General features: G+C 68.8%; 98 protein-coding genes and 1 pseudogene (1 of these 99 running past the window's edge). 62 read left to right on the top strand and 37 right to left on the bottom strand.

Features of this window, described 5'->3' with window-relative positions:
- Together WS45_RS07295 and WS45_RS07290 are read right to left on the bottom strand one after the other, a co-directional pair.
- On the bottom strand, window positions 1–1,405 hold the 5' portion of the coding sequence (locus WS45_RS07295; RefSeq protein ID WP_059699091.1) for a carbohydrate porin. The gene continues 80 nt to the left of window position 1, outside the view; the window shows 1,405 of its 1,485 coding nt (coding positions 1–1,405); its start codon is at window positions 1,403–1,405; the stop codon falls past the left edge of the window.
- 92 nt (window positions 1,406–1,497) lie between these two features.
- Complete coding sequence (locus WS45_RS07290) at window positions 1,498–1,767, bottom strand: hypothetical protein (protein WP_059692200.1); 270 nt, start codon at window positions 1,765–1,767, stop codon at window positions 1,498–1,500.
- 1,065 nt (window positions 1,768–2,832) lie between these two features.
- On the opposite strand from WS45_RS07290, the gene WS45_RS35600 reads away from it, so the two are divergent.
- Both WS45_RS35600 and WS45_RS07285 read left to right on the top strand, forming a co-directional pair.
- Window positions 2,833–2,970, top strand: coding sequence for a hypothetical protein (locus WS45_RS35600; protein WP_175752182.1), 138 nt, complete (start codon window positions 2,833–2,835; stop codon window positions 2,968–2,970).
- A gap of 104 nt (window positions 2,971–3,074) precedes the next feature.
- Window positions 3,075–4,721 carry an Nramp family divalent metal transporter gene (locus WS45_RS07285; RefSeq protein ID WP_059526774.1) on the top strand — a complete coding sequence of 549 codons (1,647 nt, stop codon included), beginning with the start codon at window positions 3,075–3,077 and terminating at the stop codon, window positions 4,719–4,721.
- A gap of 85 nt (window positions 4,722–4,806) precedes the next feature.
- On the opposite strand, the gene WS45_RS07280 is transcribed toward WS45_RS07285, so the two are convergent.
- Window positions 4,807–5,712 (bottom strand): helix-turn-helix transcriptional regulator, encoded by a 906-nt coding sequence (locus WS45_RS07280; protein ID WP_059699270.1) that lies wholly within the window; start codon window positions 5,710–5,712, stop codon window positions 4,807–4,809.
- Window positions 5,713–5,992: 280 nt separating this feature from the next.
- Between WS45_RS07280 and WS45_RS07275 the strand changes: the two genes are divergently transcribed.
- From WS45_RS07275 to asnB, 15 genes are all read left to right on the top strand, one after another.
- A complete protein-coding gene (locus tag WS45_RS07275; RefSeq protein ID WP_059699089.1) occupies window positions 5,993–6,826 on the top strand; it encodes a helix-turn-helix transcriptional regulator in 834 nt (277 codons plus the stop codon).
- A gap of 238 nt (window positions 6,827–7,064) precedes the next feature.
- On the top strand, window positions 7,065–9,278 hold the full coding sequence (gene sctV, locus WS45_RS07270; RefSeq protein WP_059527211.1) for a type III secretion system export apparatus subunit SctV: 2,214 nt from the start codon (window positions 7,065–7,067) through the stop codon (window positions 9,276–9,278).
- A complete protein-coding gene (sctS, locus tag WS45_RS07265; protein ID WP_011659215.1) occupies window positions 9,275–9,553 on the top strand; it encodes a type III secretion system export apparatus subunit SctS in 279 nt (92 codons plus the stop codon). Before sctV ends, sctS begins: the two co-directional genes overlap by 4 nt.
- A complete protein-coding gene (gene sctC, locus WS45_RS07260) occupies window positions 9,553–11,592 on the top strand; it encodes a type III secretion system outer membrane ring subunit SctC (protein ID WP_059699087.1) in 2,040 nt (679 codons plus the stop codon). The genes sctS and sctC overlap by 1 nt, the downstream gene beginning before the upstream one ends.
- The gene (gene sctD, locus WS45_RS07255) at window positions 11,573–12,922 is read left to right on the top strand and encodes a type III secretion system inner membrane ring subunit SctD (protein WP_059526765.1); all 1,350 of its coding nucleotides are present in this window, start codon (window positions 11,573–11,575) and stop codon (window positions 12,920–12,922) included. Before sctC ends, sctD begins: the two co-directional genes overlap by 20 nt.
- A gap of 145 nt (window positions 12,923–13,067) precedes the next feature.
- Window positions 13,068–13,289: a hypothetical protein gene (locus WS45_RS07250; RefSeq protein WP_059527208.1), complete on the top strand. Its 222-nt coding sequence runs from the start codon at window positions 13,068–13,070 to the stop codon at window positions 13,287–13,289.
- 124 nt (window positions 13,290–13,413) lie between these two features.
- On the top strand, window positions 13,414–13,896 hold the full coding sequence (locus WS45_RS07245) for a hypothetical protein (RefSeq protein WP_059527205.1): 483 nt from the start codon (window positions 13,414–13,416) through the stop codon (window positions 13,894–13,896).
- 53 nt (window positions 13,897–13,949) lie between these two features.
- Complete coding sequence (gene sctJ / locus WS45_RS07240) at window positions 13,950–14,834, top strand: type III secretion system inner membrane ring lipoprotein SctJ (protein WP_059699085.1); 885 nt, start codon at window positions 13,950–13,952, stop codon at window positions 14,832–14,834.
- Window positions 14,831–15,571: a SctK family type III secretion system sorting platform protein gene (locus WS45_RS07235; RefSeq protein WP_059692136.1), complete on the top strand. Its 741-nt coding sequence runs from the start codon at window positions 14,831–14,833 to the stop codon at window positions 15,569–15,571. Before sctJ ends, WS45_RS07235 begins: the two co-directional genes overlap by 4 nt.
- Window positions 15,553–16,182, top strand: a complete 630-nt coding sequence (sctL, locus tag WS45_RS07230) for a type III secretion system stator protein SctL (protein WP_059600083.1) — start codon at window positions 15,553–15,555, stop codon at window positions 16,180–16,182. Before WS45_RS07235 ends, sctL begins: the two co-directional genes overlap by 19 nt.
- Window positions 16,179–17,564, top strand: a complete 1,386-nt coding sequence (gene sctN / locus WS45_RS07225; protein WP_059526754.1) for a type III secretion system ATPase SctN — start codon at window positions 16,179–16,181, stop codon at window positions 17,562–17,564. Before sctL ends, sctN begins: the two co-directional genes overlap by 4 nt.
- Window positions 17,557–18,231, top strand: a complete 675-nt coding sequence (locus WS45_RS07220; protein WP_059699082.1) for a hypothetical protein — start codon at window positions 17,557–17,559, stop codon at window positions 18,229–18,231. The genes sctN and WS45_RS07220 overlap by 8 nt, the downstream gene beginning before the upstream one ends.
- The gene (gene sctT / locus WS45_RS07215) at window positions 18,225–19,034 is read left to right on the top strand and encodes a type III secretion system export apparatus subunit SctT (protein ID WP_059699081.1); all 810 of its coding nucleotides are present in this window, start codon (window positions 18,225–18,227) and stop codon (window positions 19,032–19,034) included. The genes WS45_RS07220 and sctT overlap by 7 nt, the downstream gene beginning before the upstream one ends.
- Window positions 19,035–19,058: 24 nt before the next feature.
- Window positions 19,059–20,090, top strand: coding sequence for an EscU/YscU/HrcU family type III secretion system export apparatus switch protein (locus tag WS45_RS07210; RefSeq protein WP_059692139.1), 1,032 nt, complete (start codon window positions 19,059–19,061; stop codon window positions 20,088–20,090).
- A gap of 256 nt (window positions 20,091–20,346) precedes the next feature.
- Window positions 20,347–22,314 carry an asparagine synthase (glutamine-hydrolyzing) gene (gene asnB / locus WS45_RS07205; protein ID WP_059699079.1) on the top strand — a complete coding sequence of 656 codons (1,968 nt, stop codon included), beginning with the start codon at window positions 20,347–20,349 and terminating at the stop codon, window positions 22,312–22,314.
- A 15-nt stretch (window positions 22,315–22,329) separates the two neighbouring features.
- Here asnB and WS45_RS07200 read toward each other — a convergent pair whose 3' ends face one another.
- The 7 genes from WS45_RS07200 to WS45_RS07170 form a co-directional block, all read right to left on the bottom strand.
- Entirely contained in the window at window positions 22,330–35,772 is a 13,443-nt protein-coding gene (locus tag WS45_RS07200) for an LWXIA domain-containing protein (RefSeq protein ID WP_059699077.1), read from the bottom strand.
- Window positions 35,773–36,006: 234 nt separating this feature from the next.
- Window positions 36,007–36,801 (bottom strand): lytic transglycosylase domain-containing protein, encoded by a 795-nt coding sequence (locus tag WS45_RS07195; protein ID WP_059526737.1) that lies wholly within the window; start codon window positions 36,799–36,801, stop codon window positions 36,007–36,009.
- Window positions 36,798–37,472 (bottom strand): type III secretion system export apparatus subunit SctR, encoded by a 675-nt coding sequence (gene sctR, locus WS45_RS07190; RefSeq protein ID WP_044847619.1) that lies wholly within the window; start codon window positions 37,470–37,472, stop codon window positions 36,798–36,800. Before sctR ends, WS45_RS07195 begins: the two co-directional genes overlap by 4 nt.
- A gap of 3 nt (window positions 37,473–37,475) precedes the next feature.
- On the bottom strand, window positions 37,476–38,654 hold the full coding sequence (sctQ, locus tag WS45_RS07185) for a type III secretion system cytoplasmic ring protein SctQ (RefSeq protein ID WP_059699075.1): 1,179 nt from the start codon (window positions 38,652–38,654) through the stop codon (window positions 37,476–37,478).
- A 359-nt stretch (window positions 38,655–39,013) separates the two neighbouring features.
- Window positions 39,014–39,412: a winged helix-turn-helix domain-containing protein gene (locus WS45_RS07180; protein WP_059526731.1), complete on the bottom strand. Its 399-nt coding sequence runs from the start codon at window positions 39,410–39,412 to the stop codon at window positions 39,014–39,016.
- Window positions 39,413–39,861: 449 nt separating this feature from the next.
- Entirely contained in the window at window positions 39,862–42,072 is a 2,211-nt protein-coding gene (locus tag WS45_RS07175) for a xanthine dehydrogenase family protein molybdopterin-binding subunit (protein ID WP_059699073.1), read from the bottom strand.
- A gap of 2 nt (window positions 42,073–42,074) precedes the next feature.
- Complete coding sequence (locus tag WS45_RS07170; RefSeq protein WP_059468378.1) at window positions 42,075–42,536, bottom strand: (2Fe-2S)-binding protein; 462 nt, start codon at window positions 42,534–42,536, stop codon at window positions 42,075–42,077.
- A 183-nt stretch (window positions 42,537–42,719) separates the two neighbouring features.
- On the opposite strand from WS45_RS07170, the gene WS45_RS07165 reads away from it, so the two are divergent.
- The 8 genes from WS45_RS07165 to WS45_RS07135 all read left to right on the top strand — a co-directional run bounded on the left by WS45_RS07165 (window position 42,720) and on the right by WS45_RS07135 (window position 50,778).
- Window positions 42,720–43,646 carry an AraC family transcriptional regulator gene (locus tag WS45_RS07165; protein WP_059692145.1) on the top strand — a complete coding sequence of 309 codons (927 nt, stop codon included), beginning with the start codon at window positions 42,720–42,722 and terminating at the stop codon, window positions 43,644–43,646.
- Between the two features lie 70 nt (window positions 43,647–43,716).
- Window positions 43,717–44,076, top strand: a complete 360-nt coding sequence (locus WS45_RS34800) for a hypothetical protein (RefSeq protein ID WP_156437064.1) — start codon at window positions 43,717–43,719, stop codon at window positions 44,074–44,076.
- A 1,478-nt stretch (window positions 44,077–45,554) separates the two neighbouring features.
- Window positions 45,555–45,881 (top strand): hypothetical protein, encoded by a 327-nt coding sequence (locus tag WS45_RS07160; RefSeq protein ID WP_059527202.1) that lies wholly within the window; start codon window positions 45,555–45,557, stop codon window positions 45,879–45,881.
- A 111-nt stretch (window positions 45,882–45,992) separates the two neighbouring features.
- The gene (locus tag WS45_RS07155) at window positions 45,993–46,583 is read left to right on the top strand and encodes a hypothetical protein (RefSeq protein ID WP_059526722.1); all 591 of its coding nucleotides are present in this window, start codon (window positions 45,993–45,995) and stop codon (window positions 46,581–46,583) included.
- Between the two features lie 76 nt (window positions 46,584–46,659).
- Window positions 46,660–46,938 (top strand): hypothetical protein, encoded by a 279-nt coding sequence (locus tag WS45_RS07150; RefSeq protein WP_059699071.1) that lies wholly within the window; start codon window positions 46,660–46,662, stop codon window positions 46,936–46,938.
- Between the two features lie 44 nt (window positions 46,939–46,982).
- Window positions 46,983–48,503, top strand: coding sequence for a hypothetical protein (locus tag WS45_RS07145; RefSeq protein ID WP_059699068.1), 1,521 nt, complete (start codon window positions 46,983–46,985; stop codon window positions 48,501–48,503).
- Window positions 48,504–48,659: 156 nt separating this feature from the next.
- The gene (locus tag WS45_RS07140; protein WP_059699066.1) at window positions 48,660–49,244 is read left to right on the top strand and encodes a hypothetical protein; all 585 of its coding nucleotides are present in this window, start codon (window positions 48,660–48,662) and stop codon (window positions 49,242–49,244) included.
- 112 nt (window positions 49,245–49,356) lie between these two features.
- Window positions 49,357–50,778, top strand: coding sequence for a sigma-54 dependent transcriptional regulator (locus WS45_RS07135; protein WP_059526706.1), 1,422 nt, complete (start codon window positions 49,357–49,359; stop codon window positions 50,776–50,778).
- Window positions 50,779–50,853: 75 nt separating this feature from the next.
- Here the strand turns inward: WS45_RS07135 and WS45_RS07130 are convergent, their stop codons facing one another.
- Window positions 50,854–51,345, bottom strand: a complete 492-nt coding sequence (locus tag WS45_RS07130; protein WP_059468385.1) for a hypothetical protein — start codon at window positions 51,343–51,345, stop codon at window positions 50,854–50,856.
- Between the two features lie 373 nt (window positions 51,346–51,718).
- Between WS45_RS07130 and WS45_RS07125 the strand changes: the two genes are divergently transcribed.
- Window positions 51,719–52,396 (top strand): response regulator transcription factor, encoded by a 678-nt coding sequence (locus WS45_RS07125; protein ID WP_059526704.1) that lies wholly within the window; start codon window positions 51,719–51,721, stop codon window positions 52,394–52,396.
- A gap of 122 nt (window positions 52,397–52,518) precedes the next feature.
- On the opposite strand, the gene WS45_RS07120 is transcribed toward WS45_RS07125, so the two are convergent.
- Window positions 52,519–54,072: a methyl-accepting chemotaxis protein gene (locus WS45_RS07120; protein ID WP_059699064.1), complete on the bottom strand. Its 1,554-nt coding sequence runs from the start codon at window positions 54,070–54,072 to the stop codon at window positions 52,519–52,521.
- 258 nt (window positions 54,073–54,330) lie between these two features.
- On the opposite strand from WS45_RS07120, the gene panE reads away from it, so the two are divergent.
- The 8 genes from panE to WS45_RS07080 all read left to right on the top strand — a co-directional run bounded on the left by panE (window position 54,331) and on the right by WS45_RS07080 (window position 63,633).
- A complete protein-coding gene (gene panE, locus WS45_RS07115) occupies window positions 54,331–55,269 on the top strand; it encodes a 2-dehydropantoate 2-reductase (protein ID WP_059526697.1) in 939 nt (312 codons plus the stop codon).
- A 295-nt stretch (window positions 55,270–55,564) separates the two neighbouring features.
- Window positions 55,565–56,524 (top strand): AraC family transcriptional regulator, encoded by a 960-nt coding sequence (locus WS45_RS07110; protein ID WP_059526694.1) that lies wholly within the window; start codon window positions 55,565–55,567, stop codon window positions 56,522–56,524.
- Window positions 56,525–56,642: 118 nt separating this feature from the next.
- Window positions 56,643–57,584 (top strand): substrate-binding domain-containing protein, encoded by a 942-nt coding sequence (locus tag WS45_RS07105; protein WP_059692153.1) that lies wholly within the window; start codon window positions 56,643–56,645, stop codon window positions 57,582–57,584.
- Window positions 57,581–59,167, top strand: a complete 1,587-nt coding sequence (locus tag WS45_RS07100) for a sugar ABC transporter ATP-binding protein (RefSeq protein WP_373559424.1) — start codon at window positions 57,581–57,583, stop codon at window positions 59,165–59,167. Before WS45_RS07105 ends, WS45_RS07100 begins: the two co-directional genes overlap by 4 nt.
- Window positions 59,154–60,161, top strand: a complete 1,008-nt coding sequence (locus WS45_RS07095; protein WP_059699266.1) for an ABC transporter permease — start codon at window positions 59,154–59,156, stop codon at window positions 60,159–60,161. Before WS45_RS07100 ends, WS45_RS07095 begins: the two co-directional genes overlap by 14 nt.
- 46 nt (window positions 60,162–60,207) lie before the next feature.
- Complete coding sequence (locus tag WS45_RS07090) at window positions 60,208–61,296, top strand: alcohol dehydrogenase catalytic domain-containing protein (protein ID WP_059699062.1); 1,089 nt, start codon at window positions 60,208–60,210, stop codon at window positions 61,294–61,296.
- A 34-nt stretch (window positions 61,297–61,330) separates the two neighbouring features.
- Window positions 61,331–62,878 (top strand): FGGY-family carbohydrate kinase, encoded by a 1,548-nt coding sequence (locus WS45_RS07085; RefSeq protein ID WP_059699060.1) that lies wholly within the window; start codon window positions 61,331–61,333, stop codon window positions 62,876–62,878.
- Entirely contained in the window at window positions 62,875–63,633 is a 759-nt protein-coding gene (locus WS45_RS07080) for an SDR family oxidoreductase (protein WP_059699058.1), read from the top strand. Before WS45_RS07085 ends, WS45_RS07080 begins: the two co-directional genes overlap by 4 nt.
- Window positions 63,634–63,663: 30 nt before the next feature.
- Here WS45_RS07080 and WS45_RS35595 read toward each other — a convergent pair whose 3' ends face one another.
- The 5 genes from WS45_RS35595 to WS45_RS07060 all read right to left on the bottom strand — a co-directional run bounded on the left by WS45_RS35595 (window position 63,664) and on the right by WS45_RS07060 (window position 68,653).
- Window positions 63,664–63,807 carry a hypothetical protein gene (locus WS45_RS35595; protein ID WP_006752960.1) on the bottom strand — a complete coding sequence of 48 codons (144 nt, stop codon included), beginning with the start codon at window positions 63,805–63,807 and terminating at the stop codon, window positions 63,664–63,666.
- A gap of 199 nt (window positions 63,808–64,006) precedes the next feature.
- Entirely contained in the window at window positions 64,007–64,591 is a 585-nt protein-coding gene (locus WS45_RS07075; protein ID WP_059526676.1) for a nucleotidyltransferase family protein, read from the bottom strand.
- A 367-nt stretch (window positions 64,592–64,958) separates the two neighbouring features.
- On the bottom strand, window positions 64,959–65,642 hold the full coding sequence (locus WS45_RS07070) for a Fe2+-dependent dioxygenase (protein ID WP_059699056.1): 684 nt from the start codon (window positions 65,640–65,642) through the stop codon (window positions 64,959–64,961).
- A complete protein-coding gene (locus WS45_RS07065; RefSeq protein ID WP_059699054.1) occupies window positions 65,639–66,394 on the bottom strand; it encodes a tetratricopeptide repeat protein in 756 nt (251 codons plus the stop codon). Before WS45_RS07065 ends, WS45_RS07070 begins: the two co-directional genes overlap by 4 nt.
- Window positions 66,395–66,397: 3 nt before the next feature.
- On the bottom strand, window positions 66,398–68,653 hold the full coding sequence (locus WS45_RS07060) for a TonB-dependent receptor (protein WP_059699052.1): 2,256 nt from the start codon (window positions 68,651–68,653) through the stop codon (window positions 66,398–66,400).
- A 322-nt stretch (window positions 68,654–68,975) separates the two neighbouring features.
- Between WS45_RS07060 and WS45_RS07055 the strand changes: the two genes are divergently transcribed.
- Together WS45_RS07055 and WS45_RS07050 are read left to right on the top strand one after the other, a co-directional pair.
- Window positions 68,976–69,215: a FitA-like ribbon-helix-helix domain-containing protein gene (locus tag WS45_RS07055; RefSeq protein WP_059527196.1), complete on the top strand. Its 240-nt coding sequence runs from the start codon at window positions 68,976–68,978 to the stop codon at window positions 69,213–69,215.
- Window positions 69,212–69,631, top strand: a complete 420-nt coding sequence (locus WS45_RS07050; protein ID WP_059526665.1) for a type II toxin-antitoxin system VapC family toxin — start codon at window positions 69,212–69,214, stop codon at window positions 69,629–69,631. Before WS45_RS07055 ends, WS45_RS07050 begins: the two co-directional genes overlap by 4 nt.
- A gap of 88 nt (window positions 69,632–69,719) precedes the next feature.
- Here the strand turns inward: WS45_RS07050 and WS45_RS07045 are convergent, their stop codons facing one another.
- Window positions 69,720–71,015: an aspartate carbamoyltransferase gene (locus WS45_RS07045; protein WP_059526663.1), complete on the bottom strand. Its 1,296-nt coding sequence runs from the start codon at window positions 71,013–71,015 to the stop codon at window positions 69,720–69,722.
- Window positions 71,016–71,250: 235 nt separating this feature from the next.
- Between WS45_RS07045 and WS45_RS07040 the strand changes: the two genes are divergently transcribed.
- Complete coding sequence (locus tag WS45_RS07040) at window positions 71,251–71,385, top strand: entericidin A/B family lipoprotein (RefSeq protein WP_059449563.1); 135 nt, start codon at window positions 71,251–71,253, stop codon at window positions 71,383–71,385.
- A gap of 90 nt (window positions 71,386–71,475) precedes the next feature.
- On the opposite strand, the gene WS45_RS07035 is transcribed toward WS45_RS07040, so the two are convergent.
- The 3 genes from WS45_RS07035 to WS45_RS07025 form a co-directional block, all read right to left on the bottom strand.
- Complete coding sequence (locus WS45_RS07035) at window positions 71,476–72,024, bottom strand: hypothetical protein (RefSeq protein WP_059699050.1); 549 nt, start codon at window positions 72,022–72,024, stop codon at window positions 71,476–71,478.
- Between the two features lie 154 nt (window positions 72,025–72,178).
- Window positions 72,179–73,102, bottom strand: a complete 924-nt coding sequence (locus WS45_RS07030; protein ID WP_059699264.1) for a DMT family transporter — start codon at window positions 73,100–73,102, stop codon at window positions 72,179–72,181.
- A 205-nt stretch (window positions 73,103–73,307) separates the two neighbouring features.
- Window positions 73,308–74,102: an AraC family transcriptional regulator gene (locus tag WS45_RS07025; RefSeq protein WP_059526657.1), complete on the bottom strand. Its 795-nt coding sequence runs from the start codon at window positions 74,100–74,102 to the stop codon at window positions 73,308–73,310.
- Window positions 74,103–74,272: 170 nt separating this feature from the next.
- Between WS45_RS07025 and WS45_RS07020 the strand changes: the two genes are divergently transcribed.
- Both WS45_RS07020 and WS45_RS07015 read left to right on the top strand, forming a co-directional pair.
- Window positions 74,273–75,106 carry a molybdenum cofactor biosynthesis F family protein gene (locus tag WS45_RS07020; RefSeq protein WP_059699262.1) on the top strand — a complete coding sequence of 278 codons (834 nt, stop codon included), beginning with the start codon at window positions 74,273–74,275 and terminating at the stop codon, window positions 75,104–75,106.
- Window positions 75,103–75,912: an SDR family oxidoreductase gene (locus WS45_RS07015; protein WP_059699048.1), complete on the top strand. Its 810-nt coding sequence runs from the start codon at window positions 75,103–75,105 to the stop codon at window positions 75,910–75,912. Before WS45_RS07020 ends, WS45_RS07015 begins: the two co-directional genes overlap by 4 nt.
- 83 nt (window positions 75,913–75,995) lie before the next feature.
- On the opposite strand, the gene WS45_RS07010 is transcribed toward WS45_RS07015, so the two are convergent.
- The gene (locus tag WS45_RS07010; protein ID WP_059699046.1) at window positions 75,996–76,673 is read right to left on the bottom strand and encodes a dihydrodipicolinate reductase C-terminal domain-containing protein; all 678 of its coding nucleotides are present in this window, start codon (window positions 76,671–76,673) and stop codon (window positions 75,996–75,998) included.
- Window positions 76,674–76,977: 304 nt separating this feature from the next.
- Here WS45_RS07010 and WS45_RS07005 point away from each other — a divergent pair, with 304 nt between their 5' ends.
- Both WS45_RS07005 and WS45_RS07000 read left to right on the top strand, forming a co-directional pair.
- Window positions 76,978–77,691, top strand: a complete 714-nt coding sequence (locus tag WS45_RS07005; RefSeq protein WP_059699044.1) for an SDR family NAD(P)-dependent oxidoreductase — start codon at window positions 76,978–76,980, stop codon at window positions 77,689–77,691.
- A 177-nt stretch (window positions 77,692–77,868) separates the two neighbouring features.
- The gene (locus WS45_RS07000; protein ID WP_059468460.1) at window positions 77,869–78,066 is read left to right on the top strand and encodes an oxidoreductase-like domain-containing protein; all 198 of its coding nucleotides are present in this window, start codon (window positions 77,869–77,871) and stop codon (window positions 78,064–78,066) included.
- Between the two features lie 69 nt (window positions 78,067–78,135).
- On the opposite strand, the gene WS45_RS06995 is transcribed toward WS45_RS07000, so the two are convergent.
- Entirely contained in the window at window positions 78,136–79,596 is a 1,461-nt protein-coding gene (locus WS45_RS06995; RefSeq protein ID WP_059699043.1) for an MFS transporter, read from the bottom strand.
- A 137-nt stretch (window positions 79,597–79,733) separates the two neighbouring features.
- On the opposite strand from WS45_RS06995, the gene WS45_RS06990 reads away from it, so the two are divergent.
- Complete coding sequence (locus WS45_RS06990) at window positions 79,734–80,606, top strand: LysR family transcriptional regulator (protein WP_059509127.1); 873 nt, start codon at window positions 79,734–79,736, stop codon at window positions 80,604–80,606.
- Between the two features lie 195 nt (window positions 80,607–80,801).
- Window positions 80,802–81,122: a DUF7660 family protein gene (locus tag WS45_RS06985; RefSeq protein WP_059692167.1), complete on the top strand. Its 321-nt coding sequence runs from the start codon at window positions 80,802–80,804 to the stop codon at window positions 81,120–81,122.
- A gap of 40 nt (window positions 81,123–81,162) precedes the next feature.
- Here the strand turns inward: WS45_RS06985 and WS45_RS06980 are convergent, their stop codons facing one another.
- The gene (locus tag WS45_RS06980) at window positions 81,163–82,062 is read right to left on the bottom strand and encodes a LysR family transcriptional regulator (protein ID WP_059699040.1); all 900 of its coding nucleotides are present in this window, start codon (window positions 82,060–82,062) and stop codon (window positions 81,163–81,165) included.
- A gap of 99 nt (window positions 82,063–82,161) precedes the next feature.
- Between WS45_RS06980 and WS45_RS06975 the strand changes: the two genes are divergently transcribed.
- Window positions 82,162–83,142, top strand: coding sequence for an NAD-dependent epimerase/dehydratase family protein (locus WS45_RS06975; RefSeq protein ID WP_059699038.1), 981 nt, complete (start codon window positions 82,162–82,164; stop codon window positions 83,140–83,142).
- 76 nt (window positions 83,143–83,218) lie between these two features.
- On the opposite strand, the gene WS45_RS06970 is transcribed toward WS45_RS06975, so the two are convergent.
- The 5 genes from WS45_RS06970 to WS45_RS06950 form a co-directional block, all read right to left on the bottom strand.
- Window positions 83,219–83,920, bottom strand: a complete 702-nt coding sequence (locus WS45_RS06970) for a DUF2848 domain-containing protein (RefSeq protein ID WP_059699036.1) — start codon at window positions 83,918–83,920, stop codon at window positions 83,219–83,221.
- Between the two features lie 49 nt (window positions 83,921–83,969).
- On the bottom strand, window positions 83,970–85,277 hold the full coding sequence (locus tag WS45_RS06965) for an MFS transporter (protein WP_059699034.1): 1,308 nt from the start codon (window positions 85,275–85,277) through the stop codon (window positions 83,970–83,972).
- 111 nt (window positions 85,278–85,388) lie between these two features.
- The gene (locus tag WS45_RS06960) at window positions 85,389–86,075 is read right to left on the bottom strand and encodes a DUF4286 family protein (protein ID WP_059526624.1); all 687 of its coding nucleotides are present in this window, start codon (window positions 86,073–86,075) and stop codon (window positions 85,389–85,391) included.
- Between the two features lie 99 nt (window positions 86,076–86,174).
- Window positions 86,175–87,227: a LysR family transcriptional regulator gene (locus WS45_RS06955; protein WP_059699032.1), complete on the bottom strand. Its 1,053-nt coding sequence runs from the start codon at window positions 87,225–87,227 to the stop codon at window positions 86,175–86,177.
- A 216-nt stretch (window positions 87,228–87,443) separates the two neighbouring features.
- Window positions 87,444–88,235 carry an SDR family NAD(P)-dependent oxidoreductase gene (locus WS45_RS06950; protein WP_059699030.1) on the bottom strand — a complete coding sequence of 264 codons (792 nt, stop codon included), beginning with the start codon at window positions 88,233–88,235 and terminating at the stop codon, window positions 87,444–87,446.
- A 393-nt stretch (window positions 88,236–88,628) separates the two neighbouring features.
- Here WS45_RS06950 and ypfJ point away from each other — a divergent pair, with 393 nt between their 5' ends.
- The 11 genes from ypfJ to WS45_RS06890 all read left to right on the top strand — a co-directional run bounded on the left by ypfJ (window position 88,629) and on the right by WS45_RS06890 (window position 101,488).
- On the top strand, window positions 88,629–89,504 hold the full coding sequence (gene ypfJ, locus WS45_RS06940) for a KPN_02809 family neutral zinc metallopeptidase (RefSeq protein WP_059699027.1): 876 nt from the start codon (window positions 88,629–88,631) through the stop codon (window positions 89,502–89,504).
- A 255-nt stretch (window positions 89,505–89,759) separates the two neighbouring features.
- A complete protein-coding gene (locus WS45_RS06935) occupies window positions 89,760–90,500 on the top strand; it encodes a helix-turn-helix transcriptional regulator (RefSeq protein WP_059699024.1) in 741 nt (246 codons plus the stop codon).
- A 147-nt stretch (window positions 90,501–90,647) separates the two neighbouring features.
- Entirely contained in the window at window positions 90,648–92,150 is a 1,503-nt protein-coding gene (locus WS45_RS06930; RefSeq protein ID WP_059699260.1) for an aldehyde dehydrogenase family protein, read from the top strand.
- Window positions 92,151–92,238: 88 nt separating this feature from the next.
- A complete protein-coding gene (locus tag WS45_RS06925) occupies window positions 92,239–93,579 on the top strand; it encodes an aspartate aminotransferase family protein (protein WP_059599170.1) in 1,341 nt (446 codons plus the stop codon).
- Between the two features lie 253 nt (window positions 93,580–93,832).
- Window positions 93,833–95,335, top strand: coding sequence for an APC family permease (locus WS45_RS06920; protein ID WP_059699021.1), 1,503 nt, complete (start codon window positions 93,833–93,835; stop codon window positions 95,333–95,335).
- Complete coding sequence (locus WS45_RS06915; RefSeq protein ID WP_059699019.1) at window positions 95,332–95,922, top strand: DUF3156 family protein; 591 nt, start codon at window positions 95,332–95,334, stop codon at window positions 95,920–95,922. The genes WS45_RS06920 and WS45_RS06915 overlap by 4 nt, the downstream gene beginning before the upstream one ends.
- Window positions 95,923–95,981: 59 nt before the next feature.
- Window positions 95,982–96,920: a helix-turn-helix domain-containing protein gene (locus WS45_RS06910; protein ID WP_059699257.1), complete on the top strand. Its 939-nt coding sequence runs from the start codon at window positions 95,982–95,984 to the stop codon at window positions 96,918–96,920.
- Window positions 96,921–97,091: 171 nt separating this feature from the next.
- The gene (locus WS45_RS06905) at window positions 97,092–98,300 is read left to right on the top strand and encodes a porin (RefSeq protein WP_059699017.1); all 1,209 of its coding nucleotides are present in this window, start codon (window positions 97,092–97,094) and stop codon (window positions 98,298–98,300) included.
- A 188-nt stretch (window positions 98,301–98,488) separates the two neighbouring features.
- Window positions 98,489–99,727: an ABC transporter substrate-binding protein gene (locus WS45_RS06900; RefSeq protein WP_059699015.1), complete on the top strand. Its 1,239-nt coding sequence runs from the start codon at window positions 98,489–98,491 to the stop codon at window positions 99,725–99,727.
- Window positions 99,728–99,761: 34 nt separating this feature from the next.
- Complete coding sequence (locus WS45_RS06895; protein ID WP_059699012.1) at window positions 99,762–100,631, top strand: carbohydrate ABC transporter permease; 870 nt, start codon at window positions 99,762–99,764, stop codon at window positions 100,629–100,631.
- On the top strand, window positions 100,628–101,488 hold the full coding sequence (locus WS45_RS06890) for a carbohydrate ABC transporter permease (RefSeq protein WP_059699255.1): 861 nt from the start codon (window positions 100,628–100,630) through the stop codon (window positions 101,486–101,488). The genes WS45_RS06895 and WS45_RS06890 overlap by 4 nt, the downstream gene beginning before the upstream one ends.
- Before the next feature lie 9 nt (window positions 101,489–101,497).
- Here WS45_RS06890 and WS45_RS06885 read toward each other — a convergent pair whose 3' ends face one another.
- The gene (locus tag WS45_RS06885) at window positions 101,498–102,520 is read right to left on the bottom strand and encodes a LacI family DNA-binding transcriptional regulator (protein WP_059699009.1); all 1,023 of its coding nucleotides are present in this window, start codon (window positions 102,518–102,520) and stop codon (window positions 101,498–101,500) included.
- Window positions 102,521–102,526: 6 nt separating this feature from the next.
- Between WS45_RS06885 and WS45_RS06880 the strand changes: the two genes are divergently transcribed.
- Window positions 102,527–103,459 carry a phosphatidylinositol-specific phospholipase C gene (locus WS45_RS06880; protein WP_156437062.1) on the top strand — a complete coding sequence of 311 codons (933 nt, stop codon included), beginning with the start codon at window positions 102,527–102,529 and terminating at the stop codon, window positions 103,457–103,459.
- A 249-nt stretch (window positions 103,460–103,708) separates the two neighbouring features.
- Window positions 103,709–104,137, top strand: coding sequence for a hypothetical protein (locus tag WS45_RS06875; protein ID WP_059526591.1), 429 nt, complete (start codon window positions 103,709–103,711; stop codon window positions 104,135–104,137).
- A 90-nt stretch (window positions 104,138–104,227) separates the two neighbouring features.
- Here WS45_RS06875 and WS45_RS06870 read toward each other — a convergent pair whose 3' ends face one another.
- Window positions 104,228–104,839: a LysE family translocator gene (locus WS45_RS06870; RefSeq protein WP_059699007.1), complete on the bottom strand. Its 612-nt coding sequence runs from the start codon at window positions 104,837–104,839 to the stop codon at window positions 104,228–104,230.
- An 83-nt stretch (window positions 104,840–104,922) separates the two neighbouring features.
- Between WS45_RS06870 and WS45_RS06865 the strand changes: the two genes are divergently transcribed.
- A complete protein-coding gene (locus WS45_RS06865) occupies window positions 104,923–105,450 on the top strand; it encodes a GNAT family N-acetyltransferase (RefSeq protein WP_059699005.1) in 528 nt (175 codons plus the stop codon).
- 15 nt (window positions 105,451–105,465) lie between these two features.
- On the opposite strand, the gene WS45_RS06860 is transcribed toward WS45_RS06865, so the two are convergent.
- From WS45_RS06860 to gcvA, 3 genes are all read right to left on the bottom strand, one after another.
- Complete coding sequence (locus tag WS45_RS06860) at window positions 105,466–106,527, bottom strand: alkene reductase (protein WP_059692180.1); 1,062 nt, start codon at window positions 106,525–106,527, stop codon at window positions 105,466–105,468.
- Window positions 106,528–106,598: 71 nt separating this feature from the next.
- Window positions 106,599–106,907 (bottom strand): ArsR/SmtB family transcription factor, encoded by a 309-nt coding sequence (locus WS45_RS06855; RefSeq protein ID WP_044846683.1) that lies wholly within the window; start codon window positions 106,905–106,907, stop codon window positions 106,599–106,601.
- A 144-nt stretch (window positions 106,908–107,051) separates the two neighbouring features.
- Window positions 107,052–107,951, bottom strand: coding sequence for a transcriptional regulator GcvA (gene gcvA / locus WS45_RS06850; protein ID WP_059699003.1), 900 nt, complete (start codon window positions 107,949–107,951; stop codon window positions 107,052–107,054).
- Between the two features lie 121 nt (window positions 107,952–108,072).
- Here gcvA and WS45_RS06845 point away from each other — a divergent pair, with 121 nt between their 5' ends.
- The gene (locus WS45_RS06845; protein ID WP_059699001.1) at window positions 108,073–108,777 is read left to right on the top strand and encodes an SDR family oxidoreductase; all 705 of its coding nucleotides are present in this window, start codon (window positions 108,073–108,075) and stop codon (window positions 108,775–108,777) included.
- Window positions 108,778–108,806: 29 nt separating this feature from the next.
- Here the strand turns inward: WS45_RS06845 and WS45_RS06840 are convergent, their stop codons facing one another.
- The 3 genes from WS45_RS06840 to WS45_RS06830 form a co-directional block, all read right to left on the bottom strand.
- Window positions 108,807–109,946: a patatin-like phospholipase family protein gene (locus tag WS45_RS06840; RefSeq protein WP_059698998.1), complete on the bottom strand. Its 1,140-nt coding sequence runs from the start codon at window positions 109,944–109,946 to the stop codon at window positions 108,807–108,809.
- A gap of 116 nt (window positions 109,947–110,062) precedes the next feature.
- Window positions 110,063–110,404 (bottom strand): cupredoxin domain-containing protein, encoded by a 342-nt coding sequence (locus WS45_RS06835; RefSeq protein ID WP_059692210.1) that lies wholly within the window; start codon window positions 110,402–110,404, stop codon window positions 110,063–110,065.
- A gap of 23 nt (window positions 110,405–110,427) precedes the next feature.
- Window positions 110,428–111,372 carry a metallophosphoesterase family protein gene (locus tag WS45_RS06830; RefSeq protein WP_059698997.1) on the bottom strand — a complete coding sequence of 315 codons (945 nt, stop codon included), beginning with the start codon at window positions 111,370–111,372 and terminating at the stop codon, window positions 110,428–110,430.
- 255 nt (window positions 111,373–111,627) lie between these two features.
- Between WS45_RS06830 and WS45_RS06825 the strand changes: the two genes are divergently transcribed.
- From WS45_RS06825 to WS45_RS34795, 3 genes and pseudogenes are all read left to right on the top strand, one after another.
- Complete coding sequence (locus tag WS45_RS06825; protein WP_059698995.1) at window positions 111,628–111,852, top strand: hypothetical protein; 225 nt, start codon at window positions 111,628–111,630, stop codon at window positions 111,850–111,852.
- An 80-nt stretch (window positions 111,853–111,932) separates the two neighbouring features.
- Window positions 111,933–113,687: an ABC transporter permease gene (locus WS45_RS06820; RefSeq protein ID WP_059698993.1), complete on the top strand. Its 1,755-nt coding sequence runs from the start codon at window positions 111,933–111,935 to the stop codon at window positions 113,685–113,687.
- An 11-nt stretch (window positions 113,688–113,698) separates the two neighbouring features.
- Window positions 113,699–113,873: pseudogene (locus tag WS45_RS34795) on the top strand (nitrate ABC transporter ATP-binding protein); the annotation flags it as partial.

The following is a 113,873-nucleotide window of genomic DNA, read 5'->3' as shown; positions in this document are numbered from 1 at the left end:
CGCCGCCCGGCCGGAAGAAGTGTTGCACGTCGGCCTGCAGTTGCCACCACGGCGCGACCTGGTACTGATAGGTCGCCTCGATCACCGTTTCCGCGCGACGCACCGGATAGCCGGGCGTCGTATACGTGCCGGTGTCGCCGTCGAGCGCACGGGCATGCGAGCCGATCTTCGCGTAGCCGATCGCGATGCCGGCCGTATCGTCGTCGCGGCCCTTGAACGGCGCCTTGAGCGTCACGCCCGCATTCGCCGCGAAATCGACGACGTTGCGATCGCCCGGCGCGCCCATTACGCGCGCGAACACGCCGACCGAACGCGGGCTGTCCGCCGACGGCCGCCACACCATCTGATCCGCGACCGCATAGAAACCGTAGTTGCCGCGATGCGTGGCGGGGATGCCGTTGCTGGCCGGATTCGCGAGCGACAACCCGTCGGTGCCGAGGCGCGGATCGTTCGTGTGCTGTGACTGATACCAGAAGCCGAGCTTGTACGTGCCCGGCAGGCCGGCTGGTTGCGGCGCCTTCGGGTCGGCCGACGGCGCGTTCAGCGCGTACTGGAGTTCGCCGATCACGAATGCGCCGCTGCGCAGATTGAAGTTGGTGCCGTGCGCGTTCAGCACCTGCGCGTCGCCGTCGCTGCGGCCGGCCGGGTTGCCGTCGAACACGCCGACCATCGCGGTCCACGCGTCGGCCGGCTTCACGCGCAGCCGCACGCCGAGCGACGACAGCGGATACGCGGGGCCGCCGGACGGCAGGTCGGTCGACGGCAGCACGGGCCAGCCGAACGTCGCGTTCATGAACGTCGCCGCGTACTGGCTCACCATGAATTCCTGATCGACGCTCTGCTGGCCGACCCGTACGTCGGCCTTGCCGGCGAGGAACGCCTGCTGGTACCAGAGCTCCCACAGCCGCGTGGTCGAATTCGCCTCGATGCCGGTCGCGGTCTGCAGCGTCTGCAAATAGCGCTGCGTGAGGTTGGTGCCGTGGATCTGCAGCGCCGACACGTTGAACGTGCCGCCCGGCAGCCCGACCGCTTTCTCCGTATCGACGTTGAAGCCGAATTGCGTGAGGCCCTGATAGGCGCCGCCGCGCTGCGTGCCGCCCGCGGCGTTGTACAGGTATTCGCTGGTTTCCTGCAGGATCAGCGTGACGCCGTGATCGCCGAGCACGTCGCGCAGGCCGCCCATGTTGCCGAACAGGTTCGAGCGCTCCCAGAAACCGGTGGGCGCGGGCGCGGCAGCATCGGCGGCCGGTGCGGGGGCGGCGTCGCTGACGCCGGGCGCCGGCTCGGCCGCGGCGGCCGGCGATGGCGATTGCGCGAACGCGGGCGCAGCGGCGAGCGACAACAGCAACGCGGCGAGCGCATCGAGGCGCGGTGTGCGCGGTGCGGATTCGAAGCGATTCTTCATGCGGGCTCCGTTGTTTGATTGATTAGCTTGACTGAAGAAATGGAAACGTGAAGCGATGGCGCGGGTACAGGTGGCGCGTTCCGCATCGCCGTTCATGGCAACCAGCCCCCGATCCGCCATACGTGCGCGAAGCCGAGGCGCGACGCGCCCGTGCAGAGCAGCGCGACGAGCGCGATGGCGGCCGCCATCGCACCGACCAGCACGCAGTCGAGCGGGCGCGGCGCTTCCGGCAGGTGCGCGAGGGCGCTGCCGCGCCAGTTGCCGAACGCGTGGACGAGCGGCGAAACAGCCGAAACCAACGAGCGGTCGGACGCGACGTGGATGAGTCGCTTGAGTCTGGCCGCGAACGATTGAAAGAACATGACGACCCTCCGTCCGGTCCGGCGCATGCCGGACGACGTGATCGAGCGCGGGTGCATGACGCGACCTGCGATCGGCGGTTGGAACGTAACGGAGCGTGCGACGGACGGGCCGACTGTGCCGGCACCGGGGGAAGCGCGCTAACCCGACGAATGCGAGCTAGCGGCGAATGACATGCGTCTGGCTGCTATCTCGCGATGGCTTGGCCGGCCTGGACCGGCATCGAACTGCAACTGGAGCATGTGTCCACGAAGGGACTCCCTTGATGAATTGGGGCGGATTGTAGTCGCGAGCTTTGCTGCGGTGCAAGTAAAAAAGCAGCGGCGTTGCGCATATCGCGTCGGCAGCAGCACCGCGCGCGAGCCGGCCGACGCCCGGCGCGACCGCCCGCCGGCGGCACGCGGCGACTGTTGCTCGCACGCATCGGCGGCGCGCGCCGTGCGACGCATTGAAAGGTTGCGGCGCGTCATTCCGGGCGCGAATCTTTCAGCGTGTAGGGGACGGAAAAAATATTCCCCGGCGGGCGTGCCAGAGGGTTGACTTCCGTTTCGGCGGGTCCATAGAATCCGGCATCTTCACTCTTGGGGCCGCCGCCTTGGACGCCTGCAGTAGTCGATCTTCGAACGAAATTTCCGCCTGAGCGACCGACGTCCGCGCCTCATCGAAGCCGCCGTTTGTCATCCAGGCAAACGGTGCGCGCAGCAGTATTCCGCAGCAACTCCCTACGTGCACCCTGATTCGCGCCGGTTAGCGTGATGCGTTTGCGCATGCGCCATCCGGTTTCGCCGCCGCCCGGCGCGCGGCCGCGTTCGCGCATGCGTTTCGCATGCACCCGAACGGCGGCCCGCGCCGCGCGGCGGTCAATCGTGTTCTCCGGAACACTGCACAGGAGCCGCCGTGAACGACAGTGACAGTTGTCCCATATGCCCGTTGCACCAACAGACCCTTTTGAACCCGGGTCGCAGGGACAATCCGGCCGACTAGCCTGACACGTCGTTCAGGCCCCGGACTGGCCCCGCGCCCACCAAGCGGCCGGCACGCATGCCGTTGCCGCCAGGAGCCAGACCATGAACTTCGGCCTTCTGCTGTCGAACCTCCCGCACGTCACGGAATCGCGTCCGCATTACGACGCGATGCTGACGCTCGACGCCCGTCCGCGGGTGTTCTCCCGTTTGCTGAACCACCTGAAATCGTTGATCCGCTGAAGAAGCGCCGAGCGCGTCTCGGCATGCGCGCGCGGCCTCGTTCCGCGCGCGTATTCCAAGGCCACACGCTTGCCGGATAAAAAACCAGCCGTACGGAATTCATCATGTCCACGCCATCGAACGTCTCTCCACCGATCGCCGTCGAACGCAGCGCCGTGCTCGACGAAGCCCACCTGGGCGACATCCGCGGCGCGCTCGGCACCATCGCACATCACGACACCGCCGCGCGCGGCACGTGGTGGGCGCGCCTGCGCACGCTGCTCGCGATCATCGGCCCCGGCCTGATCGTGATGGTCGGCGACAACGACGCCGGCGCATTCGGCACCTATACGCAGGCCGGCCAGAACTACGGCACGACGCTGCTGTGGACGCTGCTGCTGCTCGTCCCGGTGCTGTACGTGAACCAGGAGATGGTGCTGCGCCTCGGCGCGGTCACCGGCGTCGGCCACGCGCGCCTGATCTTCGAGCGCTTCGGTAAATTCTGGGGCGCGTTCAGCGTGATCGACCTGTTCCTGCTCAATGCGCTGACGATCGTCACCGAATTCATCGGCATCACGTTCGTGCTGGCTTTCTTCGGGCTCCCGAAGGTTGCGGGCGTCTGCGTGGCGGCCGCGTTGACGATGGCGGCGGTGAGTACCGGCGACTTCAGGCGCTTCGAGCGGTTCGCGATCGTGCTGTGCGTGATGAGCCTGCTGCTCGTGCCGGTGCTCGTGTCGATCCACCCGCCGGTGGCGCAGATGTCGCGCGACTTCTTCGTGCCGAACTGGCCCGCGCACGCGAAGCTGTCCGACGTGATGCTGCTCGTGATCGGCATCGTCGGCACGACGGTCGCGCCATGGCAACTGTTCTTCCAGCAGAGCTACGTGATCGACAAGCGCATCACGCCGCGCTTCATGAAGTACGAAAAGGTCGACCTGTGGATCGGCATCGCGTTCGTGCTGATCGGCGCGGTCGCGATGATCGGCTTCAGCGCCGCGCTGTTCGGCGGCCATCCGGAAGCGGGCAGCTTCACAGACGCGGGCGGCGTGATCGCGGGCCTCGAGAAATATGCGGGCCGCACGAGCGCGACGCTGTTCGCGGTCGCGCTGCTCGACGCGTGCATCATCGGCGCGGCGGCGGTGTCGCTGTCGACCGCGTACGCGATCGGCGACGTGTTCAAGATCCGCCATTCGCTGCATCGCGGCGTGTCCGATGCGAAGGGCTTCTATCTCGTCTATTTCGGCATCGTCGCGGCGGCTGCCGCGCTCGTGCTGATTCCGGGCAGCCCGCTCGGCCTGCTGACCGAAGCGGTGCAGACGCTCGCCGGCGTGCTGCTGCCGAGCGCGACCGTGTTCCTGCTCGTGCTCTGCAACGATCGCCAGGTGCTTGGGCCCTGGGTCAACTCGACGAAGCTCAACGTGTTCACGGGCGCGGTGATCTGGGTGCTCGTGCTGCTGTCGATCATCCTGACCGCATCGGTGATGTATCCGGACATCAGCGGCGAAGCGATCGTCGATGTGCTGGTCGGCGGCACCGTGCTCGCGATCGCCGGTTATCTCGCGACGGTGCTGATTCGCCGCAACAAGCGTGTCGTCGAGCCGGGCATCGACCGCGCGCTGCGCCCCACGTGGCGCATGCCGCCGCTCGAGACGCTCGAACCGCAGAACATGACGGTCGCGACGCGCGTCTGGATGGCCGTGCTGCGCGGTTATCTGGTGATCGCCGTCGGTCTCGTGATCGTCAAGGTCGTGCAGATGACGCTGCTGAAGTAACGCCGCACGGCGTGATCGTCAGGTGTACGGACATGCCGGCCCGCGAGGCCGGCATGTCCGTTTACGCGGGTTCGTCGCGGGCGCGTCAGATCAGCTCGAGCTTCGACGTCAGGTACGTGAGCTGGATCCGGTTCGCGACGCCGAAGCGTTTGCGCAGCTTGCGCAGGTGATAGTCGACGTTGTGCGCGCTGGTGTCGAGGCGCCGGCCGATCTCCTTGTCCGACGCGCCTTCCGCGATGCCCAGCAGCAGTTCCTGTTCGAACGGCGTGAGTCCGTTCACGGCGCGTTCGCGCGACGTCGCGATCAGTTGCGGCGACGCGAACTTGTGCACCGACAGCCCGATCGACAACGCCTGCTCGATCGTCGCCGGCGTGATCCACTCGCGCGTGCGGCGCGGCGCGGTGAAGCTCATGAACGCATGCAGCCGCGTGCCGGGCACGGCCATCGAATACATGATGCCGCTGCACATGCCGTCGTCCTGCATCGTCTGCAGGAAACCGTCGAGCGCCGTCGGCGTCACGCACGGGCCGTCGTCGCGTTCGCGATGTTCGCGGCGCAGTTGCTGCAGGTCCCACACGATCGGCATGTTGCATACGCGCGCGCCGAGCGTGCGCGGATCGATGTCGTGATGGTTGTGCCGCACGTAGTCGCCGCGATAGGTGGTCGGCGTGAACGCTTCGTGCAGATAGAGGCTTTCGACGCGCTCCCGCGAGAATTCGAGCGCGAAATAGGCGAACGTCGAGAAGCCCGTCAGGTGCAGCAGGCTTGCGACGATCCGGTTGCGTTCGGCGGTGCTTTGCGCGTGCGCGAGCGTATCGGCGACGCCGAGCTTCGGCGCGTGCGGCTGCACGATGTCGCCGCGCTTGACGTCGTCGCACCAGACGACCTGCACCGGGCGCGCTCTCGACGCGTCGGTGCAGGGGGCCGTCCGTCGCGACGGACGGGACAACGTTGGGGCGACCGCTTCTTCTTGCAATGCAATATCGGACATGTGCCATCCCTCGGAATCGACGCGCATCGCGTGGCGGCAGCCGTGTCGTGCACGGCGTTCGCGACGATGCGATCGAGCATCTTTATGATATGCGCAGATCATCATCCAGACGAAACGCGGGGGCATTGTACAAAAATGCCTGTGTACGCGTAATATGCCGTAATACTAATTCGGGCGAAAGGTTCATATTCGCACCGGTATAGAGACAACCAGAAAAAAATAAAGAAAAGACCAGATCGTGACGGGGCAGGTTCACATATTGGGAAAGGGTGGGCTCCTCATGACATATGCTGACGACGCGCCACGCGTCGAGTGGTTCTCGCAAGCCGATATTGCGGTCGCCGCCGCTTATTCGAAAGAAATTCATGCAATCGAGCGTGACGTTTTTACCGGCATTCAAATTGCGCCAGGTAAATCCGACCTTGCGCCTGTCGATTTCGCCCAATGCCATTCCCGATTGCGGCAAATCGGTTTCAGCACGCTTGGATACGGCGCGTATGAAATGATCGGGCGGCGCATTCTGTGCGCGCATTTGCTGCGCGATCTCGCGCCCGCGACGTTCATGCAGCCGTATATCGAGGGCATGCTCTACGAGAGCGACCCGCGTTTCGCGCAGGTGCGGCAGAGCGGCTTTCCGGTCGCGTGGCGGCTCGACGAGATCGAGTCGGCCGCGCAGGGCAGCGGCGACCGCAAGGTGCTCGCGCTGGCCGGCCATCTGCGTGCGCATGCAATGAACAGCGGCGTGATTTTCAGCCTGTCGGCGCCGCGGCTCGACTTGCGCGTCGCGGTGAACGTGACGTCGGAAGCGCACGGCACCGAGTGGATCGACGATCGCGTGATCGGCGGCGCGCTGTCGGTGAGCCTCGCCGTGCATCGCGTCGCGCTGCCGTTTCTCGAGGCGCGCATCGCGCGCATGCGCGGCTTCGCGCTCGGCGACGAGCAGCAGGAGGTGCTCGAGCGCCTCGTGCGCGGGCTGTCCGACCAGGAGATCGCGAGCGCGCTGCGCACGTCGCTGCACAAGGTCGGTCACCATATCCGTTCGCTCGAAAAACTCTTCAACGTCCAGAATCGCGCGCAGCTCGCGTATCTCGCCGCACGCCGTCTGGAGCCCTGACCCTGTCTGCGCGCGCGGCGCACGCCGCGCGATGGAAGCGGTTCCGGCGACGCGCGCGAGCAGGCGCCGCCGGGTTTCGTAGTCGGATCGGATCGTCATCCGAAAACCGCCGCGCCGCTACGAGGCGCATCCCTTTTTGCGCGGTGTCGCGTCGCTACACTCGTCCCATTCAACGGTCCGCGCGACACGGGGCATGACGGCCCGTGCCCGGCGGCGACAACGACAGGACGACGGCACGATGGCAGAACCGAAGGCGCTCCCTCGCGACTGGCAGCGGATCTTTTCCGCCGGCCGCAGCGTGTCCGGGCGACGTCTCGGGGCATCGCCGCGCGCCGACCTGTTTCTCGCCGCGTTCATCGTGTCGGTGGTCGCGCTGTTCATCCTGCCGCTGCCGCAAGCCGCGCTCGACGGGATGATTTCGCTGAACCTCGCCGCGAGCGTCGTGTTGCTGACGGTGTCGACCTACGTGCCTTCGGCGGTCAGCTTCTCGTCGTTTCCCGCGCTGCTGCTGTTCACGACCCTGTTCCGGCTCGCGCTGAACATCGCGTCGTGCAAGCTGATCCTGCTGCACGCGAATGCGGGCCACGTGATCGACGCGTTCGGCCGGCTCGTGGTCGGCAACAACGTCGTGGTGGGCGGCGTGGTGTTCCTCGTGATCGCCGTCGTGCAGTTCATCGTGATCGCGAAGGGCTCCGAGCGGGTCGCCGAAGTCGGCGCGCGCTTCTCGCTCGACGCGATGCCGGGCAAGCAGATGAGCATCGACGCGGACCTGCGCGCGGGGATCATCAGCGCCGACGAAGCGCGCGAGCGTCGCGAGAAGCTCGAACAGGAATCGCAGATGCACGGCGCGATGGACGGCGCGATGAAGTTCGTGAAGGGCGACGCGATCGCGGGCCTCGTGATCGCGTTCATCAACATCGTCGCGGGCATCGCGGTCGGCACGCTGATGCACGGCATGGACATCGGCGAGGCGCTGCAACGTTACGCGATCCTGACGGTCGGCGACGGGATGGCGTCGCAGATCCCGTCGCTGCTGGTGTCGATCGCGGCCGGCATCGTCACGACGCGCGTCGCGACGCGCGACACGCGGCAGCGCCAGCTCGGCGAACAACTGGGCGAGCAGCTCGGCGCGCATCCGCGCGCGCTGCTGATCGCGGCGCTGGTGCTGGCCGGCTTCCTCGTCGTGCCCGGTTTTCCGAAGTGGTCGTTCGCGCTGATCGCGTTCGGCCTCGGCGCGTTCGCATTCACGCAATTGAAGCGCAAGACGACCGCGCCGAGCTTCAACCTGATTCATATCGCCGGCCGCATCGGCGCGACCGACGACGGCCAGCCCGCGAAGGTGTCGCATGCGGCGGGTGTGACGTCGCTGATCGCGGTGTCGCTGTCGGACGACCTGCGCACGACGCTGAACCTCGCGCAGCTGCAGACCGCGCTGTCGAGCGCGAAGGCGCGCGTCGACGCGGATATCGGCACGGTGTTTCCGCGCATCACGCTGAACGACGACGAGGGCGCGGCGGCCGGCACGTACCGGATCTATCTCCAGGACGTGCTCGCCGCGCATGGCGCGCTGAAGCCGGGCTGGCTGCTGTGGGACGGCGTCGCGCCGCTGCCCGAGCGTGCGGAGCGCCAGCCGGCCGAGGCGTTCGGCCCGTTCGCGACCGCGCTGTGGATCAAGCCCGACGGCGCGGCGCCGGACGGCAAGTGGCTGACGAGCGAAGGCGCGCTCGCCGCGCACGTCGAACAGATCGTGCGCCAGCATGCGGACGAACTGCTCGGCATCCAGGAAACGCAGGCGCTCGTGCACCTGGTGCGCCGCGAGCATCCCGAACTCGTCGGCGAACTGACGCGGCTCGTGCCGCTGCAGCGCGTGACCGAGGTGCTGCGCCGACTGCTTGCCGAACAGGTTCCGATCCGCAACCTGCGCGTGATTTTCGAAAGCCTGATCACGTGGGCGCCGAACGAACCCGACGACGTGATCGCGCTGGTCGAGCTGGTGCGCGTCGACCTGCGCCGGATGATCACCGATCGGCATGCGGGCGCGACGCGGCAGCTGCGCGTCGTGCTGTTCGAGCAGAACCTGCAGGAGCGGATCGAGAACGCGGTAATGCGCACGAAGCAGGGCAATTTCCTCGCGCTGTCGAGCGCGATCAAGCAGGACATCGGCGAACAGGTGCGCGCGATCGTGCAGGCCGCGACGTCGGCGCAGGCGGCCGGCGCGGGCGGCCACGGCAGCCCGCAGGGCGCCGCGCGGCTCGCGGTGATGGTCGCGCTCGGCGCGCGCCGCTACGTGAAGACGATCCTGCAGCCGGTGCTGCCCGAACTCGCGGTGCTGTCGTACCAGGAGGTCGAGGAGGACGTGCAGCTGCATACGGTCGGCTGGGTGAAGAACCCGCCCGACGACGGCACGCTCGGCGCGGGCGCCGGCGTGCGCGCGCCGGGAGTCGCGCAATGACGAGCTCGACGATCCTCGACCTGACCCGGCAGGCGCTGATGCTCGTGCTGCTGCTGTCGCTGCCGATCGTGCTGATCGCCACCGTCACCGGCCTCGTGGTCGCGATCCTGCAAGCGGTCACGCAGGTGCAGGACGCCAACATCGGCATCGCGGTGCGGCTGATCGCCGTGATGGTCGCGCTCGTGCTGCTGTCGGGCTGGCTCGGCAGCGAGGTGCTGCGATTCGCGCAACAGGCGCTTGAACGCATGTTCGTTTCTTCCTCAGGAGTGCTTTGATGCGTCGACGCGTCACCCCGATCCGGTTTCAACCGCGCCGCCTGCAACGGGCCGCGCTCGCCATGTGCGCGACCGCGCTGCTCACGGCATCGCTGTGCATGACGGTCGCGCATCCGGCGCGCGCGGCGGACCTGCGCTGGCGCAACAAGCCGTTCACGATCGTCGCGAACGGCAAGAAGATCGGCGATTTCATTCGCGAGCTCGCATCGTCGCAGGGCGTGACGGCCGTGGTCGATCCGAAGGTCGACGGCGTGATCAGCGGCCGCTTCTCGGGCACGCCGCAGCAGACGCTCGACACGATCTGCTCGACCTACGGGCTTACGTGGTACTACGACGGCTCGTTCCTGTACGTCGATCCGGCCGACCAGTCGCAGACGCAGATGATCCCGATTCCGCCGAACGCGGCCGGCGAGATCGGCCGCTCGCTGCAGGCGATGCAGATTCCCGACAAGCGCTACACGCTCGTGATCAACGACCGCGCGAACAGCGTGTACGTGGCCGGCCCGCGCCGCTACGTGGAGCTCGTGCGGCAGGCGGTCGGCTCGGTCGGCGACCCGTCGGCGAACGGTGCGCATGCGGACATCCGCGCGTTCCGGCTCAGGTACGGCTGGGCGTCCGATTTCACGATCAACCGCTCGGGCAAGGAAGTGACGGTGCCGGGCGTCGCGACGATCCTGCGCCGGCTGTTCGGCAAGGGCGGCGGCACGAGCGAACTGCCGTCGAGCACGCCGCTCGGGCAGGCCGCGCGTCAGGTGAAGCTCGGCTCGGGGCTGACGATCGCGGTGCCGCGGCTCGACTTCCCGGACATGTCCGGCGGCCCGCGCCAGGGCGGCTACGGCGGTGCGGACGGCAGCGCGGGCGGCTTCTCGCCGTTCTCGAGCGGCGGCGGTGGCGACGCGCTGCCGCAGATCGTCGCCGATCCGGCGATCAACGCGGTGATCGTGCGCGACCTGCCGGAGAACATGTACCGCTACCAGTCGCTGATCAACCAGCTCGACGAACGGCCGCGCATCGTCGAGATCAACGTGACGATCATCGACATCAACGAGGATTCGCTCGACAGCCTCGGGATCGACTGGCGTCTGCACACGACGCACGGCGACGTGCAGATCGGCAACGGCCAGAATCCGCTGAACGGCAACACGCAGTTCAACGGCGCCGGCAATCCGCCGCTGACGTTCGGCATCGGCACGTCGGAAACCGGGCAGACCGGCGCCTTCATGCCGACCGGCATCGCGCTGACCGCGTCGATCGGCGGCTCGTTGCGCAACTATCTGCTCACCCGCGTGAACGCGCTCGCGCAGAAGGGGCAGGCGCAGCTGCGCTCGAAGCCGAAGGTGCTCGCGCTCGACAACACCGAGGCCATTCTCGAGAATCTTACGCAGTTCTACGTACAGGTGCAGGGCTACCAGGATTCGTCGCTGTACAGCGTGACGACCGGCACCAGCATCAAGGTGACGCCGATGATCGTCGACGAGGCGATCCGCAATGCGGCCGCCGTGTCGGGTAACCCGCAGAGCGTGATGATGTCGATCGACATCCAGGACGGCAACATCGTGCCGGGCCAGGCCGTGTCGAACGTGCCGGTGATCCAGCAGCGCAACATCGTCACCAAGACGATGATCGACGAAGGCAAGAGCCTGCTGATCGCGGGCTTCAACGACGACGAGGTGCGGCTGAACAAGAGCGGCGTGCCGTGGCTGTCCGACATCCCGCTGATCGGCAACCTGTTCAAGTACACCGACAAGTCGGGCAACCACATGGAGCGGTTCTATTTGCTGACGCCGCGCGTGGTGACGACCGCGTCGATGTACGCGCCGGACGGCTCGCCGGTGAATCCGGGCGCCGACGGGCCGGCCGGTTCGAACGGCACGTCGATGTATCGCCCGCCGGACAACGACATCGCGGTGCCGCTCACGCCCGCGCCGCTGCCCGGCACGAAGTTCGGCCCGCCCGCGCTGCCGCCGCCGAAGGATTCGGCCGCGCAGCCCGTGGCGACGACCGCAGGAGCGTCCACTCATGTCGACGACCATCATTGACCCGCACGGCGACGGCGCATTGCCCGGCGGCGGCGCGGCCGGATCGGCCGCGCTCGCGTCGCCGTGGAACCTGTGCTTCCTCAGCGGGCCGATGTACGGCCGCACGATGTCGCTCGCGCGCGGCGCGAACTGGGTCGGCACCGCGGCCGACTGCGAAGTGATCCTGCCCGATCGCGAGATCGGCGCGAAACAGGTGTGCCTGCAGGTCGGCGCGCTCGCGGTGACGGTGCAGAACCACGGCGGCGACGGCGGAGCGCCCGTGCTGTTCAACGACGAGCCGCTCGGCGCGGGCCGCCGCTCGATGACGCCGCAGGACGTCGTGACGGTCGGCTCGATCAAGCTCGGCATCGCGCGTCATGCGCAGGCGAGCGTCGCGGTGCCCGACGAGGCCGACACGCAGGACGCCGCGCGCGAGGCCGCGTGGCTCGGCTGGCTCACCGGCGGGCTGCGACGTCTCGGCAGCCGGCGGCTCGTGATCGCGGTCGTCGCGCTGTGGATCGGCGTGCTGCTCGGCGCGCTCGGTTACGGCTTCGTCGCGTGGTCGGGGCGCCTGCCGTGGCAGCACGAGTCGGTGCTCGCACGCACGCATCGGTTGCAGCAACTGCTGCACGCGTATCCGGAACTCGCCGTCGCGCCGCGCGACGACGGCGTGATCGTGTCGGGCTACGTGAGCGACCCGGCCGCGCGGGAACGCGTCGCGCAGATCGTCGCGGGCGTCGACAACGCGGCGCTCGGCAACATCTACGTGGTCAGCGATCTCGTCGCGACCGCGCAGACGTATTTCAGCGACACGGCACTGACGGTCACCTATCTCGGCCGCGGCCGGATCGAATTGACGGGCGCGGCCGAGCGCGCGCAGATCGAGCCGCGCATCCGCAACTACATGAAGGATGCGCGTCCGGCGCTCGAGGTGGTCGACCACGTGCGCGACGCCGATGCCGCCGCGCCGCGCACCGCGACGACGCTCGGCGGCGTCGCGGGGATTCCGGAGATCACGACGGTATTCGCGGGCGACGGCGACCAGCGCTACATCGAGACGGCCGACGGCAGCCGCTATTTCGAAGGCGCGCGGTTGAAGGAAGGGCCGACCGTCGTGTCGATCGGTCCGGACGAAGTCGTGTTCGAGCGCAACGGCCAGCGCATCACGATGCCGCTTGGCGGCGCGTCCGCGAGCGCGCCCGAGCGTGCGCCGGCGCCGCCCGTGCCGCCGCTCGCGAGCGGCGCGGCGGCCGGCGTCGCGCAGCCGGTGCCGGGCCCGACGCTGCCGCAGGATGCGCCGGCGACGCCGGCCGTCGCGGCCGCCGGTGCCTCGAAGGAGGCGGCGCACTAGCGTCGCGACAGGATTTGCGCATCGCGCGTCGCGCGGTGCGCGCATTACGCGACACGCCGCATGCATGCGGCGCGTCACGTCGCCGGCGGGGCATGGGGCCGCCGCCGGAAAGTGGATGACGTTCTTCACGCAAAAGGAGCGAAATATGGGTGCCTCGGCAGCAGGTAGCGCGGGTGGTCCGAACGACACGACCCAGGTTCAGCAGCAGGCGGACGACCTGACCAAGACGCAGCTCGAACTGACGAAGATCAACTTCCAGGTTCAGCAGTCGACCGCGACGTTTGAAACCAGCAACGCAGTAACCGCGCAGGAAGGGACGGCGAACGCCCAGGTTGCGCAACACCTGAGTTCCGCCGGCCGCGCATGAAGCCGGTCGCCGGCCGCGCCGCGCGACGCCACATGCCCGGGCCGCCCATGACGGGCGCCCGGCGGGGCGTGTGCGCGTGCCGGCCGGCTCGTTCCCGGCTCTGCCGGTCAAGGAGGACACGATCATGTCGGTAACAGGCGTAGGCGCGGCGCCGCCGGGCGCGGCCGCGCTCGCGGGCGCCGTGCAGCAGGCGGGCACGGCGTCCGATCCGGCGCAGGTGCGCCAGTTCGATGCGTTGATGCAGCCGGGTGCGGCCGCGGCGTCGCCGTCGGCGTCGGGCGTCGCGATGTCGCGCGCGCCGGCCGATGCGGCGCCGGCGGTGCAGATGACGCCCGCGACACCCGCGCAGGCGAACCATTCGTCGCTGGTCGAGCGGTTGCGCACGTACGGCAACGATCTCGACACGCGGTACGCGAACATCGACAAGCATCGCACCGAGATGCTGACGTCGATGGCGGACAACCGCAGCGATCCGCTGATGACGATGGTGAAGGCGATGGATTTCCAGTGGACGGCGACCACCACGATTTCCGAATACCAGTTGAGCCTGTCGGTCGCGCAGGCGGCGAACGGCTTCACGCACACGGTGCTGAAGACGCAGGAGTGACGAAGGCCGGTGCGTGTGCCCGAAGCGGCCGCGCGCCCTGAAGCGGACAAACGATGACGACGATCGATTCGACGCCGCGCATGCATGCGTGGCGCAGCCGGGCAGCGCGAGCGCTGCTCGCGGGACTGCTCGCGCTGCTGGCCGGCTGCCAGAAGGAGCTGTACTCCGGCCTGTCGGAGCGCGACGCGAACCAGATGGTCGCCGTGCTCGGCGATGCGGGCATCAGCGCGTCGAAGGACAACGACGCGCGCGACACGTCGGATCGCAACGCATGGCAGGTGAGCGTCGCGGACGGCGACATGCAGTCGGCGCTCACCGTGCTGCAGGCGAACGGGCTGCCGAAGCCGAGCTATGCGAGCCTCGGCGAGCTGTTCCAGAAGCAGGGGCTCGTGTCGACGCCGGCCGAGGAGCGCGTGCGCTACCTGTACGGCGTGTCGCAGGACCTGTCGCGCACGCTCCAGGACATCGAGGGCGTGGTGGTCGCGCGCGTGCAGGTCGTGATTCCGGAGAACGATCCGCTCGCGGACAAGATCAAGCCGTCGTCGGCGGCCGTGTACATCCGCTACCGGCCCGGCGTGGACCTGCGCGCGATGGCGCCGATGGTCAAGGACCTCGTCGCGCACAGCATCGAAGGGCTGCAGTACGACAACGTGTCGCTGTTCCTGCAGCCGGCCGCCGCGCGCGCGACGCGCGTGGACGGCATCGGCAGCGCGGTGTCGGACGTCCTGCGGCTGCGCTCGCCGCTCGGCTGGCTGGTGTTCGCGCTGATCCTGCTGACCTGCGCGGTGATCGCGCTGTCGGCCGCGCGGCGCGGGATGTTCGGCGCCCGGCTGGCCGGGCTGGTCGGCACGCCGCGCGGTGCGAACGGGGCCGGCGGTGCGTCCGCGTCGTCGGGCGGCGGCCTGCGCACGCCGGACGGCGCGCGCGACGGCGCATGAGCGAACACGCCGCGCTGCCGCCGGGTGCCAGGCCCGATGCCGCGCCGCTGCCGTGGCTGCACCCGCTCGCGCCGCCGCCGCCCGCGCGGCTCGCGGCGTTTCACGCGCTCGTTTGCGAATTCAACCTGCGGCCCGACCGCTATCTGCACGTAACGCGCGTGCCGGCCGAGTGGCCCGCGCGCTATCGCTCGCCCGACGCGTTCGGCCCGGCCGGCCGCAAGCTGCTTGCGCGCCATCTGCTCGACGCGAACGACGTGGCCGCGCATCACGACTTCGACGTCGCCAACCCGTGTGCGCGGCTCGCGCTGCTGCCCGGCGCGGCGCTCGAGCAGCTTGCGTCGTATGCGGGGCTGCTGCTGCATCGCGGCTGGCTGCGCGATGCGCTGACCGTGCGCCGCATTCGCGCGGAAATCGCGGCGAAGCTCGGCGGCGACGCGCTGGAACTCGCGCTCGAGCGCGCGCCGGAATTCGGCGCGCTCACGGACACGCTCGAACCGTGGCGTGCCGATCCGGCCGCGCTGCCGGTGGTGATCCGCGCGCGCGGCGGACGGCTGCTCGCGGATTTCATCGGCGTGGCCGGCGACGCGGTCGCGCGGCGCGCGCGCCTGAAATTCAACCGCGCGATCGACGACGAAGCGCCGTACTGGCTGAATCGCGCGCAGCGCGACCAGTTCGGCGAATTGCTGTTCCTGTTTCTGATTCCCGAGAGGCTTGCGTCATGGGACTGGCTTTTCTGATCACGAGCGACAACCTGCAGCTGCTGTCGGAGCGCAAGGTGCTCAAGGAGCGCGAGTACGCGGCGCTGCTCGACGCGTCCGCGGTGATCGCGACCGCGCGCGACGAGGCCGCGCGCATCGTCGCCGATGCACAGCGCGAATTCGACAAGCGCCAGGCGGCGGGCTACGACGAAGGCATGCGCCGCGCGCAGCGCGAGCATGCGGCGCAGGCGTACACGCAGGCGCTGGCCGCCGCGCGCACGATGGAGTCGATGAAGGATTCGATGGCCGACATCGTCGTGAAGGCCGTGCGCGCGATCGTCGGCGAGATGGGCACGCAGAAGCTCTACGAGGCCGCGCTCGCGCGGATCGCGCCGCTCGTGCGCGACGAGGCGTTCCTGATCGTGCGGGTCGCGCCGGGCCGCGAGGACGAGATGCGCGACGCGCTCGACCGCGCATTCGCCGGCCAGTCGAATCGGCAACGGATCCGCATCGTCGAGGATGCCCAGCTCGAACGCCACGCGTGCACGGTCGAGACGCCGTCCGGGCGCATCGACGCGAGCCTCGACCTGCAGATCGACGCGCTGCGCCAGGCGATCCGCCGCGATGCGCTGAAGGGCACGACGCGATGAACACGCCGCTCGACGATCCGCAGTCGTTCGGCGGCGACAGCGACGACGATGCCGCGCCGTTCGATCGCGGCCGCCTCGTCGGCGACCTCGACGCGGGGCTCGCATTTTTCTCGCCGGTGTCGGTGCAGGGCCGCGTCAATCACGCGGTCGGGCAGATCCTCAATGCGACCGGCATCCGCGCGCGGCTCGGCGAGATCTGCGAACTGCGCACGCCGAACCAGCCGACGCTGCTCGCCGAAGTGGTCGGCTTCTCGCGGCAGACCACGCTGCTCACGCCGCTCGGCGACGTGGCCGGGCTGTCGCCGGAGACGACCGTCGTGCCGTCCGGGCGCGAGCACGTGTTCCCGGTCGGCGAAGCGCTGTTCGGCCGCGTGCTCGACGGGCTCGGCCGGCCGCTCGACGATCGCGGGCCCGTGACGGGCGCCGCGTGGGTGTCGACGCAGCAGGACCCGCCGAACCCACTCGCGCGCAAGATGATCGACACGCCGTTTCCGACCGGCGTGCGCGTGATCGACGGCCTGATGACGCTCGGCATCGGCCAGCGCGTCGGCATCTTCGCACCGTCCGGCGTCGGCAAGAGCACGCTGCTCGGGATGATCGCGCGCGGCGCGCAAGCCGACGTGAACGTGATCGCGCTGGTCGGCGAACGCGGCCGCGAAGTGCGCGAATTCATCGAGCACAGCCTGTCGCCCGAGGTGCGCGCGCGCTCGATCGTTGTCGTGTCGACGTCCGATCGTCCCGCGATGGAGCGCGTGAAATCCGCGCTGGTCGCGACCGCGATCGCCGAGCACTTCCGCGATGCCGGCAAGCGCGTGCTGCTGCTGGTCGATTCGCTGACGCGCTTCGCGCGCGCGCAGCGCGAGGTCGGCCTCGCGAGCGGCGAGCCGCCGACGCGGCGCAGCTTCCCGCCGTCGACGTTCGCCGTGCTGCCGCGCCTGCTCGAACGCGCGGGTCAGGGCGCGACCGGATCGATCACCGCGCTGTACACGGTGCTCGTCGAAGGCGATGAGGAATCCGATCCGATCGCCGAGGAAGTGCGCTCGATCCTCGACGGCCACATCGTGCTGTCGCGCAAGATCGCGCTCGCGAACCGCTATCCGGCGATCGACGTGCTCGCGAGCCTGTCGCGCGTGATGCCGCTCGTCGCGAGCCGCGCGCATCAGCACTCGGCCGCGCGCGTGCGCGAGCTGATCGCGAAGTATCAGGAGATCGAGCTGCTCGTGCAGATCGGCGAGTACCGCGAAGGCAGCGACCGGCTCGGCGATCTCGCGCTGCGCGCGCGCGATGCGATCGGCGCGTTCTGCACGCAGGCGTCGCACGAGGACGTGCGTTTCGACGCGCTGCTCGCGAAGCTGACGAAACTCGCGAACGACCATGTCTGAAGCCGACGACCGTCTCGTGCTCGCGACGCTTGCGCGCCTGAAGCGCGTGCGCGAGATGCGCAGCCAGATCGCGCGCGTGGCGGCCGCGCGCCAGCAGGGCGTCGCCGCGCAGAGCCGGCGCGCGCTCGATGCCGCGCACGCGCAGCTCGCGCGGCAGGTCGCGGCGAAGGCCGCGATCCAGACGCGGCTCGCCGACGACCTGCGCGAGGCGCGCGCGCTGCAGAATGCCGCGGCCGACACGCGCACGTTCGATCGTCACATCGGCGTCGCGAATGCGTCGGTCAGCGAAGCCGCGCACGTGCACCGCGATCACGAGGCGACGCTCGCGGACCTGCAGCGCACCGCGCGCAAGGCCAAGGCCGCCGAGGACAAGCTCGACAAGGCGGGCGAGAAGGCATTGCAGGCGCGTGCCGCGCGGGTCGAGCGCGACGCCGACGAGGTCGCGGACGCGCATGCGGTGCGGCGTTTCGCGACAGCCGGCGTGTGGGCGGGCGATGCGCCGGAGCATGCGGCGGGGCAGCCGGAGATGGCCGCCGTATTCGATGCGGAGATGGTGTCGCGGCCGGCGGATGCGGATGCGACGGCCGCGGCCGACTCCCCCGACACCGCCGACTCGACCGCTGCCGACGCTGCAACCCCTCCCGCCGCCGCGGACCGCCGATGCTAGACCACGCCGCGAATTTCAACGACATCGCCGGCACGCTGCGGCCGCTGCTCTACGTGATGCCGCGCCTGCTGCCGGTCATGTTCGTGGTGCCGGTGTTCAATGAGCAGATCGTCACGGGCCTCGTGCGCAACGGAATCGCGGTGGTGATCGCCGCGTTCGTCGCGCCGGTGATCGATCCGGCGCAGGTCGCCGCGCTGCCGTTCCTGATGTGGTGCCTGCTCGTCGCGAAGGAGGCGGTGGTCGGCATGCTGCTCGCGGGCGCGTTCAGCGCGGTGCTGTTCGCGATCCAGGGCGTCGGCTACCTGATCGATTTCCAGACCGGCAGCGGCAGCGCCGCGTTCTTCGATCCGATGGGCGGGCACGAGGGCGGTCCGACGTCGGGATTCCTCAATTTCGTCGCGATCGCGCTGTTCGTCACCGCGGGCGGCCTTCAGGTGCTGGTGAAACTGTTCGCGCAGTCGTACGCGTGGTGGCCGATCGGCTCGCTCGGCCCCGATTTCTCGTCGATGCTGGAGACCTTCGTCGTGCGGCAGACCGACACGATCTTCGAATGGATGGTGAAGCTCGCCGCGCCCGTCATCATCGTGCTGGTGCTCGTCGAGCTCGGCATCGGTCTCGTCGGGCGCGCGGTGCCGCAACTGAACATCTTCGTGTTTGCACAGCCGGTGAAGAGCGCGCTCGCGGTGCTGATGATGGTGCTGTTCCTGCCGGTGGTGTACGCGTCGCTGCATGCGCTGCTGAGCCCCGACAGCGGGCTGATGGCGCTGTTGCGCGCGCTGTTCGCCACGCACGGCGGCGCGTGACGGCCCGCCGGAACCGGAGCGACGATGGCCGAAAAGAACCAGCAGCCGACCGCGAAGCGCCTGCGCGAAGCACGCCAGAAGGGCGACGTGCCGAAGAGCGCGGAGACGATCTCGTCGGCGTTCTTCGTCGGCGTGTGCGTCGCGCTCGCGGTCGGGCTCGGCACGCTGTTCGCGCGGCTGCAGGCGCTGTTCCGGCTCGTGTTCGACGCGGCCGGCGCGGCCGATCCGTCCGCCCGGCTCGCGGCGCTGATCGACGGCGCCGCGCGCGACTGGGCGCTGCTGTCCGCGCAGATCGTCGCGGCCGGGCTGCTGGCCGGCCTGCTCGCGGGCTTCGTGCAGGTGGGCGGCGTGATGGCGTGGAGCCGGCTCGTGCCGCAGCTGTCGCGGCTCAATCCGGCCGAGGGGCTGAAGAACATGTGGTCGATGCGCAACCTCGTGAACCTCGCGAAGATGCTGCTGAAGACCGTGCTGCTCGCCGCGACGCTCGGCTGGCTGATCGTCGAGTCGCTCGACCCCTCGGTGCAGTCCGGTTTCACGCGGCCGATGTCGATTCTCGCGCTGATCGTGAAGCTGCTGATGCTGCTGTTCGGCTGGGCCGCGCTGATCTACATCGTGATGGCGCTGATCGACATCGTTCACCAGCGCCATGAGTTCAACCAGAAGATGAAGATGTCGATCGAGGAAGTGCGGCGCGAGCACAAGGAAGACGAGGGCGATCCGCACATCGAGGCAAAGCGCCGGCAGCTCGCGCGCGAAGCGCAGTTCTCGTCGCTGCCGGACCGGATCGGTTTCGCGTCGGTGGTCGTCTATTCGTCGAGCGTCGCGGTTGCGCTCTATTACGGCGGGATCGGCACGCTGCCGTGGGTGCTCGCGCGCGGCGAGGGCGAGGCGGCCGAGCGGATCGTGCGGCTCGCGCGCGACGCGCTGCGCCCGACACTCGCGAACGCCGGCCTCGCGCACGCGCTGTACGAGAGCACGCCCGAAAAGGGCACGATCCAGCAGCAGCATTTCCGCGAGGTCGCGCAGTTGCTGAAGTGGGCGACCGGCGCGGCATGACGGGTACGGCACGCCGGGCCCGGATCGCCGGCACGCACGCCGTTCGCCGATGCGCCGTGATGTGGACCCTTTTCCGGTTTGCCGGGCCGATCGCACGTCGGGCTTGACGCGGCTTTTTTTCCGGATTTGTCCGACATTCATCCATGAATTATTGCTGATTTATTTCTTCGTAATATGGCTCGACCGTCAGCCGGGCGGCGGGCCGCGAGGTTGCGCCGCCGCTGACGGACCAGGTCAACAGAGGCAGACAAATCAAATGTGCGGAATCGACGGCTTTCTGAATAGCGTCGCCTTCGATGAGGAGACAGCGCGCGGCACGCTCGCGCGAATGACGGCGAGCGTCGCGCATCGCGGGCCCGACGGGCAGGGCCTCTGGGTCGACCCGGAGGCTGGCATCGCCCTCGGTCACCGGCGGCTTGCGATCGTCGATCTGTCGGTCCACGGCCGGCAGCCGATGGCATCCGCGTGCGGCCGCTACGTCATGGTCTTCAACGGCGAAATCTACAACCATCGCGAGTTGCGCGCGGAGCTCGAGCGCGCGGGGCGCGCACCGGCGTGGCGCGGCCACTCCGACACCGAGGTGCTGATCGCGGCGATCGTCGCGTGGGGCGTCGAGGCGACGCTGCGGCGCGCGACCGGCATGTTCGCGTTCGCGCTGTGGAACCGCGCGTCGCGGGTGCTGACGCTCGCGCGCGACCGGATCGGCGAGAAGCCGCTCTACTACGGCCGGATCGGCGACGCACTGGTGTTCGCGTCGGAGCTGAAGGCGCTGCGGGGCTATCCGGGCTTTGACGGCACGATCGATCGCGACGCGCTGTGCCTGTACCTGCGCCAGTCGAGCGTGCCGGCGCCGCATACGATCTATCGCGGCATCAGCAAGCTGCCGCCGGGCACCTTCATCCAGTTCGAGCATGCGCGCGACACGCCGCGCGTGCGCGCGTACTGGACGCTCGAGCAGGCGATCGAAGCGGGCCGCGAGCGGCCGTTCGAGGGCAGCGCCGACGAGGCGGTCGGGCAGCTCGACACGGTTCTGCGCCAGGCGGTTGCGCGGCAGATGGCAGCCGACGTGCCGCTCGGCGCGTTCCTGTCGGGCGGAATCGATTCGTCGGCGATCGTCGCGCTGATGCAGGCGCAGTCGGCGAATCCGGTCGACACGTTCACGATCGGCTTTCACGAGGCCGGTTACGACGAAGCCGGCTACGCGAAGGCGGTTGCGCGCCATCTCGGCACGCGCCACACCGAGCTTTACGTGACGGCCGACCATGCGCTCGGCGTCGTGCCGAAGCTGCCGGCGATCTACGACGAACCATTCGCCGACGCCTCCCAGATTCCGACCTTCCTCGTGTCCGAGCTGACGCGCCGGCACGTGAAGGTGAGCCTGTCCGGCGACGGCGGCGACGAGCTGTTCGGCGGCTATACGCGCTATTTCCTGACGCCGCGCCTGTGGCGCAAGCTGCATCGCGTGCCGGCGGCGGTGCGCGCGCGGATCGCCGCCGCGCTGCACGCGCTGCGCCCCGATCACGCGGACCAGCTCGCGGCGGTCGCGCAGGGCGCATGGGGCGGTGTGGAAGCGCGCGACTCGGCGACCCGCATCGGCGACCGGCTGCACAAGCTCGGCCACGTGATGACGGCCGAGAGCCGCATCGGGCTGTACCGGCTGCTGATGTCGTCGGTGCATCATCCGGAGCGCATCGCGCTCAGCGGCCAGGAGCCGCCGACGCCGCTCGATACGGTGTCCGCATGGCCCGCGAACCTGAGCTTCGCCGAGCAGGCGATGGCGATCGACACGCTCACGTACCTGCCGACCGACATTCTCGCGAAGGTCGATCGCGCGGCGATGGCGGTCAGCCTCGAGACGCGCATGCCGTTCCTCGACCATCACGTCGTCGAATTCGCGTGGCGGCTGCCCGCGTCGGTGCGCTTGCCGGAAGGGCAGTCGAAGGCGCTGCTGCGCCGGCTGCTTTACCGGTACGTGCCGCCGGCGCTGATCGACCGGCCGAAGCAGGGCTTCTGCGCGCCCGTCGATCACTGGCTGCGCGGCGCGTTGCGCGACTGGGCCGACGCGCTGCTGCAGCCGTCGCGGCTGCGCGACGAGGGCTTCTTCGATGCGGCGGCCGTCGAGCGGCTGTGGCGCCAGCATCAGGCGGGCCGGATGAACTGGCAGCACCAGCTGTGGACGGTGCTGATGTTCCAGGCGTGGCTGGAACATCAGCGGGCGGCGTAACGCGCGGCGCAGATTTCAGCCCACGATCAGGGGCGTGCCGATCGACAGGCGGTTCGGATCGTGCGCGACCGACGGATTGAGCTGCAGGATCTCGTTGAGCGCGCGCGCATCCTGTTCGCCGCGCGTCATCGTCTGCTGATCGGCGCGCGACACGTGCGCGGCATCGAGCAGCGACTGACGATGCTGGTCGGCGACGACCCACAGCGAATCGCCTTCGACGACGATGTAGGGCTGCGCGCTGGACGTGCTTGGCGTGCTCGGCGTGCTCGATGTACCCGACGGGGCAGTCGGCGTTGCCGGCGTCGTCGGCGCCACGTGCACATGCGTGCCTGACGGCGGCCCCGGCGGCGGCCCCGGCGGTTTGGTCGAGCCCGTCGGCGGCGTCGATTTGCCGCTGCCGCTGCCGCCGAACGCCGTATAGAGCCAGTTGCCGACGTAGATGCCGATTGGCGCGAGCAGCAGGATCGTCGGCATCTTGCCGGTGACGCGCTTCGTCAGGTTCGGGAAATGCGTGTCGGTGCGTGCGAGCGCGAGCAGCGTCGCGGAGCTCAAGGACGAAATCGCCATCGGCAGGTTCGCGTGAATCGTCGGCGCCGAGCCGACGAACGGCCCGATGTAGCCGCCCGCGATGCTCGCGAGGTCGGAGGCGGTGTCGATGAAGCGCACGACGCGGCTGCGCCGCTCGATGCTCAGGTGCGTGAACGCGCTCGCCTGAACGAGCCCCGTGTAGGTGAGGCCGAGCAGCGCGCCGGCGGTGCCGAGGAACGGCACCAGCGAAGGATCCTGGAGCAGCGTATGCAGCGACAGCTCGCCGAGGCTCGCGTAGCCGGCGATCGCCGCCGTGCGGCCGACCTTGCCGAGGAAGCGGCGCGGATTGCCGTGATGGAGCTGCTGGATCGACGTGCCGGCCAGCACCCCCTGCATCTGCTGGACCATGTCGTTCGCGATCAGCTTCGTGTATTCGACCGTCTTGTCGGCGGGCAGCGACTGCCTGCGATGCAGTTCGAGCTGCAGGTTGATCTTCGCGCGGCCTTCGTCCGCCAGCCGGATCAGCGACGCGCGACGCTGGTCCTCGTGCATCCGGTGTGCCGACAACTGGTTGTTGAGGCCGCTCATGAAGCGGTCGATCACGTGGTTGAAGAGCCGCGGATCGCCGCTTTGCAGCGCGCGCAGCGTGTCCTGATGCAACGCCTGGACGAGACGGCCGGTCCGCACGCCGACGAACGTCGTGTTGGCCGCCTGCCTGTAGTTCGTCGGCGTGAGGCCGATGTGATGGACGGCGACGCCGGCGCCGATGCCGACCATCCCGGACAGCACGTTCTTCCAGTTGAGCAGCGACCACGAGCGCTCCACCTGCTGCAGGCGCAGCGCATTCAGTTCGGCGTAGGCGGCGAGCGGATCGTCCGCCGCGACGTGCGCGACCGCCTGCGCGCTGACGAGCCGGCTGTCGCTGACGGGCAGCGAGTCGTCGACGATCAGTGCCGGTTGCCGGACGATCTCGCGCCACGGCGCGAGCGGCGCCGGGCCGCTCTGGCCGGGCCGCAGCGTCGTGTCCTGGCCGGGTGCGCGAAGCCGCGCGCCGACGCTCGCCAGCCAGGTCTCGGTGAACTTGCGTCCCGGCGCGTCCGCCTTTGGTGCGGATTGCCGGTTTGCCGCCCAGGCCCGGGTCGCGAACGTCGACGTCGCGTAGCGCGCGCGATTCAGCAGCCGCGTCGTGTTGCCTTCGTAGATCCCCTGCCGCAAGGCCGCGATCGCGTCGGGCGGCAGGCCCCTGGCGCGGCCGATCCGCTCGATTTCGGCCAGCAGCATCTGGTGCTGGTCCGCCAGCGTGGCGCGGTCGACGCGCTCGAACACGCGCGTCAGCGCATCCGAGCCATGCAACCGCTCGAGCGTGCTTTCGACCGGTTTCGCGCCGGCCCGCGCGGCGGCTTCCGCCTGCGCGCGGTCGACGAGCATCGTGGCCAGCGCGGTCGTCAGTTCCTGATTCGCGATGAAGTCGGCGCCGTGCGTGGCGTACGACAGGCCAACATGCACCCATTTCAGCGTCGGCCGGTCGAGCAGCGAGTTGACGAGCGCCAGATGGCCCGCGCCCGGCACCGGCTCCGGCACGGCATCCCATCCGTGAAACGTCACCATCACGTGCGGCGCGGGGGCGCCCGGATGCGCGTCGGCCCACGATTCGAGCAGCTCGCCGAGGCGTGCGTGATGGTGATAGCCGTCGTTGGTGCCGGCCAGATGCCGGTTGTCCTCCGACGACACGAGCGCGCGCGCGGGCGCCATTTCGAGGCGCAACAGGAAACCCGCCTGCGATGCCGCGTCGAGCCACCGATGCAGATTCGCCTCGGTCAGGTCGTCGAGATGCATGACGGCGCCGTTCTCGCCGGTGATCGTGCCTTCCCAGTAGTCGATCTTCGCGGTCTTCTGGTTGCCGATCGATTTCACGTCGCCGACGAATTCCGGGTCGTGCTTCGCGCCGCGCGTGGCGTTGAGCGTGTGCGGATCGATCGGGATCGTCACGACCGGCATCACGCCGCCGTTGCGCACGATCTGCCGGACGAACGGCGCCGGATCGTCGGACAGCCGGTGCGCGCGGCTCATCGGCACCATGCGGTGCTGCAATGCTTCGCTGGTCCCGAGGAACGCGCGCCGCAGCGCGCGATCGGTGGCCGCGGCCGTGCTCAGGCCACGCTGCGCGCGCTTCCAGAACGGCACCGGCGCATAGCGTGCGCCGCCGCCGGACCAGTCGCGCGCCACGTACAGCGGCATGCCGGTGCCGCGCCACGCGGCTGCGTCGGCCATCATCGCCGGCGGCGGCGCATCGGGCGGCGTGTCGATCAGCTCGAGCGACGCAAGGCGCGGGTCGCGTTCCCGCTTCGCGAGCGCGTCGATCCGTTCGAGGTGCGCAAACAGGCCGGACACGTTGCCGTCGCCGTACAGGCGCTTCCATTCGACGAGCGTCGCGCTGACGAGCGACGGCTGGTAAGGCCTGATCCTGAGCTTCGGGTTGGCGGGCACGGGCTGGCCAAGATGCTTGGCAGCGTCCTTCTCGGTCTTGATCTGCTTCTTCAGCGCGTTGCGCGCGCGGCGCGCGTCACGCGCCTGCTGGCTCGCCCACGTGCGCAGCGAAGCGAACGTGCCGGGCGACTTGTCCCGTTCGATCGCTTCGAGGTGCGCGAGGCGCCGCGTCAGCGCCGCGAGCCGTGTGCCGCGCGCATGCGCGGCCAGTTCGGCGGGCGTCAGTTCGGTCAGCAGCAGATGCACGTTTGCGCCGTATGGGCCGTCGCCGATCGGCGACGACTCGAGCGGCACGCCCGGCGCGGACGGGGTGTGCGGGTCGTGCCACGTCAGCTTGCCGTTCGCGTCGGGCACCAGCATGCCCTCGGGCGCGTCGAGCCGGTCGGTCAGCGGTTCCGCGGTGTCGTAGACGTAGATGTGATGCTTGCCCGCCTCGAGGCCGCCGAATTCGGCGACGCTGAGCAGGTGTACGGCGTTGTGGCCGCTGAAATCGAGTGCCGCGTCCTTGCCGGCGGGCAACACGTTCTTCTCGAACAGCCGCGTAGCCGGATCGACCGCGCGCGTGCCGCCGGCGGGGAGGGCGGCGCCGGTGCGCCCGCGTCCGAGCACCGCGGCGGCGCGGTTGCGTGTCAGCAAGGCGACGCGGCGCGGCGCGTTCAGCGTTCTCGTGAGCCCCAGATGGCCGAGATAGCGCAGGCCCGGCCGCGGCAGCTTGTCGGGCTTTCCGGCTTTCGGCGGCTTGACCGGATCGAAGCGGTTGCCGATCCGTTCGAGCGTCGCCGGGGCGATGCTGCTGACCGCGAACGTCATGCCGCGCGCGCGTGCTCGCGTGAGCGGCACGCCGCGCGATTTGCCGTGCGGCCGCACGCGCACTTGCGCACGTCGCGGGTACGCGCCGGCCAGGGGCCGTTGCGCGACACGGGTGTGCGCCAGGGGCGCGTTCTCCTGGTATTGCCAGACGCCATGGCTGCTGTCGTAGCGTGCGTGGCCGCGAATTTCGCCGCTTGCCTGGTCGACCGCGTAGATCGTGTCGGACTCGGCGGCCGCCGCGATCGCCTTGTGCGCGCTGCGGTAGTGCTTCGTATTGTCCAGCGCGACGATCGCGGCGACGTAGCGGTGGGTCACGCGGCCGGGCTGCGTGAACGTCACCGGCTTGCCGTCGCGCACGGGCTCGATCTTCGCGACCCCGCCGAGCGACCGCAGTTCGTTGAGCGACACCGGCGACGCATGGAACGCGAAGGCCTGGCGGGCGGCCGCGGCCTGCGCGGGATCGGCCGCATCCAGCGCGGTGTCCAGCGCGGCGCCGAGCCATTCCCGTTCGTCCTGCGTCAGCGTGTTGCCGACGAATTTCGGCGGCTTGATCGCGCCGTTCGCATCGATGCGCGCGGACGCGACGAATTCGGGCGCCGCGTCGGGCGTCACCGGGCCGGCGCGCGCAATCAGCAGCTCGGTATCGACGCCGGTTTGCCGCACGAGTGCGCGCAGCGACGGCGCATTCGTGCCGTCGACGCGTCTGAGCGTGCGCATGCCGCGTTCGTCGAGCCACGCGCGCGCCCGCGTCATTTCCGCGCTGTCGATCGCGTAGCGGCCGCGCCGCGCGCCGCCGCGCGCGGGTGCCGCGAGCTTGGCCGGCGCCGGCCGGCCGGCGAATTCGGCGCGCGCCTGCTCGGCGTACAGCGCGCGATAGGTCGGCTTGCCGGGCAGCGACGTGCGCATGTCGCCGAACGTATCGGCGAGCGCATCGAGCGCTGCCTCGTCGCCGCTCGCGAACGCATGCTCCGCCGCGCGGGCGAGCGCCTCCGGAAGTTGCGCGTGCGCGGCGATGTCGGGGCCGCCGGCCGCGAGGATTTCGTCGCGCACGCGACACGCGTTGAGTTGCGCACGCGCTTCCGCGAGCAGCAGGCTCCTCACATACGCGTCGGGGCTGCTGCGGTCGATGCCGAGGGTGTCCGTCGAGATGTCGACGCTGTGCTGCGCCTCGTGCGCGAGCGCGAACACCAGCGTGCCGGCGCGACGCGTGTTGCCGTCGAGGACGATCACGCGCCGCGCCGCGTCCACGTATTGGCCGCCGCCGGGGGCGCCGAGCTTCACCTTCCACCCGTCGCACCGCGCGAGCCGCATCTGTGCCCGCAGCGTCGGCGAACGCGCGGCCAGCGCGTGCGCGTGCAGCTTCAGCACGATGCCGCGGAAGGTCGTGACGACGCGCCCGATCGCGCCGGGCCGCGGCGCATACGCGCCGGCTTCGACGAACGCCGGATGCGCGAGCCGGATACGGCCGGTCGCGATTCCGTCGTGGATCTTCGCGGCGACTTCGTCGATTCGCCCGAGTACGCTGCCGTCCGGGTCGGCGCCGGGCCTGAGGTGGCCGGGATCGTGCAGCATCACGTCGCCGTTGCGGCCGAACAGCACCTGGAAGTCGTACAGCAGATGGTGCGTCTGCGTGACGCGGCGGATCCGCTCGAGGTCGGCCAGACCCGTGCCCGACACCACGCTCGGCAGGCCGATGTCGAGCTCCACGTCGACGCTGCTGAGCTGCGCGGACGGCTTCAGCACGACCGCGACGCGGTTTCCGACGGTGAACGGTCCGTCGGTGGTGCTGGTCGGCAACTTGTAGACGTCGTGCAGCATCGCGAGCCCGCTCTGTTCGAGATCGACGGCCGCATGGGCGTCGGCGACGCCATCGGCCGAGTCGTCGCGGTACACGCCGATCGCCTGTCCGGCGCCGCCGTCGAACACGGTCTTGTCCGCTCCCGAGCCCAGCACCGGCCCGAGGAAATCCGCCGGATCGGCGCGCCTGGCGGGATCGTCGCCGAGATGGAGATGGCCGTGCACGGGGTCGACCGACAGCTCGCCGAGCGACGGCTGGCGATACGCGGCCGGCACGTAGCGGTTCATTCCGGACAGGTCGGTCAACGCGCCCGCCGCGCCGACCGCGTCCGGATGCGCGGTGTAGATCGCGCGCTGCCACAGGTTCGTGAGCTGCGCGGCCGCGCCTTCGTTCGCATGCCGCGCCGACAGGATCGTCGTATAGCCCGGGTCGGACGGCGGCGGATTGAGCAGCGTGAACGTGTGCGGATCGACGGGCTGCCCGTCGGGGCCGAGCAGCGTGCCGTCGGGCAGCGTCTCGGCGGGCACGATCGCGAGACGCGTGACCGGATCGATCAGGGTGCGGCCGTCGCGCAGGAACGACAGCGTATCGAGCGGCGGCGGGCCGCCGGCGCCGAACGGCGACGCGTCGCGCGCCGCGTTGGCCTGCGACCACGCCGCACGCTGCGCCTGGATCTCGCGCATCGTGTGCGGCCCGTCGTTCGCGTCGCCGCGCGTGGCGCGTGTTTCCGGCGCCGGCATCGCGCGCATGCCGCGTGCCTTTGCACGCGCGTGCGCGTCGCCGTAGAACGTCGTGTACGTCTTGCCGCCGGTGCCCGACACAGCCGCATCGGCGAACGCATCGGCGAGCCGCGCGACGGCGACTGCGGGATCGGTCGACGGTTGCCACGCGTCGGCTTCGCGCTGCAGCGCATCGGGCAACCGCACCGTCGCGGCGATGTCGATGCCGCTCGTCAGCTTGATTTCGTAACGTGCCTCGAATGCGTTGATCTGCGCGCGTGCCTCGGCTTCGAAGGCCGTCCGCGAGAAACGGCCGCGGTCGCTGTAGTCGAGCCCGAGCGTGCCTTCGATCGCCTCGACCGCATGCTTGGTCTCGTGCGCGAGCACGTACGTCATCGATTCGGGGTCGGCCAGCGCGCCGTCGATCGTCACGCGCCTGTGCTTCGTATCGATCCGGCTGCCGCCGCCGCGCTTGCCGACGCGCACGCGCCAGCCGTTGGCGTCGAGCATGCGCAATTGCGCCGCGAGCGTGTCCGACTGCAGCGCGAGCGTGGTGACGGCGTCGGGCAGCGGCACGCCGCCGACGCGCATCCGCACGCGCATGATCGGCGACGGCTTCTGCACGAACGCGTCGGGCGGCAGCGCTCCGTCACGTTGCGCGAGCGTGGTGCCGGTTTCATTCGACTGGAGCCAGCGTAGGACGCCGCGCTCGATTTCCGCGAGCCGCGACAGCGACATCTGGTGCGATCCGTAGTCGTCGCGGCGAATCCGTCCGGGGTCGCTGACCAGGAAGTCGCCCGAGCGCGTGAAGATGCCCTGCAGGTCGAAGCCGATGCCGGACTGGTGGAGCACATCGTGCAGCCGCAGGATGTTCTGGATTCCCGCGCGCGAGATGTAGGACGGCAGGGCGCCTGTCGCGAACGCGTCGCTGTGGAACACGCCGAGCGGGTGGACCAGCGCGGAGACGATGCCGCCCAGCGAGCGAAACGGACCGTGCAGCTGCACGGTGCGTATGCCCAGCGCTTCGAGTTCCTGAAGCGCCTGACGTTCGGCGTTCACGAGCTGCTCGTCGGCCGCGCGCCGTGCGTCGAGCGATTCGGGCGCCTCCCGCGGCGCCAACGGCGTGGGGCCGTGATCGACCGTGACGAGCGCCGCGTCGTCGCCGAGCGCGAACGCGGTCTTGCGCGCGCCCGCGCCAAGCAGTGCGCCGACGTTGTGCTCGACGTCGATCCGCGTGCCCGGATCGCCGGCGAGATGGACGCCCTCGGCGTCGGCCGCGAGTTCGCCGAGGGCGTGCGGCGCCGCGGGCGCCGGGTCGAAGCGGTGGAACACGCGCGTGTCGAGCACGGCCGCGTCGTCGCCGACGGCACGCTCGGGCGGCGCGTAGACGGCGCGCTGCAACACGTTCGCGAGCCGCGCGGCGGTTTCATTGCCGCCGTGCTTCGCGGACAGCACGATCGTGTCGGCGTCCTTGACCAGCCTCCACGGCGCCTGGGCGAGCGTGTATTCGTGCACATTGGCCGGCTCGCCGTCGACGAGCAGCGTGCCGTCCGGCAGCGTGTCCGCGTGCAGCACGAGGAGGTTGCGATCCGGCAATCGCGCCGTGTGCCCGTCGCGGTGCGCGTGCAGGTCGGCCGCGTCGGGTACCGGGCGGCCGTCGCCGAACGGCGACGCGAGCACCGCATGCGCGTGGCTCCACGCGGTGCGCGCGTCGAGGTGTTGCCTGCCGTCCGGCGCGTCGCCGGCGGCGTGCATGCGCGGCGCGGGCATGCGGCGCGGAATGCCGCCGCGGCGCTTCTGGTGCGCCCATACGTCGTCGTAGAACGCGCTGAAGGTCTGCCCGTCACGCCCGGACACCGGCGCATCGGCGAACAGGTCGGCGAGCCGCCCGACCGTTCCCGTGTAATCGCCCGACGTGCGCTGCCAGTCGACGCCCTCGCGCGCGATCCCTTCGGGCAGATGCGCGTGTTCGGCGATGTCGACGCCGCTCGAGAGGGCGATCTCGTAGCGCGCCTCGAACGCGTTGATCTGCGCGCGCGCCTCCGCTTCGAGGGCCTTGCGCGTGAAGCGGCCGCGATCGCCGTAGTCGGGCTTCAGCACGCCGTGCATCGCTTCCACCGCTTGTCGCGCCTCGCCGGCGAGCGTGTACGTGATGCTGCCGGGATCCTTGAGCGCGCCGTCGATCGTCATGCGGCGCCTGCGCGGATCGATGTAGCTGCCGCCGCCTCGCTTGCCGACCTTCACGCGCCAGCCGGCGTCGTGGAGCATGCGCAGTTGCGTCACGAGGGTCGCCGACTGCATCGCAAGCGCCTGCACGGCCTCGGGGAGCGGCGCACCGCCGAAACGGAACTGCACCTGCGTGAACCGGCCGGGGTGATCCGGCGCGGCCGCTTCGGGCGGCGCGGCTTCCGTCAATTCCGGGTGCGCCGCCGCGAGATCGGTATCGGTCAGCGCCGCGGCGTCGCTCGTCGTTGCGGATCGCGGCTTTGCGCCGTCCGCGCGCGCGGCGGGCGCCGCGCGGGATTCGTCCGGCGCCGTCCCGTCGCGGGCAGGCGCACGCTGCGCCGCATCGGTGCGTTCCGGGCGGATCAGCACGAGCACCCGGTTCGGCGGGCTGAACCTGCCGTCGAGCGCGTTCACCGGTTGACGCGTCGCGGCGGGTTGCGGCACCGTAGGCTCGTTCGGGCCGCGCCTGCCGGCGAGCACGATCACCGTATCGTCGCCTGGGTTGCGTGGCGAACTCGCGTGCGGCGTTTCGTCGGCGGCCACATGGCCGGCAGCCGCCCCGGTGTCCGGCGCGGGGTCGAAGCGGAGCACGCGCGCATCGGGGCGCAACTGGCCATCGGTGCCGAACGCATCGGGCGCGGCCGCATAAATGGCCTTCTGCCAGCGGTTCGCGAGTTCGGGCGCGAGTAGCCCGTCGTGTTCGCCCGCGACGACGATGACGGGTTCGTCGAGGTCCTGCGGACGGACACCGCCGACAGCGGGGGCGTCCGCTTCGGCGCCGTCGCGGACGATGTACACCGTGCGGTCGCCGATCTTCATCGGTTCCGCGCGCGGCCCGCGCGGTACCGCGATGCCGGCCGGGTCGGACGTCGCCGGACGGGTGGCGGGCGCCTCGTCGGCGAGATCGACGACCCGGACGTCGACGCGCGGTCGCGCGGCCCCGGGCGTCTCGCGATTGCCGGCGCCGGCCGGCGTATCGGTGTCGAGCGGACGATATCGCATCGCGTGCGCGTCGGCGCTGCGGCGGTTGCTGCCTGCATTCGTTGCGTGATCGGCATCGCTTTCGTCGCGCTGCTCGTCGATGCGTGCGCGTTCCTCGCTCGTGCGCCGCGTGCTGCGCGCGTCGGTCGCGGCGCTCGCCGTGTCGTCCTGCGTCGTCGTCTGCGCGAGGCTGCGTGCCGTCTGTTCGCCGCCGTTCTCGGCGGTGTACGCGTCGCGCGCCTGCTGCAACGCGCTGTCGAGCAGATCGAGCCGCGTTCTCGCCGCGATCTTCGGCGTCGTGCTCATCCGGCCGCCCGGGCCGAACGACAGGCTTTCACCCGTGTCGGTCAGCGAGTCGATGCGCGTGCCGTTGGTCCAGTTCTTGTCGGAAACCGAAGCGAGCGACAGTTTTCCGTCCGCGCCGAGCACGACGGATTCGCCCGTCGGCAACGCCTTGCGCGACGCGTTGTCGAGCATGCGGATCGGCTTGCCGTCATAGGTCAGCACGTTGTCGCCGACCATCAGCGTGCCGTCGTGCGACACCGTCACGCGCTCGCCGTCGAAGGTCGCGCGATTGCGGCCGGCCGCAAGCGACGCGTCGCCGCCGTTGTTCAGCAGTTGCCGGATCGTCTGGCCGTCGATCGTCACCGCCTTGCCGTCCGTCGTGCGCGCGACGATGCCGGTGCGATTGACGACGCCCGTGACCGCGCGCGCCTTGAGCCCGCCCGCGGCGATCAACGCGACGTTCGTGAGGCCGCCGACGAGCGCCTTGTTGCCCGCGTCGGCATTGCCGCTGAGGTAGTCGGCCCCGGCCTCGAAGAACGACTCGGTCGCACCGGCCACGCCGGTCCCGACCGCGAAGACCTTCGTGGCGCCGCGGAGGAACGACGTCACTTTCGGCATGCGCGTCAGCCCCGTGACGCCGCGCATGAACAGCTTGCTGCCGACGAGCTTCGAGGCCCCCGCCGCGCCCATCGGTATCAGGTTGATGAAATCCGAGCGCGCCCCCGCGTCGCTCAACGGGTTGAAGCTGCGGCCATGGTCTGCACGGTTCGCGAGGTCGAGCGCCGAACTCGTCATCGTCGCGGCGATCGACGTATACGCCATGCCGGTGCCGATGACGTTCAGCGTCGCGCCGAGCGGCAGGCCGAGCACCGTCGCGTCGAGCACGCCGCCGATGCCTTCGAGCACCATCCCGCCGATCAGCATCCCGAGATTGAGCTTGGTGCCCGTCAACGTGTTGAGGAAACTGTCGAAGCCGCTGTCGTGGTGCGCCGCGCGCGACACGATCTGCAGCGTGCCGTCCGCGTTGTGGCCGGTCGCGATGTCGACCGTGCCGTCCGACGACAGTTCGTTGTTGTCGATGTAGTCGTTGATGTCGTGGTACGTGCTGGCCGTCTCGTCCACGAACTGCGTGACGCCTTTGGTGTCCTTGACTTCGAAGAGCGCGGTCGTCTGCATGCCGACGTCTTTCGCGGCATACACGATCGGCCGCACGTTGATCTGCGTGCCGGCGCCGCCACCGATCTTCAGCAGCGTGTTGCGCACGCCGTCGATCGCCGACAGCTTGTCCTTGTTGGTGAAGTGCGTCTGCGGGTCGTTGGCGACCGACGTGGTCGACGAAGGATCGCCGCCGACGTCCGGCGACATGCCGAGCGCGACGCCGATCAGGTTGCGCTGCTGCGTGTCGCTCAGCTTGCCGAAATCGATCGTCGCGCCATTGCCGGTGTTCGCGCCCGCAACGTCGAGCAGCGTGTTCGACATGTCGCTGTGATGCGCCGAATAGAAGTCGCGCGCTGCCTTCTGGTAGTCCTTGTACGCGTCCGAGTGATCGTCCGTCACGTAGCGCAGGCGCTCGTCGAGGCCCGCATCGAACTGGTCCATCAGCACCTGACGATGCGCCAGTTCGCCCATCAACTGCAGCCGCTGCACCGTGTTGTCCGCGTTCTGCGCGTCCTGCTTCGCCTGGTCGAGCTCGCGCTGGTGCGGGTTCGGCAGCGGCGGCGAAAAGGCCGGCAGGATGTCGCCGTCGGCCACTTGCCGGAAGCGCGGCGGTGCCGGATGCGACGCCTGCCAGTCGTCGTATTTCTGCTGGATGTTCGTCAGCGAGTCGTGCTTCTGCGATTGCAGGTCGCGCGCCTGGGCGAGCGCCGCGTTCGTGGCGCGCTCGTTGACCGAATCGGACAGGCGATCGTCGGCCGCGCGGATCGCGCCCGCGACGACGCGCAGGCGTTGCGCGTCGGCCAGCGTCGGGCCGGCGTCCGCCGTGCCGCTCGCCGTCGCATCGCTTTGCGCGGGCTGGAGCGGGCTCGTCACGAACGGCGACGTGCCGAGCGACGGCGTGTCGCCGTTCGGCGTGCCGCCCGCCAGCGGATTCGCTGCCGGATTCGCCGCCGAAAACGGCGATGCGAACAGCGGCGCCGCGCCGGGCAGGTTCGCCGTGCCGTTCGCGGCCGTGCTCCACGGCGGCGCAAACAGCGGCGACGCATTCAGCCAGTTCGGCTGCACGCGGCACATGGTCGGCGGCTTCGCCGTCGCCTTCACCGTCGCCTCGATCTGCGCGGCCTGGTCGTCGTACTGCTGCGCGAGCGATCCGCCATACGCGACGACGAACGCATCGTGCGCGATGCTTGCCTGCTGCTTCGCCAATTGCAGTTGCGTGTACGGGTCGCCCGGATCGTCGTCGAGCCTCGCATGCTTGCCGCGGAAGTTTGCCTGCAGCGTGTCGGCCTGCTGTTGCGTGGACAACATCTGCAGATAGCTGCTGCTCGTGCCTGCGGCGGTCTGCGCGCGATCGAGCGCGGTCTTGTCCTTCTCGATCGCGCCGGGCGCGACGACCGTCGGGCCTTCCTTGCCGTGGTCCGCGTCCGATTGCTGCTGCGCCTGCACGAGCGTCACGTTGTCGTTTGCCGCCGAGAGCGCGGCATTGGCGTAGTTCGCGTCCTTCGCGGCGGTCGTGACGGCCTGCTGCGCGGCGTCCATGGACGCCGGTGCATCCGGCAGCGACACCTCCAGGTTCAGCGGCGCGAGTGCGTCGTTCAGCTTCCCGACGCCGGCGTCGACGGCCGCCTTGTAGTCGGGATCGGCAAGGTATGACTGAAACTGCGTATAGGCGAGATTCGAGTTCGCGATATCCGCGTAGTATTTCGCCTCGCCCGCGGCGGCATGTGCGTCGGCGGTCTGCCAGTCGTCGTACGCGCGGATCTGGACAGGGGTCTTGCAGTCGCTCGCCTGCGGCGCCCAGTTCTTGTCGTTCGGATCGTGCGGGGAGTCGGGGAACAGCGCCTGCAGCGCGGCGAGCTTCTGGTCGGCGAGATTGCGCGCGTCCCCCGGATTCGTGATTTCGCCCGTATCCGACTGCACCATGCCGGCGGGCATGTCGTTCGTCGCCTGTTCGCCGTACAGGATCATGTAGCCCGCGTCGGTGGTGACGTTCAGGTTGCGCTGCGCATCGTCGGCGGCGGCACGCGCCTTCGCGTAGCTGGCCTGGGCGGCATTGCGTTCGTCGGGGGTCGACTCGGGGTCGCGGTTGGCGAGGTGCAGCACGTTCTGCGCGCCCTGCAGCGATTGCGACGCGGTGTCGTATTGCGTCTGCGCGTCCTGGATCGCCTTCTGCACCGCCCGCGTCTTGTCGTTCTCGACCGTGATGTCGGGCGGCGGCGGCCTGTATTGCGCGGCCATGCTCTGGATCAGCGACGTCGCGGATGCGATTTCCGGGTTGGTCGGCTTCGACGGGTCGGTGAACGGCGTGGCCGTCACGGGAATCGGCGGCGCCACGGTCGGGTTGGCCGGGCCGGTCGACGAATCGTCCTTTTGCGGCGGGGGAGGCGGCGCGACGACCGGGTCCAGCGTGTCGGACAGGAAGCGTTGCCAGTTGACGCCCAGTCCCATTCCGTCGATCGACAGCATGCTCGTCTCCCTTACGCGCGCGATGCGCGTCCCGCACGGCGCCACGTGCGCCACGATGCGATCCGACGAGTGTAGGGATACGAATTGCGGCCGGCTCCTCGCCGTTTCGTAGCGCGGCGTGCCGGCCGCCGCGCGCGGCCACGGTGCGCTACGAGACGCGCGCGGCCCCGCGTCGGCGGCGTGCCCGGGGCCGCGCGGCCGATGTTCCCGCCCCGGAAAACGGGCCGCGCGCCGTCACTGGTCGAGGCACCGCACGCACAGCCGCTTCGCCTGGCTCGCCGACAATCCGCGACACATCATCACGACCGGTCGCGCATGGCACGACGGCGCGCCGGCGGAGGCCGCGGGCGACGCGAGCCTGCGCGCGCGCTCCGGCGGTGTGGTCGCGGCCGCGTCCATGCGCCGTTGTCGCGCGGGCGGCGGCATGTCGCGCACCACCGGAATCGGTTCGACGCCGCCTTCGCGCGCGTTGCGCTGCGCGCTCGCGACGACGCGGCTCACATAGCCGCTCGAGAACCCGGTCGTGAAGTTGCCGCTGTAGTAGCACGACAGCGCCGCGCGCAGCGCGGCCTGCGCGGGGCGGCCGGTGTTCGACGAGCGCGCGAAGCATTCGGTCAGGATCGCGCCGCCCGCCCGCAGGTTGCGGCACGGTTCGAACATCGTCGTGTCGTCGAGGCCGTATTTCGCGAAGTTTCGTTCGTTGACCTGAGCGAGGCCGACGCTGTAGCTGAAGCCGCGCGCGGCCAGCTCGCTTGCGGTCGCGCGTGCTTCGTCGAGCGACGCGGGCTGGCGCGTCAGGTGGCCGCCGACCACGCCGATCGCATACGGATTGAAGCCGGATTCGGTGCGCACGAGCGCGGCGAGCGTGTCGGGATCGACGTTCGGCGCGCAGGCGCGCGCGAGCTGCGCGAAGCCCGCGGCGCTGCCCGCCGCGTGCGCGCCGCGCGGCTGCATGCCCGCGCATGCGAGCGTCAGCGCGAGCATCGCGCACAGGCTCGCGACGACGCCGCGCGGGCCGCGCGCGCTCATCCCGCCCCCGCCACGCGATACGACAGCACGAGCCCGTGCACGAGCAGCGACCAGCCGTCGAGCGCGACGAACAGCAGCAGCTTGAACGGCACCGAGATCGTCGTGGGCGAGATCATCTGCATGCCTAACGCGAGCAGGATGTTCGCGACCAGCAGGTCGACGACGATGAACACGATGTAGATCACGAAACCGATCTGGAATGCCTTCGTCAGCTCGGCGAGCGTGAAGCTCGGCACCAGCACGAGCAGGTCGTCGTCCTTGATGCCGTCCGCGCGGTTCTTCGGCCAGACCGACGTCGCGGTGCGCACGAAGAATTCGCGGTCGCGCTGCCGCGTGTGCGACACCAGGAAATCCTTGACCGGCGGCAGCGCGGCATCGGCGAGCGCGCCGATGTCGGCGGTCGACAATTGTCCCGATGCGTCGAAGTGGCGGGCTTGCAGCGCGTCGCGGATCGACATCCCGACCGGCGCCATGATGAACAGCGACAGGATCAGCGCGATGCCGTTGAGCACGAGGTTCGGCGGCACCTGCTGGATCCCGAGCGCGGAGCGCAGCAGGCCGAGCACGACCACGAGCTTCGTGTAGCTCGTCACCATCAGCGCCGCGAACGGCGCGATGCCGAGCGCGGCGATCACCGCGATCAGCGCGACCGGATTCGGCAGGCTGCCCATCGTTCAGCGCTCGCGCGGCGCGGGCTGCGTCAGCGTGACGACGCGCACGCCGAGCTTCTGGCCGACCGCGATCAGATGGCCGGTGCCGATCAGCATCCCGTTCGCGACGAGATGGATCACGCTCTGGTTGATGCCTTGCTGCAGTTCGATCACCGCGCCGGGCTGCAGCGTGCCGAGTTCGCCGAGCGGGATCGACGTGGGCGGCAATTCGAAGCGCAGGTCGACCGCGAGGCCGTCGAGCGAGCGCGGCGCATCGTCGGGCGACGCGTCGTGCGCGCTCGCGGTGGCGGGCGGGGTGTCGGTGCGGGTCGGTTCCAAAGGCATCTCCCTGATTCGTTCGACGGTCAGCCGGGTCCCCGACGGCCGTCCGGTGATCTCCCACGCCGGCGCGGCCGGCACCCGCGCCACGCACAGCAGGTTCTGCTCGTGCGCGCGCCAGCGCTCGATCGCGATGATGTCGCCGCTGACGACGTCGGCCAGCTCGGCCGTCGTCAGCTCGGTGCGGCCGATCTCGAATACCAGCGGCACCGGCAGGCTTGCATACGCGGCGCGCGTGTCGGGCCGCGTGGCCGCCGGCGCCGCGAAGAACACCGCGAGCGCGTCCGGCGCATCGAACAGCAGCGCGCCGTGGCAGCGCCATGCGCCGTCGGCGCGACGCAGTTCGAAGCGCAGCGCGGCCGGCGCGGTGCGCCATGCGGGCACGCTCGCCGGCGGCGGCAGCAGTTCCACGCGCTGCCGTGTCGCGGCCTGCAGCACGGCCGCGAGCGGCGCGGCGAGGTCGGCGAGCAGCGCCGCGCGGATCACGGCCGGCACGGCCGGGTCGGCCGCGTCGCCGAGCCATGCGTTTTCCGCGACCGGATCGATCCACAGCGTGCCGGCGGCCGGGCCGATGACGAAGCGGTACGCGTGCGCGTCGGCGGCCGGTTCGGCGTCGACGCGCCAGCGCACCTCGTACGCGTGTTCGCCGAGCGTGACCGGGACCGCGCCCGTGGCGCCATACGCATGCGACAGCCCGCGCGCGGCGTCGGCGGACAGGCGCGGCAGCCACGGCGACGCGTCGAGCGCGACCGCGGCCGGCGGGGGCGGGATGGCGGGCGCCGCGGCGGGCGGGGTGGCAGCGGCGGGCGAGGCCCGGTTCGCGGCGTCGCCGGCGTCGGCATTCGTCAGGGACAGCGCAGGCACGGCGGGATCGGGGCGGATTCGGCGTTGGTTCGACGGGTTGTTGTGGCCGGCGGCGCAGGGGGCGCGCGGCTGCTGCGTCGATTGTAGGGACGGCGCCGGCCGCGTGCCGCGCCGGAATCCGTAGTCGCGCGCATCCGCCGGCCGCGCGGGCGGCGGCGAGCTACGAAGCCTGCTGCGCGGCGGCGTGGCCGCGTGCGGCGCGTCGCGCGCACAAAGGCAACCGCCGCCCGGAGGCGGCGGTCGTGGCGCGGCGGGGCACGTGTGCCGGGTCGCGCGGCGCCGCACGGCGGACGTGCGGCGCGGTGGGGAGTCTTGCCGGCGCGCCGCGCAGTGGCGGCGCGCAGGTGAGCCGTGACGCGTTACGCGTAGTCGGCAGCCAGCGCCTGCTGCGGCGCGGCGCGCAGGATCGGCGCCGCGTCGTGGCGCTCGACGTGCGTCATGGCCGCGCCGAACAGCACCAGCCGATAGCCGACCGCATAAATCGGGATGATCCGCAGGTTCTTGTCGTGATCGAGCTGCAGCTTCGAACGGATGCGCGAGATGTGGGTGTCGAGCGTGCGCGACGACACGCCGAGCTCGCGGCCCCAGACCGCTTCCTGGATCGCTTGCCGCGGCACGATCTTGTTCATGTTGTCGAGCAGGAATTCGACGACGTCGAATTCACGCGGCGTGACGTCGACGACTTTGTTGTCGATTTCGATCGTGCGGCGCACGAAGTTGATTTTTATATTGTCGATGTACAGGTATTTGCAATCCATGTTGGCCCTCGCATGTCCGTAAAGGAGTGTTTGCGGGTCATGTACCGCAACTTCCGGGCCAGGGATGGTCCGTCAGGCGTCGACGGGGGGGCGGGGGCGGGGCTGGCGGCGCGCCGGCCTTGAATCTAAAAGAATTTTTAACGCGGGATGCGCGGCGCGCTTCGGAAGGGTCGGAGCAACATTGAAGGATTGTTACGTAGCATCCGGGGGAACGTTACGGGCGTTACGGGCGGTGTTACGTGGGGGGAGACTCCCGCCGATCAAGCCGGGCAACGGCCGGACGGTGAAACCGGCATCGAACCGTCCCGCGCCGGACGGATTGCCGCGTCGAATCAATGGGTTGGGGCAGATTTTCGCCGACTTCGAATGCGCCGCCGAGGCCTGCCCCGGCAGAAAGAAAAACCGGCCGCGCGACACTCTCGCCGCGCGGCCGGCGTTTCACTTGCCCGTCAAGCCTTCGCCGTATCGCCCGAATCGAACGGCAGCACGTAATGCCGCTTGCCGGTCGCCGCGAAGATCGCGTTGGCGACCGCCGGGCCCACCGGCGCGACGCCCGGCTCGCCGACGCCGGTCGGCGCCTCGGCCGACGGCACGATATGCACCTCGACCTTCGGCATCTCCGCCATCCGCAGCACGTGATAGCCGTCGAAGTTGCGCTGCTCGACCTGGCCGTCCTTCAGCGTGATCGCGCTGTGGAGCGCCGCGCCGAGCCCGAAGCCGATGCCGCCTTCCATCTGCGCGGCGACGATGTCGGGGTTGATCGCGATCCCGCAGTCGACCGCGCACACCACGCGGTCGACCTTCACCTTGCCGTCGGCGTCGACCGACACTTCCGCGACCTGCGCGACATAGCTCTTGAACGCCTCGGCCACCGCGATCCCGCGCCCGCGGCCCTTCGGCAGCGGCTTCGCCGGATCCCAGCCGGCCTTCTGCGCGGCCAGCTCGAGCACCGCGCGCATCCGCGGCTCCTTCGCGAGCAGGTCGCGGCGGAACAGGTACGGATCCTTGCCGGCCGCGTGCGCGGCTTCGTCGATGAACGCCTCGACCGCATAGGCCGTGTGCGAACTGCCGACCACGCGCCACCACAGCACGGGCAGGCCGACCTGGGTGGTCGTGAGTTCGACCGATACGTTCGGCACCGCGTACGGCAGGTTCGCCGCGCCCTCGACCGACGTCGCGTCGATCCCGTTCTTGACCATGAACGCCTCGAACGGCGTGCCGGCGAGGATCGACTGGCCGACGATCCGGTGGCGCCAGCCGACCAGCTTGCCGTCCGCGGTCAGCCCCGCGTCGAGCTTGTGGAAGTACATCGGGCGATAGAAGCCGCCCTGGATGTCGTCCTCGCGCGTCCACTGCAGCTTGACCGGCTTGCCGTCCGCGCCGAGCGCCTTCGCGATCGACACGGCCTCGACCACGTAGTCCGACCACGCGTTCGCGCGCCGGCCGAAGCTGCCGCCCGCGTACAGCGTGTGGATCCGAACCTGCTCGGGCTTCAGGCCCGCGACCCGGGCGGCGTTGCCCTGGTCGACCGTCTGGAACTGGTCGCCGGCCCAGATCTCGCAGCTGTTCGCGGTCAGCTTGACGACCGCGTCGAGCGGCTCCATCGGCGCGTGCGCGAGATACGGGAATTCGTACGTCGCGCTGACCTTGCGCGCGGCGCCCGCGATCGCCGCGTCGGCATCGCCGTCCTTGCGCGCCGATGCGCCGGGTTTCGCCGCGAGCTGCCGGTACTCGCGCATGATCTCCGCCGACCCGCGCTTCTCGGCGTTCGTTTCGTCCCAGTCGATCTTCAGCGCGTCGCGGCCCTGTTTCGCGGCCCAGAAGCCGGTCCCGACGACCGCGACGCCGCCCGGCACCTGCACGACCGACACCACGCCCGGCACGGCCTTCGCGGCCGTCGCGTCGAACGACTTGACCGTCCCGCCGAAGCGCGGCGGGCGCTGCAGCAGCGCGACGCGCATGCCGGGGAAGGTCGTGTCGAGCGTGAAATGCGCGGTGCCGTTCGACTTGGCCGACCCGTCCACGCGCGGAATGCGATGGCCGATCAGCTTGAAGTCGGTCGGTTGCTTCAGCGTGACCTTGTCGGGCACCGGCAGTGTCGACGCGTCGGCGACCAGCGTGCCGTAGGCGGCCGTCTTGCCGCTCTTCGCGTGCGTGACGACGCCGTTGGCGGTGGTCAGCTCGCCGGCCGGCACCTTCCAGCGCGCCGCCGCAGCCGACACCAGCATCGCGCGGGCCTTGCCGCCCGCTTCGCGCAGTTGCTGCCACGAGTTCGACATGGCCGAGCTGCCGCCCGTGCCCTGCATCGTGCCGAACGCGAGGTTCGCATAGCGTTTCGCGTCGGCCGGCGCGCTTTCGACGCGTACGGTCGACCAGTCGGCGTCGAGCTCCTCGGCGACGATCGTCGCGATGCCCGTGTACGCGCCCTGGCCCATTTCCACGTGTTTCGCGATGACGGTGACCGCGCCGTCGGGGGTGATGCGCAGGAATGCGTTCGGCGCGAAGTCGGCGGCGGGGGCCGTCGCGGCGAGCGCGCGGCGGCCGAGGCCGGCCCATTCGAAACCGATCGTCAGGCTGACGGCGGCCGCGGCGCCCGCGGCCTTCAGAAACGTGCGGCGCGACGGCCGCACCGAATCGCGATTGTCGAGTTCGATCGTCATGGTCAGGCTCCCAGCGTCGCGGCCGCGTCGTGGATCGCGGCCCGGATGCGGGCGTAGGTCGCACAGCGGCAGATGTTGCCGTTCATCGCGGCGTCGATGTCCGCGTCGGTCGGTTTCGGGTTCTGTTCGAGCAAGGCGGTGGCCGACATGATCTGGCCGGACTGGCAATAGCCGCACTGCGGCACCTGCAGCTTCACCCAGGCGGCCTGCACGGCCTGCGCGGGCTTGCTCTGCAGGCCTTCGATCGTGGTGACGTGCTTGCCGGCGATGCCGGCGAGCGGCAGCACGCACGAGCGCACCGCCTGGCCTTCGAGATGGACGGTGCACGCGCCGCACTGCGCCATGCCGCAGCCGAACTTCGTGCCGGTCAGCCCCGCGTGCTCGCGGATCGCCCAGAGGACGGGCATCGACGGATCGGCGTCGAGCGTAACGTTCTTGCCGTTGAGGACAAACGAGGTAGGCATATTGGTATGTCTCCATGGGGAAAACCCGGCATGCGCCCGGTTAGCGGGCAGTGTGCGCGAGCGCGCGTTTTTTGCGTCTACCCAATCCTGCAAATTTATTGAACAATCCTGCAAATCCCCGGCGCGGCGGCGAGCGATTCGCTATGCTCGCGCGATTCAGGGAAACGAAGCGAGGAACCCGTCATGGACATGACCGATATCGCGGCGTCGCGCGAATCCGGGCGGCGCGAACTGGCATCGCTGATCGCCCGCTTCGCGCCGACCGACGGCTCCCACTCGACGGCAGTGCCGGCGCTGATGCTGCACCGGCACGGGCATCCGGTCGATCTCGGCTGCGGCGTGTCGCGCGCCGCGCTGGTGATCGCCGCGCAGGGCGCGAAGCGTGTGATCGTGGGCGGCCAGGCTTACGAATACGACACGCGGAACTGCCTGATTGCGTCGATCGACTTGCCGATTCTCTCGCGCGTCACGCAGGCGTCGCCGGATGCGCCTTACCTGTGCCTGTCGCTCACGCTCGATCCGCAGCGCATCGTCGAACTCGCGGCCGAGATGCGGCTACCGGAGCCGGATGCCGGCCCCGAAGGCGAGGGCATCGCGCTTGCCGAGCTGACGCCGCCGCTGTTCGATGCCGCGCTGCGGCTGTTGCGGCTGCTCGATACGCCGGCCGACATTCCGGTGGTCGCGCCGCTGATCGAAAAGGAACTGCTGTACCGGCTGATGACGAGCGGGCAGGGCACGCGGCTGCGGCACATGGCCGTTGCGGGCAGCCAGACGCACCGGATCGCACGCGCGATCGAATGGATCCGCGATCACTACGCGGAGCCGATGCGCGTCGACACGCTCGCGCAGGCGGTCAACATGAGCGTGTCGTCGCTACACCATCACTTCAAGCACGTGACCACGCTGAGCCCGCTGCAGTATCAGAAGCAACTGCGGCTGCACGAAGCGCGGCGGCTATTGCTGCGGCAGGGCGGCGACGTGGGGTCCGTGGCCGCGACCGTCGGCTATGAAAGCGCGTCGCAGTTCAGCCGCGAATACAGCCGGCTGTTCGGCGCGCCGCCGATGCGCGACGTCGTGCATCTGCGCAAGAAGGAATTGCTCGGCACGTAGCGGAGGCGCGGTTCATTGCGATTGCGTCGCGCGTGGCTTCGTCGTGCGCTGCGCGGTCTGCCGAATCAGGATGACATTCAAGCTGCGTGCCACGGTTGCCGCATGCGGATGCGAGGGAGCAGCGGACGGCGCTGCCGCGCCGCGCACGAACTTCTGTTTCACGCATGTATCCGTGGATTGCGCGAATCGGTGTGACAACTTCCGGCAGCATACGAACCGGCCGGTCGAAACGCGCAAAAAAGTCGCGCCGTCACGAATTTTCTGCATGAATCACGCTTTGCACGAACATGTTTCAGCGATGAGGTTCGCGGCCGATATCGCATCGGAAATGTTTCTCGCGCGCATCGTGCGTCGTTATCCGGCGATTGGCGCGAGGCGGTTATCGACATCGAATGCCGCCGAATTGAATGACGCCAGTAACAATGAATAAAGGGTGTTGAAGGCTTCGTGCGGCACAGGTTGTCATTTTTTCCGTTATGCAGGCGGCGCGAACGCCATGTCGGCCTGCACCGCAATTGCCGTCTTTTGCCGCGCGTTCGCATTGTCGGCCGACGCTTGATCCCGTCGGTATTTTCACGGATGAATCAACTGCGTTTCGCGGCGGCCGGCGTGCACAGCCGGAAGCCTGGCGATATCCGCTGTGCAGGCTTCACTGCACCGGGGGGCCGTGCGTTTCGATTCGTCGTTTCTCACGGATGCGAACGCTGTCGAACGGGCCGCAGCAGGCGGTTTGGCAGGGCCGATGTGCTGATCGGCCGCAATCTGCGGCCCCGCACTTCTCAAGTATGAAACACCCGTTCGTCACCCCCTTGCGCGAGGCCCCGCGGGCCGCATTCGTCCGCCTTTTCCGGCATTGCTTCGCGGCATTCAATGATCGGCGCAAGTCGCCCACCGTTGTCGCGATACATTCCTGAAACAAAAAATGCGATTCGCGGAGAAATGGCCGGGCGTTGCGGATGGTACGCGTCAGGCAACCATCGGTGGAATCACGCATGGCATGCCGCTTGCGACATGGGACGCACCGGCGAGCGGTCGACCTGATGCGACAAAGATGGGGGGCGACGCGTTCGTCAATAAGCAGTCGGGGAAACAGCGATGAAGACCAGAAGCAGTCGTTCGTTCTGCGCATTCCTTGCGTATCCGTGGGGTAGTCGGACAGCTCGGAGTACGGCTCGCGAAGCAGTGCCAGCCTCGCGGGTTCGTCGCCGGTTTCCCGGCATCCGCGTGTCGCACGTGCTGGAACGCCTGTCGTTCCGCATGACGACCGGCCGACAGCGGTACTCCCTTTCATTCAGCGCGTCCGGGTGGACCGGGCTGTTCGTGCCGGACAGCTTGACCCCGACCCGACTTCGACCGTGCAGGGCCGTATCGAGTGCGCCGGGCAACTGCCGGCGCTCGCCGGACTCGCGCGAATACCCGATGGCCGGATGACCCGGAAGATCATTGATCGGTAGCTCAGGGAGAGGCGATGCCGACTGACCGTCATGCAGGCCCGTTATCGCCACGATGACGTGCATGTTTTGGATGGCGCTGCATTTTCGGTATTTAACCATTTTCACGCATTTTCGATCGCTGAAGCGAATGCCGTGTGCCGGTGTGTCGCGGGTGCGAATTTCGAAAAAACCAGTTCGGGATGTCGAATGCCTGTATTCGGGTGCGTGAGGCGATTTGTTTTCTGATTTTTAAAAATCGATATGCGATATCGAGAATTTCTATAAAAAATTCGGAAAACTAAAAAAATACTAACTGAACTTCGACTGGCCAAAAGTTACGTGGTCTCGGATTCGAGACGAATCGTTGCTTCGTGATTGGATAGTGATCCTTATTTTTAAGGATTGCTCGAGGCAGGGAAGTTGAAGGCGTGCAGCTTTCCTCGCTTGTTCCGTCCACGCCGTTATGGAGTCGACCATGAAGAAGCTTCTGATTGCAGCAGCAGTGATGGCGGTTTCGGGTGCAGCGTTCGCAGCGAGCGGCACGGTCTCGACCAGCAACTCGTCGAGTGGTGGCCAGACGATGGCCGGTGTTGTCGGGTTCGGTCACTTCACCGCAACCGATTCGGGCGCGGCGCTCGGCGCCGCCGGTGCAACGGCCGGCGGCGGCGCGAGCAGCTCGATCTCGTACACGAACCACATCAACACGTCGACGGTGAGCGGCTTCGGCTTCGGCGGCGCACAAGCTGGCGGGTCCAGCGGTGCGAATGCCGGCTCGACCGGCTGGACGATGTATCACTACTAAGCCGCGGCGCATAGCGTTCGTCATGGACAGGTGGCACGGACGCCGGGTTTCGTCCCGCGAGGGCGGACCCGGCGACCTGGCCACCGAACTTCCTCACAGCAAGGAATTGCTATGAAAGCCAACGTCATTTTAGCGACAGCGCTCACCGTCCTATCGTCAGCCGTGCTGGCGGCAGGTCCGACGACATTCAACCAGACGCAATCCGTCGCGGCAGGCGTCTCCGGTTCGGTGCTGGTCGGTACCGGCAGCTACACGAGCAACTCGACTTCGGTGGCGGGCGCGAACGCCGGAAGTACCGTGACACCCGCCGGCTCCATCGGCACGGCATCCGCCTATCACGACTCGACTTCGACGGCCAGCGGCTGGGGCACGAACGGAGGCGCGTTCGCGGCAGGCGGCGGTATCGGTGCCGCAGGCTCGTTCGGTGGAACCGGCAACACGAGCGAGAACGCCAATGCGCTGTCGGGAGGGGTGACCGCCACGATCGTACTCGGCGCGAACCACTACACGGCAACTGGCGCGAACGACAACGGCATTGCCAACGCAGGTGCCGCCGGCATGGCGGGCAGTGGGTGGTCGGGAACGGTCGCGGGCTCGAACCACTTCAACTCGTCGACGGTATGGGGCACCGGTCCGGCCGGATCGCCGTTCGCATCGGGCGGCAGCCAGGGCAGTTCCGGCGCGACCGCCGGCAGTCCCTGAATCGGGTGTCGGGGGGGCCAGCTTCCCTACGACGCTGGTCTCTTTCCTCGCCTTGTTGTCACCGTAAGGAGTTGGCATGAAGCAGAAACTGATTGCCGCCGCTCTGATGCTCGCGTCTCTGACGGCGTATGGCGCTGACCGTGCTGCCGACGACGTGCAATCGAATGTGCAAACGTCAAACAACCCTGACCAGACAACCAAACCGTCACAACACACGCTTTCGTCGGGCAGTGCCATCGGCGCATCGGCGGCCCCGCAATGGCCGGGCATGTCGGGCGGTTCATGGTCCCAGCTGGGCAGTGGCTGGAAGCAGTTCGGGGAAGCAGGCAAAACTGAAGGCATTCAGGGGAATTAATACGGTTGCCTGGGTGGGAGGTCAAACCACGTCCGGAGATTGAAATGAACAGCAACAAGATCAGGGTGGCATGTGCGGCGATGTTCGCGATGGCCACGATCGGTGCCCAAGCGCAGACCGCCGACTCGACTTCAAGCGCGCAGTCCTCGACGTCGTCGACGGCGATCAGCCAGGGCGGTGGCTCGAGCATGAACACGAACACCACGAGTTCGCGCGGCGGTAACGCCACCAGCAGCAGCGGGGTGCGTGGCAGCGGCAATTCGAGCGTGCAGGTCAACTTGAACTTGCCGTCGTCCACGAGTGGCGGCTCGAACGTGACGCCGCAGAGCGTGAGCTCGCTCCAGTCGGCGGGCTCGCCGGGGACTAATCCGTTCAACACCCAGACGTCGGAAAACGTCAACTACTCGGGTACCCAGACGATCAAGACGAACCCCGCGATCCAGGCGCCGGGCCTCACGACCACGCTGTCCGATACCTGCATGGGCTCGGTGAGCGTCGGCGTGTCGTTTCCGGGCTTCGGCGCGACGGGCGGCACGACCCTGGTCGACCAGGCATGCGTGCGTCGTCTCGACGCGCGTGAATTCCGCGCGATGGGGCTGACCGACGTCGCGCTCGCGCTGCTTTGCCAGAGCGATGCGAACCGGCGTGCGGTGGAAGCGACCGGTCACCTGTGCCCGGGCACGACCGCGCCGCTCGCGCGCTCGAACGTGGCGCCCGCCGTCGAAGCGACCGTGGCCGACGACGTGAAGTATCGCGATCCGATCGTGCGCAACCGCATGGGCCTGCCGCCGCTCGACGCCGCCGCGCCCGTGCAGACGCGCCCGGTGGCGACGACCGCGGTCCAGGCGGCGCCGATCCCGGTGCCGGTGCCCGCGCCGTCGATCGCCGCGCCGGCCGTCGGCGCGGTGCCTGCCGCAGCACAGGCGGCCGCCGTGAAGGCGACGCAAGCGGCTGCGCTCGTGCCTGCCGCCGTTGCTGCACCGGTTGCGGCGGCAGCGCCGGCAGTGAGTGCCGCGCCGGCCGCCGCGCCGGCCGCGGTTGCCGACAAGGCGCCGGCACCCACGCCGGCCGCAACCGACACCACGGCGCAAGCCGCGGCGACGCCTGCGGTCGACACGAAGGCGAAGGAACCCGCGTCGGCGATTGCCGACAAGGCGCCGGAACCTGCACCGGCCGCAACCGATACCGCCGCGCAAGCCGCAGCAGCGCCCGCCGTCGCCACGAAGACGCCGGACATCGCGCAATCCGGACCGGCGGCGACCGACGCCGCACCGCAGACCGCGGACGCCGCAACGTCCGCGCCCGCGGTCGATGCGAAGGCTGCCGAACCGGCATCGCAGGCAGCAGCCGAGGCGCCCGCGCCAGAAGCCGCGCAGCCCGCCGCCGCAGCAGCAGCTGCTGCTGCCGCCGCGCCGGCAGCCGATGCGAAGGCGACGGACGCGGTCGAATCCGCTGCCACGCCCGCACCGTCCGCCGACGTGCCGGCCGCGGTTGACCAGCAGGCCGCCCCGGCCGCGCCGGCGATGCCGGCGCCGACCGTCATCTCGACGAGTACGTCGTCGTAAGCATGCGGACAAGGCTCCCGTGCGATCAACATGCCGGTCGCACGGGCGCCGCCGGGATCCGCGGCGCGACGCACGTCGCAAGTTTGACGGGTGTTGGTCCCTTCCCCGAGGTCAACACCTCTTTTTGCCTGACGAGGGTACAAGGAGGCCTCAATCATGAGGATCTTTTTGGTCGCGCTGCTGCTGGTCGGCACACAAGCCGCCGCGCAGTCGGTTTTCCAGAACCCCGCGGTCTTTGTCATCCTGAGCGAGCAGACCCTCGCGAATGCCGCGAGCGTCCAGCAGGCGCTGACGACGCTCGGCCGCCCGGACAACACGGCATGTGTGCCGATGATGATGGTCGGCGATCCGCAGATGATCTACATGATGCCGGCGGAGGGGCACGCACCGTCGTGGCAGTCGCCGGTGTACGGTCGTGGCGCGCCGTTCGACGCGCAGAACGGGCCGACGCCGACCGGCAAGACGATCGGCGCGATGCAGCACGCGGAGGACATGCGGACGCAGCCGTGGAGCGACAGCAGCGCGATCACGCAGAAGATCGCCGGCGAGTCGAGCGTGTCGGCGTCGGCGCGGGTCAGCGACTGGCAGCGCAAAGGGCTGAACACGATCGAAACGGCGCCTGCGACGGAAGTGACGGTGAACGGCAAGACCTACCGTGCTTATCGCGAGGACCTCAACCAGGCCGCGCGGCCCGTCGTCGAACCGCAGATCTACATGCAACGCGTCGTGTTCTGCCGATGACGAAACTTTCCCGAGCGGACATGCCGGCAGCGTCGCGCGTGGGCAGGGAGGCCTGCCGCGCATCGTTTCGCGCCGCCCGTTCGGCCAGACAACCCCATGCGGCGAGGCCATCGTGAACCATTGCTGCCCGATCAGACTGTCAGGCCCGCAGGAGGGTGAGCGGGCGCCGTGCACGCCACCGTTCGTCGCGGTCCGGCGTCACCATGGCGTGCCGTCACGCCCGCTCGTGTATCTGTCGCCGCGTCCCGATGCTGGGCTCGTCGACTGTCTCGCGTCGCGCGGCTGGGACGTGTGGCGCGCGAAATCCGTTGCGGACGCACTCAATCTCGTGAAGGCGAACCGCCTGCATGCGGGCATCGTCGATTTCGACGATTTCGCGTCGCCCGACGTCGCGTCGTTCGAGGCGCTGCTGCGCGATCCGCGGATCGGCTGGGTCGCGCTCGCCGACGACGAGCGACTGCGCGACGCCACCATCGCGCGCCTGATCCGCCAGTGCTGCTTCGGCTACGCCCGCGATGCGACGGCCGATACGACGATCGGTTATCTCGTCGGCCATGCGTACGGGATGCTGAAACTGGCGGAAGGCGATCCGGCCGTCGACGCCGCGCCGCCCGGCGGCACGATGATCGGCGCGTGCGACGCGATGCGCCGTCTGTTCGCGACGATCCGCAAGGTTGCGAACACCGAGGCCACCGTGTTCATCGCCGGCGAATCCGGCACCGGCAAGGAGTTGACCGCGTCGGCGATCCATCAGCATTCGTCGCGCGCCGACGCGCCGTTCGTCGCCGTGAATTGCGCGGCGATTCCGACGACGCTGCTGCAGGCCGAGCTGTTCGGTCATGAGCGCGGCGCGTTCACCGGCGCGCATCAGCGCAAGATCGGCCGCATCGAGTCCGCGCACGGCGGCACGCTGTTCCTCGATGAAATCGGCGACATGCCGTTCGAGAGCCAGGCGAGCCTGCTGCGGTTCCTGCAGGAGGGCAAGATCGAGCGGCTCGGCGGACACACGTCGATTCCGGTGGATGTGCGGATCGTGTCCGCGACCCACGTCGATCTCGAGGCCGCGATGCAGGCGGGACGGTTCCGTGCGGACCTGTATTACCGGCTGTGCGTGCTGCGTATCGACGAGCCGCCGCTGCGCGCGCGCGGCCGCGACATCATGCTGCTCGCCGATCACATCTTGCGGCGCTATCGCGGCGACAGCGCGCACCGGATTCGCGGCTTCATGCCGTGCGCGATCGAGGCGATCCACAACTATGCATGGCCCGGCAACGTGCGCGAACTGATCAACCGGATCCGCTTCGCGGTCGTGATGACGAATGGCCCGCTGATCTCGGCCGTCGATCTCGAACTGAACCAGTACACGTCGCAGCGGCCGCCGACGCTTGCGGAATTGCGCCGCCAGGCGGAGCGGCGCACGATCGAGGAAACGCTGTTGCGGCATCGGCGTCAGCATGCCGACGTCGCGGCGGAACTCGGTGTCTCGCGCGCGACGCTGTACCGCCTGATGACCGCGCACGGCCTGCACGGCTGACGCGGATTGCGCAGGTTGCGCGCGTTGCGCACGCGCGGGCGGGTGGCGGCGTCGCGCTGGCGCCGGCCCGTAGCGTCAGGCCGGCCGTTCGAAGCCCGATTCGACCCAGCGTGCGGCACTGGCCTTGTTGAGCTTGAACCCGGCGGAGACCTTCGCGTCGGCCAGCAGCTCGCCGTATGGGTCGAACGCCTTCAGTTGCGCATACGGCTCGAACTCGTCCGGCACGATGTCGAGCGTGACCGACACATCCTGTCCGTCGTCGTCCTGCACCGTCACTTCCTTGTGCAGCATCGCACGGCGTTGCTGCTCGTGCCGCATCAGCACCTCGGTCGCGGTCTTTACCAGCGTGCGGAACGCATTCGCGTCCATCGGCTTCGGATTCTTCTTGTCGCGACCCATCGTCCACGGGCCGACGAGCGCGGGCTCGGCTTCGCCGTCCTTGATCATCTCGACGGCCCAGCCGTCGTCGTCCTCGTTCTTGATGATGCGGGCCGTCCAGCCGTTGTCGCGCCAGAGGCCGTCTTCGTGGATGGTGGTGTCGTCGGATTGCAGATCGGATTCGGTCATGGGGGAAGCGGGAGTACGGGCAGCCGGCGAACGGGCGGGCGCGCGGCCGGGAAGGGCGCGCTGCCGCCGGCCGGTCGCCCGGAGTGGCATGCAAAGGCCGCAATTTTACCCCGCGGGCCGTCCGTGCGGCCCGCGCGACCCGCAACGTCGGCCGTCCGGCCGACCCCGGCTGCCGCCGGACGGTCGGACCGGCACCGATATCAAACTCGTATCACGCCTGCACCGACCAATTCAGACGACGCCCCATATCCCGGCCGTGCGTTGCTGCCTAGAATGATGTCCGGGATAAAAATATCCTGAACGTCGATTCAATGCCGATCCGCCGCGCACGCATTCCGCGACGTGCGGCCCGGCGAAACTTCTGGGACTGCGCATGGGGAAATTCAGAATTCGCACTGTTTTCGCGTACGACTCGCCGCTGACGCTCGCGGGCATGGAGCACATTGCCGGCGACGCGTGCGCGATCGATCTGGTCGGCGTCTCCCGGACCCCGGGCGATCTGATCGAGGCGCTCGGCAGCGTCGACTGCGACATCGTGCTGGTCGACTATCCGATTCGCGGCGACGTGCAGATGGACGGTCTCGCACTGTTCGACTGGCTGCACAGCACGCGCCCGAACGTCGGGGTCGTCGCGCTGGTGGGCAACGAGAATCCGGTGATTTTCCGCTCGATTCTCGCGAAAGGCGGCGCGAGCCTCGTCAGCAAGTTCGACGAAGTCGGTCACATCGTCACCGCGATCCATTCGAGCTACAGCGGCGGGCGCTATCAGTCGCCGCTCGTCCGGCGCGCGCTCGATGCGGTCGCCGAGCACGACCAGGCGCCGGTGAAACTGTCGACGCGCGAGATCGAGGTGATGCGCCTTTATCTGGCCGGCCTGCCGATCAAGACGATCGCGCAGCGGTTGAACAAGGGCAAGCAGACGGTCAGCGCGCAGAAGATCAGCGCGATGAAGAAGCTCGGCGTGACCAACGACATCGAGCTGGCCCAGCGGGCGGCCGGGATGGGGTTCGGCGGTTTCAAGCCCATGAGCCGGCCGGGCGGAGCGGGGTAAGCGTGGAAGACGCGCGGAAGAAGTGAGGGCGGGGCCCGGGTCGTGCGGGGCCGGCCGCGCATTGCCGGCCGGTCAGGCGAAATCCGTCGGCATCCGGCGGGATGCCGACGGACGAGGCGACGTCAGGCCGGCAACGCGAATCGCGTGACGGCGTCGCGCAGCGCCTCGGCCTGGTCGCGCAGCGAATGCGCGGCGGCCGCGGCCTCCTCGACGAGGGCCGCGTTCTGCTGCGTGACCTGATCCATCTCGCCGACCGCGCGGTTGACCTGCTCGATCCCCGCGCTCTGCTCGCGCGACGCATGGCTGATCTCGTCGAGGATCTCGTTCACGCGCCGCACCGACTGCACGATCTCGGCCATCGTCTCGCCCGCGTGCGTGACGAGCGTCGCGCCGTGCTCGACGGTTTCGTTCGACGACACGATCAGCGACTTGATCTCCTTCGCGGCCGTCGCCGAGCGTTGCGCGAGCGAGCGCACCTCGGCCGCGACCACCGCGAAGCCGCGGCCCTGTTCGCCCGCGCGCGCCGCTTCGACGGCCGCGTTCAGCGCGAGGATGTTGGTCTGGAACGCGATCCCGTCGATCACGCCGATGATGTCGCCGATCTTGTGCGAGCGGTCGGTGATCTCGTTCATCGTCCGCACCACGTCGTCGACCACCTCGCTGCCGCGCGTCGCGACCTGCGCGGCCTGGCCCGCGAGCGTCGCGGCCTGGGCGGCGCTGTCGGCGTTCTGCTTCACGTTCGCGGTCATCTGGTCCATGCTCGACGCGGTCTGCACGAGCGCGGCCGCCTGTTCCTCGGTGCGCTGCGACAGATCGGTGTTGCCCGACGCGATCTCGCTCGCGCCGACGTTGATGTTCTCCGTGCCCGTCCGCACGCGCGACACCATGTCGATCAGCCCGTTCTGCATCGTATGCAGTGCATGCAGCAGGCTGCCGCGGTCGTCTTGCTTCACGTTCACGCGCGCGGTCAGGTCGCCCTGCGCGATACGCTGCGCGGCGTCGAGCGCCACTTCGAGCTCGCCGCCGAGGTTCGCGCGCACGCTTTTCAGCACGAGCACCATCACGGCGGTCGCGATCGCGCCGAGCACGGCCGTGATCGCGAGCCAGCGGCCGACGCTCGCGAGCACGGCCGAACGCACGTCGTCCATGTACATGCCCGTCACGAGATACCAGTCCCACGGTGCGAAGCGCTGCACCGCGCTGGTCTTGTCCTGCGGCTTGTCGGCGCCCGGCTTCGGCCACAGATACTCGACGAAACCCTTGCCGCCGTCCACGTTGCCGGCCTTCACGATCTCGACGAACAGATGCTTGCCGTTCGGATCCGTGAAATTCGACACGTCCTTGCCGTTGAGCTCGGTCTTGATCGGATGCATCACGATCGCCGGCTTCGAATCGTTGATCGAGACATACCCGTCGGTGCCGTAGCGCATCGCCGCGATCGCCTCGAGGGCCTTCTGCTTCGCGTCGGCTTCCGGCAATGCGTTCTGTTGCGACAGCTTGTAGTAATGGTCGGCGACGTTCGTCGCCTGCGCGACCAGCGACGCAAGCTGGTCGCGGCGATCCGTGATCATCGATGCGCGCGTCTGCCATGCGCCGATGCCGGCGATCACGAGCAGGCCGAGCCACAGGATGACGATCATCGAGGCGAGTTTCTGGTTCAGGGAAAGGGTGCGCATGGGTAGTGAGGTCGGTCGGTCGAACAAGCGCGCCGGAACGGCGTGACGGGATAATTCTTTGACGGCGCGAAACGGACCTTGCCGTAGGCGGGAAATCCCTTAGAAACGGCGGCGGCTCGATACCGCCGAGCGCGGTGCGGTTATCTATGCATATACATATTCGGCGTCGCTATACTGTCGGGCGATGGCGGTTGCGCGTCGTGCCCCGACGGTCGGGCGAACGGCGGCGGCGTCGAACCAACCCGAAAGGAGGCAACGATGCGAATTCTGGTGGTGGGGGCCGGCGCGGTCGGCGGATACTTCGGCGGCCGGCTCGCGGCGGCGGGGCGCGACGTGACGTTTCTGGTGCGCGACGGCCGGGCGGCCGCGCTCGCGCGCGACGGGCTCCTGATCCGCAGCCCGCGCGGCGACCTGACGCTCGCGAACGTCCAGACGCTGCGCGCGAGCGACGCGGCCGCGCCGTTCGACCTGGTGCTGCTCAGCTGCAAGGCGTACAGCCTCGACGATGCGATCGCATCGTTCGCACCGTTCGTCGGGCCGTCGACGCTGATCCTGCCGATGCTCAACGGGATGCGCCATCTCGACGTGCTGCGCGACCGGTTCGATGCCGCGCAGGTGCTCGGCGGCCTGTGCGTGATCGCGGCGACGCTCGATCGCGAGCAGCGGATCGTGCATCTGAACGACACGGCGGGGCTGTCGTTCGGCGAACTCGCCGGCGGCGAATCGGCGCGCGTGCGCGCGGTGGCCGACGTGCTGGGCGGCGCGGGTTTCGATGCGACGCTCAGCGACGACATCGCCGCGCGGATGTGGGACAAGTGGGTGTTCCTCGCGACGCTCGCGGCGAGCACGTCGCTGTTTCGCGGGTCGATCGGCGACATTCTCGCCGCGCCGGACGGCCGCCGCCTGCTCGAGACGATGCTCGACGAATGCAGCGCGATCGCCGCGCACAACGGTTACCGGCCCGATTCCGCCGCGGTCGAGCGGATGCAGCGGATGGTGCTGACGCCGTCGCCGCTGACCGCGTCGATGCTGCGCGACGTCGAAAACCGCGCACGGGTCGAAGCCGATCACGTGATCGGCGACCTGCTTGCGCGCCGCGACCCGCAGGCGGCGGATGCGTTGTCGTTGCTGCGGATCGCGTACAACCACCTGAAGGCGTACGAGGTGCGTGTCGCGCGGGAAAGCGCGGCGGCGTAGCCGCGACAGCGGCCGTCGTCGACCCGCCTGGCGGCCGTGTTCCGGCGCGCGCATACGTCCCGCCGGCGCTCGGTCGGCGGGGTGCCGCACTGCACAATTTTGCGTTTCGCGCCCCTTTCCACCCGCAACCCGCAAAAAAGTATCGAAAATCAGGCGTAAAGTTGGTGGAGCCGCGCACGCGATCGACCTACATTGCTTCCCATGCGACCGGTCGCGTTGCCGCACGACTCACGCGGCGAACGAGGCGAACCGCCGAGCGGCCCGGCCAGCGAGACATGGGAATGGAGACGCCAGGATGATGCATCCCGATCTGGAAGTGGTCGACGTGCGACGCGACGAGTCGTTCAAGGTCTGGTCGCACGGCTATCCGTACCGCACGATCCGCTGGCATTTCCATCCCGAATTCGAACTGCACCTGATCGTCGCGACGAGCGGCAAGTATTTCGTCGGCGACCATATCGGCTCGTTCGGCCCCGGCCATCTCGTGCTGCTCGGCCCGAACCTGCCGCACAACTGGGTCAGCGACATGGCCGAAGGCGAAACCGTCGAGCGCCGCAATCTGGTGATCCAGTTCGATCCGTCGTTCGTGCGCCGCTGCATGGACGCGTTTCCCGAATGCCGCGACGCGCAGGCGCTGCTCGACGACGCGCGGCGCGGCGTCGGTTTCGACGACGACACGAGCGCCGCGATCGCACCGCTGTTCGACGAGCTGCTGACCGCGCGCGGGATGCGTCGTATCGCGCTGTTCATGACGATCCTCGAGCGGTTGTGCGGCGCGGCCGAACGCACGCTGCTCGCGAGCCCCGCGTACGACCAGGCGCACGTGACGCCGACGCGGCTCAGCCACGCGCTGTCGTACATCGGCAAGAACCTTGCGTCCGAGCTGCGCGAATCCGATCTCGCGCAATTGACCGGGCAGAGCGTCAGCGCATTCTCGCGCGCGTTCCATCGCCATACCGGGTTGCCGTTCGTCCAGTACGTGAACCGGCTGCGGATCGAATCCGCATGCCAGATGCTGCTCGCCGACGACGCGAACATCACCGACATCTGCTTCCAGGCCGGCTTCAACAACGTGTCCAACTTCAATCGCCAGTTTCGCGCGGTGAAGGGGATGGCGCCGACCGAATTCCGCGCGCTGCAGCGGTTGAACGCACGCAGCCGCGAGCTCGCGCTGCATGCGGCGCCCACCGGCAACCCGATGCCGCCGCGCGTGGTCACGCCCGATGCACGCGGGCGCGTACCGCAGCCCGGATGATCGCCGGGCGTTCGCCCGCCTGACTTTTCCTTGCCGTTTCACCCAGCCCATCGCGCCGTTCGCGTCGCGAGGGGCTCGCTCACCCACGAAAAAACCGCACATAACCGGAGACACCGTCATGACGCACGCATCGCCCGCTTCATCCCGCCGCCGCGCCGCACGCATCGCGGCCGTTGCCGCGGCAGCTGTCGCAGCCTGGTTCCCGATGGTCACGCATGCGGCGCCGCTGCGGATCGGCATGACCTTCCAGGAGTTGAACAACCCGTATTTCGTGACGATGCAGAAGGCGTTGAACGACGCAGCCGCGTCGATCGGCGCGCAGGTCGTCGTGACCGACGCGCATCACGACGTCAGCAAGCAGGTGAGCGACGTCGAGGACATGCTGCAGAAGAAGATCGACATCCTGCTCGTGAATCCGACCGATTCGACCGGCATCCAGTCGGCGATCACGCAGGCGAAGAAGGCCGGCGCGGTGGTCGTGGCCGTCGACGCGAACGCGAACGGCCCGGTCGATTCGTTCGTCGGCTCGAAGAATTACGACGCGGGCGTGATGTCGTGCGAATACCTCGCGAAGGCGATCGGCGGCAGCGGCGAGGTGGCGATCCTCGACGGCATTCCGGTCGTGCCGATTCTCGAACGCGTGCGCGGCTGCAAGGCCGGCCTCGCGAAATTCCCGAACGTGAAGCTGGTCGACACGCAGAACGGCAAGCAGGAGCGCGCGACCGCGTTGTCGGTGACGGAGAACATGATCTCCGCGCATCCGAACCTGAAGGGCATCTTCAGCGTGAACGACGGCGGGTCGATGGGCGCGCTCGCCGCGATCGAGGGATCGGGCAAGGACATCCGGCTGACCAGCGTCGACGGCGCGCCCGAGGCGATCGCGGCGATCCAGAAACCGAACTCGAAGTTCATCGAGACGACCGCGCAGTTCCCGGCCGACCAGGTGCGCATCGCGCTCGGCATCGCGATCGCGCGCAAGTGGGGCGCGACGGTGCCGAAGGCGATTCCGGTCGACGTGAAGGTCGTCGATCGCGGCAACGCGAAGGGATTCAGCTGGTGAGCGACGCGCAACGCGACGTGAAGGGCGGCGGCGCGGCCGACGCCCTTCGCACGGAGAAGCCGATGGACACGATACTGACGCTCAGTCACATCACGAAAAGCTTTCCGGGCGTGAAGGCGCTGTCGGACATTCACCTCGAGATCGCGCGCGGCGAGATTCATGCGCTGCTCGGCGAGAACGGGGCCGGCAAGTCGACGCTGATGAAGATCCTCTGCGGGATCCACCAGCCGGATACCGGCACGATCGAGATCGACGGCAGCGCGCGGCATTTCGCGAGTTATCACGACGCGGTCGCGGCTGGTGTCGGCATCGTGTTCCAGGAATTCAGCCTGATTCCGCACCTCGATGCCGTCGACAACCTGTTCCTTGGCCGCGAGCTGCGCACCCGCTGGGGTGTGCGCGATCGCACGCGGATGCGGCGCGTCGCGGCCGGCATCTTCGCGCGGCTCGGCGTGACGATCGATCTCGACGCGCCGCTACGCACGCTGTCGGTCGCGCAGCAGCAGTTCGTCGAGATCGGCAAGGCACTGTCGCTTGACGCGCGCATCCTGATCCTCGACGAACCGACCGCCACGCTCACGCCGGCCGAGGCCGAGCATCTGTTCTCGATCATGCGCGAGCTGAAGCGGCAGGGTGTCGCGATGATCTTCATCTCGCATCACCTCGACGAGATTTTCGCGGTGTGCGATCGCATCACGGTGCTGCGCGACGGTCAGTATGTCGCGACCACCGACGTCGCGCGCACGGACGTCGAGCAACTGGTGCGGATGATGGTCGGCCGCCGGCTCGAAAGCAGCTTCCCGCCGAAGCCGGCGCGCGCCACGGATGCGCCCGCCGTGCTCGAAGTCGACGCGCTGCAGATCGAGCGCGACGGCCCGGTCAACCGCTTCGCGCTGCATGCGGGCGAGATTCTGGGCTTCGCGGGGCTCGTCGGTTCGGGGCGAACGGAGACCGCGCTCGCGGTGATCGGCGCGACGCGCGCGCACCGCAAGGACGTGCGCGTGCGCGGCGTGGCGGCGAAGCTCGCCGATCCGGCCGACGCGCTGCGCGCGGGCATCGGCCTTCTGCCGGAGAGCCGCAAGACGGAAGGGCTCGTCACGTCGTTCTCGATTCGCGACAACATCTCGCTGAACAACCTCGGCAAGTACCGGTCGATGCGCTGGCTGATCGATCGCCGCGGCGAAGCGCGCACGACGCACGACGTGATGCGGCGCGTCGGCGTGAAGGCGCCGTCGATCCACACCGAGGTCGCGACGCTGTCCGGCGGCAACCAGCAGAAGGTGGTGATCGCGCGCTGGCTGAATCACCACGCGACGGTGCTGATCTTCGACGAGCCGACCCGCGGCATCGACGTCGGCGCGAAAGCGGAAATCTACGGGCTGATGCGCGAACTCACCGCGCGCGGCTACGCCATCATCATGATCTCGTCCGAGCTGCCGGAGATCGTCGGCATGTGCGATCGCGTCGCCGTGTTCCGGCAGGGCCGCATCGAGGCGACGCTCGAAGGCGACGAGATCGATCCCGACACGGTCATGACCCATGCCACGGCCGGCACGCGAGGAGCGTCCCATGAACCTGCCTGATTCTTCTTCCCCGTCTTCCCCGACACTCGCGGCCGCGGCCGGCGAGATGCCGCCGCCGCGCGCGATGTGGACGCAACTGCGACGTTCGACGCTGTTCTATCCGCTCGTCGGGCTGATCGTCGTGTGCATCGCGATGATGGTCGCGAGCCCGAGCTTCCTGTCCGCCGCGAATCTCGAGAACGTGCTGCGCCAGGTGTCGATCAACGCGATCATCGCGGTCGGCATGACCTGCGTGATCCTGACCGGCGGGATCGACCTGTCGGTCGGTTCGGTCATGGCGCTGTCCGGTACGCTCGCGGCCGGGTTGATGGTCGCCGGCGTGAATGCGGTCGCCGCGCTCGCGATCGGTATCGCGGTGGGCTTCGGGTTCGGTTTCCTGAACGGCGTGTTCGTCGCGTTTGCGGGGATGCCGCCGATCATCGTCACGCTCGCGACGATGGGCATCGCACGCGGCCTCGCGCTGATCTATACCGGCGGCTATCCGATCGACGGGCTGCCCGACTGGGTCGCCTTCTTCGGCAACGGCAAGGTGCTCGGCATCCAGGCGCCGGTGCTGATCATGCTGGTCGTCTATGCGATCGCGTGGCTGCTGCTCGATCGCATGCCGTTCGGCCGCTACGTGTATGCGATCGGCGGCAACGAACAGGCGACGCGACTCACCGGCGTGCGCGTGGCGCGCGTGAAGCTGATCGTCTACACGCTGGCCGGGCTCACGTCGGCGCTTGCCGCGATCGTGCTGACCGGGCGCCTGATGAGCGGGCAGCCGAACGCCGGCGTCGGCTTCGAGCTCGATGCGATCGCGGCCGTCGTGATGGGCGGCACGTCGATCTCCGGCGGGCGCGGCGCGATCCTCGGCACGCTCGTAGGTGCGTTGCTGCTCGGCGTGCTCAACAACGGGCTGAACATGATCGGCGTGAACCCGTATGTGCAGAACGTGATCAAGGGCGGAATCATCCTGCTCGCGATCTACATCAGCCGAGAGCGGTCGCGGTAACGATTCATTCATCAGACATCCGAATCATCAACGGAAGAGACAACTCATGACGACACCCGAAGTCCAGCCGCGCATGACCGCGGTGGTTTGCCACGGCCCCGAGGATTACCGCGTCGAGCAGGTCGCGCAGCCGCGCGCGGGCGCGAACGAGCTCGTGATCCGCATCGCCGCGTGCGGGATCTGCGCGAGCGATTGCAAATGCTATACGGGCGCGAAGATGTTCTGGGGCGGCCCGAGCCCGTGGGTGAAGGCGCCCGTGATTCCCGGCCACGAATTCTTCGGCTACGTGGAAGCGCTCGGCGACGGCGCGGCCGAGCATTTCGGCGTCGCACTGGGCGACCGCGTGATCGCCGAGCAGATCGTGCCGTGCGGCAAGTGCCGCTACTGCAAGTCGGGCCAGTACTGGATGTGCGAGGTGCACAACATCTTCGGCTTCCAGCGCGAGGTCGCCGACGGCGGGATGGCCGAGTACATGCGCATTCCGCCGACGGCGATCGTGCACCGGATTCCGCTCGGCGTGTCGCTCGAGGATGCGGCGATCATCGAGCCGCTGTCGTGCGCGATCCATACCGTGAACCGTGGCGACCTTCAGCTCGACGACGTCGTGGTGATCGCGGGCGCGGGCCCGCTCGGCCTGATGATGACGCAGGTCGCGCACCTGAAGACGCCGAAGAAGCTCGTCGTGATCGACCTGATCGACGAGCGCCTCGAACTTGCGCGGCAATACGGCGCGGACGTGACGATCAATCCGACGCGCGACGATGCGCGCGAGATCGTCCGTGCGCTGACCGACGGCTATGGATGCGACGTGTACATCGAGACGACCGGCGCGCCGGTCGGCGTGAACCAGGGGCTGGAACTGATCCGCAAGCTCGGCCGCTTCGTCGAGTTCAGCGTGTTCGGCGAGGACACGACCGCCGACTGGTCGATCATCGGCGATCGCAAGGAGCTCGACGTGCGCGGCGCGCACCTGGGGCCGTATTGCTACCCGATCGCGATCGACCTGCTCGCGCGCGGGCTCGTCACGTCGAAAGGCATCGTCACGCACGGCTTCGCGCTGGAGGACTGGGACGAAGCGATCCGCGTCGCGAAGTCGTCCGAATCGATCAAGGTGCTGCTGAAGCCGGCGCGTTGACCGCCGGCTCGTGCGATCTCTCACCGGAGACATCATGGAATACGTGATAGGCGTCGACATCGGCACGCAGAGCACCAAGGCGCTGCTCGTCGACCGGCATGGCACGATCGTCGCGCGCCGTTCGGCCGGCTACCAGCCCGACACGCCGCGCCCGCTGTGGGCCGAGCAGTGGCCGCAGGTGTGGTTCGATGCGGTGCTCGACTGCATCGCGGGCTGCGTGAGCGACGCGCGCGCGCACGGCGTGCCGGCCGACGCGATCCGCGCCGTGTGCGTGAGCAGCCTGTATGGCGGCTCCGGCATTCCGGTCGACAGCGACATGCGGCCGCTGCACCCGTGCCTGATCTGGATGGACCGGCGCGCGACCGCGGAGGTCGACTGGGTGAACCAGAACGTGAACGTCGAGCGGCTGCGCGTGATCACGGGCAACGGCGTCGACAGCTACTACGGGTTCACCAAGATGCTGTGGCTGCGCGAGCAGCGCCCGGACGTGTGGGCGAACGTGCGTTATTTCCTGCCGCCGAACGCGTACGTGATCTATCTGCTGACCGGCGAAGTCGCGGTCGACCACAGTTCGGCCGGCAACATCGGCGGCGTGTACGACGTCGCGCGCCGCGAGTGGTCCGACGACGCGCTCGACATGCTCGGCATCCCCGCGACGATGATGCCCGAGCGGCTCGTCGAATCGACCGACGTCGTCGGCGGGCTGCTGTCGCAATGGACGGAACGGCTCGGCCTGCCGGCCGGCATGCCGGTCGTCGCGGGCGGCGTGGATGCGGCCGTCGCGACCTTCGCGGCCGGCGCGACGCGCACCGGCCAGCATGTCGCGATGATCGGCACCAGCATGTGCTGGGGCTACGTGAACCAGCACGTCGATGCGCGGCACGGGCTCGTCAGCATGCCGCACGTGTTCAACGGTCAGCGCGACCTGTACGTATTCGGCGGCGCGATCACGGCCGGTGCATCGGTCGCGTGGTTCCGCGATCAGTTCTGTCATGCGGAGATCGATGCGGCGCGATTGCTGCCGCACGGCGACCCGCACGTGCTGCTCGAGGAAGCGGCCGAAAGCGTGCCGCCCGGCGCGGACGGCGTGCTGTTCCTGCCGTACCTGATGGGCGAACGCAGCCCGGTGTGGGACGCGAAGGCGAGCGGCGCATTCGTCGGGCTGAGCCTCGCGCACACGCGCGCGCACCTGTATCGCGCGGTGCTCGAAGGCGTCGCGTTCGCGCTGCGGCACAACATCGAGGCCGGCCGGCGCGGCGCGGCGGCGCTGGACGACCGGTTGATCGTCGTCGGCGGCGCCGCGCATTCGGCGCTGTGGATGCAGATCGTCGCGGACGTGACGGGTTTTCCGGTATGGACGATCGAGCAGGACGTCGAAGCCGCGATGGGCGCCGCGCTGCTCGCGGGCGTCGGCGCGGGGCTGGTGTCGCACGACGACGCACAAGGCGGCTGGGTCACGCTCGTCGAACGCGCGCGTCCCGACGTCGCGCGCGCGAATGCGTATGCGGCGCGCTTCGCGCTTTACACGGCGTTGTATCCGGCACTCAAACCGATCATGCACGAACTGCGCGCGTCATCATGAAGACACGATTCGACTTCAGCGGTGCGCGAGTGCTCGTCACCGGTGCGTCGAGCGGCATCGGGCGCGCTTGCGCGGTTGCGCTGGCCCATGCCGGCGCGCGGGTCGTCGCGGCGGGGCGCGATGCGGCCGCGCTCGATTCGCTGGCCGGCGAGATCGCATGCGAAACCTTGCGTATCGATATCGGCGGCGACGAACACGCGATCGATGCGGCGCTCGCCGTGCATGACGCGTTCGACGGGCTCGTCAACTGCGCGGGGATCGCGTCGCTCGAACCGGCGCTCGAGGTGAGTGCGGCGCACTTCGATCGCGTGATGGCCGTCAATGCGCGCGGCGCGGCGCTGGTCGCGCGGGCCGTCGCGCGGAAGATGATCGAACGTGCGGGGCGAGGCGCGGCATGCGCACGGGGCAGCATCGTCAACGTATCGAGCCAGGCTGCGCTCGTCGGCCTGCCCGCGCATCTGAGCTATTGCGCGTCGAAGGCGGCGCTCGACGCGATGACGCGCGTGCTCTGCATCGAACTCGGCGCACACGGGATCCGCGTGAACAGTGTGAACCCGACCGTCACGCTCACGCCAATGGCGCAGTTCGCGTGGAGCGAGCCGGAGAAACGCGCGCCGATGCTCGCGGCGATTCCGCTCGGGCGCTTCGCGGAGCCGGACGAGGTGGTCGAGCCGATCCTGTTCCTGCTCAGCGACGCGGCGTCGATGATCAGCGGCGTGTCGCTGGCGATCGACGGCGGGTACACGGCGCGGTAGCGGACGGACGCTCGCGGGCGGATGCGCCGGCTAGACCGGGTCCTTGCTCGGCGGTCCGTCGGGTTGCTGCGGGTTGTCGTGAGGATGCCCCGGTGGTGGCGGCGACAACGGATCGTCTTCCGGATCGCGGTTCGGGTCGGCCGGGGGCTCGGGCATCGGGGTCGTGTGGTCCATGGGGAACTCGCGCAATGCGTGGCGGCGGTGGCGCGGCGGGCGCGCCTCGTCTCCGTTATAGGCAATCGGGCGGGTGTTTGCAGCGGGATTCTCGCGGCGGCATGCGGATTGCCGGCGACATGCGAGCCTCTGCAGGTATCGCGCCGGATCGCGCGAGGCCGGCATCCACGATGTGCGGTGCGGCCGGCGCGCGCCGATGTCAGCGCAGATCCGCGGGCGTGTCGACGTCGCGCAGGATGCCGGGATCGTCGACGCCGAGCAGGTTGACCGGTGCGCTCGCGAACAGCGCGCGGGCGCCCGTGTCGCCGTCGAGCGCGGCCAGTGCATCGTAATGGTGCGCGGCGAAGCCGACCGGATGACCGCGCACGCCGCGATGGACGGGGGCGACGATCGATGCGTCGTCGGCGTCGAGCGCGCGCGTCACCGCTTCGTAGGTGGATGCCGCGATCCAGGGCATGTCGCCGAGCGCGACCAGCCAGCCGGTCGCTTCCGGCGTCGCGCGGACGCCCGCTGCAAGGCTCGCGCCCATGCCGCGCATCGCGTCGGGCGCATAGACGACCTGGCAGCCGGCTTCGTTCAGCAGAATCGCGAGTTTTTCCGCGCCGGGACGCACGACGGCGATCACGTCGGCCGTGGCCGCGGCGAGGCGACGCGCGGCCGCGACCGCAACCGGCGTGCCGTCGGGAAGCAGCGCGAGCAGCTTGCTGTGCAGACCGCTTGGGTCGAAGCGTTGACCGAGACCGCCGGCGAGCAGGACGCCGGTGGCGAGTGACGCATAGGACATCGGCGCGGGGGGAGGAAGGCTGGTGGCCCGATTGTGCGGGAGCGAACGGGGATCGGCAAGTGCGGATGTTACCGATGCGGGGGCGTTGTCGTCGGAAAGAATGTCGGCGGGTGCGTTCGTTGCGGAAGGTTCGCTCGACGAGGCGTCATATCGCGGGCGATTCAACTTGCATCACGGTCCAATGGCGGTCGCCGGACGACCCATGCCGACCATTCCGACGGTAATCGATGAAACCGTCCCCGGTGAATGCGGTGCAAGGCGCGTCGTCCGTCATCGGCGATTTCGTTAGATGAATGCCGGCACGGGAAGGGGGCGATGGCCCGTGCACTTGCGCATGGCGCGTGCATAGCGGGCGTGATTGCCGCGACTACGCATCCGCCCACTTCCTCAACAGGTTGTGATAAATCCCCGTCAGCGAAATGACCATCGGATCCTGCGCGCCTTTTTCCGCCGACAACGCCTGAATCTGCGTATCGAGCTGAAACAGCAGCGTGCGATCGCCGTCGTCGCGCACCATGCTCTGGATCCAGAAGAACGACGCGACCCGCTCCCCGCGCGTCACGGGCGTCACCCGATGCAGGCTCGACGCCGGATACAGCACGAGATCGCCGGCCGGCAGCTTCGCGCGATGCACGCCGTACGTATCTTCCACGCACAGCTCGCCGCCGTCGTACGCGTGCGGTTCCTCGAGAAACAACGTCGCCGACAGGTCGCTGCGCACGCGAAAATCCGTGCCGCGCAGCAGCCGGATCGCGTTGTCGACATGCGTGCCGAACGCCTCGCCGCCTTCGTAGCGATTGAACAGCGGCGGAAACACCTTCAGCGGCAGTGCCGCCGAAAAGAACAGCGGATGTCTGGCCAGCGCATCCTGGATGGCATCGCCGACCGCGCGCGCGACAGGCGAACCTTCCGGCAATTGCCGGTTGCGTTTCGCGAGCGCCGACTGCGTGCCGGACGTCGCGTTGCCGTCGACCCAGTCGGCGGCATCGAGCATCTCGCGGCATTGCGCGACCTGTGCGTGGGTCAGCACGCCTGGGATATGAAGCATCATGATTCGGATTCCATACCGTGAGACGGCAACTGCAGCGCCGCCGCGCGCAACGCGTCGAGCGGCGACGACGCGAGATACGCGCGCATCTTCGCGACGAACGCGGGGGTGGCGGTGGCCGGCACGCGCGCGAGCCAGACGAGGGCTTCGTCGACGCGCCCGCGATCGGCGAGCAGCCGTGCGTAGTTGAACTGGCCGCGAAAATCGCCGGCCTCGGCGGCGCGGCGATAGTGGTCGAACGCGGCGTCGACATCGACGGCCACGACCCAGCCGTCCTCGTAAAAGCCGCCGATCAGGTTGATCGATTTCGCATGGCCGAGCGCGGCGGCGCGGCGAAACCAGTCGAGCGCGGCGGCGCGATCCTGGGCGACGCCGTTGCCGAGCGCGAGCGCCGTCGCAAGGTTGTACATGCCCCAGTCGAGGCCGGCCTGCGCGGCGAGGCGGTACCAGTAAACCGCCACCGGTGCGCAGGCGGCCGTCCCCCAGCCGAACTCGTAGCAGCGGCCGAGCATGTTCATCGCCATCGGGTGACCGGCCCGCGCCGCATGCCGGAACCAGCCGAATGCGGCGGCCGGATCGCGCGCGACACCGTGCCCGTCGAGCAGGTACTGGCCGTAGACGGCCTGCGCGTCGACGATCCCGTTGTCGGCAGCCGCCGCGACCCACGCGGCGGCGCGCTCGGGCGGGCCGGCCAGGATGTCGGCGAACGCGCGCGGCGACACCGACGCGAGCGCCTTCAGCGAGACGGTTTCCATCGATCAGTAGCGCGCGTTCAGCGTGACGAACGCCGAGCGGCCCGGCGCGATCGACGCGTAGTGCGCCGGATACGCCTGATCGAAGTACGTGCGGTTGAACAGGTTGTTCACGTTCAGCTGCAGGTCGAGCTTCTTGTTGATCCGGTATTGCGCCATCGCGTCGAAGCGCCAGTACGACGGCACCGCACGCAGGTTCGCGGGATCGCCAAACACTTCCGACATGTAGAACGCGCCGCCGCCGACGGTGAATTTCGGCGTCACGTCGTAGTTGGACCACATCGTCAGGCTGTGCTTCGGCGTATTGGGGAACCGGTGGCCGTTGTTCGCGGCATCCTTGCCGTTGTCGCGCAGCTCGCTCTTCATGTACGTGTAGCCGCCGAACACCTGCCACTGCTTCGTGATCTGGCCGGCGACACCGAGTTCGAGGCCCTGCACGCGCTTGTTGCCGACCATCGCGTACTGGTTGTTCGGCAGCGTCACGCGTGCATTCGTCGTGTCGATCTGGAACAGCGCGGCGGTCAGCGACAGCTTGTCGTTCAGCACGTTCCACTTCGTGCCGAGTTCGATGCTGCGGTTCTTCTCCGGCGACATCTGATCGGCGTTCGAGCCGACGCCGCCGCGGCCCGGCGTGAGCGACTGCGTTTCGCTGCCTTCGCCGAGCAGCATGCCGGCCGGCGTCGACGACGTCGCATACGACGCATAGATGCTGCCGTTCCGCGCGGGCTTGAACACGAGGCCGGCCTGCCAGTTGAAGAGCGTGTCGTCGCGCGTGGTGGTCTTGCTGCCGTTGGCCTTGGTGTCGGTGAAGCGGGTCGAATAATCGTCGACGCGCACGCCGGCGTTCACCTGCCAGCGCGGCGTGAGCTCGATCGTGTCGAAGCCGTAGATCGACTTGGTCGTGGTGCGCGCATGCGCATAGTCGTTGTTGCGCGTGACGGAACCGGCCCACGGATCGTTCGGGTTCGGCGACCACAGGCTCGTGCAATTGTAGCCGGACGGCGCGCCGATGCCTTTCTGACAGACCGTGCCCTTGTCGGTCGCGACCGTGTACGAATCGCGCTTTCCCCATTCGCGCGACAGCTCGATGCCGGTCGAGAAGCTGTGCTTGAACGGGCCGGTCCGGAATTCGCCGAACAGTTCGGTCAGGTTCGCGAGGCTGTTGACCGAGCTGTTGCGGTTGTTGTTGCGGTTGTTGTTGCGGCGCCAGACACGGCCGTTGACCACGTTGCCCTGGCTGTCGTCGGGCTGCGTCCAGATGTAGTCCTGCGTCGATTCCGTGTAGCGCGTGGTGTTGCGCACCGTCAGATTCGGCGTGATGTCGTGCTCGATCTTGATCGTGCTGATGTCCGACGTGGTCTTGCGGAAGTCGCGGTCGATCAGGCCGTAGAAGTTGTGGCGGTCGACGGGCGCCGGATAGATCGTGTCGACGTTCGCGGGCTTGTTCGACGTCGTGTAGAAGTACGGAATGCCGCCGTCGGGCATGTCGTCGGTCGACAGGTGGTAGTAGCTCGCGGTCACGCGCGTCGGCGTGCCGAGACCGAACGCGATCGACGGCGCGACGCCCCAGCGCTCGTTGTTGACGGCGTCGCGGCCGGCGACGTCGTTGTTGTGGCTCATCAGGTTCAGGCGGAATGCCGCGTGATCGGCGAACTGCCAGTTGCCGTCGGCGGTGAAGCGGCGGTAGCGGTCGGTGCCGAGGCCGGCGCTCGCGGCCGCCGTCGTGCCGAGGTGCGGCGCTTTCGTGATCAGGTTGATGCTGCCGCCCGCGCCGCCGCGGCCGCCGTATGCGCCGTCGGAGCCCTTGGTGATCTCGACGCGCTCGGTGTTGAAGATCTCGCGCGTGGTCGCGCCCGTGTCGCGCATCCCGTCGACGAACATGCTGCCTTGCGTGTCGTAGCCGCGGATGAACGGACGATCGCCGAGCGGGTTGCCGCCTTCGCCGGCGCCGAACGTGATGCCCGGCACGGTGCGCAACGCCTCGGTCAGCGTTGCCGCGCCGCTGCTCTGGATCAGCTCCTGCGGGATCACGGTCACGGACTTCGGCGTGTCGACGAGCGGCGCGGTGAATTTCGTGGAGGCGGAAAAGTCGGCCTTGTAGCTGTGCTCGGCCTTGCCCTGGACCTCGATCGGCGCGAGATGGCCTTCGGTGCCGACCGGTGCGGGCGGCGGCGTGCCGTCGGCGAACGCAGGGCTCGCGGCGAGCACGCTGCACAGGGTGGTGAATTTGCCGAGCTTCAGCTCTTCAGGACGTGACTTCATGATGCGCTTCGACCTCGCAGTGTGGCCCCCGGAACGACGCGCTACGGAAATGTGCACGCCGCCGGGAATTATTACGATTTGTTTTCAGGCGGCATTCTATGTAATTTTCGGTTAAATGAGAAGCGTTCTTGTTCGCATTTGTGGTGAGAGTGTTGACGAATGTTGCAGAGGGCTTGAACGCTTGCGGGGAGGGGCAGGATGGCCGAATGGCCGAGTGTGATGGGCGTGGCGGGCGGATTACAGTGGTTGCATCTTCGTTCGTTCAGAGTGACAGCAGGGTGATAGTATGACTGCATTGAAAGCAATCTCAGTGAGGCGCATCATGCCCGTGATCACGGTTCGAAATTTGCCCGACGAGGTGCATCGCGCACTTCGGGTCCGCGCAGCGCAACATGGCCGCAGTACCGAAGCCGAGGTGCGCGACATTCTGGAGCAGGCCGTCCGGCCAGACGGGCGGCCCAAGCTGGGAACGCTGCTGGCTGAAATCGGGCGGGAGGCCGGCGGTATCGATTTCGAGGTTCGGCGTGACGGATCGCCCACCGACCCGATGAGCTTCGAATGATCCTGGTCGATACCAACGTCATTTCCGAGCCGTTGCGACGCGAGCCGAGCTTGGCCGTGATCGAATGGCTCGACGCGCAGAACGTCGAGACGCTGTTTCTTGCCGCAATCAGTCTCGCGGAAATGCGATTCGGCGTGGCGGCATTGCCGGAAGGGCGGAGGCGAGACTGGCTGCACCAAAGCATCGAGCAGCGCATCGTGCCGCTGTTTCGCGGCCGGGTCCTGCCGTTCGACGATGCAGCCAGCAAAGCGTATGCGGGCCTTCGTGCGAAGGCTCGTGCGACGGGCAACGCGCTGGCATCGGCAGATGGCTTTATCGCCGCGACAGCCGCAGCGAACGGCTTGATCGTGGCCACGCGCGACGTTGCGCCGTTCGAAGCGGCGGGCCTGCGCGTGATCGATCCGTGGGTCGGCTGACGCGGGGCCGGCCGCTCCCGCGTCGTCCGCATCGAAAATGAAAAACGCGCCGTGCAAGACGGCGCGTCGTGTGTATGACGTCTGCGGGTCAATCGATCCCGTGAAACACCGCATCCTCCGGCCCGAGGTACGCCGGCGGGCGCCACGTGGCGTCGCGCATCGAATGTTGAACCAGATTCTCGACGCCGAGCAGCACCGCGAAGATCGCCATCCGCACCGGAATGCCGTTGTCGGTCTGCCGGAAGATCGCGAGGCGCGGATCGCGGTTCAAGTCGACCGACAGGTCGTTCGCGCCGGGCCGGCTGTCGCGCGGCAGCGGGTGCATGATCAGCGTGTCGGGTTTGCAGACGGAGTCGACGAGCGCCTGGTTGATCTGGAAATCCGGCGTGTAGCCTTCGAACGACTCGTCGGTGAAGCGCTCCTTCTGGATCCGCGTCGCATAGACGACGTCCGCGCCGCGCAGCCCAGCCGCGAGGTCGTTCGTCTGCTCGATCACGTGGCCGTTCGTCGCGATCTGGTCGATGATGTACGCGGGCATTTCGAGCGTCGGCGGCGACACGAGCGTGAACTTGAGCCCGCGGTACAGCGCGAGCAGCTTGACGAGCGAGTGCACGGTGCGGCCGTATTTCAGGTCGCCGACGAGCGCGATATGCGCGCCGTCGACGATCTTGCCGAGGCGCGAGAACTCGCGCTGGATCGTATAGAGATCGAGGAGCGCCTGGCTCGGGTGCTCGCCCGGGCCGTCGCCGCCGTTGATCACCGGCAGGTTGGTCGCACGCGCGAACTCCGCAACCGAGCCTTTCTCCGGGTGGCGGATCACGAGCGCGTCGACGTAGCCGGCCATCACGCGGCTCGTGTCGTAGATCGATTCGCCCTTGGCCATCGACGAGAACGTGAAGCCGGTCGTGTCGCACACCGAGCCGCCGAGCCGGCAGAAAGCCGCGCCGAACGATACGCGAGTGCGCGTGCTGGCCTCGAAGAACAGGTTGCCGAGCACGGCGCCTTCGAGCACGCGCGAGATCTTGTGGCGGCGCGCGATCGGCTGCATCACGTCGGCGACGCGGAACAGCGCCTCGACCGAATCCCGTGAAAACTGGTCCACGGAAATCAGTTGCGGCTTGCCTTCGAACAGGAATTGCTTCGCGAGCCCCTGTTTTTCTACGCTTTGCGTATAGTCGCCGCCATCCGGTGCCGGGCGTTCGACGATTTCCGATACGAAGCGCTCGACGATCTCGGGCATGCCGCGCGATTCCTGCGAGTCGTCGGGCAACAGCCACGTGTCCAGCGCACGACGGCTTACGCCGATGCGGTTCGCGAACGCTTCGCGGGTCATGTTGAGGCGGCGCATCGCGTCGCGCAGGAAGGCTTGTTGGGGAACGGTCATCGGCGGCACCTGATGAGAAATATACGCGGTGCGTATATTAGTTCGAGGCCCGCCGAAGTCAAGGAAAATCTGCGCGACGGCCCGTGTGGCTTGGGTTACGCCCGGCCCGGCGAACACTGGCGCGCGGCGGCCGTCTCCGTATAATCAGGTCAGGCCCCGTGTCCTGCGCGCCGCAGGGCATCGACGCCGCATACGATTCGCCCGGTCGGGCATGTTGACTCGAAGGAGAATGAGAATGACGCGTACGATTGCTGCAGTGCTGCTGGTGGTGACCGCCGCGCTCGCCGGTTGCAATACCGTTGCAGGCATGGGGCAGGACATTTCGAAGGGTGGCCAGGCAATTAGCGATACGGCCGAGAAGGCCAAGTAAGCCACCGGATTCCGGAATGCAGAAGGCGCCGGGCCGTCCCGCGATCGCGGGACGGCCCGGCGCCTTTTTCATGGCGCGCGGTCGACAGCGTCAGGCGTTTTCCACGAACGCGTAACGGCCCTCGACCTTGCGCGGCGTGAACCAGCCGAAGTCCGGGAACAGCCGGTTGCGGACGAACCAGACGTAGCCGACCAAGATGACCGTCACCCCGAGGGTCGGCAGCGCGGCCGACGGATCGCGGCCGAGATCGGCGATGGTCCTCGGCACTTGCAGCAGCGACAGAACGATGAACGCGTGATACGCGCCGACGCGATGAGTCGCGAAGCCCCAGATGAACAGCAGCGACAGCGGCACCGTCAACGCGAGGAACAGCACCGCGGCGCCGATGCTGAGCCCGTCCGCCAGGAGCAGGTAGGCGAGTGCGAGGCTGATCAGCAACTGCGCGATGCCGAGCGCGATCAGGATCCGGGTATGCACCTTGTTCTTCCGGCACAGTTCGGGGTCGGGGCGCGACGCGATCAGGCGCGCGAGCACGCGATCCTTGAGGCCCTGTCCGGCGAGCTCGGCGAGCACGTCGGCTTTCCTCGCGCCCGCGGACAGCAGCGCCGCGATTCTTGTTTTGGCTTCCTTCTTGTTCATGGCAATGCGAATTATTGTTCGATGGTGGTCAAATGGCCCGGCCACGCGAATATTGCATCTTGCGCGACGGTACGCAACGATTTTGCCGCGTGCGGACACATTCCTACAGTCGTCGTCGATGGCGCGCGGTGACGGCCATCGATCGACGAACGGGTTAGCCATCGAGACAACCGGCTGACGCGATGCGTGCCGGCGGCTCGCGCCGCCGCGTCGCACCCACCAGCATCCCCGCGACGACGAGCGCGATGCCGAGCAATCGCGTGCCGCCGAGCGTCTCGCCGAACAGCGCGACCGCGAACAGCACGGCCGAGACCGGCGCGACCGCCGTGAACAGCGCGGCTTCGGTGCCGCTCGTGCGAGCCGAACCCGCGTACCAGCACAGATAGCCGAGCACGGTCGGCACCAGCGCGTAGTACGCGATCGCCGACACCGCGCTGACGTTCCAGCCACTCGCCAGCGCGTGCCATTCGAACGCGGCCGGCACCAGCGCGAGCACGAAGCCGAGGCCCGACATCGCCGTCGACAGCGCGAGCGGCGGCAACGGCGCCGACAGCCGCCGGTTGAGCAGGATGAACACGGCTTCGCAAGCGACGGCGGCCAGCACCAGTGCGTCGCCGGCGAGCGTCCGGAGCGACGGCATGGCCTGGCCGGGCGCGAACGTGACGAACAGCACGCCGGCGGTGGCCAGCGCGGCCGCGCCCCAGTCGCGCGGCGTCTGCCGCTCGCGCAGCACGACCGCCGCGATCAGCGTCGACATCGCCGGCAGCGTGCCGAGCATCACGCCTGCATCGACGGGCGACGACAGCTTCGTGCCGCTGATCAGCAGCACCGTATAGCCGACGCCGCCCGCCGCAGCCTGCACGACGAGCAGCACGGCGTCGCGTGCGGAGACCCGCGGCCATCGCATTCGCTGTGCACGCATCAGCGCGAACAGCAGCGGGGTTGCGATCAGGAAGCGCAGCGCGGTGGCCGCGAACGGCGGCAGGCCGCCGGCCGCGAGGCGGCTCGCGATGACGGTGCTGCCGACGCCGGCCATTGCGGCGGCGAGATAGAGATAGCCGATCAGTCGTGTCTTCATGTGCCGCATCGTCGCGTGCGGCGGCGCGGGTGTCTTGAACGAAATTGCAGCGGCGTCGGCGAGCGGGGCGGGTGAGCGGGAACGGCGATGTGTCCTGTCCGGTATCTCGGTTGAACGGTAGCGCCGCCATCCAGAGCCGTTGCTGCCGGGCGGCGCAGATCGACATCGCCGCGCACCGGGTGGCCACGCCGCGAGGCGAGGCCCGTCAGCCTGCCTGCGTGAATCGTCCCGGCGTGATCCCGAACTGGCGTGCGAATGCGCGCGTCAGGTGGCTCTGGTCGGCAAAACCGGCTTCGGCCGCGGCATCCGCGATCGGCCGGCCGCTGGCGATCAGGGCGCGCGCGAGCCGCGTGCGCGACTGCATCAGATACGCGTGCGGCGTGATGCCGAGTTCGCGTGCGAATCCGCGCAGCAGCTGGAAGCGGCTCACGCCGCTCAGGCCGGCGAGTTCCGCCAGCGAAACGGGTGCGGCGGGCGCCGCGTCGAGTCGCTCGCGGGCGACGCGGATCGCCGGTGCGACGCCGGCGGGCGGCAGCGCGCGGTTCGAGTGCCGCGCAAGCAGCCCGGCGACCAGCGTGACGAGCGCCTCGTCGCGGGCGAGCGGCAGCGTGTCTCCTGCGACGAGCCGTGCATGCAGCCGGCCGAACGCGGCCGCGAGCCGCGCGTCACGCACGGCCGGGTGCGCGAGCTCGACACCGCCGAGGCCTTCTTCCGCCGCGACGCCCGCGACCAGTGCAGGCGCGAGGTACAGCATCCGCCAACGCCGGCCCGTGCCCGTTTCGATCGGCATGCCGTCGTGCATCTCGCCGGGATTGACCATGATCGCGTCGCCGGCCAGCGCATCGACCTGCCCGCGGCCGCTCCAGGACCGGTGCGCGCCGCTGACGATCACGCCGACCCCGAATTCGTCGTGCGCGTGCCGCGGAAACGTGCGGTCGGACTCGAGGCTGATCGCCTCGATGCCTTCATCGGTGCGTCGGTAATGGGTGACACGGTGCATGGGCGCTCCTCGCGCCGGCAGCGGCGCGGATCACGTGCACTTTAGCGCGTTCCGACGCCGCGCGCCCTTCATCCTTTTGGCCGATACCGCGCGGCGCGCACAGCCTGCACGATGTGCACATGAGCAGCGTACACGGCCCGCCGGGCCTGAAGCTGCGCGGGAGACGGCAGGTGGAACGACAGGACCCGGTATTCATTCAGGTTGGCGCGCTCGCCGACGGCTTCGCGCCGGACGCGAACGTCCTCGCGCCCGTGGACGCGCTCGTCGGGCGATCGCTGGCCCTCGGCGATGCATCGGGCGCATGGCGCGTCTATACGTTCGAGGCGGGCGCGCTGCAATGGCGCGACGCGGTGACCGACACGGGCGGCCGTGCGCCGTGTCGTGTCACGCGGCTGCGCGACGACCTGTACTTCGTCGATTACATCGACCCGGCAGCACGCGCGACGTCGGTCAGTCTCGTGATCGACGTCGGCGACGGCGTGTGGACGTCGGTGATCGGCACGCTGCCGACCGAAGCCGATACGCAGGTCGACGCGTTCACGCGCGTCGCGCGCGGGCTGCCGCTGACGGGCGTCGACGCGACATTCAGGCACGGCACGCTCGGCGGCCATGCGCGGCCGGGCCCGCTGCACGGGCCCACGCGCGAACTGATCGGCAAGCGCACGATGTATCGCTACAGCCCGACCGAATGCTACGAGCACATCTACCTGAACGAGAACTTCTACGCCTGGCAGTGTCTGCAGGGCGTCGAAGGCGGGCTGGCCGACGTGGACCGCTGCCATTACTTCAGGCTCGCCGAGCAGCTGTATCTGTTCGTATGGCGCGAGAAGGTGGTGCCGACGCTCGGCGTCGTGCTGATCGACCTCGCGCAACGCAAGACGGACGGCAAGATCTTCGGCTACCAGGGCGGCGATTTCGGCACGCTGTCGAACTTCCCGATCGGCGCGCATGCGCAGGTGCTGAACGAAACCGTGTATCCGCTCGCCGGCGAGGCGCAGCGATGAGTGCCGTGCCGGGCAGCGGCCGCCTGCGTGCGGATTTCAGTGGCCGTGTCGTGCTCGTCACGGGCGCGGCGCAGGGGATCGGCGCGGCGATCGCGCGCCGTTTCGCGCAATCCGGTGCGTTCGTCGCGCTCGCCGATCTCAACGGCGATGCCGCTGCCGCGCAGGCGGACGCGCTTGCCGGCGCGGGCGGCGCTGCGTGTGCGTATCGCGTCGACGCCGCGAGCCGCGACGAACTCGTCGCGCTGGTCGAGGCGGTCGAGCGCGACGGCGGCCGGCTCGACGTCGTCGTTCACAATGCCGCGTACTTCCCGCTGACTCCGTTCGAGCAGATCGATGCGCCGATGCTCGAACGCACGCTGTCGGTCAACCTGTCGGCGCTGTTCTGGCTTGCACAGGCCGCGCTGCCGGCATTCGAGCGTGCGGGGGCGGGGCGGCTGCTCGTCACGTCGTCGGTGACCGGGCCGCGCGTCGTCTATCCGGGGCTCGCGCACTACGCGGCGTCGAAGGCGGGCGTGAACGGCTTCATTCGCGCGGCGGCGCTCGAACTCGCGCGCCGCAACGTGACGGTCAACGGCGTCGAGCCGGGGATGATCCGCACGCCGGCGGCCGGCAATCTCGGCGATGCGTCGGTCGCCGCGCAGATCGCGCGCGACATTCCGCTCGCGCGGATGGGCGAGCCGGAGGACATCGCGAACGCGATGCTGTTTCTCGCGTCGGCCGATGCGGCGTACATCACCGGGCAGACGATCGTCGTCGACGGCGGGGCGACGTTGCCGGAAAGCGGGGCCGTGCTGGGTGACGGTTAAGAGGGCGCGTGCGCGATCGTGCGATCAGGGCCGTCGAGCGGGCCGGCGGGGGCGTCGCCGGCGCGTCGCGCGCATCGTCGTGCTTACAGCCAACCGTTGTGAATGAACTCGACGATCGAGTACCGGCGAGGTTCGAGCTCGTGCTGCCGGACGGCCTCGACGATCCGCGACACGCCATCCGCGTAAGGCGACGCGCCGTATACGCGGGATTCGAATTGCAGGCTGCATGCGCCGTCCTCGATGCGGATCCGGTGGAACGCATGGCGGCCGAGTTGGTCGTCGGGAATCTGCAATGCGTCGCGCTGCTCGGCGGGGTCCCGCACGGAGTGGATGTCCTGCGCGGGAACGCCGAGCGACTGACCGATGCCGACCGCGGTGCCGGGCACGGACGTCTTGCTGGCCTGGTGCGATTCCGTCACGCTGATATGGCAGTCCCGAAACAGGTGGCCGCTGGTTTCCAGCATGCTCATGAACTTGAGCATCAGGATGTTCGTATTCGGACAGAGCACGACGGGGAAGTCGTGCGATCCGGTTTCGAGGTCTGAGCCGGTGGACAGCTCGACGAGCGGCGACCCCGTGGCGCGGCAGAATTCGATCGCGGCAGGCAGCTCGCGGCCGGAGCCGGCGTGAACGACGATCGAACGGGCGTCGCCGCGTGCGGGGTCCGACCAGGCCATCACGCGACAGGTTGCCGGGTCGAGCCGGTGTGAGCCGAGCAGTTCGGTTGCCAGCTTGCCGGTGCCAACGACGAGTACTTGCATGGGATGGACGGGTTGAGGTTCGGGGTTCGGTACGCAAACGGCGCGATCACGGAGCAACGCGCATCGTGCGGCGCGCCGTGATCGCGCATTATGCCCGGCCATGCCGTCACGCGTGGTGCGCACCTGCACGGCCGCGGCGGATCGACAGATCGGCTTCGTCGGCGGCGACGCCTGTGTCGCCGTGCGCATGGAGGCGTGAACGGCGCTACGCTGTCGAAACGCCGGCCGTGCACGCCCGTGCTGCGGCCGGCATCGCACCGAACCGCGTATCATCCAACCCCCTTCGACTCAGGAGAGCACATCGATGGAACACGACCTGAAAGGCAAGGCAGTCGCGATCACCGGCGGATTCGGCCACCTCGGCGTCGCAACCGCCGCCTGGCTCGGCCGGCACGGCGCGCGCGTCGCGCTGATCGGCCGTGGCACGGCGCCGGACGCGCAGGCGTTGCCCGGCGTGCCGGCCGATGCGCTGCGCCTCGGCGGCATCGATCTCGTCGATCCGCAGGCGGCTGCGCGCGCGCTCGACACCGTGAATCGCGAATTCGGCCGGGTCGACGCGCTGCTGAACATTGCAGGCGCGTTCGTGTGGCAGACGATCGCCGACGGCGACGCGGCCACGTGGGACCGCATGTACGAATTGAACGTGAAGACGGCGCTGAATGCGTCGAAGGCCGCGCTACCGTATCTGGTGGCGAGCCCGGCGGGCCGCATCGTCAACATCGGCGCGGGCGCGGCGTTCAAGGCAGGCGCGGGAATGGGCGCGTATGCGGCCGCGAAGGCGGGCGTCGCGCGACTCACCGAGGCGCTGGCGGCGGAACTGCTCGATCGCGGCGTGACCGTGAATGCGCTGTTGCCGAGCATCATCGACACTCCGCCGAACCGCGCGGACATGCCCGACGCGGATTTCACGCGCTGGGTCCGGCCCGAACAGATCGCCGCGACGATCGGGTTCCTGCTGTCGACTGATGCGCAGGCGATCACCGGCGCATCGATTCCCGTGAGCGGTCGCGTGGCGTAGCGGATGGCGGACGGTCGCACTCGAGTATGACGTCAGGGCATGCGAAATCGCGCACGCGGCGGTTGCGCCATCGTCGCGATTTCGATCGGCAGGTGGCGCGGCTGCATACGGCCGGCATGCCTGCATGCGGCGGACCATCACCGTATACTGGACGTTCGACATCATGTGACTGAAGCCGTGACCAAGCCTGCCTCCGCGGATACGCTCGCCGACGATCCGCGTCCCACCCCGCCCGAACAACCCGAACTGGAAGACTGCTGCAACAGCGGCTGCTCGCCGTGCGTTTTCGACCTGTACGACGAAGCGCTGGCGCGCTATCGCGTCGAGCTGGCCGAATGGGAAGCGCGGCACGCGCAACGCAAACATCACAAGTGAGCTTAATGCCGGCAAGCGATCGCGCATGCCCCGATTCGCTGCCGGCGATGTGTCGTCCGACCCGCGTCGTCACGTGCCGGCCCGCACCCGGCGATGCATCGGCCCCAGCGCGGCCGACAACGCGACGCACACGAGCAGCACGACCGTCAGCGCCCACATCGCCGTCCTGAACCCCTGCACGTAGTCGAGCGCGCCCGGCTGCGCGCCGAGCCGCGCGAAGAACAGCCCGCCGAGTGTCGCCGCCCCGACGGCCGCGCCGATCTGCAGCATCGTGCTGACCATGCCCGATGCGACCCCGGCGCGCGCCGCGTCGACTTCCGCGAGCACGATTCGCACGACCGACGGCAGCACGAGGCCTTGCCCGACGCCGATCGCCGCGATGCCCGCGTAAAAGCCCGGGCCGGGCGCGTGGTCGCCGGCCAGTGCGGCGGCGGTCGCGACGCCGGCCGCGAGTATCGCGAAGCCGAGCGTGAGCACGCGATGGCCGCCGAACCGGTCGACGAGGCGCGGCATCAGCAGCGGGCTCGCGAGGAAGCCGATGCCGAGCGGCAGGATCGCCAGCCCCGACGCGAGCGGCGACCAGTCGAAGCAACCCTGCAGATAGATCCCGTAGCTCAGGAAGAACGCGCTCAGCATGTAGAACAGGAACGCGAGCGTGAGCCCGAGCGCGACGACCGGATTGCGCAGCAGGCGCACGTCGAGCAGCGCATCGCGGCCGCCGGCGAGCCGGCGCGCTTCGACCGCCAGCAGCGCGCCGAGCATCGGCAGCGCCCCGGCGACGCACGCGATCATCCACAGCGGCCAGCCTGCCTCGCGTCCGTGCGTGAGCGGATAGACGAGCATCAGCAGGGACAGCGACAGCAGCACCGTGCCGGGCACGTCGATACCCTGGCCGCGCGGCGGCCGGCTTTCCGGGATGAAGCGCCAGCTGCCGAGCAGCGCGAAGATGCCGATCGGCACGTTGACCAGAAAGATCGCGCGCCAGCCGAGCCCGAACGGATGCAGGCTGATCAATGCGCCGCCGCCCAGCTGGCCGATCACGGCCGCGAGGCCGAACACGAAACCGTAGAAACCCATCACGCGCACCTGCTCCTGCGGGCTGAACACGCTGCGGATCGTCGCGAGCACCTGCGGCGCGAGGATCGCGGCGAACAGGCCCTGCAGCACGCGGCCGCCGACCAGCACCGCGCCGCTGCCGGCGAGCCCGCACAGCGTCGATGCGACGACGAAGCCGGCCATCCCGATCATGAACATCCGCTTGCGGCCGTACAGGTCGCCCAGACGCCCACCGGTGATCTGCACGACCGCGTTCGCGCACGCGTAGGCCGACACGACGAGCTGCAGCTCGGACGGTCGTGCGCCGATGCCGTCGCGGATCGCCGGCAGCGCGAGATTCACGATGAAGTAGTCGAGCGGCGGCAGAATGGCGCCGACCAGCAGGACCACGAGCGCCCAGCCGTGATGGCTGCGCGGCGGCGCCGCGGCGGCCGTGCCGGCCGGCGCGCAAGGGGCGAGGGTGTTGTCGGTCATGAACGAAAGTCCGGAAGAATGAGGGCCGCACCGTAGGTCGAAACCCGTTGAACCGACATTCTGCGGATTAACGATGAATCGGAAAAGCGGGAATTGGTGGTAGCATCCATCGGGTTATTCGATAGATGGAGAGGGCGATGCGCGGTTTCGATCTGGATCAGTTGCGCACTTTCGCGGCGGTGGCGGATGCGGGCAGCCTTACGGCGGCCGCGCCGTTGCTGCATCTGTCACAGTCGACGGTGAGCGAGCAGGTGCGCAAGCTCGAATCGCGCGCCGGCGTGCCGCTGTTCGTGCGCAGCAAGCGCGGCGTGGAGCCGACGCCGGCTGGCGCACGTTTGCTGCAGCATGCGCGCCGCATCGTCGCGCTGAACGAGGCCGCGTTCGACGAAGTACGCGGGCAGGCGATCAAGGGCGAGTTGCGCGTCGCGATCACCGATTACTACCGGACGCATGAAGTCGCGGGCCTGCTCGCGCGGTTGCGGGAGTGCTACCCGCAACTGAGCCTGCACGTGAGCGCGATGAAGAGCGCGGAGATCGAGGCCGCGCATGCGCGCGGACAGATCGATCTGGGCGTCGTGATGAACCTGTCGAGCGGCCCGTTCCGGCCCGCGTCGGCCGATACGCGCTGGGTGCTGCGGCGCGAGCCGCTGTCGTGGGTCGCGTCGCCCGCGCTCGCCGAGCAGTTGCCCGAGCCGTTGCCGCTCGTGCTGCTGCCGGACGACTGCATGATGCATCAGATCGCCGTGCGCTCGCTCGACGAGCAGCACGCGCCGTATGTGCTCGTGCACAGCGCGTCGGGTGTCGCGGGGCTGCAGTCGATGCTGGCGGCGGGGCTCGGCGTCGGCTGCCTGTGCGCATCGGCGATCGGAGAGGGGCTCGTGCGGCTCGGCGCGAAATACCGGCTGCCGGCGCTGCCCGACGCCGTGTTCTCGCTGACGCCGCCGATGCCGGGCGAACGCGAGACGGTCACGCAGGCGCGCGAGGTGCTGTCGCGGCAGTTGCTGATGTGACGCAGGCATGCGCGTCGGGGCAGAGGCGCGTATTCAACGGGGGCGTTACCGATGAAAATATCGGGAGATTTCGGGATCGTCGCTCGAGCGGCTCGGGCGGGTCCATTTCGACGATTTCTTCATCGTCGAGGAAACGTATCCCGGTTGGTGCGAGGTGGAAGCTTTCCGAACGTTGCGTAGCAGGGGGCGAGACGCATGAACGACGAACTGAAAAGCGAGATGGCCGCGCGGCTGCAGCACGCGCTGGAGCGGGTGGTCGACGAGCGCTCGCTGATCCACTTCCTGCGCGTGCTCGGCCACGACTGGCAAAAGGAGCGCCAGCTCGACGCCGACGTGCCGCCGTCGCCGTTCGCGGCCGCCGCGCTCGGCTGGGAAAACCGCTCGATCGGCGAGTACCTGGAGGCGATGGTCGACTGGGCCGAGGCGTCCGAGGACGGGCTGCGCTGCTACGACCTGCCCGACAACCCGTGGCGGCGCATGGCCGACATCCTGTTCGCAGGCAAGATCTACGAATAGCGCGTCGCGGCGATGCGCGGGCGCGGCGGGCTGGAACGGCCTAGTCGGCCGTCCCTTCGGCATATGCGCGCAGCCCGTTCGCCAACGCATCGAACACGGCCCGGCAACGCGGGCTCGCGCGCAGATCCTCGTGCATGACCACCCAGGTTTCCAGTTTCATCGCGGGCCCGTCCGGCAGCACGCGCACGAGCCGCGCATCGCGCTGCGCGAGCCGGTTCTGGCAGAAGCCGATCCCGTAGCCGGCGCGAATCATCGCGAGCTGCGCGAGATTGCTGTCGGTGCGCAGCGCGAACGCATCGCGCTTCCACAGCGGCATCCCGCGTCCCGCCGAACGGATGAACGGCGTCACCGTATCGAAACCGATCAGCGCGTGATGCGCGAGTTCGTCCGTCGACGACGGCGTCCCGTTGCGCGCCAGGTAGTCGTCGCGGGCATGCAGCGCGACGTCGATCTCGCCGATGCGCCGCGCGACGAGCGCTTCCTGCGCGGGCGGCGCCATCCGCACCGCGATGTCGGCCTCGCGTTTCAGTACGTCCTGGATGCGGTCGGTCGGCACCAGTTCGATGACGAGCCCCGGATGGTCGCGCCGCAACTGCGCAAGCATCGGCGGCAGCACCTCGACCGCGATCACGTCGCTGGCCGAGATCCGCACGGTGCCGCGCACGCCCGCGCCGTGACTCGCGGCCGCGCGCTCGAACGCGGCCGCCGCGCTGCGCAACGCCTCGGCATGGCCGCGCAGCGCGAGCGCCGCCTCGGTCGGCAGCAGCCCCGACGGCGAGCGCGTAAACAGCGTCTGGCCGAACGCGGCCTCGAGCGCCGCGACGTGACGGCCGGCCGTTGGCTGTGTGATGCCGAGCGCGCGCGCTGCGCCCGACAGCGAGCCTTCCGTCAGCACGGCGAGGAAGGTGCGGTAGCGTTCCCAGTTCAGATCGATGGTCATACATAAATGTATAGCTGATCGATTGGGTTCGGCAATTCCTTGTTAGGCGGCTCCGCGCCAGAATGCGTGCAGACAACGGTTCATTCACGGAGAACGGCCATGACGGCGAACGCAGGCGGAACGCAACGACAGGCACTCGTGCTCGGCGCGAGCGGAGGCATCGGCGGCGAGGTCGCGCGTCAGTTGCGCGATGCCGGCTGGCAGGTGCGCGCGCTCAAGCGCGGGCTCGACGCCGGGACGGTGGAGCGCGACGGGATCGCATGGATGCGTGGCGACGCGCTCGACCGCGAGGCGGTGGTCCGCGCGGCGCGCGGCTGCAGCGTGATCGTGCATGCGGTGAACCCGCCTGGCTACCGGAACTGGTCGACGCAGGTGTTGCCGATGCTCGACAACACGATCGCGGCGGCGACGGTGGCGCAGGCGACCGTCGTGTTGCCGGGGACGATCTACAACTACGGCCCCGACGCGTTTCCCGAGTTGCGCGAAGACGCGCCGCAGCATCCGGTGACGCGCAAGGGCGCGATCCGCGTCGAGATGGAGCGGCGGCTGCAGGCGGCGACCGCGCAGGGCGTCCGGACGATCATCGTGCGGGCCGGCGATTTCTTCGGGGCGCATGCGGGCAACAACTGGTTCGGGCAGGGGCTCGTCAAGGCCGGGCGGCCCGTCGCGGCCATCAGCGTGCCGGGCCGCCCGGGCGTCGGCCATCAATGGGCGTACCTGCCGGACGTCGCGCGCACGATGGTCGAGCTGCTCGAGCGACGCGACACGCTGGAGCCGTTCGCGCGCTTCCATTTCGGCGGGTATTGGGACGCGGACGGCACGCAGATGGCGCAGGCCGTGCGCCGCGTCGCGCAGCGGCACGGGATGCGGCCGACGGTGCGGCGCTTCCCGTGGTGGCTCGTCTGGGCCGCGGCGCCGTTCGTCACGACGATGCGCGAGATGCTCGAAATGCGCTATCTGTGGCGCGAGCCGCTCCGGATGGACAACGCGCGGGTGACGGCGGTGCTGGGCCGCGAGCCGGTGACGCCGCTCGATACCGCGGTGGAGACGGCGCTCGCGGGGCTGGGCTGCTTGCGATGACGGCGGGCGCTGAAGGCGGGTGACGGACCCGCGTGCCGGTCAGATTCTTTATTGCCTGCGCACCCGCCACCGTCCCTTACGCGACAACCGGCAATACCTCGACCTCGTACCGGTGCCGCAGGCTGCGCCCGAGCACCGGATCGTGGAGTTCCATCTCGAACGCGTCACCGTCGCCCATCGCCGCGATGGCGCCGTGCACGGCGACCGTGCCGCCGAACATCGCGCAGCGCGCGGGCATCGTGCGCCGGTCGTCGAAGCGGTGCCACAGCGCGGCGGGCGCAAGCAGCCCGCTGAGCGCGCCGTGCTGATACGCGATGCGGCCGCCGCCGGGTTTGATCCACCACGAACGCATCTCGATCGCGTCCCAATGATCGGCGACGTCCGCATGACGCCACGCCTCGCGGCCGAGCGGTTTCGCGCACACCTGTTTCGACACCGCGACACCGTAGGCCTCGACTTCCCGATCCGTATGATCGGAGCCGACCGTTACCAGCGTGCCGACCGGGCTGTCGATCAGCACGCACTCGATCTCGCCGCCCGAGCGTGCGCCGAGCACGCCGATCGACGGCGCCTGCGTGAGCAGCGCGGACGACACGCGATAGAAGCACGGCGTGGTCGACGGCGGCGCGACGCCGAGCGCCGCGAGTTCGTCGATGTGCGCGCGGATCGCTGCCGGATCGCGGCCGGCCCAGCCGGCGATCACGACACGTTCGATCTCGACGTCGATCTGGGCCGAAGCGCCTTGCGGGGACATCACGTTGAACGACAGGGCTTGCATGCGGGTATCCGTTTGAAGTGCGAATGAATGAAACGATCGGCAGGGAAGCTCAATCCGCGAGCGGCCGGTGCGCGGTCTCGCGCGCGGCCAGCAGCGCGATCGACGTGACGACGAGCGCCGCGGTGACGTACAGCGACACGGCCGTCGTCGTACCCGTCTGGCGGAACAGCGTGGCGATCACGAGCGGTGCGAAGCCGCCGCCGGCGATGCCGGCGAGCGTGTAGGCCAGCGACGAGCCCGCATAACGCACACGGGTCGGGAACTGTTCGGTGACGAACGCGCCTTGCGGGCCGTACATCACCGCATGGATCACGAGGCCGATCGCAACCGCCGCGACGATCGCGCCCGGCCGCGCCGAATCGAGCATCGTGAAGAACGCGAACGCCCACACGATCCCGGCGATCGCGCCGGCGAGGTATACCGGACGGCGTCCGAAGCGGTCCGACAGCGCGCCGAAGAACGGCACCGCGAGCGCGTTGCAGGCCGTGCCGATCATCACGGCCGTCAGCGCGACCGGGCGCGACAGGTGCAGCACGGTCGTCACGTAGGTCAGCGTGAACACGACGAGCAGCGCGTACAGCACGTCGGAGCCGATCCGCGAGCCGCCGGCGATCAGCAGGCGCCGCCAGTGACACTTCAGCACTTCGGCGACAGGCACGTCGGCGGTCGCGTGCGATTCGGCGAGCTGCTCGAACTGCGGCGTTTCGTCGACGCCGCGCCGCAGCCAGAAACCGAATACGACGAGCAGCGCGCTGGCCGCGAACGGCACGCGCCAGCCCCACGACAGGAAGGCGTCGGACGTGATGGAGAGCGTCACGAGCGCGATGCAGCCGGTGCCGAGCAGCGTGCCGAACGACGGGCCGATCTGCGTCCACGACGCGGACAGTCCACGCCGTTTCTGGTCGCCATGCTCGACCGACAGCAGCACCGCGCCGGCCCATTCTCCGCCGAGCGCGACGCCCTGCACGAAGCGCAGCGCGACGAGCAAAATCGGGCTCAGGATGCCGGCCTGCGCATAGGTCGGCAGCGCGCCCATCAGCGCGGTCGTGACACCCATCAGCACGAGCGTGAGCATCAGCACCGCGCGGCGGCCGATGCGGTCGCCGAGGTTGCCGAACACGAAGCCGCCGAGCGGACGCGACACGTAGCCGACCGCATAGGTCGAGAACGCGAGGATCGTGCCGGCCAGCGGATCGACCGACGGAAAGAACAGGTGGTTGAAGACGAGCGCGGCGAGCGTGTTGTAGATCGTGAAGTCGTACCACTCGAGCGACGTGCCGATCATGCTCGCGGTCGCGAGTCGGCTGTTGCGGACGCGGCGGGGCGTGTGGGCGGCGGGCTGGGCGAGAGTGCTCATGGTGTCGGGCGTGTCGTGAAGGAGGACGGGGGTGACGCACGGGGACCGATGCGCCGGCCGCGTGCGGATCACGGACGGCGCGGCCGGCACGGCCGGTGGCGGCGTCGGCGTTCAGGCCGGCAGCGCGGCGGCGGCCGGTTTGGCTTCGGCGTCGCGACCGGCAGCCGGCCGCGGCGCGGCGGCGCGCCACAGCAGGTCGAAGGTGCGTACGTCGTCGTGACCGGCAATGGCGGCGGCGACACGGCGCGTGGTCGCGGCATCGCTGCCCTCGATCAGCACGAGCGCGTCGGCGGCCGGACGCGCGGCCGCGTCGGCGCCGATCGGCGCGGACAGGTCCGGCGCGGTGCGGAACAGCCGGGCCGCGTGGATGCCCGGTTCGTGCAGCGCCGCGCCGAAGCGCTCGCGCAGGTGCGGCACGTCGACGCGCTCCGGCGGCAGCACGAACAGCGCGAGATGCATGCCTTCGCCGTCGCCGGCCTCGATCGTCAGGTCGCCGACCCGCCGCTGCGTGCCCGTCATCCGTTCGAAGTTCGCGAGCGACCACGCGGTCTGCTGCGTGAACGCGCGCCGGTACGCGTCGCCGCGGAATACGTCGAGCGTGTCCGTCACGTACAGCGCGAGGTACTTGCGCGGGCCGCCGTCGGTCGCGCGGAACCGCCGCGCATGCGTGAAGCCGGGAATCGCGACACGCTCCTGCATGTGCTCGCGGTCGTACCACGCGTTGAAATCGGCTTCGTGCGCGGGATCGATGTCCGTCCAGACGCAGAGCTGGCCGTGCGGAAGGGAAAGGCGGGACATGGCGGGTTCCTTGTGACGGGGTGTGTCAGGAACCGCAGTGTCCCGAAGACGGGCCGCACCCGTCCAACAAGAAAACAAATTCGTGGTGAACAGGTTTTCTTATGAGCGGCGCGGGCGGCGTTTCGCCGGGGTCGCGGGCGATGCGGATTGCGGCGTGCGTCTTGCCGACGCGGGTCGGGTTTTTTTCGCCGGGCGGGCTGGGGACTTGTCGACGATGTCGGTTTCGGCTTCGGTCTCGGCCTTTGCAGACGCGGCGGGCTTCGCATGACTGGAAACCGCCGGCATTGCGCGCGCGACTTCGCTCGCCAGTTCCGCGATGCGCGCGGCGACCGGCAGGCCCTGCGTGCGATACGACGCGACGAGCGGCAGCGCGGGGAATTCGGGTTCGACGTCGAGCAGTTCGAGCGTGCCTTCCTGCAGTTCGCGCCCGATGATCGCGGGCGGCAGCGCGGCCACGCCGAAGCCGTCGGCGACGAGCCGGATCATCGCGGCGACCGACGTGATGCAGTTGATGCTGGCCGGCCGCTCGACGGCCGCGAACAGCCGCTCGATCGTCGCGTGGGGGCCCGAGTGGCGCGAGAAGCTGATGATCGGGTACGCGGCAAGCCGCGCAACGTCGAGCCGTTCGCCGCCGAGCCCGAGACGCGGGCTCGCCGCCCAGCGCACCGGGAATTCGCACAGCGGCAGGTTCGTGAAGTCGGGGCCCGGCACCGGGTCGGTCTGCAGGATCAGGTCGACGCCGTCGGTGCTCAGCAGGCGGATCAGGTGCAGTGTCGTGTCGCTCGTGATCTCGACGTCGAGGCGCGGATAGCGCTCGCGCAATTGCGCCATCAGTGCCGGAAACCAGCTGTGGACGATCGACTCGATCACGCCGATCCGGATCAGCCCCGCGTCGCTCGCCGCGTCGATGTCGCGGCGCATCTCGCTGTCGAGCCGCACGATGCGTTCCGCGTACGCGAGCATGCGCCGCCCCGCGGGCGTGAGCGTGGCCGAGCGCGTGTTGCGGTCGAACAGCCGCACGTCGAACGCTTCTTCCAGCGAGGCGATGCGGCTCGACACGGCCGCCTGCGTCGTGTGCAGTTTCTCGGCCGTGAGCCGGAAGTTCTCCAGCTTCGCAAGCCAGACGAAGGTTTCAAGAAACCGGATGTTCATCGAATGCCGATCGGTGAGGCAGTGCCGCGCGGGGGCGGCGGGACCGGTCGATGTTAGCGGATTTCCGGGGCGGGAAACGCACGCGGCGTGGTGCATGCGCCGGGCGAGGGGACGGGCGGTCGCGTACCGGCGGGCGACCGCCCCTTACGATGCGCACGCGGGCAATGCGTCTCCGTGCAGCGAAGATGCGTCGTGCGGGCGGCGTACCCCCATGCATCAAAGCGTGTCGAACGCGAGCGTCGGCACGTCGACGACCGTTGCGCCGCCGTCCGCGACGAGCGTCGCGCCGGTCACGAACGACGCGTCGGGCGACGCCAGGAACGCGCACACGGCCGCGATTTCGTCCGGATCGGCCGCGCGCCGCAGCGGCACGTCGGCACTGACGCGCGCATAGGCGCCGTCGAGCGTGTCGCCGTGAGCGGACATCAGCGGCGCCATCTCCGCATCGGCCATCGGCGTGCGGACCCAGCCCGGGCACACCGCATTCGCGCGCACACCGTGCGGCCCGTAGTCGCGTGCGAGCGAACGCGCGAGCCCGAGCAGCGCATGCTTGCCGACCGTATAGCCGCATACGCCGGGCCCGGCCGCCAGCGCGGCGATCGACGCGACCAGCACGATGCTGCCGCGCCGCGCGATCAGGTCGGGCAGGCATGCGCGTGCGCTGACGAACGCGGTGTCGAGATTCGCATGCAGCGCGTCGCGCCATTGCGCGTCGTCGGTTTCGTCCGCGCGGCCGAGACCGTGGCCGCCCGCGCAGGCGACGAGCGCATCGACGGGGCCGAACCGCGCGGCGATCTCCGGCAGGAAACGGGCCCAGTCGGTCGTGCTCGCGGCGTCGCCGGCGAGCGCGAGGCCGCCCGTCTCGGCGGCGAGCGCGTCGAGCGGCGCCCGACGCCGCCCGATCAGCACGACGTGATCGCCGCGGGCGGCGAAGCGGCGCGCGCACGCGGCGCCGATGCCGGTGCCGGCGCCGGTGATGGCGATCGTGCGGGGTTGCGGGTGCGTCATGGCGTTCTCCGGAAGGTGTCGTTTCCGGTCACTTTAGGCGGCGCCGACGCACGCCGGTATCCGCCGAAAGGATGAACGCGCACCGGGCCGACCGGCCGGATCGCGGTCATTTTGCAAAGGCTGACGATGTTCGGCGCCGAATCGCTCTATCCTCCGTATTTTTGCGATGCGTCGCAAAAGCCCGGCAAAATGGCGCGGGCGCGCCCGCGCATCGGTGCGGAGCGCGACGGCCGCCGTTCCGTCGTGCAAGCGGAGCGGCAGGCGGCGAGATCGGCGCGCGCGTACGACCGATATGGATACACCGCGTCTGCCGATGGCGCAGGGCGCGATGGCTGATCGCCCGGTCGCGCATCGCGCGGCCGGACCATCGACAAGAACAGGGAGGGGCCGGCAATGAGGCTGGACGACGAAAGAGAAAGCATGAACGTCGAGGATCGACGCGGCGGCGGGTTCGGCGGCGGGCGCGCGACGATCGGCATCGGCACGATCGTGGTCGCGCTGGCCGCATCGTATTTTTTCGGGATCGACCCGCGCGTCGTGCTCGAAGGCGCGTCGGCGCTGCAGGGCCGGCAGCAGCAGGCGCAACCCGCGCCGACGCAGCACCAGGGCGCGCCGGCGAACGATCCCGGCGCGGTGTTCACGCGCAGGGTGCTCGGCAATATCGAGCGCACGTGGACGGGCGTGTTCAACACCCAATTGCACGCGCAGTACCAAGCGCCGAAGCTCGTGATGTTCACGAACTCGACGCCGACCGCGTGCGGCACCGGCCAGACCGCGATGGGGCCGTTCTACTGTCCGGGCGACCGCAACGTGTACATCGATCTCGGCTTCTACGACGAACTGCGCAAGCGGTTCGGCGCGGGCGGCGATTTCGCGCAGGCCTACGTGATCGCGCACGAAGTCGGCCATCATGTGCAGAACCTGCTCGGCATTTCCGACAAGGTCGACGCCGCGCGCCGCCGTTCGAGCGAAGCGCGCTCGAACGCGCTGTCGGTGCGGATGGAACTGCAGGCCGACTGCTTCGCCGGCGTGTGGGCAAACAACGCGCAGCGCGCGAACCAGCGGCTGATGGAGCCCGGCGATTTCGAGCAGGGGCTGAAGGCGGCCGCCGCGATCGGCGACGATCGGCTGCAGCAGCAAGGCCAGGGCTACGTCGTGCCGGAGAGCTTCACGCACGGCACCAGCGAGCAGCGCGTGTACTGGCTGCGGCGCGGGATGGAGTCGGGCGAAGTGAGCGCCTGCGACACGTTCGCCGCGAACGCGCACTGATATTGACCGACGGGGCGGGGCGCGCATGTCGCCGCGCCTTCGTTTCGAGGCCGCACGCGCGGCCGCTCCGGAAACTTCGTCGATCGTTCCGATCGCGCTCGATCGGCGCGCGCGATGTTCCGCACCGTCTTCGACGTCCATTCCCGATCCCCATCCACCACCCGCAGACGAATTGCCGATTTGTGCTCACCGGCCCATTTCGGCGCCGGTAGGCTGCCCGAACTTCGACGCGTTCGGCCGCCGGCCGCTCCCATCATGCCGACCTCACCCGTTCCCGCCGATCACGAAGCCGCCGACTGGCAGCGCGCGCTGCGCGCGTGCGTCGACGCGTTCGACGCGTTCGCGAGCCCGTCCGCGATCGTGTTCTACCGGCTCGACCTGAGCGGCGAGCCGGCCGATTTCGAGCTGTTCGGCATGCCCGAGTCGATGCATCGCACCTACATCGCGCGCTACCGGATGCTCGATCCGCTGCATCCGTCGCGCTGCGCGGCAGGCGCCCATGCGGTCGTGACGCTCGCTTCCCAATTGCCTGACGAAAGGCGCGATGCGTCCGCATACTGGACCCGTTTCCTGCGGCGGCACGATGTTGCCGACGTCGTCGAGATCTGGCTGCGCGACGACGCGGGCCGGACGATCGGCGCGTTTTCGCTGCTGCGCTTCGGGAAGGGCGATGCGGGCGGTTGCGCGGGCAACAGCACGGCGGGCCGGTTCGCGCCGGGCGAGATCGACGCGCTGGCACGGTTGCAGCCCGTTGCCGAAGCCGCGCTGTGCCCGCTGCTGCGCGCGCGGCGCGGGATTCACCGGATCGGTTGCGAGGAGCGGCTGACCCATCGCGAGGAGCAGATCGCCCGCCTCGTACGCGACGGCCGCTCGAACAAGGAGATCGCGCGCGATCTCGCGCTCGGCCAGCCGACCGTCAAGACGCATCTGATGCGGATGTACCGCAAGCTCGGCGTGTCGAACCGCACCGAGCTGGTCGGCACGTTGTTCCTGTAGTTTTTTCGCACCCGCCTCGCGCGCGTGTCGATCCCCCGCACGCTTGCCAATTTGCGCTCACCGGGCGCGATCCCTCGTCGATACAGTGGTTCGACACCCGCATGCCGGCGCGCACGCGGCCCAGCCATGACAATCATCGAGACGCCCATGAGCACCACGAACTTCGTCGCGGTCAGCGACACCGTGCGCACCTTCGTCGCACGCGATTTCGGCCTTTTCATCGACGGCGCCATGCAGCCCGCGCACGCGGCCGCGCGGCTCGACGTGTACGACCCGGCGACCGGCGAGCGGCTCGCGACGGTCGCGGATGCGGACGCGCACGACGTCGACCGCGCCGTCGCCAGCGCGAAACACGCATTCGACACGCGCGTGTGGAGCGGGCTGCGCCCGGCCGACCGCGAGCGCATCCTGCTGAAGCTCGCCGACCTGATCGAAGCCGACGCCGAAACGCTCGCGCAGCTCGAAACGCTGAACCAGGGCAAGTCGATCCACGTGTCGCGCGCGATCGAAGTCGGCGCGAGCGTCGAATACGTGCGCTACATGGCCGGCTGGGCGACCAAGATCACCGGTCAGACGCTCGACGTGTCGATCCCGTTCCCGCCCGGCGCGCGCTATACGGCCTATACGCGCAAGGAGCCGGTCGGCGTGGTCGCCGCGATCGTGCCGTGGAATTTTCCGCTGATGATCGCCGTGTGGAAGCTGATTCCGGCGCTCGCGGCCGGCTGCACGATCGTGTTGAAGCCGTCGCCGGAAACGCCGCTCACCGCGCTGCGCCTCGCCGAACTCGCCCTCGATGCCGGCGTGCCGCCCGGCGTGTTCAACGTCGTCACCGGCGGGCGCACGTGCGGCGCCGCGCTGGCGAGCCACCCGTCGATCGCGAAGATCTCGTTCACGGGTTCGACCGCGACCGGCAAGCGGGTCGGCGCGGCGGCCGTGCAGAACATGACGCGCTTCTCGCTCGAACTCGGCGGCAAGAACCCGATCGTGATGCTCGACGACGTCGACGTCGCGCAGGCGCTCGACGGCGTCGCGGCCGGCGCGTTCTTCAACCAGGGGCAGGTGTGCGCGGCCGCGTCGCGCATCTACGTGCATCGCAGCAAGTTCGCGCAGCTCGCGGACGGCCTTGCGGGCGTCGCGCAGTCGATGAAGCTCGGCGCGGGCCTCGACATGACCGCGCAGATCAACCCGCTCGTCTCCGCGCACCACCGCGACACGGTCGTCCAGCACATCGAGGGCGCGCGCCGCGCGGGCCTCACGTTCCTGGCGGGCGGCACGCCGGCCGACGACCTGCCCGGCTACTACGTGAAGCCGGCCGTGATCGCCGATCCGCATCCCGACAGCGCGATCGTGCGCGACGAGGTGTTCGGTCCGGTGATCGTCGTCGTGCCGTTCGACGATGCGGCCGACGCCGTGCGTCTCGCGAACGCGTCGCCGTACGGCCTCGCCGCGAGCATCTGGAGCAACGACCTGAAGCGCGTGATGAATCTCGTGCCGCAGATCGAGGCCGGCACCGTATGGGTGAACTGTCACATTCCGCTCGACCCGTCGATGCCGTTCGGCGGCTACAAGCAGTCGGGCATCGGCCGCGAGTTCGGCCAGTACGCGATCGAAGGCTTCACAGAAACCAAATCCGTGTGCATCGCGCACTGACGCGCGGCGCCCGTTCCGAACATCCCGACAACCTCGAACCTCGTCCGTCCACGGCCGAGGTTCGAACGATCCGAAAGTGGAGACTGCAATGAGCTACAACGAAGCGAAGTTCTGGCACCCGATGCTGCATCCGAACGAAATGAAACAGCGCAAGCCGATCCGCATCGTGCGCGGCGACGGCTGCTACGTGTTCGACGAAACCGGCAAGCAGCTGGTCGACGGCGTCGCGGGCCTGTGGAACGTGAACGTCGGGCACAATCGCCAGGAAGTGAAGGACGCGATCGTGCGCCAGCTCGACGAACTCGAATACTTCCAGCTGTTCGACGGCATCTCGCATCCGCGCGCGGAAGAACTGTCGAAGAAGCTGATCGACATGCTGGAGCCGGAAGGGATGCGCCGCGTGTTGTACAGCTCGGGCGGCTCCGACTCGATCGAGACCGCGCTGAAAATCGCGCGCCAATACTGGAAGGTGCGCGGCCAGGCCGACCGCACGAAGTTCATCTCGCTGAAACAGGGCTATCACGGCACGCACTTCGGCGGCGCGTCGGTGAACGGCAACACGGTGTTCCGCCGCAACTACGAACCGAACCTGCCCGGCTGCTTCCACGTCGAGACGCCGTGGCTGTACCGTAATCCGTTCACGCAGGATCCGGAGGAGCTCGGCCGGATCTGCGCGGAAATGCTGGAGCGCGAGATCCAGTTCCAGAGCCCCGACACGGTCGCCGCGTTCATCGCGGAGCCGGTACAGGGCGCGGGCGGCGTGATCGTGCCGCCGGCCAACTACTGGCCGCTCGTGCGGGAGGTGTGTGACCGCTACGGCGTGCTGCTGATCGCCGACGAAGTCGTGACGGGCTTCGGCCGCAGCGGCAGCATGTTCGGCAGCCGCGGCTGGGGCGTGCGCCCGGACATCATGTGTCTCGCGAAGGGAATCTCGTCCGGCTACGTGCCGCTCGGCGCGACGGCCGTGAACGCGCGGATCGAGGATGCGTTCGCCGCGAACGCGGACTTCGGCGGCGCGATCATGCACGGCTACACGTACGCCGGGCACCCGGTCGCGTGCGCGGCCGCGATCGCGAGCCTCGACATCGTCGTGAAGGAAGACCTGCCGGCGAACGCGGCGAAGCAGGGCGCGTATCTGCTCGAAGCGCTGCAGTCGTTCCCCGAACGCTTCGCGGCGGTCGGCGAGGTGCGCGGCAAGGGGCTGATGCTGGCGCTCGACCTCGTCGCGAACAAGCAGACCCGCGAGCCGATCGACCCGCTGTCCGGCTATGCGAACGCGGTCGCGGAAGTGGCGCGCGAGCACGGCGTGCTGGTGCGCCCGGTCGGCACGAAAATCATCCTGTCGCCGCCGCTCGTGATCCAGCGCGAGCAGCTCGACCGGATCGTCGACGCGCTCGCGGCGGGCTTCGAGGCCGTGCCGTTCGCGTGAGGCCGTGACGGCATGAGCGCATGACGCCGAACCGGCGGTGGAGGGCGGGATAACCCGGTCGCCACCGCCGGTTTGCCGATTTGCGCTATGACCGGATTATTTTGCCTGCGTATTTTTTCGACATCGGATCTGGATTGGATCGACAGGGGCCTGGTGGCGACGCGCCGAAGCGCCGCCCAGGGCCGACCGCGAAGCACGGAACGGAGCGGGCGCCGCAGCGCCGGCGCCGGCCCGAAAAGGGAAGGAGACGAAGATGTCGGGATGGTCTGGAGTGACCGGCGCCGCGGGCGAGACGCCCGCCGGTGCGTCGGCTGAAGCGGGCGGCGGCACGGTGCTGAAGGCGGGCGCGGTCGGTTTCCCGACCGCGCTGGCGAGCGCCGTCGGCCTCATCATGGCGAGCCCGGTGATTCTCACCGCGACGTCGGGCTTCGGAATGGGCGGCTGGGCGTTCGCGGTCGCGATGATCATCGCGTTCGTGATGATGCAGGCGCAGGCCACCACGTTCTCCGAAGCCGCCGCGATGCTGCCGACGGCGGGCTCGGTTTACGATTACCTGTCGTGCGGCCTCGGCCGCTTCTGGGCGATCACCGGCACGATTTCCGCGTATTTCCTCGTACACGTGTTCGCCGGCACGGCGGAGACGATCCTGAGCGGCATCATGGCGCTCGTGAACTTCGAGTCGCTGAACGCCGCGTTCGAGAAGCACAACAGTTCGTGGCTCGTCGGCGTCGGGCTCGTCGTCACGTTCGCGATCACCAACATCATCGGCATCAAGGTGTTCAGCAAGCTCGAGATCGTGCTGACGGCCGGCATGTGGCTGTCGCTGATGATCTTCGGGATCCTCGGCCTCGCGGCCGCGCCGGCCGTGCATCTCGACGGCTGGTTCGGCGGCTCGGAAGTCGGCACGTCGGTGCCGGCGGTGCTGTCGCTGGTCGGGATGGCGATGTTCATGTTCGTCGGTTGCGAGTTCGTCACGCCGCTCGCGCCGGAAATGAAGGCGCCGGGCCGTACGATTCCGCGCGCGATGGCGCTCGGCCTCGTCGGCGTCGCGATCTGCATGTTCCTGTACGGCGCGGCGATCCGCCGCCAGGTCGCGAACGTGCCGGTGAGCCCGGACGGCCTCACGCATCTGCTCGACACGCCGGGCGCGATTCCCGCGTTCGCGCTGCAGGTGCTTGGGCCCTTCGGCCGCGTGTGGTTCGGCATCGCGTTCCTGTGCGCGGGTGCCGCGACGATCAACACGCTGATGGCCGGGCTGCCGCGCATCCTGTACGGGATGGCGATCGACGGCGCGCTGCCGCGCTGCTTCGCGTATCTGCATCCGCGCTTCAAGACGCCGGTGGTCGGCATCGTCGCGTCGGCGATCGTGCCGATCTTCCATGCGTGGCTGATCAACGGCAACCTCGACAGCATCCTGCATCTCGTGCTCGCCGCGACGTGCGCGTGGGGCACCGCGTATCTGCTCGTCACCGCGTCGGTCGTGATGCTGCGCATCCGCCGCCCGGACCTGCCGCGTCCGTATCGTTCGCCGTTGTTCCCGCTGCCGCAGATCGTGTCGAGCGTCGGCATCGTGCTCGCGATCTGGTACATCACGCCGCCCGGCATGAACGCGCGCGACATCTACGTGCCGTTCGGCGCGATGCTCGGGCTCACCGCGCTGTACGCGCTGTTCTGGACGCTCGTCGTGCAGCGCCGGCATCCGTTCAAACCGGTGCCGGTCGAGGAAGTGCTGCGCAACGAGCACGTCGCGTCGTGAGGCTCGCATTCGCCCGGTGGCGCGCGGCGCCCGACACGCCGCCGCCCGGCCACCGGCCCGGCGCGATCGCCGCGCGCGTGCTGGCCGACCTCGGCGCGGCGCGCGATGCGAGCAGCGGCGCGGCCGAACCTCTGGCCCGGCTGCCGAATGGCGTGCACGTGGCCGTCGAAGAACGTGTCGACCGTCAGTTCCTGATGCATACGGTCAGCGTGCAGGTGTCGATCGGCGCGGACGGCCCGGCCGGGCAGGGCCATGCCCGCGTGCTGCAGACCGGCTGGCTGCGGCGCACCGGTGTCGCGGCCGAGCCCGCAGCGGGAAGCGGCCCCGGATTCGTGCGGGCGGTGGCCGCGCTCGTCGCCGATTCGTCACTCGCCGACGCGCTGCGCCCGCTGCACCTGACCGACTGTACGATCGCCGCGCGCGACGGGCGCTGGACGCTCGCCGTCGTGCCGTTCGGCGGCAGCGAGATCGTGAACCGGATGCCGTCGTTTCGCCGCTATGTCCGCCTGACCGGCGAGCAGGCCACCGCGCTGTCGGCGGCATGCCTTGCATTCGAAACTGCACTGCGCGGAATTTTGCGGGGGTAAGCTGTGCCGTTGCGCGCCGTGCGGCGCAACGTGGATTCAGGGTTTCACCGGAGATGCCGATGCTGTTCCAGTCACGCTCACACGAAGACGTGCATGACCACGGGCTCGCGATCGCGGGTTGGCATCAGGTCTACCGCCAGATGACGCCGGGCCGGTTCAGGGGCACCGTCACGCAGGTGCTGTACGACGAGTTCCATTTCTTCCGCGAGACGACCAACCGGCGTGTCGCGCAAACCGGCCTCGCGCCGGCCGGACGCACGTCGCTCGCGGTGCCGCTGTCGATGCCGCTCGCCGGCACGTTCCAGGGCCAGCCGGTCGACGGCTATGCGCTGCTCGCGCTGCGCGCCGGCGAGGATTTCGAATTCCACACGCCGGAAGGGATGGGGCTCGTCGGGATCAGCGCCGCGTCGGACATGATCGACGAGCTGTGCGACGCCGAGTTCGGCGCGGCCGGCGCGCGCAAGCTGCGGCACGTCACGCGGCTGTCGGACGCGCAAGGCGTCGCGCTCGGCGCGCGGCTGTCGTCGCTGATCGACGACGCGCAGCGCAACCCCGGCTGCCTCGACTACGCGGCCACCCGCAAGATGTTCCGCGACGCGATGCTCGGCATGTTCCTCGATGCGCTCGACCAGGGCATCGGCGTCGAGCGCCGCGACATCACGCACGCGACCTACAGCGATATCGTCAGCCGTTGCGAGAAACATCTGCGCGACCGGCCCGAGGAACCCGTCACCGTGCTCGAGCTGTGCCGCGCGCTGCGCTGCAGCCGCCGCACGCTGCAGACGAGCTTCCAGCGCGTCGCCGACGTCACGCCCGTCGGCTATCTGCGCACGATCCGGCTGAATGCGGTGCGGCGCCTGCTGCGCACGACCTCGGCGCAGCAACTCGGTGTCGGGGAGGCCGCCGCGAGCTGGGGCTTCACGCATCTCGGCTATTTCGCACGCGAGTATCGCGACCTGTTCGGCGAGCTGCCGTCGCAAACCTTGCGTCCCGAGTGACGTCCGCGCATCGCGATCGTGCCGCCGGGCCTGGTCGCGTGTCGTCCGTTCGCTTCATCGTTTGCTGATTTGGGATAGGAGTCCCGAATTTTCGCTGGATAGAGTCCTGTCACCCATATCGACAACACCATCGATCTGCACTGCGAATCGATGACATCAGAGGGGCGGGACATGAAGATCGGACGAAGACTGGCCGCGACCGCGGCCGCGCTGGGTTGCATGCACGCACATGCGCAAACCTCGGGCAGCGTGACGCTGTACGGTACCGTGGACACCGGCATCATCTATTCGACGAACCAGCAGTTCACGCGCGCCGACGGCAGCACGGGCGGCGGCCACGCATGGCAGATGGGCGGCGGCAACCTCGTGCCGTCCCGCTTCGGATTCCAGGGCGCCGAGCCGCTCGGCGGCGGGCTCAACGCAGTGTTTTCGCTCGAGCAGCAGTTCCTGTCCGCGAACGGGCAGGCGCTGCAGGGCGGCACGGCGTTCAGCCGGCAGGCGTGGGTCGGGCTGCGCCAGGATTCGATCGGCACGCTCGGCCTCGGCCGCCAATACGATTCGTACACGGACATGCTCGGCGCGTACGTGTCGAGCAACAACTGGGCGACGCCGTACGGCTCGCATCTCGGCGACGTCGACAACCTGAACGCCGCGTTCAACTTCAACAACGCGGTGAAGTTCACCAGCGCGGACTTCAACGGCCTGACGTTCGGCGGCACGTTCAGCTTCGGCGGGCAGGCCGGCGATTTTTCCGCGAAGCGCGGCTATGCGGTCGCCGCGACCTACACGCGTGCGCCGGTCGCGTTTTCGGTCGGCTATCTCGACCTGCACCAGCCGCTCGACGCGGCGCTCGGCGGCGCGAACGGCTATATCGGCGACTTCGCGTGCAGCAATCCGGGCGCGATGTACTGCCTGCTCCAGGACGCGGGCTCGATGCGCGCGTTCGGCGCCGGCGGCTCGGTGACGCTCGGCGCGGCGACGGTCGCGCTGACCTACACGCACACGCGCCTCGGCGACAGCCGCTATTTCTCGACCGGCGCGCAGCCGCGCACGCAGGCGTTCACGTTCGACGTCGGCGAGCTGAACGTCACGTACATGTTCACGCCCGCGCTGCAGGGCGGCGTCGCGTACATCTTCAATGCCGCGCACACCGACGGGCGCGGCACGACGCGCTTCCATCAGGTCAACGTCGGCACGAACTACAGCCTGTCGAAGCGCACCGCGCTGTATGCGGTCGCGATCGGCCAGCTCGCGAGCGGCACGGGGCTCGGCACCGACGCGAACGGCAATGCGGTGAACTACGCGCAGATTCCGGTGCTCGCGAACAGCAATTCGAGCCGGCAGCTCGCGGTGATGGCCGGAATTCGCGTGAACTTCTGACGGCGCGCACGTGGCGAAGCGGGCGGGGCGGCCGGCTGCGATGGCCGGCCGGTTCCGCCGCCTGCCACAAATTCTTAACGATCGACGTGAACAATGGCGTTCGCTTCAGGACGCCCGAAGCGTCGCCCGCGTTGCACACGTGTGCAACGCGAGGCCGACCCGCCACCACGCCGATCGAGAGAGACCACATGACCTTGCTGAGCCGCCTGCGCGCGCTGTCCGCCGCCGTTGCGCTGTCCCTTGCCGCCTCGCACGCCTTCGCGGCGGATCTCGTCATCGCGGGCCGCGACGACATCTACGGCAAGGGGCTGGCCGACGCCGTCGCCGGCTTCACCAAGCTGCATCCGGGCACCGACATCGAGCTGCTCAAGCTGCCGAACGCGAACCTGTACCAGAAGCTGAAGCTGTCGATGCGCGAAGGCACCGGCACGTACGACCTCGTGATGATGGACGACACGTGGGCGCCCGAATTCATCGGCAACGGCTGGCTGAAGCCGCTGCCGGCGTCGCTCGCGGACGCCGATCTCGTGCCGTCGACGGTCGCGCTCGGGCGCAACGCGGCGGGCGCGCTGTACGCGCTGCCGATCGTCGGCAACGTCGAGATGTTCGCGTACCGGAAGGATCTGCTCGCGAAATACAAGCTGCAGCCGCCGCGCAACTGGGACGACGTGCTGAAGATCGCGCAGACCGTCGGCGGCGCGGACAAGAGCATGTCGGGCGTCGTGTTCCGCGGCACCAAGGGCAACCCGGTCGTGACGGGCTTCCTGCCGATCCTGTGGGCCTATGGCGGCGACGTGTTCGACCGCGCCGGCAACGTGACGATCGATTCGCGCGAGTCGCAGGCCGCGCTGAAGACGTTCCTCGCGCTGAAGGCCTCCGCGCCGAAGGACGTCGACGTGTACGGCGCCGCCGAAGTGCGCGATGCGCTTCAGCGCGGCACGGCCGCGCAGTCGATCGAGGTGTGGCCGGCGTGGATTCCGGCGCTCGACGATCCGAAGCAGTCGCGCGTGGTCGGGCAGATCGCGCTGCAGCCGCCGCCCGGGCAGACGGCCGGCCCGGCGCCGATGCTCGGCATCTGGCAGATGGGCATTGCGAAGGACGCGCCGCACGCGAAGCTCGCTCAGGACTTCCTGGCCTACCTGAGTTCGCGCGACACGCAAACGCGCCTCGCCGGGATCGGCATTCCGCCGACGCGCCGCAGCGTGTTCGCCGATCCGGCGCTGGTGCGCCAGTACCGCTGGTATCCGGATCAATTGAAGGCGCTCGAGGCCGGCCGTGCGCGGCCGCGCGTGAAGGACTGGCAGCAGGTCGAGAGCATTCTCGGCGACCAGCTGCAGCTCGCGCTGACCGGGCAGGCCGCACCCGACGCCGCGCTGCGTCAGGCGCAGCAGAAGATCGCGCAGGCGATGGCCGCGGCCGGCAAGTGACGGCTTGTCGCCACGCTTCAGCCGGAATCCGCGCATGAAAGCCCTCGCCCGCAGCCTGCCGTTCGTCGCGCTGCTCGGACCCGCGCTCCTGGTGCTGGCCGCGCTCGCGCTGTACCCGGTCGCGCAGGTGCTGATCGACTCGTTCTGCCAGGTCGACTACACGGCGGGCCGCCGCGCGTTCGAGGGGCTCGCGAACTATCGCGCGGTGCTCGGCGACGATGCGTTCGCGGCCGGCTTCGGCAACACGCTGCGTTTCACGGTTGCGGCGTCGCTCGTCGAAGTCGCGCTCGGCTTCGGTCTCGCGCTGCTGTTCGTGCGCGCGTTTCCGGGGCGACGCATCGCGCTGCCGCTCGCGATCCTGCCGATGATGCTGTCCACGCTCGTGTGCTCGGCGATCTGGCGCAACTGGCTCAATTTCGACGGCTTCCTCAACGCGCTGCTCGCCGTGTTCGGCATCGAAGGCGTGCGCTGGCTGTCCGATCCGCATCTCGCGCTGTGGTCGCTCGCGCTCGTCGACGTGTGGCAGTGGACGCCGATGGCGTTCCTGATCGTGCTGGCCGGGCTGCAATCGATCCCGCAGGAGCTGTACGAAGCCGCCCGCACCGACGGCGCGAGCGAGTGGCAGTGCCTGCGCGACGTCACGCTGCCGCTCGCGGCGCCGCAGATCGGCCTCGCGCTGCTGCTGCGCTCGATCGACACGTTCAAGCTGTTCGACAAGGTCTATGCGTTGACGGGCGGCGGCCCCGGCAACGCGACGCAGACGCTGGCGACCTACATCTACGACACGGGCTTCCGCTTCTTCAACGTCGGACCGGCGAGCGCCGCGTCGGTGCTGATGCTCGCGGCGTCCGCGCTGCTTGTTTCGGGGTACGTATGGCAGACGGTTCGCAAGCGGCGCGCATGACGGCGCGATCCGCGGGCATCGCGCACGCGCGAACGGGGGCCACGTTCGGTCGCGCGGCGCCGTGGATTCTGCGCGTCGCCGCGCTCGCGCTGTTGCTGCTGCCGTGCCTGTGGATGGCCGGCGCGGCGTTCATGCCGACGCTCGAGCGCCTCGATCATCCGCTGCGGATCGTGCCGGCCGCGCCGACGCTCGAGCATTTCGCGTCGGTCTGGTCGAACGGCATCGGCGCGCCGCTCGCCAATTCATTGCTGGTCGGATTCGGCACGACGCTGCTCGCGCTGACGCTCGCGTTTCCGGCCGCGTATGCGCTCGTGCGGCTGCGGTTTCCGGCCCGGCTGGATTTGCTGTTCCTGATGCTCGTGCTGGCACTGAAGCTGATGCCGCCGATCACGATCGCGGTGCCGCTGTTCGCGCTCGCGAAGCGGCTGCATCTGCTCGATTCGACGCTCGGGCTGATGCTCGCTTACCAGATCTACGCGTTGCCGATGGCGATCTGGATGCTGCTCGCGTTCGTGCGCGACGTGCCGGTCGAATACGAGGAGGCCGCGTGCATCGACGGTGCGGGGCTCGCGCGGCGGCTCGTGCAGATCGTGCTGCCGCTGTGTGCGCCGGGGTTGATCGCGACCGCGATCTTCGTGTTCATCGCCGCCTGGAACGAGTTCCTGATCGCGCTGCTGTTCGTGTCGACGCCGAGCCGCTTCACGCTGCCGCTCGCCATCGCCGGCTACGTGACGGAGAACGGCATCGACTGGGGCGACCTGATGAGCGCGGGGCTGCTGGCGTCGCTGCCGACGCTTGCCGTGGCTGGCTACGTTCAACGCTACCTGCTGCGCGGCTTCGCGGGCGGGCTGAAGTGACGCGACACGTTACGCGCAGCTGTGCCGGACCACGTGCGTAACCGGCACGACGCGCGTGCGCGATGCGCCGTCGAACGTCTGGATCCGGTCGGCGAGCAGGTCGACGGCCGCGTGCGCGAGGCCTTGCGTGTCCTGGCGCAGCGTCGTGAGCCGATACGCGCCGTATTCGGCGGCGGGAATGTCGTCGAAGCCGATCACGCGCACCTCGTCGGGCACGCGCAGGCCGAATGCGTCGCGGGCGGCGTCGATCACGCCGAGCGCGAGCAGGTCGGACGAGCAGAACACGCCGTCCGGGCGCTCGCCGGATGCGAACAGTTGCCGCGCGGCGTCGATGCCGCATGCGTGCATATCGGAGCGCGTATCGATCACGTGGACGAGCGCCGCATCGAACGCGTCGCCGCGTTGCAGCGCCTGCCCGAACGCATCCGCACGTGCGCGTGCGCTGTAGCTCGCGGTGCGCGGCCCGACGAACGCGAGCCGGCGCGCACCGGCCCGCACGAGCCGTTGCGCGGCATGGGCGGCACCCGCCGCGTTGTCGCTGATGACGACGTCCGCACCCGGCAGGTTCGCTTCGCGATTGATCATCACGACGGGAATCCGGTGATCGAGATACTGCCGCGCGACCGACAGCGGCGGCGACGCGGACGTCATTACGAGGCCCGCGATCCGGTAGCTGAGCAGCCGTTCGAGCGATTGCCGGACCTGGTGCGGATCGTCCGCATTGGTGACGAGCGGCGTGAACGCGCGCTGGCCGAGCGCGGCCATCAGGTCCGACAGCAGCCGCGCGCGGAACGGATTCTCGAACCCGGCCGTCACGACGCCGATCATGCTGCTGCGCTGCGTGATCATGTCGCGTGCGATCAGGTTGACCTGGTAGCCGAGCGCCCGCGCGGCCACCATCACGCGTTCGCGCGTTTCGGGTGCGATGCTCGCCGTCGGCGAGAACGCGCGCGACACCGCGGAGCGCGACACGCCGGCCCGCACGGCGACATCCGACGCGGTCACCCACGTCTTTTTTTCCTTGTCAGTCATCGATTCATGATCCCTTCGCGATACGAAGCTTCCACGCCGCTGGCCGACTGGATGTCGGCGCTCGACGACGCGCGGCCGCTGCATACGCTGACCCTACCGGGCAGCCATGACACCTGTGCGTATACGGTCGACGATCCGCTCGTGCGCACGCAACGCGCGCCGCTCGCCGCGCAGCTCGCGCACGGCGTGCGGCTGCTCGACATCCGCTGCCGGCACCGCTGCGATGCGTTCGACATCCATCACGGCGGGATCGCGCTCGGCATGTCGTTCGACGACGTGCTCGCGGACTGTGTGCGTTTTCTCGATGCGCATCCGCGCGAATGCATCGTGATGTCGGTGAAGGACGAATGGCCCGCGCAGGCGTGCACGCGCGGTTTCGATGCGACGTTCGATGCGCATCGTGCGCGGCACCCGCGGTTGCGCTGGCACACGGGCGGCGCGCTGCCCGCGCTCGGCGACGTGCGCGGCGCGGTGGTGTTGCTGCGGCGGTTCCGCAGCAGCCGGCCGCTGGGCATCGACCTGACCGCGTGGCCCGACAACGCGACCTTCACGATCGATCATCCCGATGCGGCGTTCGTGATCCAGGACGAATACCGCGTGCCCGTTGCCGGATCGATCAACTACAAGTGGCGCGTGATCGATGCGCTGCTGACCGACATGCCATCGCCGGAAAGCGGCCGCTGGGCGATCAATTTCTGCAGCGGTACGGGGATGGGCGCGAATCCGTCGGTGGTCGCGCGCGGCGACGGCAGGGTGCAGGGGATTCAGGCGCGGCTCGCGGAGCGGTTGAGCGCGCAACGTGGTTCATATGGCGCGATGCTGCTCGATTTCTGCGACGACGATGACTGGGCATTGGTGCGGGCGCTGGTTGCGTGCAACGATCACGTGCCCGAGCCGGCTGGCGCGCGCAGGCTGGCCCGCGATTCCCGCTGCCCGTGAAGATCGGCACGGTGCCGAATGTGTGACGAGCGGTCCATGTTGCGAAACGAGGCCGATGGATAAGGTTGAACCGTCCGTGGCGGGCGCGGTTCGATCGAGTCCGTCGCGGATATCCGGATGTTTCTCAACTCGGCGGGAGGCAACGGGCACGTGTGCCCGGCATCGCGCCGGCCCATGAACGTCGTCGTGACAAGCAGCGCCCGATTCGCCGCGAACCGTCCACGACGCAGGACTGCAAGGAGAGAGGTCATGGCAACGCTCGTCAACATCATGCAGGGCACCCCGAACGCGGTGCAGATCTGGGGCTTTCACGGCCCGTGCAACGTCAGGGACGTCGCAGCGGCATTGAATACCATCGCGTCGGGATTGAGCGGTGACGGTCACACGATTCACATCATGTCGGGAACGCACGGCTATTGCGCGGGGCAGGTCGGGGCAGTCGCCACGCGCGAACAGCGATTCGCCGCGGAAGACCGGGCGCTGGCTTCGCCGAAGACGAAGGACAACAAGCCGGTCGCGGTTGCGGTACACGACTTCAATACGGCGAAGCTGCCCGCACCGGATTACGTGACGGCGGCGATGGCGAAGCTGAACGGCGACATGCGCGCGATCGTGCAGGGCGACGCGGGCACCGCGACGTTCCTGCTCGCGTATTGCTGCAGCGCCGGGACGCCGTAACGCGCCGTCGTGCGCTGACGGGCGGGCGTGGCGGTCCGCCCCGTTTCGCAACGACGAGACGTCGTGCGGATGCGCGTGCGGCCGCGCCGTTCAGCGCGTCGCGATCGCCACCGCCGCACCGGCCATCGCCGTCGCGCTGGTGCGGTTCGCGATCCGCTTCGCGCGTGCGGACGTGAGGAACGCACGCGCGCGCGATGCGAGCAGCGACCAGAAGCAGTCGGCCAGGATCAGGACCGCGAGCATCGTGCCGACGAGCTCGGCCCACGCGAGGACACCGACGTGCGTCAGGTCGACGATCGTCGGCAACAGCGCGAGATAGAAGAGCATGATCTTCGGATTGCCGAGCGTGACCAGCGTGCCCGCGACGAACATGCGCCACGGCGACTGGCCGCGCGGCAGGTCGCCGGCTTTCGTGTCGGTCGGCGCGGTCCACATCTTCCACGCGAGAAACAGGAGGTACGCGACGCCGAGCAGCTTCAGCACGAGCAGGCCCGTCTCGAACGTGCGCGCGAACGCGGACAGCCCGGCAACCGCGAGCGTGAGCCACAGCGCCTCGCCGATCCACATCGCGGCGAGGAACGGCAGCACGTCTCGCACGCCGTTCGTCAGCACGCGCGCGACGAGCGCGGCGACGCTCGGGCCGGGCGTGCCGGCGGTGACGAGCAGGGCGATGGCGAACACGGCGAGCGCGGACAGCGTCATGACGGACCTCGTGGGCAGGGCGTTCGAAACGTATGAACTTTCGATTATAGTGACGGCCGTTCCCGCCTGCCCACCTCGTCGTGATGACAGTATCGATCCGGATTCGTCCCGCCACGCGGGAAGACGCGGCCGCGATGGCCGCCGTGGAAGTGGCCGCCGCCCAGCGCTTTCGCGACATCGGCATGCCCGACATCGCCGAAGGCGAGCCGACCGATGCGGCCGACGTGCGGATGCGCATCGACGACGGTCGCGCGTATGTCGCGACGGACGAAGCGGGGACGTGCGTGGGTTTTGCGTTCTACCGGCTGCTCGATGCGCGGCGGCTTTATCTGGAGGAGCTGGATGTCGCGCCGTCGCACGCGGGGCAGCGGATCGGCGCGCGCCTGATCGAACGGATCATGACGCGCGCCGCGCAAGACGGCATCGCCCAGGTCGTGCTGTCGACCTTCCGCGACGCGCCGTGGAATGCACCGTACTACGGGCGCCTCGGCTTCGGCATCATCGACGACGCATCGCTCGACGACACGTTGCGCGCGATTCGCGCGCATCACGTCGCACGCGGGCTCGACGAAACGCAGCGCGTGTTCATGCGCGCGGACGTACGCGCATGAACGCGCCGCCGGCCGTCAGGCCGCGTCGCTGAGCGCCGGGTAGTCGGTGTAACCCGTTTCGCCTTCGGCGTAGAACGTCTCCGGCACCGGCTTGTTCAGCGGCGCGCCGAGCTCGAGGCGGCGCGGCAGGTCCGGGTTCGCGATGAACAGCTTGCCCCACGCGATCGCGTCGGCGTGGCCGCTCGCGAGCGTTTCCTGCGCCGATTCGAGCGTGAACTGCTCGTTCGCGATCAGCGGGCCGCCGAACGCCTCCTTCAGACGCGGGCTCAGCTGGTCGCCCGAATACGATTCACGCGTGAAGATGAACGCGATCTTGCGGCGGCCGAGTTCGCGCGCGACGTAACCGAACGTCGCGGCCGGGTCGGAATCGCCCATCGTATGCGCGTCGCCGCGCGGCGCGAGATGCACGCCGACACGGCCCGCACCCCACACGTCGATCGCCGCGTCGACCACTTCGAGCAGCAGGCGCGCGCGGTTCTCGATCGGGCCGCCGTACGCGTCGGTGCGGAGGTTGGTGCTGTCCTGCAGGAACTGGTCGAGCAGATAGCCGTTCGCGCCGTGGATCTCGACGCCGTCGAAGCCGGCCTTCTTCGCGTTTTCGGCGCCCTTGCGGTATGCGGCGACGATGCCCGGAATTTCATCGAGTTCGAGCGCGCGCGGGGTCACGAACGGGCGCGGCGGCCGCACGAGGCTCACGTGACCGCCCGCGGCGATCGCGCTCGGCGCGACCGGCAGGTCGCCGTTCAAAAACATCGGATCCGAGATCCGGCCGACGTGCCAGAGCTGCAGGACGATGCGGCCGCCGGCCGCGTGCACGGCCTGCGTCACGCGCTTCCAGCCTTCCACCTGCTCGTCCGACCAGATGCCCGGCGTGTCCGCGTAGCCGACGCCCTGCGGCGTGACCGAAGTCGCTTCGCTGATGATCAGGCCGGCCGACGCGCGCTCGGCGTAATAGCGGGCCATGAGGTCGTTGGGCACGCGCGCGCTGCCTGCGCGGGCACGGGTGAGCGGCGCCATCACGACGCGGTTCGGCAGCGTCAGGTCGCCGAGGGTAACGGGATCGAACAGGGTGGGCATGGCAGATAACCTTTTCAGAAAGGCGGGCTTACCGCCGCGTCGTGCGCGGCGTGCGGCCCGCGTGGCCTGGGTCAGAGTTCGCGGCGCAGGGCGTCGAGAAATGCGTCGATGACGGCCTCGTTGCGCTGGAAGAACGCCCACTGGCCGATCCGCGTCGACGTCACGAGCCCCGCGCGCTGCAGCGTCGCAAGGTGCGCGGAGACGGTCGACTGCGACAGCCCGCATCGCGCGTCGATCTGCCCGGCACAGACGCCGTGGTCGTACGGCAGCGTCTGCTCCGGGAAATGCGCGCCCGGCGTTTTCAGCCAGACGAGGATTTCCCGGCGCACGGGGTTCGAAAGCGCTTTCAGGATCGCGTCGATGTCGAGTTCGGTCGGCATGGAAAGGTGTGGTGTTCGGGGCGTTCGGCCGGAAAACCGGCGCAAACGGGTATCGTCGATGGGCGAATCATATATCGGAAAAGTGCGATATGTGTGAAGGCACTGATGCGAGTGGGGTTGTCGATCGGCCGGAGCATCAGCGAATCACGCGCCCCCGTATTGCGCGAACAGCCACCGCCGCATGGCCTCGAGCGCATCCGAATGGACATTGGCCTGCGGAAAGACGACGTAAAACCCGAGCGACATCGGAAACGAAAAATCGAACACGCGGCGCAGCCGGCCTTCCGCGATATCGCGTTCGACGAGCGGCTCGCTGGTCAACGCGATGCCTTGACCCGCGACGGCGGCGTCGATGGCGAGCAGCGACTGGCTGAACCGCGGCCCTTTCGTCGGATCGGTCTGCCCCGTTCCGCCGAGCTTCTCGACGAACTCCGGCCACAGGTCGTGCGCGTCGTGCAACAACGCATGCTTCGACAAGTCCGCGGGGGTGCGGATCGGCGGGCCGCTGTCGAGCAGTGTCGGGCTGGCGACCGCGAAGATGTCGAGCGGAAACAGCAATTGCGCGACCAGGCCGGCCGGGAACGGGGGCTTGCCGAGCCGGATCGCGATGTCGACGCCGTCGGCGCGGAACGACGCAAGGCGCTCGTCGGCGATGACGCGAACCTCGATGTCGGGGTGCAGGCGACCGAAGTCCGACAGGCGCGGGATCAGCCACTTCGACGCGAACGACGGCGTCGTGCTGACCGCCAGGACCATGGGACGCTGGCCCAGGGCGTCCGTGGCATCGGCGATGATCTGCAGCGCGCGCTGGACCGACGAAAAATACTCGAGCCCTTCGCGCGTGAGCGCCAGCCCCCTGGGCAGCCGCCGGAACAGCTGAATCTCCACGACGTCCTCCAGATGCCTGACCTGCTGCGCCACCGCGCCCTGGGTCACGCCGAGCTCGTCGGCGGCCAGCCGGAAATTGAGGTGGCGCGCGGCGGCCTCGAACGCGCGAAGCGCATTGAGCGGCGGGAATCGACGGGTACGCGACAGAGCCTTCATGCAGTAGAAAATCTACAGTGTGGGTGGAGAAATCATCGTTCGACACGGCGATTATAGAGTCCTAGAGTAACGCTTCAGGACGACGATCGCGGCATTGAGCCGACCTATCCGGGAGAACGGCATGACTGTAGAGAAAGTGGCATTGGTGACGGCGGCGGGCAAGGGCATGGGCGCCGCGATTGCGCGGGATCTTGCGAGCAACGGCTATCGCGTCGCGCTGATGTCGCCGTCCGGCAGCGCGGTCGAGCTTGCCGGGGAACTCGGCGGTTTCGGCATGGCGGGGTCCGTCACCGAAGACGCCGACATCGAGCGTTTCGTGAACGGGACGCTCGCGAAGTACGGCCGCATCGACGCGGTCGTCAACAACACCGGGCATCCGCCGAAGGGCGACCTGCTCGCCATCGAGGACGACCAGTGGCACGCAGGGCTCGACCTGCTCGTGCTCAACGTCGTTCGCGTGCTGCGCCGGGTGACGCCCGTCTTCCTGAAGCAGGGCGGCGGCGCGGTGGTCAACATTTCGAGCTTCGCGGCCGACGCGCCCGAGCAGGCGATGCCGGTGTCGTCCGCGCTGCGCGCGGCGCTGAGCTCCGTCACGCGCCTGTACGCCGATCGGTATGCGAAGGACAACATCCGCATCAATTCGGTGCTGCCCGGCTTCATCGACAGCTGGCCGGAGACGCCCGAGATCGTCGCCCGCATTCCGGTCGGCCGCTTCGGCAGGACGCAGGAGATCGCGCAGACCGTGACGTTCCTGCTGTCGGAAGGCGCCGGCTACATCACCGGGCAGAACATTCGCGTCGACGGCGGGATCGTGCGCGCCCTGTAAGCGGAAGACGGGGCGCGCCGCCCGCGCTATCAGTTGTGTCGCTCGCCGATCCGGTTTTCTTCCGGACTCCAGACGCTGAGCCCTTCCGTCGGGTCCATCGGCACATCCCAGGGCCGCGCGGCGATCGCCTGCATCGTCGCGTCGAACCCGGCCTGCCGGCGGGCCGCGATGCCGGCGGGTGTGAAATCGATGTCCTTCCACTGATCGTCGCCGTCGAGCCGCGGCGCCGCGAGCTTGATCACGTGCATCGTGGTCTGGCAGCCCCACGCGGCGAGTGCCTTCACATCGGCCGTCGTGCGCTCCGCCTCGGGCAGCCGCATGACCAGTTCCCGGATCACGTGGCGCAGCCGGTGAATCTGCTGCTGCCGCGCGATATTGCTGTCCGTGCGGCTCGCGTACTGGATGTCCTTCTGCCGCTCCGACACCTGCCAGATGCTTTGCGGCTCCGGCCCGACCGGATTCCACATCTGCACCGAGAAGATGATCGAGCTGCGGCGCGGCGCGTCGTCCAGCACGACCTCGACCGGCGTATTCGAATAGATGCCGCCGTCCCAGTAGGGCGTGCCGTCGACCCGCACGGCCGGGAACGCGGGCGGCAGCGCGCCCGAACTCATCACATGGTCGATGCCGAGCGGCCGGTCGCGCGAATCGAAATAGCGCATCGTGCCCGTGCACGCGTTGACCGCGCCGACGGTCAGTCGCGGCCGGCCCGCGTTCAGCAGGTCGAGATCGACGAGCGACGCCAGCGTGTCGCGCAGCGGCTCGACCACGTAGTACGACGCGCGCTCGACGCCGACCCGCGCCAGCGGCCCGAACCACGCGGCGGGATTCGGCCGGAAGAATCCCGGGAGGCCCGCGCCGATGACCGCGAGTTCCGAGCCGATCTTGTCCCAGCTCGTCGGGAAGCCCGGCACGTTCACGGCGGGCCGTTCGGTGACGTGTCGCCAGAATTCGGCCATCCGTTGCGCGCGGTGTCCGGGCGCGTTGCCGGCGATCAGCGCCGCGTTGATCGCGCCGATCGACGTGCCGATGACCCAGTCGGGCTGAATGCCCGCCGCATCCATCGCCTCGAAGACGCCGAGCTGGTATGCACCCAGCGCGCCACCGCCCTGGAGCACGAGCACGACCTGGCCCGGCAGTTTCGGATGTGCGGGTTGACTTGCCGTCATCGCTTGCCTCGTGGTCGGTGACGGCCGGCGGGGGCCGGCCGGATGGAACCAGTGTAGGCGATCGTCGGGCAGCGTCCGTGGTGCCGGATGTTCGCGGGGCCTTGCGGCGCGCCGCGTCATTCCACGGTGATGGTCTCCTTCATGTACGGATGAATCCCGCAGAACACCTTGTAGACCCCCGGCTTGTCGAAACGGAACGAGTAGGTTTCGTCCTGGTCGAGCGCTTTCGAATGGAAGATGCCCGCGTCGTTGACGACGGTATGCGGTTCCGCGTCGAGGTTTTTCCACGTGACCGTCGTGCCGGCCTTGATCGTGGTCGACATCGGCGAAAACATGAAATTGCGGATCGTCACGAGCGGGCCGGCCGGGGTCTGCGCGCATGCGGCGAGCGGCGTGCCGACGGCAGCCGCGCTCAGGATGAGTGCGGCCGCCAGCGTCGAGGGCTTGAGGAAGGTCATGTCGGTCTCCTTGTGTGTCGGCATCAGGCCAGCGTCGTGTCGTGCAGCGACGCCGCGACGGGATGGCCGGCGAAGTCGACGGTCGTCACGCCGAGCATCGCGGGCAGCCGGTCGTGCGGCACCGTGAGCGGCACCGGGCCCGGGCCGTTGCCGGCGGTCGGCTGCGGGAACGCGGTGGAGCGCGCGGTGTGGAACGTCACGTTGCCCTCGACCTTCGACACGATCTGGTGGATGTGCCCGTTCAGCACGGTGACCGAGCCGAAGCGGCGCAGCAGCGCCATCGTCTGCGGCGCGTCGCCGGTGCCCCAGCCCCACGGCTCGTAGATGGTCCACATCGGCATGTGCGAGAACACGACGATCGGCGTGCTCGACGATTGCCCCTTCAAATCCTGCGCGAGCCACGCGAGCTGTTCGTCGCCGAAGCTGCCGAGCCCGTTCGGCTTGAAGTGCATCACGTTGACGAGCGCGACGAAGTGCACGCCCGCGTGATCGAAGCTGTAGTAGCCGCGGTTGTCGGACGCCTTGCCGAACCGGCTGAAATACTCGGCGCCCGAGCCATCGGTCACATCGTGTTCGCCGGGCACCGTGTGCAGCTCGGGCACGCGCAGCCCGGACAGCAGTTGCGACGCGTGATCGAATTCTTCCGCCTTGGACAGGTGCGTGATGTCGCCGGTATGGATCGCGAGCGCGGGCGCGGCAGGCATCCCGTTGACCAGATCGATGGTCTGCCGCAGCGTGGCCGCGACGTCGGGATTCGCGTCCTTGTTGAAGCCGATGTGCGTGTCGCTGATCTGCACGAACAGCGGCCGGCCCGCGTTCGCGGGGAGTGCGGCGCCGCTTTGCGCGAGGGTGAGATCGAACGGCGTGAGGATGCCGCCCGACAGCGTAAACAGCGTGCCGAGGCCGCCGAACGCCATGCATTGCAGGGCCTTGCGGCGCGACGGGCGGGTGGGAGTCGATGAAGACATGTTTGCCTCGCATTCGTATGACGGAACCGGACGGCCGGATCGTCCTGGAATTAGCCGGCGCCTTCGCATGCCATACCGATGCGGCGACGGATTTATTCCCGGTTATTTGCGAGGCCCGATGCGGCCGTTCGAGGCTTGCGGCGCGATGACGGATCGCTGACGGATGACCTGTCAATGTCCTGTAAGTGACACGTCACGTTTGCGTCATATTCGCCCGATAGCCTGCGACACCGAATCACCTCTCCGGAGCCCCTCATGCCGAATCTCGCGGCAACGGAAACCCGTGGTGCGGACGGTCGAAGCACGCGCACCATCGGCCTCGCATCGTTCTTTCCGTGCGTTGCCTGCGGCATCGTCCATGTCGACGCTCACCCGAGCGCGGCTCCCGGTCCGGTCAAGGAACGTTCGGTCCTGCCGATCGTGCCGCGCTTCGTCGCGCTGTCGGCGGCACTGCACCGGGCGATTCACACGCTGTTCTGAGCCGCGCCGGCCGATGCCATACCCGGCCGCGCGGCACGCGGCCGATCCCATCGATTTTCAATTCGAACCAGACGCTACCGATGGATATCAGTTTCTTCGATCCGAATCGCACCGCCAACGCGTCCGCGTGGCGCGTGCTCCCCAACCGCTGGGATGCGGTCGCGTTTCCGCTGATCATCGGCATACTCGCCATGGCGATCGTCGGCTTTCACGAGACGATGGCGCCGATCGCGACCCTGCAGACGCAGAAGATCTCGCTCGATCCGTCGAACCTGCCCGAATACGCGTTGCGCACCACGCTGCGGATGCTCGCCGCGATGGTCGCGTCGCTCGCGTTCACGCTGATCTACGGCACGCTCGCCGCGAAAAGCCGCCGCGCCGGCATGGTGCTGATCCCGATTCTCGACATCCTGCAGTCGGTTCCAGTGCTCGGCTATATCTCGTTTACGGTCACGTTCTTCCTCGCGCTGTTCCCGGGCCGCGTGCTCGGCGCCGAGCTCGCGGCGATCTTCGCGATCTTCACGAGCCAGGCGTGGAACATGACGTTCAGCTTTTACCAGTCGCTGCGCACGGTGCCGCGCGACCTGAGCGAAGTGTCGCGCGGTTTTCACCTGACGTCGTGGCAGCGCTTCTGGAAGCTCGAGGTGCCGTTCTCGATGCCGGGGCTGATCTGGAACATGATGATGTCGATGTCGGGCGGCTGGTTCTTCGTCGTCGCATCGGAGGCCATCACCGTCGGCAACCAGACCATCACGCTGCCCGGGATCGGTGCGTATCTCGCGCAGGCGATCTCGGACAAGAACCTCGGCGCGGTGGGCTGGGTGATCGTCGCGATGTCGGTCGTGATCCTCGCGTACGACCAGTTCCTGTTCCGTCCGCTCGTCGCATGGGCCGACAAGTTCCGGATGGAGAACACCGCGTCGGGCGATGCGCCGCAGTCCTGGCTGCTCGACATGCTGCGCCGCACGCACCTGATCCATCAGCTGCTGGTGCCGGCCGGCTGGCTGCTGTCGCAGGCCGCACGGATTCCGCTGCGCGTGCCGGCGCTGACGGGCAAGCGCTCGCGCGGCACGTCGGCGCGCGGGTCGTCGCGCGTCGGCGACATCGTGTGGGGAACGTTCGTGATCCTGATGACTGTATACGTTGCGTGGCGCGTCGTCAGCTTCGTCGCGACCGGCGTGACGATGAGCGAGGTCGGCCACGTGCTGACGCTCGGGTTGATCACGCTGCTGCGTGTGATCGTCCTGATCGCGATCGCGTCGGTGGTCTGGGTGCCGCTCGGCGTGCTGATCGGGCTGCGCCCCGCGCTGGCCGAGAAGATCCAGCCGCTCGCGCAGTTCCTCGCCGCGTTCCCGGCGAACCTGCTGTTTCCGGTGTTCGTGATCGTGATCGTCCACTTCCATCTGAATGCGGACATCTGGCTGTCGCCGCTGATCGTGCTCGGCACGCAGTGGTACATCCTGTTCAACGTGATTGCCGGCGCGATGTCCTATCCGAACGACTACAAGGAGGCGACGAAGAATTTCCGCATTCGCGGCTGGCAGTGGTGGCGCCAGGCGATCCTGCCCGGCATCTTCCCGTACTACGTAACCGGCGCGATCACCGCGTCGGGCGGCGCGTGGAATGCGAGCATCGTGTCCGAGTTCGTGCAGTGGGGCGACACGAAGGTCGTCGCGCACGGCCTCGGCTCGTATATCGCCCAGACGACCGCGGCCGGCGACTTCCCGAAGATCATCCTGGGCATCGCCGTGATGTCCCTGTTCGTCACCTTGTTCAACCGCCTGCTGTGGCGTCCGATGTACGCCTATGCGGAATCCCGGCTCCGTCTCGATTGAGAGTAAGCGCGATGCAAAATTCGACCGTAATCAACGCCCCCGCCCAGACGTCCCAGCCGCTTCAGCCGCCGCGCCTCGGTGAGGAAATCCTGCGCGTCGCGCACGTGAACCGCGGCTTCAACAAGACGCAGGGCGAACTGCTCGTGCTCGACGACGCGAACCTGTCGCTGCGCGAAGGCGAGATCG

The sequence above is a fragment of the Burkholderia sp. RF2-non_BP3 genome, assembly GCF_001522185.1.
Lineage (GTDB): Bacteria > Pseudomonadota > Gammaproteobacteria > Burkholderiales > Burkholderiaceae > Burkholderia > Burkholderia diffusa.
The sequence above is the reverse complement of the archived record's forward strand: the minus strand, read 5'-3'. Positions and strand labels throughout refer to the sequence as shown.

What these genes read in the sequence shown, in the direction of transcription:
- WS45_RS07280 (WP_059699270.1), bottom strand. Translation starts at nt 5,712, where the DNA reads ATGTCCGATATTGCATTGCAAGAAGAAGCGGTCGCCCCAACGTTGTCC.
- ypfJ (WP_059699027.1), top strand. Translation starts at nt 88,629, where the DNA reads ATGAGGCTGGACGACGAAAGAGAAAGCATGAACGTCGAGGATCGACGC.
- WS45_RS06900 (WP_059699015.1), top strand. Translation starts at nt 98,489, where the DNA reads ATGACCTTGCTGAGCCGCCTGCGCGCGCTGTCCGCCGCCGTTGCGCTG.
- WS45_RS07195 (WP_059526737.1), bottom strand. Translation starts at nt 36,801, where the DNA reads ATGAGCGCGCGCGGCCCGCGCGGCGTCGTCGCGAGCCTGTGCGCGATG.
- WS45_RS07290 (WP_059692200.1), bottom strand. Translation starts at nt 1,767, where the DNA reads ATGTTCTTTCAATCGTTCGCGGCCAGACTCAAGCGACTCATCCACGTC.
- sctR (WP_044847619.1), bottom strand. Translation starts at nt 37,472, where the DNA reads ATGGGCAGCCTGCCGAATCCGGTCGCGCTGATCGCGGTGATCGCCGCG.
- WS45_RS06885 (WP_059699009.1), bottom strand. Translation starts at nt 102,520, where the DNA reads ATGACTGACAAGGAAAAAAAGACGTGGGTGACCGCGTCGGATGTCGCC.
- WS45_RS07010 (WP_059699046.1), bottom strand. Translation starts at nt 76,673, where the DNA reads ATGCAAGTACTCGTCGTTGGCACCGGCAAGCTGGCAACCGAACTGCTC.
- sctD (WP_059526765.1), top strand. Translation starts at nt 11,573, where the DNA reads ATGTCGACGACCATCATTGACCCGCACGGCGACGGCGCATTGCCCGGC.
- WS45_RS07175 (WP_059699073.1), bottom strand. Translation starts at nt 42,072, where the DNA reads ATGACGATCGAACTCGACAATCGCGATTCGGTGCGGCCGTCGCGCCGC.
- WS45_RS07015 (WP_059699048.1), top strand. Translation starts at nt 75,103, where the DNA reads ATGAGTGCCGTGCCGGGCAGCGGCCGCCTGCGTGCGGATTTCAGTGGC.
- WS45_RS07210 (WP_059692139.1), top strand. Translation starts at nt 19,059, where the DNA reads ATGGCCGAAAAGAACCAGCAGCCGACCGCGAAGCGCCTGCGCGAAGCA.
- sctN (WP_059526754.1), top strand. Translation starts at nt 16,179, where the DNA reads ATGAACACGCCGCTCGACGATCCGCAGTCGTTCGGCGGCGACAGCGAC.
- WS45_RS06975 (WP_059699038.1), top strand. Translation starts at nt 82,162, where the DNA reads ATGACGGCGAACGCAGGCGGAACGCAACGACAGGCACTCGTGCTCGGC.
- WS45_RS06935 (WP_059699024.1), top strand. Translation starts at nt 89,760, where the DNA reads ATGCCGACCTCACCCGTTCCCGCCGATCACGAAGCCGCCGACTGGCAG.
- WS45_RS07035 (WP_059699050.1), bottom strand. Translation starts at nt 72,024, where the DNA reads ATGAACAAGAAGGAAGCCAAAACAAGAATCGCGGCGCTGCTGTCCGCG.
- WS45_RS07220 (WP_059699082.1), top strand. Translation starts at nt 17,557, where the DNA reads ATGTCTGAAGCCGACGACCGTCTCGTGCTCGCGACGCTTGCGCGCCTG.
- WS45_RS07160 (WP_059527202.1), top strand. Translation starts at nt 45,555, where the DNA reads ATGAAGAAGCTTCTGATTGCAGCAGCAGTGATGGCGGTTTCGGGTGCA.
- WS45_RS06895 (WP_059699012.1), top strand. Translation starts at nt 99,762, where the DNA reads ATGAAAGCCCTCGCCCGCAGCCTGCCGTTCGTCGCGCTGCTCGGACCC.
- WS45_RS06995 (WP_059699043.1), bottom strand. Translation starts at nt 79,596, where the DNA reads ATGACCGACAACACCCTCGCCCCTTGCGCGCCGGCCGGCACGGCCGCC.
- asnB (WP_059699079.1), top strand. Translation starts at nt 20,347, where the DNA reads ATGTGCGGAATCGACGGCTTTCTGAATAGCGTCGCCTTCGATGAGGAG.
- WS45_RS07085 (WP_059699060.1), top strand. Translation starts at nt 61,331, where the DNA reads ATGGAATACGTGATAGGCGTCGACATCGGCACGCAGAGCACCAAGGCG.
- WS45_RS07235 (WP_059692136.1), top strand. Translation starts at nt 14,831, where the DNA reads ATGAGCGAACACGCCGCGCTGCCGCCGGGTGCCAGGCCCGATGCCGCG.
- WS45_RS07130 (WP_059468385.1), bottom strand. Translation starts at nt 51,345, where the DNA reads ATGACCGAATCCGATCTGCAATCCGACGACACCACCATCCACGAAGAC.
- WS45_RS07055 (WP_059527196.1), top strand. Translation starts at nt 68,976, where the DNA reads ATGCCCGTGATCACGGTTCGAAATTTGCCCGACGAGGTGCATCGCGCA.
- WS45_RS06970 (WP_059699036.1), bottom strand. Translation starts at nt 83,920, where the DNA reads ATGCAAGCCCTGTCGTTCAACGTGATGTCCCCGCAAGGCGCTTCGGCC.
- panE (WP_059526697.1), top strand. Translation starts at nt 54,331, where the DNA reads ATGCGAATTCTGGTGGTGGGGGCCGGCGCGGTCGGCGGATACTTCGGC.
- WS45_RS07075 (WP_059526676.1), bottom strand. Translation starts at nt 64,591, where the DNA reads ATGTCCTATGCGTCACTCGCCACCGGCGTCCTGCTCGCCGGCGGTCTC.
- WS45_RS07125 (WP_059526704.1), top strand. Translation starts at nt 51,719, where the DNA reads ATGGGGAAATTCAGAATTCGCACTGTTTTCGCGTACGACTCGCCGCTG.
- WS45_RS06875 (WP_059526591.1), top strand. Translation starts at nt 103,709, where the DNA reads ATGGCAACGCTCGTCAACATCATGCAGGGCACCCCGAACGCGGTGCAG.
- WS45_RS07145 (WP_059699068.1), top strand. Translation starts at nt 46,983, where the DNA reads ATGAACAGCAACAAGATCAGGGTGGCATGTGCGGCGATGTTCGCGATG.
- gcvA (WP_059699003.1), bottom strand. Translation starts at nt 107,951, where the DNA reads ATGAAGGCTCTGTCGCGTACCCGTCGATTCCCGCCGCTCAATGCGCTT.
- WS45_RS06865 (WP_059699005.1), top strand. Translation starts at nt 104,923, where the DNA reads ATGACAGTATCGATCCGGATTCGTCCCGCCACGCGGGAAGACGCGGCC.
- WS45_RS07005 (WP_059699044.1), top strand. Translation starts at nt 76,978, where the DNA reads ATGGAACACGACCTGAAAGGCAAGGCAGTCGCGATCACCGGCGGATTC.
- sctJ (WP_059699085.1), top strand. Translation starts at nt 13,950, where the DNA reads ATGACGACGATCGATTCGACGCCGCGCATGCATGCGTGGCGCAGCCGG.
- WS45_RS06955 (WP_059699032.1), bottom strand. Translation starts at nt 87,227, where the DNA reads ATGAACATCCGGTTTCTTGAAACCTTCGTCTGGCTTGCGAAGCTGGAG.
- WS45_RS06835 (WP_059692210.1), bottom strand. Translation starts at nt 110,404, where the DNA reads ATGACCTTCCTCAAGCCCTCGACGCTGGCGGCCGCACTCATCCTGAGC.
- WS45_RS06825 (WP_059698995.1), top strand. Translation starts at nt 111,628, where the DNA reads ATGCCGAATCTCGCGGCAACGGAAACCCGTGGTGCGGACGGTCGAAGC.
- WS45_RS34800 (WP_156437064.1), top strand. Translation starts at nt 43,717, where the DNA reads ATGACATTCAAGCTGCGTGCCACGGTTGCCGCATGCGGATGCGAGGGA.
- WS45_RS06840 (WP_059698998.1), bottom strand. Translation starts at nt 109,946, where the DNA reads ATGACGGCAAGTCAACCCGCACATCCGAAACTGCCGGGCCAGGTCGTG.
- WS45_RS06985 (WP_059692167.1), top strand. Translation starts at nt 80,802, where the DNA reads ATGAACGACGAACTGAAAAGCGAGATGGCCGCGCGGCTGCAGCACGCG.
- WS45_RS06990 (WP_059509127.1), top strand. Translation starts at nt 79,734, where the DNA reads ATGCGCGGTTTCGATCTGGATCAGTTGCGCACTTTCGCGGCGGTGGCG.
- WS45_RS07275 (WP_059699089.1), top strand. Translation starts at nt 5,993, where the DNA reads ATGACATATGCTGACGACGCGCCACGCGTCGAGTGGTTCTCGCAAGCC.
- WS45_RS06905 (WP_059699017.1), top strand. Translation starts at nt 97,092, where the DNA reads ATGAAGATCGGACGAAGACTGGCCGCGACCGCGGCCGCGCTGGGTTGC.
- WS45_RS35595 (WP_006752960.1), bottom strand. Translation starts at nt 63,807, where the DNA reads ATGGACCACACGACCCCGATGCCCGAGCCCCCGGCCGACCCGAACCGC.
- WS45_RS06820 (WP_059698993.1), top strand. Translation starts at nt 111,933, where the DNA reads ATGGATATCAGTTTCTTCGATCCGAATCGCACCGCCAACGCGTCCGCG.
- WS45_RS06910 (WP_059699257.1), top strand. Translation starts at nt 95,982, where the DNA reads ATGCTGTTCCAGTCACGCTCACACGAAGACGTGCATGACCACGGGCTC.
- WS45_RS07030 (WP_059699264.1), bottom strand. Translation starts at nt 73,102, where the DNA reads ATGAAGACACGACTGATCGGCTATCTCTATCTCGCCGCCGCAATGGCC.
- WS45_RS07095 (WP_059699266.1), top strand. Translation starts at nt 59,154, where the DNA reads ATGAACCTGCCTGATTCTTCTTCCCCGTCTTCCCCGACACTCGCGGCC.
- WS45_RS06930 (WP_059699260.1), top strand. Translation starts at nt 90,648, where the DNA reads ATGAGCACCACGAACTTCGTCGCGGTCAGCGACACCGTGCGCACCTTC.
- WS45_RS06890 (WP_059699255.1), top strand. Translation starts at nt 100,628, where the DNA reads ATGACGGCGCGATCCGCGGGCATCGCGCACGCGCGAACGGGGGCCACG.
- WS45_RS07180 (WP_059526731.1), bottom strand. Translation starts at nt 39,412, where the DNA reads ATGGATTGCAAATACCTGTACATCGACAATATAAAAATCAACTTCGTG.
- WS45_RS07245 (WP_059527205.1), top strand. Translation starts at nt 13,414, where the DNA reads ATGTCGGTAACAGGCGTAGGCGCGGCGCCGCCGGGCGCGGCCGCGCTC.
- WS45_RS07025 (WP_059526657.1), bottom strand. Translation starts at nt 74,102, where the DNA reads ATGCACCGTGTCACCCATTACCGACGCACCGATGAAGGCATCGAGGCG.
- WS45_RS07105 (WP_059692153.1), top strand. Translation starts at nt 56,643, where the DNA reads ATGACGCACGCATCGCCCGCTTCATCCCGCCGCCGCGCCGCACGCATC.
- WS45_RS06980 (WP_059699040.1), bottom strand. Translation starts at nt 82,062, where the DNA reads ATGACCATCGATCTGAACTGGGAACGCTACCGCACCTTCCTCGCCGTG.
- WS45_RS06855 (WP_044846683.1), bottom strand. Translation starts at nt 106,907, where the DNA reads ATGCCGACCGAACTCGACATCGACGCGATCCTGAAAGCGCTTTCGAAC.
- WS45_RS06925 (WP_059599170.1), top strand. Translation starts at nt 92,239, where the DNA reads ATGAGCTACAACGAAGCGAAGTTCTGGCACCCGATGCTGCATCCGAAC.
- WS45_RS07110 (WP_059526694.1), top strand. Translation starts at nt 55,565, where the DNA reads ATGATGCATCCCGATCTGGAAGTGGTCGACGTGCGACGCGACGAGTCG.
- sctL (WP_059600083.1), top strand. Translation starts at nt 15,553, where the DNA reads ATGGGACTGGCTTTTCTGATCACGAGCGACAACCTGCAGCTGCTGTCG.
- WS45_RS07060 (WP_059699052.1), bottom strand. Translation starts at nt 68,653, where the DNA reads ATGAAGTCACGTCCTGAAGAGCTGAAGCTCGGCAAATTCACCACCCTG.
- WS45_RS07120 (WP_059699064.1), bottom strand. Translation starts at nt 54,072, where the DNA reads ATGCGCACCCTTTCCCTGAACCAGAAACTCGCCTCGATGATCGTCATC.
- WS45_RS07285 (WP_059526774.1), top strand. Translation starts at nt 3,075, where the DNA reads ATGTCCACGCCATCGAACGTCTCTCCACCGATCGCCGTCGAACGCAGC.
- WS45_RS06880 (WP_156437062.1), top strand. Translation starts at nt 102,527, where the DNA reads ATGATCCCTTCGCGATACGAAGCTTCCACGCCGCTGGCCGACTGGATG.
- sctS (WP_011659215.1), top strand. Translation starts at nt 9,275, where the DNA reads ATGACGAGCTCGACGATCCTCGACCTGACCCGGCAGGCGCTGATGCTC.
- WS45_RS06870 (WP_059699007.1), bottom strand. Translation starts at nt 104,839, where the DNA reads ATGACGCTGTCCGCGCTCGCCGTGTTCGCCATCGCCCTGCTCGTCACC.
- WS45_RS07065 (WP_059699054.1), bottom strand. Translation starts at nt 66,394, where the DNA reads ATGGAAACCGTCTCGCTGAAGGCGCTCGCGTCGGTGTCGCCGCGCGCG.
- WS45_RS07080 (WP_059699058.1), top strand. Translation starts at nt 62,875, where the DNA reads ATGAAGACACGATTCGACTTCAGCGGTGCGCGAGTGCTCGTCACCGGT.
- WS45_RS07070 (WP_059699056.1), bottom strand. Translation starts at nt 65,642, where the DNA reads ATGATGCTTCATATCCCAGGCGTGCTGACCCACGCACAGGTCGCGCAA.
- WS45_RS07200 (WP_059699077.1), bottom strand. Translation starts at nt 35,772, where the DNA reads ATGCTGTCGATCGACGGAATGGGACTGGGCGTCAACTGGCAACGCTTC.
- WS45_RS07165 (WP_059692145.1), top strand. Translation starts at nt 42,720, where the DNA reads ATGGACATGACCGATATCGCGGCGTCGCGCGAATCCGGGCGGCGCGAA.
- WS45_RS06960 (WP_059526624.1), bottom strand. Translation starts at nt 86,075, where the DNA reads ATGTCCCGCCTTTCCCTTCCGCACGGCCAGCTCTGCGTCTGGACGGAC.
- WS45_RS06965 (WP_059699034.1), bottom strand. Translation starts at nt 85,277, where the DNA reads ATGAGCACTCTCGCCCAGCCCGCCGCCCACACGCCCCGCCGCGTCCGC.
- WS45_RS06950 (WP_059699030.1), bottom strand. Translation starts at nt 88,235, where the DNA reads ATGACGCACCCGCAACCCCGCACGATCGCCATCACCGGCGCCGGCACC.
- WS45_RS07250 (WP_059527208.1), top strand. Translation starts at nt 13,068, where the DNA reads ATGGGTGCCTCGGCAGCAGGTAGCGCGGGTGGTCCGAACGACACGACC.
- sctT (WP_059699081.1), top strand. Translation starts at nt 18,225, where the DNA reads ATGCTAGACCACGCCGCGAATTTCAACGACATCGCCGGCACGCTGCGG.
- WS45_RS07090 (WP_059699062.1), top strand. Translation starts at nt 60,208, where the DNA reads ATGACGACACCCGAAGTCCAGCCGCGCATGACCGCGGTGGTTTGCCAC.
- WS45_RS06830 (WP_059698997.1), bottom strand. Translation starts at nt 111,372, where the DNA reads ATGTCTTCATCGACTCCCACCCGCCCGTCGCGCCGCAAGGCCCTGCAA.
- WS45_RS07150 (WP_059699071.1), top strand. Translation starts at nt 46,660, where the DNA reads ATGAAGCAGAAACTGATTGCCGCCGCTCTGATGCTCGCGTCTCTGACG.
- sctV (WP_059527211.1), top strand. Translation starts at nt 7,065, where the DNA reads ATGGCAGAACCGAAGGCGCTCCCTCGCGACTGGCAGCGGATCTTTTCC.
- WS45_RS07170 (WP_059468378.1), bottom strand. Translation starts at nt 42,536, where the DNA reads ATGCCTACCTCGTTTGTCCTCAACGGCAAGAACGTTACGCTCGACGCC.
- sctC (WP_059699087.1), top strand. Translation starts at nt 9,553, where the DNA reads ATGCGTCGACGCGTCACCCCGATCCGGTTTCAACCGCGCCGCCTGCAA.
- WS45_RS07155 (WP_059526722.1), top strand. Translation starts at nt 45,993, where the DNA reads ATGAAAGCCAACGTCATTTTAGCGACAGCGCTCACCGTCCTATCGTCA.
- WS45_RS06845 (WP_059699001.1), top strand. Translation starts at nt 108,073, where the DNA reads ATGACTGTAGAGAAAGTGGCATTGGTGACGGCGGCGGGCAAGGGCATG.
- WS45_RS06860 (WP_059692180.1), bottom strand. Translation starts at nt 106,527, where the DNA reads ATGCCCACCCTGTTCGATCCCGTTACCCTCGGCGACCTGACGCTGCCG.
- WS45_RS07050 (WP_059526665.1), top strand. Translation starts at nt 69,212, where the DNA reads ATGATCCTGGTCGATACCAACGTCATTTCCGAGCCGTTGCGACGCGAG.
- WS45_RS07045 (WP_059526663.1), bottom strand. Translation starts at nt 71,015, where the DNA reads ATGACCGTTCCCCAACAAGCCTTCCTGCGCGACGCGATGCGCCGCCTC.
- WS45_RS35600 (WP_175752182.1), top strand. Translation starts at nt 2,833, where the DNA reads ATGAACTTCGGCCTTCTGCTGTCGAACCTCCCGCACGTCACGGAATCG.
- WS45_RS07040 (WP_059449563.1), top strand. Translation starts at nt 71,251, where the DNA reads ATGACGCGTACGATTGCTGCAGTGCTGCTGGTGGTGACCGCCGCGCTC.
- WS45_RS07140 (WP_059699066.1), top strand. Translation starts at nt 48,660, where the DNA reads ATGAGGATCTTTTTGGTCGCGCTGCTGCTGGTCGGCACACAAGCCGCC.
- WS45_RS06920 (WP_059699021.1), top strand. Translation starts at nt 93,833, where the DNA reads ATGTCGGGATGGTCTGGAGTGACCGGCGCCGCGGGCGAGACGCCCGCC.